At 63.9% G+C, this 115,343-nt stretch carries 70 protein-coding genes and 1 tRNA gene (2 of these 71 only partly in view); 43 read left to right on the forward strand and 28 right to left on the reverse strand.

What is annotated here, in order from left to right:
• On the reverse strand, window positions 1-212 hold the 5' end (the start) of the coding sequence (locus tag ACOYYX_RS26710) for a DUF1549 and DUF1553 domain-containing protein (protein ID WP_422925359.1). The gene continues 1,981 nt to the left of window position 1, outside the view; 212 of the gene's 2,193 nt are visible here — the first part of the coding sequence; the start codon lies at window positions 210-212; the stop codon falls past the left edge of the window.
• Between the two features lie 16 nt (window positions 213-228).
• Window positions 229-1,659, reverse strand: a complete 1,431-nt coding sequence (locus ACOYYX_RS26715; RefSeq protein WP_422925361.1) for a DUF1501 domain-containing protein — start codon at window positions 1,657-1,659, stop codon at window positions 229-231.
• 136 nt (window positions 1,660-1,795) lie between these two features.
• On the opposite strand from ACOYYX_RS26715, the gene ACOYYX_RS26720 reads away from it, so the two are divergent.
• Window positions 1,796-2,893: a hypothetical protein gene (locus ACOYYX_RS26720; protein WP_422925363.1), complete on the forward strand. Its 1,098-nt coding sequence runs from the start codon at window positions 1,796-1,798 to the stop codon at window positions 2,891-2,893.
• A gap of 120 nt (window positions 2,894-3,013) precedes the next feature.
• Here the strand turns inward: ACOYYX_RS26720 and ACOYYX_RS26725 are convergent, their stop codons facing one another.
• Window positions 3,014-3,256 (reverse strand): hypothetical protein, encoded by a 243-nt coding sequence (locus ACOYYX_RS26725; protein WP_422925364.1) that lies wholly within the window; start codon window positions 3,254-3,256, stop codon window positions 3,014-3,016.
• 732 nt (window positions 3,257-3,988) lie between these two features.
• Complete coding sequence (locus tag ACOYYX_RS26730) at window positions 3,989-4,996, reverse strand: ROK family protein (RefSeq protein WP_422925365.1); 1,008 nt, start codon at window positions 4,994-4,996, stop codon at window positions 3,989-3,991.
• Window positions 4,997-5,283: 287 nt separating this feature from the next.
• Here ACOYYX_RS26730 and ACOYYX_RS26735 point away from each other — a divergent pair, with 287 nt between their 5' ends.
• Together ACOYYX_RS26735 and ACOYYX_RS26740 are read left to right on the forward strand one after the other, a co-directional pair.
• Window positions 5,284-7,695, forward strand: a complete 2,412-nt coding sequence (locus tag ACOYYX_RS26735; RefSeq protein WP_422925367.1) for a glycosyltransferase family 39 protein — start codon at window positions 5,284-5,286, stop codon at window positions 7,693-7,695.
• A gap of 1 nt (window position 7,696) precedes the next feature.
• Complete coding sequence (locus tag ACOYYX_RS26740) at window positions 7,697-9,748, forward strand: HEAT repeat domain-containing protein (RefSeq protein WP_422925369.1); 2,052 nt, start codon at window positions 7,697-7,699, stop codon at window positions 9,746-9,748.
• Between the two features lie 99 nt (window positions 9,749-9,847).
• Here ACOYYX_RS26740 and ACOYYX_RS26745 read toward each other — a convergent pair whose 3' ends face one another.
• Complete coding sequence (locus tag ACOYYX_RS26745) at window positions 9,848-10,102, reverse strand: hypothetical protein (protein ID WP_422925371.1); 255 nt, start codon at window positions 10,100-10,102, stop codon at window positions 9,848-9,850.
• Window positions 10,103-10,263: 161 nt separating this feature from the next.
• Between ACOYYX_RS26745 and ACOYYX_RS26750 the strand changes: the two genes are divergently transcribed.
• The 4 genes from ACOYYX_RS26750 to ACOYYX_RS26765 all read left to right on the forward strand — a co-directional run bounded on the left by ACOYYX_RS26750 (window position 10,264) and on the right by ACOYYX_RS26765 (window position 23,882).
• On the forward strand, window positions 10,264-11,061 hold the full coding sequence (locus ACOYYX_RS26750; protein WP_422925373.1) for an inositol monophosphatase family protein: 798 nt from the start codon (window positions 10,264-10,266) through the stop codon (window positions 11,059-11,061).
• 356 nt (window positions 11,062-11,417) lie between these two features.
• Window positions 11,418-12,563, forward strand: a complete 1,146-nt coding sequence (locus ACOYYX_RS26755; protein WP_422925375.1) for a phosphatidylinositol-specific phospholipase C1-like protein — start codon at window positions 11,418-11,420, stop codon at window positions 12,561-12,563.
• Window positions 12,564-13,330: 767 nt separating this feature from the next.
• A complete protein-coding gene (locus tag ACOYYX_RS26760) occupies window positions 13,331-16,756 on the forward strand; it encodes a hypothetical protein (protein ID WP_422925377.1) in 3,426 nt (1,141 codons plus the stop codon).
• A 40-nt stretch (window positions 16,757-16,796) separates the two neighbouring features.
• Window positions 16,797-23,882: a hypothetical protein gene (locus tag ACOYYX_RS26765; RefSeq protein ID WP_422925379.1), complete on the forward strand. Its 7,086-nt coding sequence runs from the start codon at window positions 16,797-16,799 to the stop codon at window positions 23,880-23,882.
• A gap of 101 nt (window positions 23,883-23,983) precedes the next feature.
• Here ACOYYX_RS26765 and ACOYYX_RS26770 read toward each other — a convergent pair whose 3' ends face one another.
• The 3 genes from ACOYYX_RS26770 to ACOYYX_RS26780 form a co-directional block, all read right to left on the reverse strand.
• Window positions 23,984-25,273: a DUF1501 domain-containing protein gene (locus ACOYYX_RS26770; protein WP_422925381.1), complete on the reverse strand. Its 1,290-nt coding sequence runs from the start codon at window positions 25,271-25,273 to the stop codon at window positions 23,984-23,986.
• Window positions 25,274-25,362: 89 nt separating this feature from the next.
• Window positions 25,363-27,060 (reverse strand): DUF1553 domain-containing protein, encoded by a 1,698-nt coding sequence (locus ACOYYX_RS26775; protein WP_422925383.1) that lies wholly within the window; start codon window positions 27,058-27,060, stop codon window positions 25,363-25,365.
• 349 nt (window positions 27,061-27,409) lie between these two features.
• Window positions 27,410-29,647: an ABC transporter ATP-binding protein gene (locus ACOYYX_RS26780; protein ID WP_422925385.1), complete on the reverse strand. Its 2,238-nt coding sequence runs from the start codon at window positions 29,645-29,647 to the stop codon at window positions 27,410-27,412.
• 258 nt (window positions 29,648-29,905) lie between these two features.
• On the opposite strand from ACOYYX_RS26780, the gene ACOYYX_RS26785 reads away from it, so the two are divergent.
• The 3 genes from ACOYYX_RS26785 to ACOYYX_RS26795 all read left to right on the forward strand — a co-directional run bounded on the left by ACOYYX_RS26785 (window position 29,906) and on the right by ACOYYX_RS26795 (window position 33,912).
• Window positions 29,906-31,006 (forward strand): glycosyltransferase family 4 protein, encoded by a 1,101-nt coding sequence (locus ACOYYX_RS26785; RefSeq protein ID WP_422925387.1) that lies wholly within the window; start codon window positions 29,906-29,908, stop codon window positions 31,004-31,006.
• A 74-nt stretch (window positions 31,007-31,080) separates the two neighbouring features.
• Window positions 31,081-32,856 carry a lipopolysaccharide kinase InaA family protein gene (locus tag ACOYYX_RS26790; protein ID WP_422925389.1) on the forward strand — a complete coding sequence of 592 codons (1,776 nt, stop codon included), beginning with the start codon at window positions 31,081-31,083 and terminating at the stop codon, window positions 32,854-32,856.
• Between the two features lie 66 nt (window positions 32,857-32,922).
• Window positions 32,923-33,912, forward strand: a complete 990-nt coding sequence (locus ACOYYX_RS26795) for a DUF1570 domain-containing protein (protein WP_422925391.1) — start codon at window positions 32,923-32,925, stop codon at window positions 33,910-33,912.
• Window positions 33,913-33,928: 16 nt separating this feature from the next.
• Here the strand turns inward: ACOYYX_RS26795 and ACOYYX_RS26800 are convergent, their stop codons facing one another.
• From ACOYYX_RS26800 to ACOYYX_RS26810, 3 genes are read right to left on the reverse strand one after another with little or no spacing between them, the layout of a single operon-like run.
• Window positions 33,929-34,294, reverse strand: coding sequence for a 4a-hydroxytetrahydrobiopterin dehydratase (locus tag ACOYYX_RS26800; RefSeq protein WP_422925393.1), 366 nt, complete (start codon window positions 34,292-34,294; stop codon window positions 33,929-33,931).
• 38 nt (window positions 34,295-34,332) lie between these two features.
• Window positions 34,333-35,133 (reverse strand): 3-methyl-2-oxobutanoate hydroxymethyltransferase, encoded by an 801-nt coding sequence (gene panB / locus ACOYYX_RS26805; RefSeq protein ID WP_422925395.1) that lies wholly within the window; start codon window positions 35,131-35,133, stop codon window positions 34,333-34,335.
• Window positions 35,120-36,553, reverse strand: a complete 1,434-nt coding sequence (locus ACOYYX_RS26810) for an ArnT family glycosyltransferase (protein WP_422925397.1) — start codon at window positions 36,551-36,553, stop codon at window positions 35,120-35,122. The genes panB and ACOYYX_RS26810 overlap by 14 nt, the downstream gene beginning before the upstream one ends.
• A 352-nt stretch (window positions 36,554-36,905) precedes the next feature.
• Between ACOYYX_RS26810 and ACOYYX_RS26815 the strand changes: the two genes are divergently transcribed.
• On the forward strand, window positions 36,906-37,529 hold the full coding sequence (locus ACOYYX_RS26815) for a CBS domain-containing protein (RefSeq protein WP_422925399.1): 624 nt from the start codon (window positions 36,906-36,908) through the stop codon (window positions 37,527-37,529).
• A 126-nt stretch (window positions 37,530-37,655) separates the two neighbouring features.
• Here the strand turns inward: ACOYYX_RS26815 and ACOYYX_RS26820 are convergent, their stop codons facing one another.
• The 6 genes from ACOYYX_RS26820 to ACOYYX_RS26845 form a co-directional block, all read right to left on the reverse strand.
• Window positions 37,656-40,565: a PVC-type heme-binding CxxCH protein gene (locus ACOYYX_RS26820; RefSeq protein ID WP_422925401.1), complete on the reverse strand. Its 2,910-nt coding sequence runs from the start codon at window positions 40,563-40,565 to the stop codon at window positions 37,656-37,658.
• A gap of 220 nt (window positions 40,566-40,785) precedes the next feature.
• Window positions 40,786-42,141, reverse strand: a complete 1,356-nt coding sequence (locus tag ACOYYX_RS26825; protein WP_422925403.1) for a hypothetical protein — start codon at window positions 42,139-42,141, stop codon at window positions 40,786-40,788.
• Window positions 42,142-42,486: 345 nt separating this feature from the next.
• Window positions 42,487-43,332 carry a 3-keto-disaccharide hydrolase gene (locus ACOYYX_RS26830; protein WP_422925405.1) on the reverse strand — a complete coding sequence of 282 codons (846 nt, stop codon included), beginning with the start codon at window positions 43,330-43,332 and terminating at the stop codon, window positions 42,487-42,489.
• A 173-nt stretch (window positions 43,333-43,505) separates the two neighbouring features.
• The gene (locus tag ACOYYX_RS26835) at window positions 43,506-43,709 is read right to left on the reverse strand and encodes a hypothetical protein (protein ID WP_422925407.1); all 204 of its coding nucleotides are present in this window, start codon (window positions 43,707-43,709) and stop codon (window positions 43,506-43,508) included.
• A 283-nt stretch (window positions 43,710-43,992) separates the two neighbouring features.
• The gene (locus ACOYYX_RS26840) at window positions 43,993-45,057 is read right to left on the reverse strand and encodes a DUF1559 domain-containing protein (RefSeq protein WP_422925409.1); all 1,065 of its coding nucleotides are present in this window, start codon (window positions 45,055-45,057) and stop codon (window positions 43,993-43,995) included.
• 266 nt (window positions 45,058-45,323) lie between these two features.
• On the reverse strand, window positions 45,324-46,220 hold the full coding sequence (locus ACOYYX_RS26845; RefSeq protein WP_422925411.1) for a helix-turn-helix domain-containing protein: 897 nt from the start codon (window positions 46,218-46,220) through the stop codon (window positions 45,324-45,326).
• Between the two features lie 172 nt (window positions 46,221-46,392).
• On the opposite strand from ACOYYX_RS26845, the gene ACOYYX_RS26850 reads away from it, so the two are divergent.
• A complete protein-coding gene (locus ACOYYX_RS26850; protein ID WP_422925413.1) occupies window positions 46,393-47,436 on the forward strand; it encodes a TIM barrel protein in 1,044 nt (347 codons plus the stop codon).
• A gap of 550 nt (window positions 47,437-47,986) precedes the next feature.
• Here the strand turns inward: ACOYYX_RS26850 and ACOYYX_RS26855 are convergent.
• Window positions 47,987-49,174: a substrate-binding domain-containing protein gene (locus ACOYYX_RS26855; RefSeq protein ID WP_422925415.1), complete on the reverse strand. Its 1,188-nt coding sequence runs from the start codon at window positions 49,172-49,174 to the stop codon at window positions 47,987-47,989.
• A gap of 709 nt (window positions 49,175-49,883) precedes the next feature.
• Between ACOYYX_RS26855 and ACOYYX_RS26860 the strand changes: the two genes are divergently transcribed.
• Window positions 49,884-52,964 carry an FG-GAP-like repeat-containing protein gene (locus ACOYYX_RS26860; protein ID WP_422925417.1) on the forward strand — a complete coding sequence of 1,027 codons (3,081 nt, stop codon included), beginning with the start codon at window positions 49,884-49,886 and terminating at the stop codon, window positions 52,962-52,964.
• A gap of 41 nt (window positions 52,965-53,005) precedes the next feature.
• Complete coding sequence (locus tag ACOYYX_RS26865) at window positions 53,006-54,307, forward strand: XylR family transcriptional regulator (RefSeq protein WP_422925419.1); 1,302 nt, start codon at window positions 53,006-53,008, stop codon at window positions 54,305-54,307.
• Between the two features lie 71 nt (window positions 54,308-54,378).
• Here ACOYYX_RS26865 and ACOYYX_RS26870 read toward each other — a convergent pair whose 3' ends face one another.
• The 6 genes from ACOYYX_RS26870 to ACOYYX_RS26895 all read right to left on the reverse strand — a co-directional run bounded on the left by ACOYYX_RS26870 (window position 54,379) and on the right by ACOYYX_RS26895 (window position 60,321).
• Window positions 54,379-55,350: an aldo/keto reductase gene (locus ACOYYX_RS26870; RefSeq protein WP_422925421.1), complete on the reverse strand. Its 972-nt coding sequence runs from the start codon at window positions 55,348-55,350 to the stop codon at window positions 54,379-54,381.
• A gap of 215 nt (window positions 55,351-55,565) precedes the next feature.
• Window positions 55,566-56,150: a 3-keto-disaccharide hydrolase gene (locus tag ACOYYX_RS26875; protein WP_422925423.1), complete on the reverse strand. Its 585-nt coding sequence runs from the start codon at window positions 56,148-56,150 to the stop codon at window positions 55,566-55,568.
• Between the two features lie 113 nt (window positions 56,151-56,263).
• Entirely contained in the window at window positions 56,264-57,886 is a 1,623-nt protein-coding gene (malQ, locus tag ACOYYX_RS26880; protein WP_422925425.1) for a 4-alpha-glucanotransferase, read from the reverse strand.
• 29 nt (window positions 57,887-57,915) lie between these two features.
• On the reverse strand, window positions 57,916-59,196 hold the full coding sequence (locus ACOYYX_RS26885) for a hypothetical protein (protein WP_422925427.1): 1,281 nt from the start codon (window positions 59,194-59,196) through the stop codon (window positions 57,916-57,918).
• A gap of 22 nt (window positions 59,197-59,218) precedes the next feature.
• Window positions 59,219-59,446, reverse strand: coding sequence for a hypothetical protein (locus ACOYYX_RS26890; protein WP_422925429.1), 228 nt, complete (start codon window positions 59,444-59,446; stop codon window positions 59,219-59,221).
• Window positions 59,447-59,523: 77 nt separating this feature from the next.
• Window positions 59,524-60,321 carry an alpha/beta fold hydrolase gene (locus ACOYYX_RS26895; RefSeq protein ID WP_422925431.1) on the reverse strand — a complete coding sequence of 266 codons (798 nt, stop codon included), beginning with the start codon at window positions 60,319-60,321 and terminating at the stop codon, window positions 59,524-59,526.
• Between the two features lie 100 nt (window positions 60,322-60,421).
• On the opposite strand from ACOYYX_RS26895, the gene ACOYYX_RS26900 reads away from it, so the two are divergent.
• A tRNA-Glu gene (locus ACOYYX_RS26900) sits at window positions 60,422-60,494 on the forward strand.
• 86 nt (window positions 60,495-60,580) lie between these two features.
• On the forward strand, window positions 60,581-60,742 hold the full coding sequence (locus ACOYYX_RS26905; RefSeq protein ID WP_422925433.1) for a hypothetical protein: 162 nt from the start codon (window positions 60,581-60,583) through the stop codon (window positions 60,740-60,742).
• 527 nt (window positions 60,743-61,269) lie between these two features.
• On the opposite strand, the gene ACOYYX_RS26910 is transcribed toward ACOYYX_RS26905, so the two are convergent.
• Window positions 61,270-62,214, reverse strand: a complete 945-nt coding sequence (locus tag ACOYYX_RS26910; RefSeq protein WP_422925435.1) for an SDR family oxidoreductase — start codon at window positions 62,212-62,214, stop codon at window positions 61,270-61,272.
• Window positions 62,215-64,317: 2,103 nt separating this feature from the next.
• Between ACOYYX_RS26910 and ACOYYX_RS26915 the strand changes: the two genes are divergently transcribed.
• A complete protein-coding gene (locus tag ACOYYX_RS26915) occupies window positions 64,318-64,914 on the forward strand; it encodes a sigma-70 family RNA polymerase sigma factor (RefSeq protein WP_422925437.1) in 597 nt (198 codons plus the stop codon).
• Window positions 64,915-65,051: 137 nt separating this feature from the next.
• Here ACOYYX_RS26915 and ACOYYX_RS26920 read toward each other — a convergent pair whose 3' ends face one another.
• Together ACOYYX_RS26920 and ACOYYX_RS26925 are read right to left on the reverse strand one after the other, a co-directional pair.
• Window positions 65,052-65,687: a response regulator transcription factor gene (locus ACOYYX_RS26920; RefSeq protein ID WP_422925439.1), complete on the reverse strand. Its 636-nt coding sequence runs from the start codon at window positions 65,685-65,687 to the stop codon at window positions 65,052-65,054.
• A gap of 5,384 nt (window positions 65,688-71,071) precedes the next feature.
• Window positions 71,072-71,227, reverse strand: a complete 156-nt coding sequence (locus ACOYYX_RS26925; RefSeq protein ID WP_422925441.1) for a hypothetical protein — start codon at window positions 71,225-71,227, stop codon at window positions 71,072-71,074.
• A gap of 819 nt (window positions 71,228-72,046) precedes the next feature.
• Between ACOYYX_RS26925 and nusG the strand changes: the two genes are divergently transcribed.
• The 22 genes from nusG (at window position 72,047) to ACOYYX_RS27035 (ending at window position 95,560) form a co-directional block, all read left to right on the forward strand.
• A complete protein-coding gene (gene nusG, locus ACOYYX_RS26930; RefSeq protein ID WP_422925443.1) occupies window positions 72,047-72,718 on the forward strand; it encodes a transcription termination/antitermination protein NusG in 672 nt (223 codons plus the stop codon).
• A 50-nt stretch (window positions 72,719-72,768) separates the two neighbouring features.
• Window positions 72,769-75,039 carry a polysaccharide biosynthesis tyrosine autokinase gene (locus ACOYYX_RS26935; RefSeq protein WP_422925445.1) on the forward strand — a complete coding sequence of 757 codons (2,271 nt, stop codon included), beginning with the start codon at window positions 72,769-72,771 and terminating at the stop codon, window positions 75,037-75,039.
• A gap of 45 nt (window positions 75,040-75,084) precedes the next feature.
• Window positions 75,085-75,846, forward strand: a complete 762-nt coding sequence (locus tag ACOYYX_RS26940) for a sugar transferase (RefSeq protein WP_422925447.1) — start codon at window positions 75,085-75,087, stop codon at window positions 75,844-75,846.
• 24 nt (window positions 75,847-75,870) lie between these two features.
• Entirely contained in the window at window positions 75,871-77,175 is a 1,305-nt protein-coding gene (locus ACOYYX_RS26945) for an O-antigen ligase family protein (RefSeq protein ID WP_422925449.1), read from the forward strand.
• A 98-nt stretch (window positions 77,176-77,273) separates the two neighbouring features.
• On the forward strand, window positions 77,274-78,167 hold the full coding sequence (locus tag ACOYYX_RS26950; protein WP_422925451.1) for an ABC transporter permease: 894 nt from the start codon (window positions 77,274-77,276) through the stop codon (window positions 78,165-78,167).
• Between the two features lie 19 nt (window positions 78,168-78,186).
• Window positions 78,187-79,314 carry a Gfo/Idh/MocA family protein gene (locus tag ACOYYX_RS26955; protein WP_422925453.1) on the forward strand — a complete coding sequence of 376 codons (1,128 nt, stop codon included), beginning with the start codon at window positions 78,187-78,189 and terminating at the stop codon, window positions 79,312-79,314.
• Window positions 79,214-79,741 carry an acyltransferase gene (locus tag ACOYYX_RS26960; RefSeq protein WP_422925455.1) on the forward strand — a complete coding sequence of 176 codons (528 nt, stop codon included), beginning with the start codon at window positions 79,214-79,216 and terminating at the stop codon, window positions 79,739-79,741. The genes ACOYYX_RS26955 and ACOYYX_RS26960 overlap by 101 nt, the downstream gene beginning before the upstream one ends.
• Window positions 79,738-80,910: a DegT/DnrJ/EryC1/StrS family aminotransferase gene (locus tag ACOYYX_RS26965; RefSeq protein WP_422925457.1), complete on the forward strand. Its 1,173-nt coding sequence runs from the start codon at window positions 79,738-79,740 to the stop codon at window positions 80,908-80,910. Before ACOYYX_RS26960 ends, ACOYYX_RS26965 begins: the two co-directional genes overlap by 4 nt.
• Window positions 80,907-81,896, forward strand: coding sequence for an SDR family NAD(P)-dependent oxidoreductase (locus ACOYYX_RS26970; protein ID WP_422925459.1), 990 nt, complete (start codon window positions 80,907-80,909; stop codon window positions 81,894-81,896). Before ACOYYX_RS26965 ends, ACOYYX_RS26970 begins: the two co-directional genes overlap by 4 nt.
• Entirely contained in the window at window positions 81,893-83,065 is a 1,173-nt protein-coding gene (locus ACOYYX_RS26975) for a DegT/DnrJ/EryC1/StrS family aminotransferase (protein ID WP_422925461.1), read from the forward strand. The genes ACOYYX_RS26970 and ACOYYX_RS26975 overlap by 4 nt, the downstream gene beginning before the upstream one ends.
• A gap of 9 nt (window positions 83,066-83,074) precedes the next feature.
• Window positions 83,075-83,749 (forward strand): acetyltransferase, encoded by a 675-nt coding sequence (locus tag ACOYYX_RS26980; protein WP_422925463.1) that lies wholly within the window; start codon window positions 83,075-83,077, stop codon window positions 83,747-83,749.
• Window position 83,750: 1 nt separating this feature from the next.
• Complete coding sequence (locus ACOYYX_RS26985; protein WP_422925465.1) at window positions 83,751-84,788, forward strand: glycosyltransferase; 1,038 nt, start codon at window positions 83,751-83,753, stop codon at window positions 84,786-84,788.
• 41 nt (window positions 84,789-84,829) lie between these two features.
• Window positions 84,830-86,086 (forward strand): ABC transporter ATP-binding protein, encoded by a 1,257-nt coding sequence (locus ACOYYX_RS26990; protein WP_422925467.1) that lies wholly within the window; start codon window positions 84,830-84,832, stop codon window positions 86,084-86,086.
• An 83-nt stretch (window positions 86,087-86,169) separates the two neighbouring features.
• On the forward strand, window positions 86,170-87,210 hold the full coding sequence (locus ACOYYX_RS26995; protein WP_422925469.1) for a glycosyltransferase family 2 protein: 1,041 nt from the start codon (window positions 86,170-86,172) through the stop codon (window positions 87,208-87,210).
• A gap of 3 nt (window positions 87,211-87,213) precedes the next feature.
• Window positions 87,214-87,855 carry a serine O-acetyltransferase gene (locus ACOYYX_RS27000; protein WP_422925471.1) on the forward strand — a complete coding sequence of 214 codons (642 nt, stop codon included), beginning with the start codon at window positions 87,214-87,216 and terminating at the stop codon, window positions 87,853-87,855.
• 49 nt (window positions 87,856-87,904) lie between these two features.
• The gene (locus tag ACOYYX_RS27005; RefSeq protein WP_422925473.1) at window positions 87,905-88,822 is read left to right on the forward strand and encodes a glycosyltransferase family 2 protein; all 918 of its coding nucleotides are present in this window, start codon (window positions 87,905-87,907) and stop codon (window positions 88,820-88,822) included.
• A 36-nt stretch (window positions 88,823-88,858) separates the two neighbouring features.
• On the forward strand, window positions 88,859-90,001 hold the full coding sequence (locus tag ACOYYX_RS27010) for a glycosyltransferase (RefSeq protein ID WP_422925475.1): 1,143 nt from the start codon (window positions 88,859-88,861) through the stop codon (window positions 89,999-90,001).
• A 7-nt stretch (window positions 90,002-90,008) separates the two neighbouring features.
• Window positions 90,009-91,205 carry a glycosyltransferase family 4 protein gene (locus ACOYYX_RS27015; protein ID WP_422925477.1) on the forward strand — a complete coding sequence of 399 codons (1,197 nt, stop codon included), beginning with the start codon at window positions 90,009-90,011 and terminating at the stop codon, window positions 91,203-91,205.
• Window positions 91,206-91,275: 70 nt separating this feature from the next.
• Window positions 91,276-92,502 (forward strand): glycosyltransferase, encoded by a 1,227-nt coding sequence (locus tag ACOYYX_RS27020; protein WP_422925479.1) that lies wholly within the window; start codon window positions 91,276-91,278, stop codon window positions 92,500-92,502.
• The gene (locus ACOYYX_RS27025) at window positions 92,499-93,086 is read left to right on the forward strand and encodes a serine O-acetyltransferase (RefSeq protein WP_422925481.1); all 588 of its coding nucleotides are present in this window, start codon (window positions 92,499-92,501) and stop codon (window positions 93,084-93,086) included. The genes ACOYYX_RS27020 and ACOYYX_RS27025 overlap by 4 nt, the downstream gene beginning before the upstream one ends.
• A 45-nt stretch (window positions 93,087-93,131) precedes the next feature.
• A complete protein-coding gene (locus ACOYYX_RS27030; protein ID WP_422925483.1) occupies window positions 93,132-94,328 on the forward strand; it encodes a glycosyltransferase family 2 protein in 1,197 nt (398 codons plus the stop codon).
• Window positions 94,325-95,560, forward strand: coding sequence for a hypothetical protein (locus tag ACOYYX_RS27035; RefSeq protein ID WP_422925485.1), 1,236 nt, complete (start codon window positions 94,325-94,327; stop codon window positions 95,558-95,560). The genes ACOYYX_RS27030 and ACOYYX_RS27035 overlap by 4 nt, the downstream gene beginning before the upstream one ends.
• A gap of 167 nt (window positions 95,561-95,727) precedes the next feature.
• Here the strand turns inward: ACOYYX_RS27035 and ACOYYX_RS27040 are convergent, their stop codons facing one another.
• The gene (locus ACOYYX_RS27040) at window positions 95,728-98,928 is read right to left on the reverse strand and encodes a DUF4082 domain-containing protein (RefSeq protein WP_422925487.1); all 3,201 of its coding nucleotides are present in this window, start codon (window positions 98,926-98,928) and stop codon (window positions 95,728-95,730) included.
• 1,063 nt (window positions 98,929-99,991) lie between these two features.
• Here ACOYYX_RS27040 and ACOYYX_RS27045 point away from each other — a divergent pair.
• The 4 genes from ACOYYX_RS27045 to ACOYYX_RS27060 form a co-directional block, all read left to right on the forward strand.
• Complete coding sequence (locus ACOYYX_RS27045; RefSeq protein WP_422925489.1) at window positions 99,992-101,167, forward strand: IS701 family transposase; 1,176 nt, start codon at window positions 99,992-99,994, stop codon at window positions 101,165-101,167.
• A 1,970-nt stretch (window positions 101,168-103,137) separates the two neighbouring features.
• Window positions 103,138-105,942 carry a protein kinase domain-containing protein gene (locus ACOYYX_RS27050; RefSeq protein WP_422925491.1) on the forward strand — a complete coding sequence of 935 codons (2,805 nt, stop codon included), beginning with the start codon at window positions 103,138-103,140 and terminating at the stop codon, window positions 105,940-105,942.
• 215 nt (window positions 105,943-106,157) lie between these two features.
• Window positions 106,158-106,895 (forward strand): RNA polymerase sigma factor, encoded by a 738-nt coding sequence (locus ACOYYX_RS27055; protein ID WP_422925493.1) that lies wholly within the window; start codon window positions 106,158-106,160, stop codon window positions 106,893-106,895.
• Window positions 106,896-106,979: 84 nt separating this feature from the next.
• On the forward strand, window positions 106,980-115,343 hold the start of the coding sequence (locus ACOYYX_RS27060; protein WP_422925495.1) for a putative Ig domain-containing protein. The gene runs 8,649 nt beyond the window's last position; the window shows 8,364 of its 17,013 coding nt (coding positions 1-8,364); its start codon is at window positions 106,980-106,982; the stop codon falls past the right edge of the window.

A 115,343-nucleotide genomic window follows, 5' to 3' on the forward strand; every position in this document is an offset into this window, starting at 1 on the left:
ATAAAGGCGTCGATCGGGTTCCGAGCCCAGCCGCGATGCTCGACCTCCGGCAAGGGGGGGCGCTTCGGGGGCACAAAGGCCCAGTGCGTCTCATCTTTACCCGCCGAGGCCTTCTCTTCGGCGAATGAGAGAACACCGACGAGCGACGCACCCAGCAGGGCGAGACTTCGAAGGCTCCATCTCAAGGCAAAGGAGTCGTCCTGGCCAGTCATCGATGAGCCCCCGAGGTCAGGCGAGAATTCCCTGGACGACCTTGCCGGCCGTGTCGGTGAGGCGTTCTTCCCGGCCGTTGACCGGGTAGGTGAGCCGGGTGTGGTCGAGCCCCATCAGGTGCAGGATCGTGGCATGGAGGTCGTGGACGTGGACGCGGTCGACCTCGGCGCGGAGGCCTACGGCATCGGTCTCGCCGAAGACGGTCCCCCCCTTGATGCCCGCGCCCGCGAACCAGTACGCGAACCCGTGCGGGTTGTGGTCGCGGCCCTTCCCCTGCTCCGACATCGGCATCCGGCCGAACTCGCCGCCCCAGACGACGAGCGTGGAGTCGAGCAGCCCTCGGCTCTTGAGATCGGTCAGGAGCCCGGCGACAGGGCGATCGGTCCTCGCGGCCATTGCCAGATGATTGGCCTCGACGTCATAGTGGGCGTCCCAGCCGTTGACGTCTCCCGAGTAGAGCTGCACGAAGCGGACCCCGCGCTCGACGAGCCGCCGAGCCAGGAGGCAACGCGTGCCGAAGTCCTCGGTCGTGCGATCGTCGAGCCCGTAGAGTGAGCGAGTCGCGGCCGACTCCCGGCTCAGGTCCACGGCCTCGGGCGCCGCGCTCTGCATGCGGTAGGCGAGTTCGTACGACTCGATCCGGGCGGTCAGCTCGGCGTCGTCTCCGACGCGCTCGAGGTGATGAGTGTTGAGGCCCCTGGCCAGGTCGAGCATGCCCCGTTGTTCCTGCCTCGAGACGGTCTGATGCGGGCGGAGGTCGAGGATCGGACTCGCGCCGCCTCGCATGATGGTCCCCTGATGGCTCGCGGGCAGGAAGCCGGCGCCATATGCGGGAGGTCCTCCCTTGATGCCACCCCTCGGGTCGGGCAGGACCACGAAGGCGGGGAGGTCCTGGTTCTCGGTCCCGAGCCCGTAACTGACCCAACTGCCGAGGCTTGCCTTCCCCATCAGGGTCGAGCCGGTGTTGATCTGGTAGACGGCCTGCGGGTGGTTGACGCTGTCCGCCCAGCACGAGCGGACCACCGCGAGGTCGTCGGCGCAGTGGTGCAGGTGCGGGAAGAGGTCGGAGATCTCGAGCCCGCTCTCCCCGCAACGAGCAAAGGTCCGCCGAGTGGCGAGCAGCGGATTGGCCGCGACCTTCCGGCGTGTGGCCACCATCCCGAAACTAGCGGGTAGAGGCTGGCCGGCGAGTCGCTGCAATTCCGGCTTGGGATCGAAGGTCTCGAGGTGGCTGGGGCCGCCGTGCATGAACAGGAAGATGACCCGCTTCGCTTTGGGCGGGAAATGCGGCACCTGCGGTGTGCTCGGGGATTCAGCGGCGCGAGCCAGGTCGTTCTGCAGCAGCCACGACAGGGCGAGCGAGCCGAACCCCGCGCCGGCTTCTTTCAGGAAGGAACGTCGCGAGTTCGTGGAAGAATCCTCGTGATCGCTTAACTGTGGCCGCATGCGTGCCTCGCGTTGGTCACGATGGCTCCGGTCCAGACGGATCAACCTTCGTCCGATACACTACCACGAAGTCGGCAAGCTCGCACGAGTCATGCGATTCTTGCGGATCTGGTGTCGTGGCAGAAGGGTTCGAGCCGTGTCGCTTCGTGTTGTCGCCTGGACGGTGGGGGCTGGTCTGGGGGCCCTCGCCTGGACCGTGTTGGAAAAGACCCCCTGGGCGTCCCTCGGCGGTATGGTCGCGCTGGCTTGCCTCGTGATGTCGGGGATGGTCGGAGAACTTGCTTCCTCGATTCGATCGATGCGGCGAGACACTCGGGCCGCCGGATCCGAGGGGCGTCGTATGCCCGATGGCGTCGTGGACGTCGCCGAACTCAGCGGGCTGATCGGCAAGGTCAACGAGGTCGACCCGCGGTTCGAGGCGTTCGTGCGGGTCGACGCGACGCCGGAGGTAAGATCCGAGTATTATCATTCAAGTCGGCGTCGCGAACTGCCGAACCTGCTGGGTCGCGTGCTGATCACCTCGGTCTTCATCGGCCGAGACGGCCGGGCCTGGTCGGATGAGGAGACCGCCGAGTCGCACACCGCCCTGCTCCGAGCCGGGCGCTGGCTCGAGAACCAGGCGATACGCTACGACGTCCCCTTGAACGTGAGCCTGGCGAAGACTTACTTCGTCGCCGAACTGGAGGATGACGACGATGAGGAGGTCGAGGTGACGTTCATGCCCAGGGGGATCGGCGAGGGCCCCATCGAGGCCCATTCCGTCACCAAGGCCCTGGTCGACATGAGTCGCGCGGCGTCGCAACTCGGTTTCGAGAACGCACAAACATGGCTCGCCGGGATCAATCCCCGGGTCGAGGCTGATGCCTATGTCTGGATCCTCCATCCGCTCCGGATGGGACGATCGTTCGCGATCCCGGCCGACGTCAGCGAACTCGACGGGGTGAGCCTCGCCATCAGCTACGCCCGGGAAGCCAACTTTCCCGAGCCGTTGCTCGGACTCCCTCGCACCGACCCGGCCACGATCGTGCACGAGTTGATGCATCTCTTCGGCGCGATGGACAAGTACGGCGTCCCGCTCTCTTCATTCCCGAGACATCAGGTCACTTCGCAGGACGTGATGCGGCTGAGCCAGTCGCGGCTCTCGCAGTTGCGGGTCGATCCTCTCACAGCCTTCGAGGTCGGGTGGGGTTCGGGTCGAGGGGCGACGGTCATGCCCTTCGATCGGCGAGATTGAGGTGGAGGAGGAGATGCAGGGAATGAAAACAAGCCGGCCTCCGCGGATCGATGATCCGCGGAGGCCGGTTGGTTAATAGTTAGCCATAGGAAAGAGGTGACCCGACGGAATCACAAGACCTCAGTTGGCTTCAACCGAGGGGCGCGATTTCGCAAGTTGGTTGACGAGGTTCGCCGCGTCGGATGCACGACGTGCATCCGCGTACTTGGCCAATGGAGCCGAACACGTCTCGTCGCCGTAAACTCCGACGACGGTAAATAAACCGTGTAGCTCGCCTGTCTCGGCCCTCGAAAACAAGCCCGACCGGATCAGCGAAGCGAGGTTCTGCTGCCACAGTTGGGTATCGGCCAATTTCGTCAGCATGGCGAGCCCCTTGAGCTAATGAGTAGAGGACCTGGTCCTTGGCCATTCACGCGATCTGTCAACCGCTCCACTTCTATTCTAGACGCTCAAACTGCCGGAGTTGTTTTCGTCGCCTGGATTTTTTCGATCTTTTTTTACAGGGCCACTCTTCCCGGAGGATTTTCTTCCATGTCGCGATTATGCTCGTTTTGCCTCTAACCGTATAGAGAACCTGACTCACAATCAGGTTCGCATCGGGATCAAAACGCCTAAAGTTATCCCCGTGAAGACGTTGTGATAGACAGTTGCGGTTGCGATGGGAGATGTATTGCCGGCCTCTCGACCGTCTCCTCGACGCGAAACACTAACGTAAGCAAACCACGGGCCAGACTTCTACGAGAAGATTCGAAGTTGTGTCCATACGGGCCTTGACCCGAGAGTTATTTCGCGATCGGGGTGTCAAGTTTTCCGATTTTTCTCGGAAATAGGGACGAGTTGCCCCGCAACCGGAAAAATTCATGTCCAGGCAGGACAATTTTGTTGTCGGCGAGAATTTCCCAGATTGATCCTGGCCTCGATCGTCCTGAAACACTCTCTCATCCTGAGAACTGAGCGAGACTGCAATTAAGTTGAGCAATGACGGCGCGAAGGTTGAACATTTGAAGTCGGACACCTGATGCGATCTCCACGAAACCGATTGTGTTCGTGAAGTTGAAGCCATTCGTGAATGCTTTGGCTTATGTTTTGGTGGAATCACGCTGAAGAATTGCGCATAGTGTCGATTGCAAGGGCAAGGGCCCCGTGGACCACGACTTCTTCGCCGAGTTTGGCCGGCACAATGTCATAAGTCCCTCGGAATGGGGGGAAGACGTTGAGATCGAGCTGGCTCCGGATCGGCTCGAACCAGAGTTCTTCGCCCATTAGGGAGACGCCCCCGCCGAGGATGATCCGCCGCGGAGCGATGAGGGTGATGGCCTGGTTGAGCGCGTGGGCCATGGCGTGAACCGCCTTGCCGATGATGAATTTGGCCTCGGGGTCGCCGAGCCTGGCGGCCTCGGCGACGAGGGCGCCGGTGACTTTCTCGGGCTGCCCGCCGGCCATCCTGAGGATCATCCCGTGCTCGAGGTTCTTGGCGACCTGACGCTCGGCGTCGAGGCGGGCGGCCTGGCCGATGGCCCAGCCGGAGGCGACGTCCTCGAGCGTCTGGACCCCCATATCGCAGTTGTTGCGGTCGATGACCCAGAGGTGGCCGATCTCGAGGGCCCCCGCCCCGGCCCCCCGGAAGATCTTGCCGTCGAGGATCAGGCCCCCCCCGATCCCGCTCCCGATCGTCACGTAGAGCAAGGGGGAATGGTTCTCGCCGGCTCCGTAGCGGGCCTCGGCGAGCCCGGCGGTGTCCGCGTCGTTCTGCACCGTGACGAGCGGGATGCCGAGTCGCTCCCGGATCCAGGCGGCCAGCGGGAACCGGTCCCACCCTTCGATCTGGTGCGACTTGATGACGAGCCCCTTCTCGGCGTCGACCGGCCCTCCGAAGCCGATGCCGGCGGCGGCGACCGCTCCCGACTTCGTCGAGAGGCCCTGGGACTCGAGCAGGCGGGCGTAGGCCTCCTCGACCTGGGCGAGGATGCCCTGGGCACCTCGGGCCGGCTCGACCGTCCGGCGCTCGAGTGCGAGGATCTGGCCGTCGCCCCGGCCGAGGCCGAGCTGAAGCTTCGTGCCGCCGAACTCGATGCCCAACAAGAGAGGTTCAGTCGTCGCCATCGCCGACTCCTGGCGAAAGCGAGCCCGGTGCAGACGCGACGATCCTCGAAGGTGAGAGACTCACCCGTCGAGGATCTGGATGCCTCCCGGTGCTCGCTTCCCGGTGATTTCTCAAACGGGGAGAGGGAAAGCCATCAGCCGCCTTTCTATCACAACGGGCAGCCTGGCGAGAAGATCGCAGGCCCGTCGAACTTCGACCGCCCACAGGATCGGAGATCGGGCCGACGCAAGGTAGAATGCGAGGCTCTGACGACATTCGAAGCGACCCGGGATCTGGAGCCTTGGGAATGGGCCTGCTGGCAACGCTCTTGCTGAACTCCGCCCTGGGGCTGGCCGCCTACGGGGTGGCGAGGCACGGTTTCCGGCAGCCGCCGGGCCTGACTCGCACGCTCGCCGCCATCGTCCTGGCCTGGACCTGGGCGACGGTCGGCATGGAGCTGCTCGGTTCCCTCGGCTGGATGAGCCTGGGGACGCTGTTGCTCTGGGTGGGCCTCGGGCTGGTCATCGCGTTCGCGGTCCGCTCGGCCGATCGCCTGCGAGCCGAGGCGACGATCCCCGACGAGACGCGGGAACGCTGGGGCTGGTCGGGGACCCTCGCGATCGGCCTCGTGCTCTGGGTGACGATCCTGCTGGGGATCCCGGCCCTGTTCCTGCCGGTGAAGGTCGTGAGCGACGGCCCGATCTACCACCTCTACTTCGCCGCCCGCTGGTGGAAGGAAGGGCGACTCTCGCTGATCGCCGCCCCATTCGGGGAGAATGCCGCCTCCTATTTTCCGGCCGTGGGGGACCTCTGGTTCACCTGGCTGATGACCTCATGGGGGGGCGAGCGGCTCGCGAAGGTCGGGCAGATTCCGTTCTTGCTGACCTCGGCGCTGGCCTCGTTCGCGATCGCCCGCCGATTGGGGGCGTCATGCTCATCGGCCGTAGTGGCCGTCGCCTGGTTCGTCACGTCGAGCCCCCTGCTCCTCTTCTCGTTCGAGTCCAACGTCGACACCATCTTCACGGCCGGATACCTGCTGGCCGCGTTCTTCTTCCTGCGGTACGCACTGGACGATCCGAGCCGGTCGACCCTGGCGCTCGGCGGCCTGGCAGCGGGCGGTGCGCTCGGGTCGAAGGCGATCGGCGTGGTCTTCATCCCGATCCTGATCGCGCTGGCGTCGGCCTTGATTTTCATCAAGAATCGTCGAAGTCTGGTCCGGGTCCAACACCTGATCGTGCTCGGGATCACCCCGATGGTGATGGCGGGGTTCTGGTACGGCAGGAATCTCTGGCTGACCGGGAATCCGCTCTATCCGCTCCACGTAGCGCCGGGGGGGCACGTCCTGCTCTCGGGCTGGTACGACTCCTCGGTGATGAAATCGAGCCCCTATTACATCCCCCTGGGCGAGTGGCGGGCCATGCTCGACACCTTCCTGGCCGTGATGGATCCGAGGCTCGTCCCCTTCTGGGGCCTCGCCCTGCTCGGCGCCTGGTCGTGGGGCCGGTCGCGACGGGCGGATGCACGCCCCTCCTGGGTCTGGGCCTGCTCGGCGCTCGCCGTGCTCAATTTCGCACTCTACTGGGTGTTGATCCCATACCGGACGCAGCAGCGATTCATGCTCCACGCGATCGGCCTGGCGGCGGTGCCCCTGGCCCTGCTCCTGGATCGGAGCCGGATCCTGCGGGGGCTCGCGGTCGCCTTGCTGGCCATCCACCTGGGGACTTCGCAGGGGTGGCCCTTCTCCGGCCAGGCCCGGGAACCGCACTGGGACCTGAGCGCCTACATCCCGAACCGCATCCCCGGCCTAATCCCGCTTGAGTCGCTCCTGGAACCTTTCCTGTCGGGCGGCGACGTTGCGCGGCCGGTTCGCGGGGGCAATGTTGCCGCTCAGAAGACCGCCGCGATGCTCTCGGCCCTCGTGACTCTCTCGCTGGCGCTGGGGGCCCTGGTTGCCGCCTGGCTCTGGAGTCGGGTGCAGACGCTTCGACAATCGAGCCGCTTGCTCGTCGCGGTGGGTTTCACGTTTGGGTTGATCGCGGGGGCCTGGGCGTACCTCGTCCCGATGAGTGCCGATAGTCGGCTGCTCTTCTACCCACCATTTCGGGACTATTACCTCGGCTGGCTCGATCTCGAATCGCGTGCGGGGGCGTCGGGGACTCGCATCGCCTACTCGGGGACCGACCTCCCGTTCTACCTCCTCGGCGTCGGGCTCCGGAATGAGGTGCGCTACGTCAACGTCGACGCCCACCGCGGCTGGTTGCTGCACGACTACCATCGCGAGGCGGTCGCCCGCAAGGAGGGGACCTGGCCTAACTCGAGGCCGGGCTGGGATCGCATCCATCCCGACTACGACGCCTGGCTTGAGAACCTCAAGGCCGAGCAGATCCGGCTCCTTGTCGTCACCCAGGCCAACCCCGCGGAAGGTTCCCACAACATCGCCGATCAGGAGGGATTTCCGATCGAGCGGGTCTGGGCCGACGCGCACCCCGAGGTCTTCGAGCCCGTCTACGGCGTCGCCGAACGCGATCCCAAGATGCGGATCTATCGTCTCCGATCAGGCTTGCGTAACTCTTTATCCAAGAAGTCTTTCGGTCGAAATTGCTTGGTCTTAATCGCAACCCCGAGGAAATTCTCGGAGGAAAACCTACGGATCGTCGCGGGTTTCTCCACTAACAAGGTGTGGACGTGGGCCCGAAGTGAGTCGCCGCGGAGCCCGTGACGTGGGGTTCTCGGGCGGCTCGGGTTCCAGGTTCGACCTGGGGGATCAGGCGATGCGTCTGACGTTGCGTACGCTCCTGGCCTGGCTCGATGACACGCTGCCTCCTTCGGAGGTCCGCGAGATCGGCCGGCAAGTCGGTGAAAGTCCCTTCGCGAAGGATCTGGTCGAGCGTGTCCATCGCGTGACGCGCCAGCGTCGTCTGACGGTGCCGAGCCGGACTGGCCCCGATGCGACCGATCCCAACCTCGTCGCCAGCTACCTCGACAACGAACTTGCGGCCGAGAGGGTGGCCGAGTTCGAGAAGCAGTGCCTCACGTCCGACGTCCACCTGGCGGAAGTCGCGAGCGTCCACCAGATCCTCAGCCTGATCGGCCAGAAGGCCAAGGTGCCCAACGAGGCCAGGCACCGGATGTATCAGCTCGTGAAGGGGCGAGAGTCGGTCTCCCACAAGACCCCCCGGGCCTCGCAGCCCGAGGCCCCCGCGCCGATCTCCGAGCCGATCCAGCCGTGGGTCACGCCCGAGCCCCCGCGTCGTCCCTGGATCGAGCGCTTCGGGCCCGTCGCGGCGGTGCTCGCCCTGATTCTCGTCCTGTGCCTCTCGGCCTGGCAGAGTCTCTCGCCGCCGTCGCGGAGCAGCAACGCCCCGACTCCCGCCGAGACGGCCCTTGCCCCCGTGGATCAGGGGGCCGAGAAGAAAAAAGTCGCCGAGGCCGAGGCCGACAAGGTTGCCAAGAAGAAGGACGCCAAGACGCCCGACGCGGCCATCATCGCCAAGGCCGAGGCCGATGCGGCGACCCCCGAGGGGCCTCCCAAACCGGTCGGGGGCAACGAGGGGGAGGCCGAAGCCAAGGCCAAGGAAGACGCCGCCAGTAAGGCCGATATGGAGGCCATCGCGTCGGCCCTGCCGCCGGGGTTCGTAGGCCGGGCGGAGAAGCCCTCGGGCCTCCTACTACGCTACAACTCGGAGAAGCGTGATTGGGAACGGCTCGAGGCCGAGACCCCCTTGAAGCATCAGGATCGGCTCCTCAGCCTCAATCCGTATCGCTCCACCGTCGAACTCGGCTCGTCAAAGATCGAACTGGTGGGTGAGACCGAGGTCTGGGTCCTCTCCGCGACGCCGAATGAGGCCGGGCGACTGAGCGTGATCCAGGGGCGCGTCATCCTGCACGGGCCCGAGGCTCGAGCCCCCTTCAACATCCAGTTCGCCAAGAAGACGGTCCTGATCACCCCCCCCAGTCAAGGTATCGTCGGGATCGAGCGGATCAATCGTCGCGAGTCGGGCTCACCCGTCGCGAGCGACCCGTTCCTCAAGGTCTTCTCCCCGGCGGGAGAGGTCGCGCTCGAGGCGGGGGACGCGAAGGAGACCTTGTCGGGCCCCGGCACTCTCACCTACGAACCCCGGGGTGCCTGGACGAACCCGGACACCAAGGCGGCCCCGGCCTGGGTCGTCGACGCCAAGCCGACGCCTTATGACCAGGAACTCGGCGAGCAGTTCCTCGGCTTCTTCTCCGATCCCAAGCGTCCGATCCTGACCGTGCTGGTGTCGTCCCTGGACGACGATCGCAAGGACGTCCGCCGGCTGGCGATCTCCGCCCTCCGCGCCGTCGAGGGCATCACCTTCGTCGTCGCATTGTTGCGGAAGCCCGAGGATCCCGTCTCGCGCCGGGCCTCGATCGGCGTCCTTCGCTCGTTCCTGGGTCAGGGTGCAGACGCCTCGCGCGACCTGCAGTCGCAACTCCAGAATGACTTTGGTGAGGAACTGTCGGGGACCGTGGCGAAGCTCCTGATCGGCTACACCGCCAAGGAGGCTCGCGACCCCGCGACCTACTCCAGGCTCGTCGAATACCTCAGCTCGCCGGAGGTCGCCGTCCGCGAATTGGCGATCGACAATCTCCAGTCGCTCACCGGCCGCGACGAGCTTGGGTATGACCCCGACCAGCCGCAAGGCAAGGGCCTGCGTGCGTGGAAGGAGCTCGACCACAACCACGAATTGGTCCCCCGAAATGCGGCGAAACCGGCCGCCACCGAGGCCGAGCCCAAGGTCGAGCCTTGATGAGGTTCGCCCTCGTGGACGGAGTCCGAGCGACGCCCCCGTTGACCCGGTCAGCGGCGGGCGTCGCTCTTTTGATGGGGTGGTCTGCAGGGTGGGCCGTCAGACCTGTGCCAATGCCGCCGACCGCGAAAGGCGGGTCCCCGGGCTCTTCAGGAAGCCGCCGAGGATCTCCCGCGAACGCTTGGCCGCGGTGGCGTACGCTTCCGTCAGCGTCGGGCCGCTCACCTCGAGAGAATATCCGAGGCGTTGCATGTGGACGAAATAAGTCGGACCATAGTTGTCCGTCGTCGAGGTGTGCCAGAGGTCCCAGCCGTCCGTTCGAAGACGGGCGGACACCAACTCCCAAACGAACATGGTGTAATCTCCCGTTGCGAGTCACACAATAGGCCCGCATGCAGCCTTATTGCCTCAGGGTGGCCGGCGTCACTCCTGACAGGTGAACTATGGCTAACGCAGGAGACCTGGGCAAATTCTTTTGTGTATTTTCTCTGGATTAACAGGCAAGGAGTTGACGGTTGGACCAGGATTATCGTCCATTTCAGGTCGTGGCGGAGAAGCTGGCACTCGAGGCCGGTACTCTGTTGCGAGAGGCATATGGCCGGGTCTCTGCCCGAGAGAAGGCCCCCGGCGATCTGGTCACGGACGCCGATTTCGCCAGCCAAGCCCTCATCGCCGAAGGCGTCTCCCTCGCATTCCCCGAGCACACGTTCCTGGGGGAGGAGCAAGGGGCCGACTTCGACCCGACCCGCCCCTGGCGCTGGATCGTCGACCCCCTCGACGGCACGATCAACTTTGCCCACGGCTTCCCGTTCTGGGCGGTCTCAATCGCGCTCGAGCATGAGGGGAAGCTCGTCGTCGGGGTCGTGCATAATCCGCTCTCGTCCGAGACCTTCAGCGCCCGGCTCGGCGGGGGAGCGACCCGGAATGGCCAGCCGATTTCGGTGAGCCGCGCCGCGAACCTTCGCGACTGCCTGATCAGCACGGCCCTCCCGACGGATTTCCACCGCGATGCCGATCGCCTGATGGCGTACATGCGTCGCTTCTCGACCGGGACTCACTCCGTGCGCAGGACCGGTTCATCGGCCTTGAACCTGGCGCACATCGCCGTCGGCGGGTTCGACGTCTGCTACGCGACCTGGATGAACTCCTGGGATGCCGCGGCGGGGGTCTTGCTGGTCCAGGAGGCCGGCGGGCGCATCACCAAACTGGACGGCGGGCCCTACGACCTGTACGGCGGCGAAATCCTCGCGACGAACGGCCGCGTGCACGACGAGTCCCTCCGCGTACTCGCCGAGGCACCGGGGACCGCCTGAATCGGCAGGCAGGATTGTCCCGATGCTATGATCTTCCATCATGATTGGTTGTATCTTCATTATTTGAATGATTGTCGATGGGCCGTTGTGTTGGTGGACGCGGCGGGGATTCGGGGCGAGATGGTTTCTTCCTCGATCCTTCATCACGCGTTCTCGGGCGGCGGTTCCAATGGATCCGCAACCTGCGACACGACCACGGAGTCGGTAGACCGCCATGCGCGGTCCTGGGCGATCCTCGCCGGCGGCTCGGGCGGGTCGAGGGGCACGGCTCCCGTCGTGCGCTCGCAGGCGATGAGCTTCGGCCTCGGGATGTCCCGGGTACCGAGGCGCTCTACCCGGCAACTTGGAGGATCTCCATGCTCGTCCGACGGCTCTTGGCCCTGGTTCTCTCGGTCTCGGCGATGGGGGCGTGCGCGACTGCCGCGGACGCGGAGGCGCCTCGACTCAACCAGATCCAGGTGATCGGTTCGCACAACTCGTATCACATCGCCCCGCACCCCAGCGTCCTCGCGTTGATCGCGGCGGGCGGGAAGAATCACGCGACGGGCCTCGACTACTCGCATCGAAAGCTCGCCGAGCAGTTCTCGGAGCTCAAGATCCGCCAGATCGAGCTGGACGTTTTCTCCGATCCCCAGGGGGGACGCTACGCCAACCCGACGGCCCGCAAGGTCTTGAAGGGGCTGGGGAAAGACCCCGGTCCCGACCCCGACGAGGGGGGAGCCCTCCGCAAGCCCGGGTTCAAGGTCTTCCACGTCCAGGACATCGACTACCTGACGACGGCCACCACGCTTGTCGATGCGTTGAAGCAGGTGCGGGCCTGGTCCCAGGCGCACCCGCGTCATGTCCCGATCATGATCCTGCTCGAGCTCAAGGTCGAGAAGTTCACCGCCCTGCCCACGCATCCGGCGGCCTTCACGAAGACCGAGTTGGATGGGGTCGATGCCGAGGTCCTCTCCGTCTTCAAGCGGGACGAGATCCTGACCCCGGACGATGTCCGCGGGGAATACTCGACCCTGCCCGAGGCCATCCAGAAGCGAGGCTGGCCGAAGCTCTCCGACGTTCGCGGCAAGGTCATGTTCGCGCTCGACAACGAGGGCGAGGAGCGCACCCGATACCTGGAAGGCCACGAGGCCCTCAAGGGTCGCCTGATGTTCGTCAGCGTCCCCGCCAATCATCCGGCCGCGGCCTGGATGAAGATCAATGACGTGTTTGCCGACTACGACCGCATCGTCGAGGCCGTCCGCGCCGGGTTCATGGTGCGGACGCGCGCCGACGCCGATACCGCCGAGTCGCGCAAGAACGACACGACCCGCCGTGATAAGGCTCTTTCGAGCGGCGCTCAGTACATCAGCACCGATTACGCCGAGTCCCGGCCCGATTTCTCCCCCTATCACGTCCGCTTGCCCAAGGGCATCGCCGCCCGGACCAACCCCATCAGCGGCGATCCCGCCCAGGCCGACCTCGATCTGGAAGGCCCCGTCGAGGCCAACTCGGGTCGTTGATCCCTCCCTGGCAAGGACTTGTAATCAACTCACTCGCCTTTGGGTGAGCGGTAATCTTTGAAAAGGGCCCCCTCCGTCGAACAGAACGGAGAGGGGCCCGTATTGCTTTTGAGGCCTTTGGAACTCGGAGAGGCTTCTCCGGGACCGATCGGCCTCGAGTCGATGCGCGCTGCCTGGGGATTGATCGCCACGTCTTCCGCATCAGGTCAGTCTTTGCACGCGAGTCGTCAGCCCATCGGGCACCTGCGCCAATACGTCCGTCGAGTGAGGTTTTGGCGGATTTTGATGGATTGTCCGAAATCATCGGTTGTAGTTCGAGGAAGGGGTGGGGGCATTTTGTCGGGCGTCGGTCGAGCGTCCGAGGCCCGATTGGGTCCACATCTGCGAACCCTGAGAACGTCCCGAGGATCTTGTCCGCATTCGGGTTAGCGATCGGCTGGGCGACTTTGTGGCCTGGGTAATTGCGGTCGTGGCGGCAAGGCATTCCGGGTGTTATACTCGAGTAGAGATTGGCACGACGCAACGATTGGAAAACGGACGCCTTCTCAGAAGAGTTTTCGCGACGAGGGCGTCGCCGAAGGTCCGGGCCCCGGGTCATTTCTCAACGGGGATTGATCCTCGATTTTTCCTCCTGAAGGTCCACCGAATTGCAACGGCTCACGTGGCTGCTGTTGGGGAGTGCGCTCGCCTTGGGGGTTGTGTCGCCAGCACGAACCTGCAAGGCCGTCGAGCCTCCCGACTCGTCCGCGAAAACGGAAGCGAACCCGGTGGCCCCGACTCACGCCCCGGCCTCGGCTCCCGAATCGACTCCGGCTCCTGCCGCGGCCCCGGTCGCCGCACCGGCTCTCGCCAATCCGGCCGAGCAACCCCCCGTCAACATCCTGCTGAAGTCGCCGGCCGACTTCGGCGAGTTCTTGAAGTCGCTGCAACGCCCCGACTTCATCCTGATGTCGGGGGAGGAGCTCAAGAATCGCCTCGAGCGTGCCAGGGAGGGGGGCAAGCCCTCCGACCCCTGGGCGGTCGTGATTCGCTCGGTGGCCGTCCGCGGTGAAGTCGTTGCCGACCTGGCGAACCTCTCACTCGAGCTGAACGCCGTCCTCTCCTCTCCCGACGCGGCCTGGGTGCCGATCCGCCTCGACAATCTGACCGTGATCGAGGCCCGCGAAGGCTCTAAGGTGCTCCCGCTCAAGGTGGCCCAGGGGGGCGGCTGGCAGGTTGAGCTGAGGGGGGCAGGCGAGCACAAGTTGCAGGTCGACCTCAAGGTCCGGCTCCGCTCGAGCACCGAGGGGCAGCACCTCGACCTGGCGATCCCCGAGGCGGCGTCGACCGAGGTCCGCTTCGACGTGGATCAGGTCCTCAAAGATGCGACGGCCACGTCCAGCGAGTCGCTGGAGCTGACCCCCATCCGCGAAGGGAACGGCACGAGGGTCTCGGCGCACCTCTCACCCCGGTCTCGACTCGATGTTTCCTGGCGGGTCGAATCCGATCCCGCGGCGCAGCTACCCCCGCTCCTGACGATGCAGGGGGAGATCGCCATCGACCTCGATCCGGGTTCGTTCCGAACCCGATCCTCGTGGGTCGTGAGGTCGGTCCGAGGGGCCTCTCGGAGCCTCGAATTCCGGCTCGACCCCGACGACGAAGTCCTCGAACTTTCTCTGGATGGCCAGCCCGTGCCGGCGGGGCTCGAACGGGTCGAGAATGGCACGCGCCTGACGATCCAACTGACGGAGCCCTTGCGTCCTGGGCCGACGAAGCGGCTCGTCATGGCCACGCGACGGAACCTCTCGCTCCAGTCGGCGGAGCGGATCACGTTCGGCGGCTTCTCCCTGGCCAACGCGAAGGAGCAGAACGGCGCCATCGGGATCGCGCAGGGGGGGAACCTCTTCATCAGCGGCACAACGGGTCGCGGGCTCCGCCAGATCGACCCCAGGACTGGCCTCCCGGACGACCTCCGGACGAGGCCTTCCACCGTCCTGGCCTACCAGTTCGTCGACCAGCCGTTCGAGCTGACCTTGCGTGTCGACGCCTCGCCCCCGCTGGTGCGGACCGACGCCCGGACCAACGTGAAGCTCGACGCCGGCCAGGCCCGAGTCGACACCTGGCTGAAGTACGAAGCGGCCAACGGACGCCTTTTCGACCTCCACGTGCGTCTCCCTCGAGGGCTCGAGCTCGAGTCGGTCGGCCCCAAGGAGATGGTCGAGTCGTCGCAGCTCATCCCCGACGCCGAGGGGAGCCGGATGCTGACGATCCGCCTGGCCTCCCGGCCCCAGGAACGGAGCAGCATCGAGATCCACGTCACCGGGCATCAGGCGATCGACGCATCCAAACCCGTGGATATTGCGCTCTTCCAGCCGAGGGAGTCGGCCTCGGGGGGGGGCCGCGTGGCCGTGGTCGCCGAGCGAAACTTGACGGTGGATCTCGTCGACGACGAGGCATCGAACGTCCCCCTAGCCTCGTTCCGTCCCGCCCGCCAGGAGATCCCGATCGACTGGCCGTTGTCGCAAGGGGAGCCGTTGCGGGTCTCCCCCGCCCTCTGGCTCAACTACGACGGCAACCCGGCCGCTATGCCCCTGAAGATCGCGGTACATCCGAGGTCGGTCTCCGCCACCACGAACCTCTTCGTCGACGTCTCGCGACGGGGGATCGAGACGAGGCAGGAGACCGAGTGCTCCGTGCAGTTCGGCACGCTCGACCACCTCGACATCGAGATCCCGCACGCCCTCGTCCGGCGCTGGGAGCTCGAGAGCGACGACGTCGCCAGCCCCATCGACCTGGGGATGAACTCCTCGGGGGGGCGACTCGTCCGGCTCAAGTTCGCCGAGCCCGTGACGGACAAGGTCATGCTCGTCTTCCGGTTCAGGCTGCCCCGGAGCCTGCCCCTCTCGTCGGGCAAGCCGGTGGACTTGCTCCTCGACTGGCTGCGGATCCGATCGAGCAACACGAACGTCCGCATGACCGCCATGCCCGAGTCGGGGATCCGGCTCCAGTCCCGTTCCGTGGAGTGGAGCCCGGTCGAGGACGAGGACCCCGCGTTGGAGGACGGCCCGGCGCTGTCGGCTCGCCTCTCCCTGGCGACCACGGACGTCGACGGCACTCGCGATCCGATGGTGATGTCGGCCTCGGCACTGACCCTGACCACCCTGCCCAACGTCGTGGCCCATCACCTCTGGCTGAGGACCATCCGGGGCCTGGACCAGGAGCTGAGGACGACCGCCCGCTACCGGCTCGAGACTCAGTCTTCGAACGTCTCGATCGCCCTGCCGAACAAGTCGGTGCTGATCCAGGCCAGGGTCGGTGGCGAGACGATCTCCCAGATCGAGCAACTCCCGCAGGCGTCGAGCTACCGGTTCCAACTCCCCGAGCGTTTCCGCAATGGCCCGATCGCCTTCGAGGTCGAGTACGTCTCGCCGCGCCCGGAAGGGACGCAGGCGACCTGGCAGCCTCCGCAACTGCTGGATGGGGGGATCGTGCAGCAGACCTTCTGGGAGATCCGCCTGCCGTCGAGCCATGCGCTCGTGGGGGTGCCGGAAGGCTGGACCGACGAAAACCACTGGTACTGGGATCGCTACGTCTGGAAGCGGAAGCCCTGGGTCTCGGCCGCCACGCTGGCCTCCTGGATCGGCATCACGTCGCCGACTTCGAAGTCCACCGAGGATCTGGTCGAGGACGGTCGCGAAGGCTATCACAATTACATGTTCGGGCGCCCCGGCGCACCTTCGGAGTTCCGCCCGTTGATCTTCTCGAGGGCGGGGCTCGTCGGCCTCTGGTCCGGCTCCGCGCTCGCCATCGGGGTGATCGTCCTCTACCTGGGGTCCTGGCTGAGGATCGTGGTCCTCGCCATCCTGGCCCTGGGCCTGTCGATCTGCCTGGCACTGCTGCCGAGCGCGACGATCCTCGCCCTGCAATCGGCGGCCATCGGGTTTGTATTTACGCTGGTCGCGGCGGTGATGAAGCGTCAGATCGAGCGGCCGAGGCCGCTGGCGTCGACTCTCTTCGGCGAGCCGGCTCCGCCGTCTGCGACCTCCGCCCTGCCCGGCTCCTCGATTCGGTCGATGGGGGTTGTCGGCTCCGACGAGTCGACCGCGATCCGAGTGCGGCCGGCCTCAACGGTGGATCATCTCCCCAACGTCGCCTCGATAAGTTCCGAGGCGAGTTCGGGCTCGGGGCGCACCGGCGTCGGCGACGATGATTGACGCAGGCGCACGAAATCTCTCCCGTACCAAGGACCAGGTGATGGGATCCAAAGCGGGCGACCGGGTCTTGCCTGCCGGTCCGGCCAATGACCGTACTCGCGCGGATGGGGCGAAGCCGCGGCTCCTGGCGTTGCTGGCGTACGTCCTCGCGTCTACGCTCGCGGCGGCCCCGCCCGACGTGATTTCCGTCCAGGTGCCAGCGTCGAAGGTGGACACCGTCTTCCCGGTCGGGACGCAGTTGCGCGGGACCACGGCCGCAGAGCTGGATACCCTCGTCACCAAGGCTCGCGAGGGGAGCCGGCAGGAGTCGCGCGAGACGCCCCCGCGACTCCTGCGTGCGAAGCACACCGCCCGCTGGGATCAGGGGGCACTCATCGGCCGATCCGAGCTGATCGTCGCCAACGAGGCCGGCCGGCCGGCCGTGCTGACGCTCTCCCCCTGGTCGCCGGCGATCACCCGCTCGGACGAGAAGGCGAATCGGCTCCGGATGAGCGACGGCGGGCAGACGGCGGTCCTCGTCGACCCCACGGATTCGACGATCACCCTGGGCTGGCAACTGCAGGCCAGGCCCAACTCGTCGGGCAAGGGGTTCTCGCTCGGCCTGCCGGAGAGCGTGACGACCAGCCTCGAGCTCGAATTGCCCGCGGGCTGGGTGCCCGAAGGGGTCGAGGGGATCTGGCAAGGCCCTCGCGAGGCCGGCGATGCCTCGCGCAAGCTCTGGCAGTTCGACGGCAGGGGGGGGCAACTCAACCTGAGAATCTCGGACCGCAACGTCCGGGGGATCGCCCCGACCGACATGGGGGTCTGGGTCTCGGGGCCGACGAGGGTCGAGCTGGCGGAGGCCTCGGCGAACTGGACGACCGACTGGGAGGTGCAGCTCGCCCCTCGGGGGACGCGGCGGATCCAGGTCGAGCTGGACCCTGGCCTCGAGTTCCTCGACGCGACCGGGCCGGGAGTCGAGTCGTCGAGCGCCGAGATCGTGGAGAACCGCACGCGCGTCTCGGTCCAGTTCTCGGCCAAGCTCACGGGCTCGACCCACGTGAAGTTCCGGGCGTTCACGAGGGTCCCGAGCGAGGGCCCCTGGGCGATCCCGGCGATCCGCCCGATCGACGCCCTCTGGACGGGGGGCCGGACGAGCCTCAAGCTCGACGCGAGCCGGATCATCTCCGCTTGCCGTGAGCAGGCCGGGCGGCGGGTCGCCCCCGAGCCGAAGGAGGTCTCCGAAGGGAATCTCGTCGTTTTCGAGGCGAACGAGCCGAAGTCGGTCGCGGTCCTCGACTTCTCGCGCCCGAAGGTGGAGGCGTCGGTCGAGGTCCAGGGGCAGCTGCAACTCGGCAACTCGGCCCCGAGGCTCGAGGCCCGCTGCACCTGGCGTCTCCAGCGAGGGGTCTTGCTCGGCCTGGACGTCGACCTGCCCCCCGCCTGGGTCCCCGAGCTCGTCCAGTTCGAAGGCATCAGCGCCGCGCCCGCCTGGCACTCCGAGTCGAGGCCCGGCGGCGAGGTCCGCGTCCACGTCATGCCCCCGTCGGGGGACTTCAGCCGGAACGACCTCGTCCTCGTCGTGGCCGCGACCGCCACGTTCCCGGGGGGCCGGGGCCCGATGTCGCTGCCTCGCGTCAGGCCGGTCGGCGTGCGGGTCAGCGATGAGCGCTGGGTCGCGAAGACCGAGGCCGGGCTCTCATTGCAGCCGACGGCTGCCAAGGGGCTGGCCTGGATTGACCCCAAGCTCATCGCGAGCACGCCCGAGCGCGAGAAGTCGGGCTCGGCCTTCCGCGAGGCCCTCGCATGGCGCTGGCTCACCGACAGGGCCGAGGCCCGCGTGGAGCGCGAGCGGGTCGAGTCGGAGGCGACGGGGTCGGTCGTGCTCGTCGCCAACCTGACGCGGGATCGGCTCTCGCTCGACTGGACGATCCGCGTGCCTCGACCGCAAGGGGCGCAACGCACCTTGCTCCTGGCGGTGACCGACCCGGTCGCCCCCTTAAAGTCCTGGCGTTTCACCGAAGAAGGGAGCGGACTCGACGTCCCGTTCCAGTCCGTCAACCCGGCGAAGCATCCCTCGCTGATCTTGCCGGAGAACTCCGAGGCCTGGGAACTTCGCCTCCCGTCGCCGGCGAGGGGGCCGTTCACGATCCGAGGCCGCCTCGACCTGCCCTGGAAGGGTCGCGGGCAGGTCCCGCTCTTGACCCTGGCCGACCGCGTGCAGTGTCGCAATGTCGTCCTGGTCCAGGAATCGCGTGAGGTCCGCTCGAAGGTCGAGAGCGACGGGCTCGAGAGGCTCGACCCCTCGGTCACGGCCGAGGCACTCGAGCTAATCTCCGAGACCTCGGGGGACGCGGGCGATCTCATGGGGACTCGCCGACGCGCCGTGCATGCCTTCAGCTACCTTCGTCGAGGGGGCCGACTCGCCCTGACGACCGAGCGTCTGGATCCGGCCCAGAGCGAAGGGGTCATCGACCGCGCGGTGCTGACGACGTTCGTCGACCCGGCCGGGCCGTCGCGTCATTGCCTGGCCTTGCGGGTCGCCAGCAACGGCGCCCGCTCCCTGACGATCGGGCTCCCCGCGGGTGCCACCCTGCTCCGCGCCCGTCGCGATGGCCAGCCGCTGGTCCCGATCGAGACCGATGGCGGGTTCTCTCTCCCGCTGAATGGCCTGGTCTCGTCGCGAGGGATCAGCACGATTGCCCTCGATTACCTGACCCCCATGCGCGACGCGGGGGCCGACCGCGTCCTCAGGCCGGAGCGCCCGGCGTCGTCCATGCCGTTCCTCGCCTTCCGCTGGGAGATCGTCGCGCCCAAGGCCTGGCGCATCGACCAGGTCCGGGGGAGCCTCACCAAGGCCGACCCGGATCCCGCCGAGTCGTGGATCGGCGACGTCCTCGGGGGGCTTTCCTCGAGCTGGGATCCGCGACGGTCCCTGACGAATCTCACCCGCAAGGAGATCTTCGATTCGTTCGACCGGCGAGGGCTCGGGGCGAAGCACCAGGAGATCACCCTGGGCGAGCTGCTCACTCGGTTCGACGTGGGCCCCTGGCCGATCGTGGTCGATGCCATGGCGCTCGAGGCCGCGGGCCTGGGTCCGAAGTCCAAGACCACTTTGGCGGAGCCCGCCGCCAATACTGCGGGTGCCAGCTCCGCGAGGATGGTCCTCGGCTCGATGGGGGTGATGCTCGTCCCCATCGGCGACATGATCCTGGCGACGACGCGCGCCGAGTCTCCCGAGCGGGCAGGAGGCGCCTTCCAGGAGCCTGGCGGGCGTGACGGCTGGATCGTGCCGATGCGGGCGGCCACAGCCTGGGGCTCCGACGGCTCGGATCGGCTCCAGTCGGTGCCCCGTTGGCTGGGCGAGGTCACGCCAAGGTCTCGCGTCAGCGGGGAGCTCGTCGACTTCGAGACCCTCCGCGAAGGCTGGCGGATCTGGCGGTTCTCGGCTCTGGGCTGGCCCGAGCAGGGGATCAGCGTGCGGCTCGTGAATACGCGGGTCCACCAGGCCTGGCGCTGGGGCTGCATGGTCGCCATGATCCTGGCGGGGGTCGCCGCGCGTAACCTGCCCCGGCGGGTCCGGAGCCTCGGGTTGGCGACGCTCGTGGCCATCGGGATCTTGATCTCGAGCACCCCTTTGCAAGGGCGGTTCGAGTCGGTTGTGACGGGAATCCTCGTCGGGGCCTTGGCGGTCCTCTTCTACTGGCTCGGCAGGGCCTGGAAGCCCGGCGATCGTCCTCGAATGCGGACGGCACCCAACTCCTCGCTGGTCCGGGTTCCCGCAGGCGTGGCCTTGCTGCTGGCCGTCGCCCTCGGCAGCGGCCTGCTGACCATCTGGGATCGCCCCGCGCGGGCCCAGGCCGAGGCCGCCCGCACGATTCTCATCGCCTTCCCGTTCGAGGGCCAGGCCGACCCCGCTCGAAAACCCGATCGGGCGATCCTCCGACTGGACGACTACGAATACCTGAAATCGTTGGCCGAGCGGGCCGCCCCCGCGACGCTCCCCGGCGTCTCGGCGCTCGGCGTGACGCATCGGGTGACCTCCAAATCGGAACGGCAATGGGTCGTCGAGTCCGAGTATGAGCTCGTCGCCGACGGATCCTCTCCAGCGACCTGGAGCGTGCCCGTCGGCGCCGCACGCGACCTCGTGGCGACGCTCGACGGTGCCCTCGCGCCGTTGCAGATCAGCGACGCCGGGCGTGTGGCGATGATCGCGGTCTCTGGCCCGGGGACGCATCATCTCTCGATCAAGCGAACAATCGTCGCCCAGCAGTCCGAGGCAGGGGAAAACCTCCTCCTCCCGATCAACCCGCTCGCGGCGGCCCGCGTCGTCGTGCAGCAAGGGCCCGAGTCGGCAACCCTCGAAATCCCCGGCGCCCGCGGCAAGGTCGCGGCGCGAGGTTCGAACATCGAGGGGGACCTCGGGCCGATCGACCAGCTCGAATTGCGATGGCTGTCCAAGCGAAAGATTCCGCGCACGGTCCAGTCGGGGACCGTCGACGGCCTGATCCTCTGGGACGCCGAGCCGGCCGGGGACCGTGTCCGGGCGAGGCTCACCTACCGCAACCCAGGCGGTAGCTCGCGAATCAGGCTCCAGCTCCAGCCCGGCCTGATCATCCGGCCCGTGAGCCTCCCCGGGCTGCTCGACGCCACATGGCAAGGAACTCCCGAGAGGCCGGAATGGGTCGCGAGCGTCGAGCCCCCCCTGCCCGATGGCGCGGCCATCCTGCTCGAGTTCTGGAGGCCTCGCGACCCGTCGAATGCGGCCAATGCCGCCGCGCGACGGCTCCCGGTCGTCGAGCCGGTCGGGGTCGAGCGCTACTCCGGCGCGATAGGCTTCCGGAGGCCCGCCGACTGGACGGGGCGGCTCGCGACACTCAGCGGCCTCGATTCGATCACCGAGGAGGCCTTCGTCCGCGCCTGGGGCACCCTGCCCGCCGAGCCCCTGACGCTCTCCGGGGCCATGCGGTTCACGAGGGCGCCGGAGCTCAGCATCGCGACGGGCCCGCCCCGAGACCGACCGTCCGTGCAGCCTCGCGTCCGCCTCACGATCGGCCCCGGGCGGCTCGGGTTCGACATGAGGATCGACCTCCGCGACCCGTCGGGGACCACGAATCAGCTCGCCTTCGAGGTTTCCAGGGGTCTTCGGATCGTCCAGGTCGACGGGGACGGCCTCACGGATTGGGGACGCGACGGGGATACGCTCCGACTCCGCTTCGATGGGGCCTCGGCCAAGCGGCGGCAGATCCGGGTCCAGGGCTGGGAGGCCGTGATTTCGGATCCGCTCTCGACGATTGCCACGAGCCAGGACATGAGCGTACCCTGGCCGGATTGGGTCGAGGCGGAGGCCCGTCCGGGGATGCTTTCGATCGACAGCCCGACCCCGTTCCAGCTCGCCACCAACACGGGCGTCGCCCCGCTTGAGGCGGTCCAGGCGGAACCCGACGCCTCGGCGGCCTTGCCCCATCGGAGGTCGTTCCAGGTGACGACGGCGGAAGGCCTTGGCAAGCTGCGCTGGGAGGTCGAGCCGGCTCGGATCAACGTCGCGATACGGAGTCATGTCACGATCCATCCCGACTGGGCGGAGTGGGTTGCCGTGGTCCGCTACGAGGTCTCGGGAGGTGCCTGCGACGCGGTGCATCTCCGCCTGCCGAGCACCTGGGCCTCGACGGCCGAGGTCGCAATCGCCGGGGATACCCACCAACTGACGTCGGAGGCCCGCGACGCGACGACCTTCTGGGCGATCCGCCCCGAGCGGCCCTTCTGGGGCTCGCAGCAGTTGATCGTCCGCGCGACGAGGCCGATCAGCGCCGGAGAAACCCTGGCCTTCCCCGACCTTAACCCGCTCGGCAAAGGCTCGGTTGATACGTACCTGGCGATCACCAATGCGTCGGGCCGGGAGCTCGCCACCGAGGGCTCGCCGGGCGTCCAGCAGATCGACGACCGGAACCAATTTCTCGATGATGTATTCACCTTGTTACCAGGATTTCGTGAGAGCGTCTTCCACGTGAGGTCGACATCCTGGTCGCTGAAGGTGATCCCGTCCAGGGGGGCACGCCTGACCGGGGCCGACGCCAGGCCGGCGCGCGTCGCCCTCGCCGACCTCGGCTGCGAGGTGATGGGGGACGGCTCGGTGCTGGGGCTCGCCCGCTATGAGGTCGAGCCACACTCGGGGACTTTCCTTCCACTCGAGTTGCCGGCCGGGGCCGAGCTGCTCTGGACCTCGGTCAATAACCTCGCCGAGCGGGCCCTCAAGTCGGTCTCGGGGCAGTGGGTCATCCCGATCGACGACGAGGCGGTCAGCCACGTCTCCCTGATCTGGCGAGGGGGGCCGGTCGCGCCGGAGCCGCTGAAAGGGCAGCCGGTCTCTCTCCCGACCCTGACGCAAGCCAAGGTGACGACGCTCCTCACCGTGCGGGCTCCCGCCACGGTCAAGCTCGTGCCCACCGACCGCCGCCTCGTCGCCGTCCCGAGGGATCGGATCGAGACCGAGAAGGCGGAGTGGCTGAAACGCTCGATCCAGGACGAACTCGTCAAGATCGACCGCAGCTCCTTGCGCGATCGTTCCCGGCTCATGTCGGCATTACTCCGCTTCGAGCTCGTCCTGCGCTCGGCCGACCGCTCGGCGGCCTGGGATCCGTCGTCGTTGAACACGCAAGGGTCGTGGGTGGATAGCCTGCGGCATCGGCTCCGTGTGCTCCGCTCGTCGCTACTCGAGCCGATCGAGATGGCGGGGCTTGAGGAGCTGCCGCGCAGGGTCCAGGCCCACATGGGGCAGGTCCCTGAGAATGCGGAGGATGCCTCGATCGAGGTCCCGGAACCCCTCGCCCCCGTCCGACTCCAGCATTCTGGGCAGCCGCACCATTACCTCATCGAAGACACGACCATCGGCGAGTCGAAGCCGACCTCGCTCCTGAATGCGGAACTGGCCCCGAAATCCGCCCGTAACGCCGACGAGCAACCCGGCCTCGTGCTCACGGCCATGTTCGCTCCGGTCGTCGTCTGCGGCCTCCTGAGCGAGCGCGTGCGGACCAGGCGAGTCGGTGCCCTGGCATCGGTGGTGGCCTTGTTCGTCCTGGGCGTCATCGCCGGGCCGCTCGTCTTCGTGGCGGCGATCGCCTTGGTGCTGGTCGGGCGCTACGGTTGAGCGTTCGGAAACGATCCCGCGGGGCGCAAACGACGAACGCCGCCGTCGAGCCTCGACGGCGGCGTTCGGGAAGGCTCAACGGGTGATCCAGGCCTTGGAGGTCAGATCAACTCGGCGATCGGCTTGCCGGCGTCGACGAGCTTGATCGGACGGCCGCGGGGGGTGGTCCACTGGGTGGCGAGGTCGAGGCCCATCGCCTTGGTCATGGTGGCGATGACGTCCATCGGGCCGACGGGCTTGTCGACGATGTCGACGCCGTCCTTGTCGGTCGCGCCCACGGCCTGGCCGCCCTTGATGCCCCCGCCGCCGAGCACTACCGACCAGCTCCGCGGCCAGTGGTCGCGGCCGGCGTCCTGGTTGATCCTCGGGGTCCGACCGAAGTCGCCCATCCAGGCGATGACCGTGTCGTCGAGCAAGCCGCGCTGTTCGAGGTCGGCGACGAGGGCGCCCATCCCTTTGTCGAGCTCGGGGAGGAGCCGCTTGGACAGCGTGTCGAAGGCGTTGGCGTGGGTGTCCCAGCCGCCGAGGCTGACCTCGACGAAGGTGACGCCCATCTCGACGAGCTTGCGGGCCATGAGGCAGCCGGCGCCGAACGAGCCGCGGCCGTAGGCGTCGCGGACTTCGGCGGGCTCGCTGTCGAGGCTCAGGGCGGCCCGGGTCGAGCCGGATTGCATCATCTTCACGGTCTTGGCGTAGACGGCGTGGTGGTCGGTCGCCCCCTGCCCCCGGCGCTGGGAGATGAAGTTGCGCTCGACGAGGTTGAGCATCTGGAGCCGACGCTCCATGCGTTCGTCGCCGATGCCGTCCGGCGGGCTCAGGTTCGCGACCTTGCCGTTGGGGTTGTTGACGACGAACGGCGAGTGGGCCATGCCCAGGAAGCCCGCGCCGACGCCCGGCCCGTTGATCGAGATGGCGTGGGGCAAGGCGAGCTCATTGTTCCTCGAGCCGAGCTCATAGGCGAAGGCCGAGCCGAAGCTGGAATGCACCACGGTCGGGTTGGGGGCATACCCCGTGTGCATCATGTACGTGCCGCGGTCGTGGTTCCCCTCTTTCGAGTTGAGGGACCGGACGACGCTCAGGTGCTTCATCTGCTTGGCGACGTTCGGCAGGTGCTCCGAGATCATGACGCCGTTGGCCGAGGTCTCGATCGGCTTGAACGGGCCGCCGTTCTTCTCGCTCTCGGGCTTGAGATCCCACGTATCCATGTGGCTGGGACCGCCGCCCATCCACAGCAGGATGCAGCTCTTCGTCTTCTTGCCGCGGGTCTGCTGGGCGTTCGCCTCGAGCGACCCGAGGAATTGCACGGCCGGGACGGCCATGGCGCTCGCCGCCATGTGGCCGAAGAAGTGTCTGCGGGACATCCCGCTAGGAAGGATCAGGCGGTCTGACATCGGTCGAAAACCCCCTTGAGCCCCGGATTCCGAGGCGTTTTCGGGATGACGCGTTCCGGGCAGGCCCAACCTGCCCGGAGACACTCGGTTCAATGGTTCAGGACGAACTCGTTGGAATTGAGCAGGGACCAGAAGAGGTCCTCAAGGACGTAGACCGTGTCGGGGTTCGACCCCAGGTAGCTTCTGGCCATGTTCATCTCGCCGCGTGAGGGGGCACGGCTCAAGGCGGCCAGGAAGAGGTTATTGACCATGTACAGCTCGGGGGCGACCTTCCCTTGTCGGAGGGCCCTCGTCTTGAGGTCCTCGAGGAAGCTGCCCGACTTACCGCCGACGGCCTTCGCCATCAGCTCGCCGTTCATCATCATGAGGGCCTGGGGGATCGTGCCGTTGAAGGTGGTCGTCTCCCCTTCCTCGTCGTTGGCGAAGGCGAAGACGAACTGGCCCAGCCAGGCGTCACGCTGCTTGTCCATGTTGTTCGCCCCTCCGGCCTTGTGGGCGGCCGTTGCCGTGAGGAGCGAGTCGAAGAGTTGCTCGGGAGAAAAGGGCTTCAGCGCCATGTGGCTGAAGAGGGTCTCGTCCTTGTCGTTGGACTTCGTCATCGCGCTGGACAGGTTGTACGCCTGGCTGTTCATGATCCAGCGGATCAGGGACTTCACGTCGTAGTTGCTGGCCTGGAATTCCTTGGCCAGGGCATCGAGCAACTCGGGGTGGCTCGCGGGGTTGTGGGCCCCGAAGTCGTCGACCGGGTTCACGAAGCCCCTGCCGAAGAAGTAGCCCCACATCCGGTTCACGAAGGCCTTGGCGAAGTCGTCATTCTTGGGGTCGGTGATGAGCTTGCCGAGCTCGACACGGCGGTCGACGTCGGTCCCCTGGCTGATCTTGCGGCCATCGAGGAACCGGGGGAAGGCGATGCCCATCAGGCCGTTGCGCTTGTCGAAGCTGGCGTAGGCGTCGGTCGGCTCGTCGGTCATCTCGGTGTGGTCATACACCTCGGCGCCGGTGGCGTCTTCCTTGCGGACCTCCTCGGCCTTCACCCCCTTGTAGAAGGCGTTGATGCCCCAGAAGTCCGCCTGCTTCCAGTCGTTGGAGGGGTGGTCATGGCATTGGGTGCACTGGATCTGCTGGCCGAGGAAGACGCGAGTCGTCACCGAGGTCAGCGGCACGGCCCCCATGTCCAGGTGGGACAACGGGAAGTTCACCGCGCCGTTTTCTTTGTTCGAGCCCTTGGCAGTAATCAGATCGAAGGCGACTTCATTCCAGGGGCGGTCGGCGTTGAACTGCTTCCGGAGCCAGGCGGAGAGCGCGGCGCGGTCGACCATCCGATCCTGCTGCTTCCGACCGATCAGGACGACCGTGAAGACGTTGCCGAAGTTTTTGGCGAAATCCTCGTGCTTGAGCAGGTATTCGACCAGCTTCGCCCGCTTCCCCTTCTCTTTGGAGTGGAGGAACGCGGAAGCCTCTTCGATATTGGGGATCCGGCCGAGGACGTCGAGATAGGCCCGACGCAGATACTCCTCGTCGGTGCATTCCTTCGAGGGCTTGATTTTGGCCTCGTCCCACGACTCCTTGATCATCCTATCCAGGAAGTCGGGTTTGAGCTTCCCGGGCGTCGCATTCGACTCCGAGGCCCCCTTGGAATCGGTGGCGACAGTCGGCTTGGCGTCGGCGGCCTTTGGGCTGGGCTTGCTGGTGTCGCCCGCGTGCGAGAACTGCACCCCTGCCAGGATCATGGGGATCGCAACGACCGTCGTGCGCGAGAGCGCTCGCCAGATAGGACACGTTCTCATCGTCCCACTCCTGATAGAGGCCGAGGCCCTACAGATCGGAACCTGCGCGTGAGTTGATTCCCGAACTCTGATTTGACCGGTTGAGTCTCAGACTACGTCAAAGTATCAGGATTGGTCAAAGAGAATCTGCAGGGAAGCAAGGAATTCTGCGTGGTTGACCACATCGTCGAATGCATTGACCATTGCATGACACGTACGGAGCGTGACGGCGTGCGTGACACCGCTTTGTGACAAATTTTGGGAGCGACATTCTGGACGGTCGAAAAGAAACAAGGCCCTGCGCCGGGTGGAGTTCGGCGCGGGCCTTGATCTGTTAGATTTCGATCCCGAATGAGAGCGAGTCGAAGGCTCAGGCGCTCTCGCGGTGGAAGTGGATCTCGTGCAGTCGGCGGTAGAGAGGCGAGTTGCGGCGCAGCTCGCTGTCTGTGCCGACGGCCTCGATGCGGCCGGCGTTCATCAGGACGATCCGGTCGGCGAACTGGAGCGAGCCGAGGCTATGGGTGATGAGGAAGGTCGTCCGGTTCCGGGCGAATTCCTCGATCGCCTTGCGGATCAGGGCCTCGTCCTGGATGTCGACGGCGCTCGTGGCCTCGTCGAGGATCAGGATCGCCGGGTCGCGGAGCATGGCACGGGCCAGGGCGATCCTCTGCCGCTGACCGCCCGAGAGACCCAGGCCCCGCTCGCCGATGACCGTGTCGTAGCCGTTGGGCAGCGACATGATGAATTGGTGGGCGTACGACCGCTTGGCGACCGCTATGATCGCCTCGCGAGAGGCCCCGCGCTGGCCGTAAGCGATGTTGTTGGCGATCGTGTCCTCGAAGAGGACCGTCTCCTGGATCACGATGCCGATCTGCTCGCGAAGGCTGCGGAGCTGGATGTCGCGAAGGTCGTGGCCGTCGATCCGGATCGAGCCCGACTGCACCTCCCAGAACCGCGGGATGAGGTTCATCAGGGTCGACTTGCCGCAGCCGTTGGGTCCGACGAGCGCGATCATCTCGCCGTGGCGGACGGTGAGATTGATGCCGCGGAGGACGGGGTCGCGGCCGTTATAGCCGAAGACGACCTGGTCGAACTCGACGGTGTGGCTATGTCGCGGGAGTCGCTTGACGCCGGCGCGGTCGGCCACCTGCGGCTGGCGATCCATCAGGGCACAGATGCGGTCGGCGGCCGCCGCGGCTCGCTGGATTCGCGAGTGGACGTTCGCCAGCTTGCGGACGGGGTCGGAGATACCGGCGAGCACCGCGTAGAGGGCGAGAAGATCTTCGATGGCCATGCGCTGGGAGGCCAGCTGGAGCTTGAACCGGCCCAGTGACAGGAAGATGGTGTCATTGAGCACCAGGTACGACCCGGACAGCAAGGCGATGAAGACCGTCGTCAAGGCGAGGAACTCGAGGACCGGATCCGAGAGGGCGTCGATCGTGGCGACCTTGACGCTCTTCTTGTAGAGGCTCTTGGTCTCGAGGAAGAAGCGACGGCGTTCGCGACGCTCCATCGTGTAGGCCTTGACGACGACGATCCCCTGGAAGGATTCCTGGAGGATCTTGTAGATCGTCGACATGCTCTCGAGCGACCGGCGGACGGCACGCTTCATGATCTGGCCGGCCCGCTTGGCGGTCATGGCCGAGACCGGGACCAGCACCAATGCGAGGAAGGTGAGACGCCAGTTGAGATAAATGGCGATCGACAAACAGCTGATGATCCGGAGCGGCTCGCGGATCACCTTGCTGAAGAGTGTATTGAGCCCCTGGCCCACCGAGTCCATGTCGTTGGTGAACCGCGAGATCAACTCGGCCGACCCCTGCTCGCCGAAGCTCGAGAGGTCCAGGGCCATCGTCCTGCGATAGAAGTGATTTCGCAGGTCGAAGAGCGTGAGCTGCATCACGTCGGCGACGAGCACTTCCTGGAGGAAGAGGAAGATGCCCTTGAGCGTCACGCCGACCATGACCACGCCGAGCAGCAAGACCAGCGTCTGGAACCCATGATCCGGCAGGTACTTGTTGACCGTCGGCTGGATCCAGAGGTAGCGCTTGTGCCACCAGGTCGCCTTGCTCTTTTCCGCGGCCAGGGAGGCGCGTCGGGCCTCGATCGTGACCGGGAGCTGCTTGTGCTCGATGTCCTCGAAGAGGATCTTCAGCTCGTCGCAGCGGGCCTGGGCGATCGCCTCGTCTCGCCTCGCCAGGGGGAGGTCGAACTGGTCCTTCACCTTGGCCTTGTCGGCGCCGTTGAGGAGCGGAATATCCACCTTCTGGGCGATGCTCTCCGCGAACCTGTGCTTCTCCTCGGCCGCCTCGTGGACGTCGACGAATCGGCTCTTGAGCCGCTCATCGCGAGGGTTGCCCACCTTGTCGACGAAGTCGACCTCACCGAGGCGGGCGTCGCACTTGCGTATGATCAAGTCCTGGGATGCGATCTCGACCGCGACCCATTTCTTGCAGTTCTCGTTGTAGAAGAGGATCTTGAGGAGCGGCAGGACCGTGGCGATGTCGCCGGCGTAGAGCAGCGCGACCAGGAGGGCGCAGCAGAGAGAGAGCCCGAACCGAAGCCGATAAGGCCAGGCGAACCGCACGAGACGGGCAAAGTTCTTCATGGTTGGCGAGCGCCCAAGACGTGTTTACCCAAAAGCGTCCTTGCCATTCCCCAGGCGCCTCGACGACGCACCGAGAGATTGGGCTCGCGAGGATGTACCACGAGTCCAAAACCTTGGCAATGCGAGTCTGGGAACACGTCGAGCGTTGGTTCCTTCAAAATATTCGGGCTTGGAAAACCCGTGAATCGGGGCTAAGATCCCGTTCGCGATGGTCTCGGAATACTCCGGACGACCGATTCAACCGTCAGGGAGGACGGGATGAAGGTACTCGCGCTCGTCGATGCGCCCGACCACGTATGCTGTCGTTACCGAATCCGAGCGTTCGAGCCCGCCCTCGACCAAGCTGGATGCCAGTTGGCCCTGCGCGGCCTGGCACGCGGTGCCTGGGCCAGGTGGTCGCAGTTCCGCCAGGCCTCTGAATACGATGCGGTGATCCTTCAGCGTAAGCTGCTGCCGGGGTGGCAGCTCAGTGCGCTGCGGAAACGAGCCCGCCATCTAGTTTTCGACTTCGACGACGCCGTCCTTTACCGCGATTCTTATGACAGCCGGGGTCCGCACTTCCCCCGGAGGACTCGCCGGTTCGCCCAGACGGTCCAGATGGTCGACACGGTGATCGCCGGGAACGACTTCCTGGCGGACCGCGCCCTCCGCGCGGGGGCGAGGCTCGAGCAGGTCCGGGTCATTCCAACCTGTGTCGATGCCACGAGATATGTCTCGCGATCGGGCCCCGGCTCGAATCCAGGGGGCCTGGATCTGGTCTGGATCGGCTCGTCGAGCACGCTGCAAGGGCTCGAACAGCGCAGGACCCTCTGGGAACGGATTGGCCGGGAGCTTCCGGGCGTCCGACTTCGCCTCATCTGCGACCGATTCCCCGAATTCGGTTCGCTGCCCATCGTCCCCGTCCCCTGGGAAGAGCGGACGGAGGCGGAGGCCCTCGCCTCGGGGGATGTCGGGGTGAGTTGGATCCCCGACGACCTCTGGAGCCGGGGCAAGTGTGGGCTCAAGGTCGTGCAGTACCAGGCGGCGGGACTGCCGGTCCTCACCAACCCGGTCGGCGTCCACGTGCAGATGGTCGTACCCGGGAGGACGGGCTTCCTCGCCGAGACGGACGACGAGTGGGTGGCCGCGATCCGGTCGTTGCTCGAGGATCCGGGCGCTCGACAGCGGATGGGGATTGAGGCGAGGGCCTCGTTCGAGGCGAGTTATTCGGTCGATGCCTGGTCGGCACGGTTCGTAGAGACGGTCAAGGGTGATGGGCTCTGGTCCAGGGCCCGGAAAGACGTCGGGGCGGGGTCAGGCTCGGCGCATCCCCACGAGCGGGATCGTGGGAAGCGGCCATCCTCCCCTATCTCAGGTTGATCTTCGGATTCCGAGACGCGACGGACACCCTCGTCGGGCGGATCGGGAATCAGCGGCTTCGTCAAGGCGGACGAATGAGTTGGCTCTTTAAGAAGATTGCACAACCCGATACGTCTGAGCGACTCTTCGAGGCCCCGCACTGGACCTGGAGCCAGGCCGGTGACGTGGGCTGGTGGGTGCGCGCGGAGTGGGGGCAGACCCTCGTCGGGCCGAGGGGCCTGCGCCTCGACGAGTGGCGGCGGAATGGCCAGCTCACGGTCGTGAAGACGGGGCCGCACCGGATCGTCTATCGCGCCGAGCTCCCCGAAGGGGCGATCTTCGTCAAGCACTTCCTCGTCCCCGGCCTGCGGTCCAAGATCCGCCAGTGGTTCCGCCGCGGCAAAGGGCGCAACGAGGGCCGGCGGACTCGCTACCTCGACCAGATCGGCGTCCCCACGATCACGCCGATCGCCCTGGGAGAGCAGCGCAAGCGGTTCTTCCTGCTCGAGAACTACCTCGTCACGCATGCGATCCCCGAGACGATCCCCCTCGACGAGTTCGTCGAGCGCCGGCTCGCCGACTGGCCGCTCGAGCGGCAGGCCCGGATCCGCCAGTCACTGGCCGAGGCCCTCGGCGTGATGACGGCCCGGCTGCACAACGCGGGCTTCGTGCATCAGGACTTCCACCCCGGGAATATCCTGGTGCGGATGGCCGCCGGCGATCGCCCCGAGCTTGCGATGATCGACCTCGACGCCCTCCGCGTCTGCCGGCCGTTGAGCTGGTCCGAGGCGCAACTCAATCTCGCGCTCTTGAATCATTACTTCTGGTTGCGTTGCGGCCGGTCGGATCGCCACCGCTTCCTCAAGACGTACCTCGACGCGAGGGACGGCACGACCCCCGAACCGGGCAAGTTCGCCCGAGGCATCGAGTCGGCCACCCGTGCCTGGGCCGAGCGGCTCTGGAGGCGATGGGGGCGTCGCTGCCGAGGGAGCAACAAGTACTTCGAGCGCTATCGACGGGCCCGATCCTGGTCGGTCGCCTCGAGGGACCTCGACGCTTCGGTGATGGCCAGGCTCCTCGCCGATCCGGATGCCCCCTTCAACGACGAGGGGACGGTCATGCTTAAGCAGTCTCGGACGACGACGGTCGCCGAGACGACATTGATGGTCAAGGGTGTGCCGACGCGCGTGATCTACAAGCGGTTCAATCGCCGGGCCTGGATCGACCCGCTGCTGACCTGGTTCCGCCCCTCGCGAGCCTGGCAGTCGTGGCAGGCTGGTCAGCACCTGGCGAGCCGGGCGATCCCCACGCCCCGCAACCTGGCGTTCATCGCACGCTTGCGGCCGTTCCTGCGCGATCCGCTCTTCTGGTACCTGCCCCACGAGACGTACCTGATCACGGTCAAAGAAACGCAGGCGATGACGCTGAGCGACTACGTCCACGGGTATCTGACCGGGCTCGACCCCGAGACGCGCCGGGCCCGGATCCGCTACCTCACGCTGGCCCTGGCCCGGTTCCTGCGGGTGCTCCACGATCGCTCGCTCTCGGACCGCGACCTCAAGGCCTCGAACCTCCTGGTCCTGGGCGATCCCGACTCGGACGACTTGCAGTTGAGCGTGATCGACCTGGTCGGCGTCCGGCTCATCCACCCACTGCCGCAACATCGCCGGATCCAGAACCTCTCGCGCTTGAATTTGAGCCTGGCGGATGTCCCGGGGCGGACCCGGACTGACGCCCTCCAGTTCCTCCGTACGTATCTCACCTGGGGGCTGTCGCCCCGCAACGACTGGAAAGGGCTCTGGCGTAAGATCGCCGAGACGAGCCGGACCAAGCGCGAGAAGAATCAGCGCAGGGGACGTGCCTTGAGTTGACCCTGAGCCGTTATCGCGACGACACCCTTGGAATTCACCCGAACCGACCCAATCGCCGAGGCCCCGATGATGCAGGAGACACGACCAGACCGACTCCTCCGGATCGTCACCCTCTGCCTCGTGTTGCCCCTGGCGACCCTGGGGATCGGCGGGTGTGCGACCATCGGCGGCGAACAAGGGCAGGCCCTCGTCCCCACCAAGTACCGGACCCAGACGGGCCCCTACGCGGTCTACTCCAACTTCCCGATCCCCAGCGACGCCCCCGCGATCCGGAGCCTGCAATCGCTCGAGAGCGACATCGCCTCTCGCCTGGGGATTCATGTCGAGTCCGAGCAGCCGCCGGTCGAGGTCTACATCCTCAACGACCGCCAGAGTTTTGCTCATTTCCTCCAATTCTATTATCCCGACCTGCCTCCCCGTCGAGCCTTCTTCATCGCGCAGGGGACGCAACGGGTTGTGTTCACATTCATGGGCGAGCGACTCGAGGAAGACCTGCGTCACGAGGCGACCCACGCCCTCCTGAACGTCGTCTACGGCGACCTGCCGCTCTGGCTCGACGAAGGGCTGGCGGAATACTTCGAGGGGCCGACCGGACGCCAGGGGGTGAATGCCGAGCACCTGGCCAAGCTGCCGCATGACCTCGCCGCCGGCTGGAGCCCGAACCTCGCGAACCTCGAGTCGCTCAAGACCGTTCGCGAGATGACCCCCAGGGACTATCGCGAGTCCTGGGCCTGGGTCCACTACCTACTGAACGACTCGAAGCCCGGCAGCAAGGCGCTCTTCGCGTACCTCAACGACCTCTCCCGCGACCCGAACGCGGCCCCCCTGTCTTCCCGGCTCAAGGGCGTGGAGCCGACCTCGCCTCGGAGCCTGGTCGCGCACATCGATCAGGTCCGAGCCCAGCCGCTGGTCGCGACCCCCGCGACACCCAGGGCGAGGACGGTCAGCGCGGATTCGACCGTGCGGCTCCAGGATAACAACACCCTGGAGCCGTCGCGGACGGTGGCCCCTCGCCGAGGGCTTGTCGCCTGGTTCAAGGGGATCTTCGGCCAGTGAGAGCGGCCCCTCGCGATCAACCCTTGGTCTTGATGGGGAGTTGATTGATCTTGGATGCGAGGATGAAGTCGTTTTCCGAGAGCCCGCCGATGGCGTGCGTGCTGATCTCGACCGTGACTTTGCGGTAGCCTTCGAGGTGAAGGTCGGGGTGGTGCCCTTCCTTCTCGGCGAGCTCGGCGATCGCGTTAAAGAACTCGATCGCGGCGACGAAGTTCTTCGCCGTCCACTTGCGTCGGATGCTGCGGCCCTCGTCGGCGAGCTCCCAGCCCTCGACGCTCGCGAGCAAGGCGTTGGCCCGATCGCTCGAGAGCTGTTCGACCCCGCCCTCGCAGGGGACGCAGTGCTTCCGGACCAGTTCTTCGGCGGTCGGGGTGCTGCTCATGGTGTCCTCCTCCGGCCCGGCCTCGCGGGTCGGGTCGGCTAGTGGAAGCTCTCTTGTTCGTTCGGGAATGCGCCCGAGGCGACGTCGGAGACGTACTGCGAGGCGGCCTTCCGCACGGCGTCGCCGAGGTCGGCGTAGCGCCTGACGAACTTGGGCCGGAACCCCTGGAAGAGGCCGAGCAGGTCGGGCGTGACGAGGACCTGGCCGTCGCAGTGCGGCCCGGCCCCGATGCCGATCGTCACGATCGAGAGCTCCTTGGTGATCCGCTCGGCGACCTCCGTGGGGATGCACTCGAGCACGAGGGCGAAGGCCCCCGCGTCGGCCACGGCATGGGCGTCGGCGATGATCTCGTCGATGTCTCGCTGGACCTTGAAGCCGCCGAGACGCCTGACCGATTGGGGCGTGAGCCCGACGTGCCCCACGACCGGGACGTCGGCCTCGACGAGGGCGCGGATGGTCGCGGCCGAGCGCCTGCCCCCTTCGAGCTTGACCGCGCGGCACTCCGTCTCCTTGAGGAACCGGCCGGCCGAGAGGATCGCCTGCTCGGTCGATGCCTGGTAGCTCAGATAAGGCATGTCGGCGACGACCATGGCACGCTGGGCCGCCCTGGCGACCATCTCGACGTGATAGACCATCTGGTCCATCGTCACGCCCAGGGTCGTGCTGCGCCCCTGCACGACCATGCCGAGGGTGTCCCCCACCAGCAGGCAATCGACGCCGGACTCGTCCAGAAGGCGGGCGGTCGGGTAGTCGTAGGCGGTCAGCATGCTGACCTTGCGACCTTCGTGCTTCCAGCGGGCGAAGTCGGGGGGAGTGACGGGAGTCTCAACGCGTGCCATCCGGCGCTTCCTCGGTAACGGCCAGATCCGCCAGCAAAACGCCTGGTCGGTCTACTAGAACTTTGTATCGCCCCATGATCGCATCGTGCAACCCCCGACGGGCGGGGTCATCCGGCCTGACATCCCCGAAGTACCTGGCCCCCTTGCTCTTGTAGAACGCGACGAGCTCCAAGGGATCGCGCCGATCGAGCGTCCCGCCCCACTCGCCGGCCGCGCGCCAGGCTGCCTCTCCCGTGAGTTCGAGCCGGCATCCTCGGCGGTCGGCCTCGAAGAGAAGGGCTTCGGGGGCGACGACCAGCGCATCCTCGGGGACGTGTTCCTGGATAACCCGGGCGGCCTCGCGGATCGACGTCCACTCGGGGGGCGTCCGCCATGTCGAGCGTGCCTGGAAGATCGAGAAGAGGAGGAAGGTGAGCCCCGCCGCGATTCCCAGGCACCGTTGCCAACGGCCCAAGGCGACGATCGAACGGCCGATGACCACCGCCATGACGGGGGCGAGCATCATCCAGTAGTATTCGTGGTGGAGCTTCGCGGCCAGGATTCCCAGGGTGAGCAGAACCGCCGCCGTCCAGGCCCGCCAGAACGGGTCGAGCCCCCTGACAATCACGACCCCGGCCGCTCCCAGGAGGAACCCGACCGGCGTGAAGGCGCGGAGACATAAGAACCTGGCGATGAGGTTCCAGGTCGAGGCTTCGAAGAGGGCCGTCGGGATCAGCACGCGCATCCAGATGGCTCGATTATCGGCCGAGGCCCGCGAGCCTCCCCCCTGCCCGATCGCGAAGGCCACGTAGCCATACCAGAGCAAGGCGGGGATGAGCAGGAGGCCGAGTGCGGCCAGTTTGCCCAGTATGGGCCATGCGGTTCTTGCTTGAGTCTGCTCCCCAGCCTCGGGGGATGCTACCGTGTCATGTCCTCGCAGGAAAAGCAGAGGAATCAGCATCGCCGCCCAGACGACCTTGAGCGAGAGACCGAGCGCCAGCAGGATCGCCGCCGGGATGATCCAGGCCCGGCCTTCCCCGTGCTCTCGATGATCCCAGCAGCGGAAGCCGGCCAGGAAGCATCCGACCATGAGGGCGTCGGGCTGGAACGACCTCCCGTAGCGCAGGTTCAGCGGGAAGATCGCGAACGCCGCCAGGGCCACTAAGGCGACCAGGTCGCCGTCGCGTCGACGCGCGAGCCCGAAAAGTCCCCAGGCCCCCAGCGTCATGGCGAGGGCTGAGACGAGGCGCCCCGCGGGCTCGAGTGGCAATCCCATGAGTCGTCGAAAGGCGACGACGGCCTGCGCGTAGATGGGGGGCTCGACCCAGAAGTGATTCGGGAACGGAGCCGTGTCGAGCCGGGGGTTCAGGAATCCCGAGCCTCGATCCAGGTTCCTCGCCACCATCGCCGTGGGGATCTGCCGACCGACGTAGTTCTCCACGATCGGCTGCCCCCAGCCGAGGGCGCGTAGACCGAAGGTCGCCAGCAGCAGGAGTGAGAGCCAGAGCCAGGCCGGGAAAAATCTCAGAGGTTACCTCCTGACCCCTTCGCGAAGACGTCGCCCGGAATACCGTCCCTGAAACGGCGACGAGAGCCGCTGAATCGTAACGACCGGCTCCGACGGGGGTCAAGATCACGCTAGTGACGCGGATTGGGGGAAAGAATACTCCTCCGGGGGTGGCGTCGGATGCGGGATTCGGGGGGGCGGTTGAGTTCGCGGGCCCCTCATATCATCATCTGCTCCGCCCGATCCGGCAGGATTGCACTCATCATGAATTCCTAAAGATATCGAATTGGGTTTTTGGGAAAAGTATCCAAAAAACCTTTGCCTTGGATGCGGGGGGATGTCAGGATTCGTTGGTCCGTCATTTCTGCACGACGATTCCGTTCTTTCTTCTTTTCGGCCCCCGAGCATCGCGCCAACGCTGGGCCCGGCATCCGCCCCGGCCTGCGCGGTCAACGCGGGCGTGGGAGACATCAAGATGCACGTCAGAGATGTCCTCAGATCGAAATCCGGCGGAGTGATCGTCATCGAGGCCAATGCGCTTGTGAAGGAGGCCATGAAACGCCTCGTCCAGCACAACATCGGATCTTTACCCGTGATCGATGACTATGGCCGAATGGTCGGCATCCTGAGCGAACGCGACATTTTACGCGGCCTGCACACCTGCGGCGAAGAGTATCGGCAGATCCTCGTCAGTGAGGTGATGACCCCCGCGCCGGTCTGCTGCAACCTGGAAGACGACGTCGACGACGTGATGGGGCACATGAGCGAGAACCGGATCGCCAAGGTCCCCGTCCTCGACGGCACCGAACTCGTCGGAATCGTCTCCGTGGGCGATGTGATCAAATTGATGTACGAGCGAGTGAATCTGGAAAATCAGCACTTGATGACCTATATCCACGGCTCACTCTGAACGAGGGGCACGCCCGAGGTTCGAGGAATCTCCGTGAGCGTGCCTCGAACGGACGAACCCCGGCCAGCGACACCTCGCAGGCCGGGGTTCGATCAACGTCACTTCGACGAGTGCTAGAGAATTGCGTCAAGGCTGCCGGAGGAACTCCAGCAGGTCGGCGATCCCCTGCTGCCCCATGGTCTGCTCGAGCCCTTCGGGCATCAGTGAGCGGCCACTGGAGCGGAAGTCCTCGATCTCCGAGCGGAGCACGGTTTCATCCGTCCCCTCGGCGCGTCGGAGTTTGAGGCTCGAGGTCGTTTCTTCGGCCAGGAGTCCGGTGAGAACCTGGCCTTTCGTCGTCACGAGCAAGTACCCGACGTAGTCGGGGGCGACATCCTTGTTGGGGTCGAGGATGTCGTTAAGTAGGGCCGAAGGTGGGCGGCCGGCGATCCCCGAGAGGTCGGGGCCGACTCGGTTCCCCTTCCCTCGCCGCTGGTGGCAGGTCTGGCAGTTCTTGGCGAAGAGGTCCTCGCCCCGCTTGGCGTCCCCCTTCATCTCGAGCACCGGCAGGTAGCTCTGGACGACGGCTTTGCGGTCCGAGGCGATCGACTTCTCCAGCAGCACCTCGGCTCGCTTGCGAACGGAGGCATCCTTGATCCGGCGGAGCCCTTCGCGGCTCGATGCGTCGAGCTCAGTCAGGGCGATCGTGTCCTGCTCGATCGCATCGACGAGCTGGGCTGCGAGGGCCTCGGAACCGACCATTCCCGCGAGGATTTCGCGGCGGGTCCCCGTGCCCAGTTCCTTCCAACTTCCCAGAATCTGGGCGCCGAGCTCGGGGGTGCCGACCGATGCCAGCACTCGCGCGGCGGCGAGCTGGACGGGGGCCGGTTGATCCGACTGGAGCAAGGCCGGGATCAACGCGGCGGTCTCCTGCGGCCGGCAGCTGGCGAGGAGCTGCACGGCCTGCACGCGGCCGTCGGCGCGGGCGTCGCGGTCGCCGGCCAGCTTCTCGATCTGATGCAGCAGCGCGTTGACCGAGGCCGTCAGCGGCTGGAGGTCGGCAGAGGGGTTGAAGAGCAGGTCGTGGAGCGATGGGCCGGAGCGAGATAGCCCATCGGCCAGGCCGGCCAGGAGAGCGATCCGCCCCAGGACGGCATTGTCGTCGTGGCCTGGGGTCAGGAATGAGGCGAGGGCCTTGATCTCCTCGGGCTTGCGGCGGACGCCCAGGATCGAGGCGGTCTGCGAGAGCAACCGCCCTTGCTCGGGCGTCGGGGTGGCGAGCCAGTCGGGGTGCTGCGCGAGGAGGTCTTCGAGGAACCGGCCGGCGATGTCTCGGAGGCCGCTCAGGACGGCGATGCGGACCCAGTCATCCGAGGCGTCACGCGCCGCGATCTTTGCTAGTGCCTTTGCGGCCTGGTCTCCGCCGATGTCGCCGAGGACGATGGCGGCCTGGAAGCGGACTCGGACCTCGGGGTCGTCGGCCAGGGTGATGAGGTCATCGACGAGCTTGGGCCGGCCGGAGGCCAGACGCGCGGCGGCCTCGCGGATGCGGGGTTCGGCGTCGTGGAAAGCCGATCGGATCTGGGTGTCATTGAGGTCGCCGAGGCCATTGAGGGTCCAGATCGCGTGCAGCCGGGCCAGAGAATTCGCGGAAGTCTTGAGCGTCTCCGAGAGGGCGGGGACGGTGGCCAGGTCGTGTCGCTCGACGATCAGGCGCTGGGCGGTGTCGCGCCACCAGGCGTTCGGATGGGCGAGGTCGGCGACGAGCTCCTGGGAGGTCGCGCGGCCGAGGTGGGGATGATCGCCCGTCCTCGGCTTGTCCTTCGAGCTGATCCGCCAGATCCGGCCGCGGTCGTGCCAGCGACGGAAGTCGACCGCCTTGCGGAGGTCTTCGGGGACGAACTGGGGGTGCTCTACCATCTCGCGATAGAAGTCGACGAGGTAAAGGGCCCCGTCGGGTCCATTCGCCATGTTGACCGGGCGGAAGCAGAGGTCGGTCGAGGAGAGGAATTCCTTGCCCTGCTCGACCCGCCTGGCCAAGTACGTCGGCCCTTTGGCGACGATGTCGCGGCGATGGACGAGGTTCAACAGCGACTCGCAGACGAAGGCATCCCCCTGATAGTCCTTGCCCAGGGCCGTCCCGCGATAGATCGTCGACCCACAGCTCGCATTGAAGAAGGCGACCGACTCGCGATTGAAGCGGGCCTGGGTCGGGCTGACCGAGAAGACACGGTTCGGGTCGGCAGGGTCTAGGATCGACTCGACCGACGAGGATTCGGCGAGATAGGGGTTGCGGCCCAGAGTCTTCTCTTCGAGGACGACGTGGCGGAAGGGGATCGTGTTCCAGGAGGGGTAGCGATCGCCCCAATCGTCGCGAGGCAGGCCGAACTGGCTGAAGCCGGTGACGGCCTCGACCTCGCCCGTGTCGGGGCGGAAGCGGAAGTCATGGTGCCGGAGCGCCAGGGCCTTGGCCGGGGGATCCTCGGGGCGGCGGATGTCGCCGTCGCTGCGGCCGTTGGCTCCGTAGACCCAGTTGTCGAGCCCCCAGGTAAGGCCGTTGACGCGGAGCTGCGTGTTCCCCTCGCCGAAGCCGGTCAGGATGACCTTGCGTTCCTCGGCGCGTCCGTCCCCGTCATGGTCCTTGAAGAACCAGATGTTGGGTGCGGCTGTGACGAGGACCCCGCCCTTGTACGGGAGGACGCTCGTCGGATAGGGCAAGCCTTCGGCGAAGATCGAGATATGGTCGAACTTGCCGTCGTGGTCGCGGTCCTCGAGCTTGCGGATCCGGCCGCCGGTGGGGCCCGACGGGTAGTCGATCATCTCCGCCACGTACATGCGTCCGTCTTCATCCCAGGCCACGGCCACGGGGCTGATGACGTCGGGTTCGGACGCGACCAGTTCGATCGCGAGGTCCGGGTCGGCGAACTGGAACTTGGCTTTTTCTTCGGCCGGCGATAGGGGCGTCGGTCCCGACTCCTCGGCGAAGCCGGCTCGACCTCCCATGAGCGTGAGGCCGGCGAGCAAGAGTAATCGGAGGCGGGATAAGGATGATTTCATATGGACGTTCCCCTGGTCGGGCCGGAGAGAGCTGAGCGGGGCTGGCGAATCGTTGGAAGAGTGCGAGGGCTGGACGGGTCGCTCCAACGTCCTGGTCAGTCGTCTCTCGAGCGTGCGTGATCCTGGAAGGAGGCCTGGAATCGGTCTCGGGCCAGTGGTCGGGCCCAGGATGGGGACGGCCTGGCCGGTCCCCATCCGTTCGAGCCCTTGGCCCGAGGAATTACTTCGCGGTGTCCTCGGCGTGGAGCTGCTCGAGGAGCTTGACGGCCTCGTCGACGATCGCCTCGCCGGCGCCTCGCTCGAGGTGGCTATGCAGGCCGGTCCAGGTCTGGTAGCCGCCACGATCCATCCCGAGCTTGTCGGGGATGTAGCCGATGTAGTCGTTGGCCAGCTCGAAGACGTAGGTGTAACGGAACGGCGAACGGCGCTTGATGTCCTCGCCGAGGACCGTGAAGAACTCGCCCGGCACGCCCACGACGGCGGTGTCGCCGATCTGGATGGCCTGGATCCAGGTCTTGCGCTCCTGGCCCTGGACCGGGGCGAGCTGCTTGCGCATGTCGCGGAAGATATCGACCACGAACTGGGCGACCTTCGGGTCCTTGATCATCTTGGCCTCGTAGTCGACGACGGCCTTGTCATCCTTCGCCTCGTCGAACTTGCGGACCTTGTAGCTGAACTCGCTGCGGATTCCCTTCACCTTGTGGACATTGTGCGGTTTGGCGGCGCCGAGGGCGTCCTTGACGGCCTGGGTAATCCGCAAGGTGGCTTCCGCGTTGGTCAGGCCGAGGTTGTGGGTCGAGCCCGAGGCGCCTTCGAAGAAGATGAACGTGCCCCCCTTCTCCTTCTCGAGCCCCTGTGCGGTCAGGCCATAGAAGGACGGGGAGCGGACGTTGCCATTCGACGTGCCGATCGTGTGCGTCGAGTGGTTGAAGAGAACGGCCTCGTACGAGCCGTCGGCGCGCTGGAAGGCCCAGACGGGGAGCTCGGGGTCGAATGGGCCGGTGGGCCGGACCACATCATCCATCGAGCCCGTCCAGAAGATCATGCCGTTGGAGAGCAGGAGCCGGCTGTTCTTGCCGACCGACGACTCCTCGCCGAGGCGGAATGACATCGTCACCGGCACGAGCTTCTTGGAGGCGGCGATGGCGGCTTCGACGATTTTCTCCTCGAGCTGGAGCGTGAAGGCCTCTTCGCGCACGTACCCGTGGATCGAGCAGGTGGTCGGGGCGTGGTGGGTGTGCGTGGCGTTGATGAGGATATTGCTGAAGGGGATCCCGGTCTCCTTCTCGATCTTCTTCGCGGCGCGGTCGAGGATGTCGCGATTGACCATGAGGACGTCGCACGCGACCAGGCAGACCTTCTGCCCCTTCGGATCCTCGACGACGATGGCCGAGGCCCGCAGCTCTCCCTCCTGCCCCATGACTTTGTGGGGGCCGATGCCGCCGCCGATGACCAGCGAGTCGTCGGCGGTCAGGTTCTTCGCCGCGGCCCCGGCCTTCACCTCGGCCGCCTGGACTGCCGCGCCGATCGACGTCGCGACGACGAGGGAAGCGAGGCTCAACTTGAAGATGTTCATGAAATCAGGTCCTAGCTAAATCGTTGGAAGCGCCATGAAGCAAAGACTCTGCGCCCGGTCGGCGAGATGGTCCCTATGCCCTCGGTCCGTGCGAATCCTCAAGGGGGAAGGTCCAGGGGCGTGGGGACTCGGCCCCGCCCGCGTCGAGGGCGGGCAGGACTTCGATGACATCCGAATCCTTCCTTCTCCACGTCGCGTTCATCCCTCGAGTCGCACGCCCGAGGTTCGAGGAGGAGAGGCGAGTCTGGCAGGCCTGGCTGTCGCCCGCCGTCGGTTCTGGATCAAGGCACGACCGGACGCAAACGGGGGGATGAATCTGAGCTGAGCGATCTCAACCGGCTACAATCAAGGCTTGGCAGCGCCGCTCGGGATTTCGTCGAGGCTGCGGATCTCGACGTCCTTGAAGAAGATCTCGGCCGCCTCGATCTCGAGGGCGATGCGGCCCTTGAGGACCGGTTCGGGCTTGCCGGGCTTGGCCGGGTCGACCAGGCGGACGTTGAGGCCGCGGTTGACCACCTGTCCGTTCAGGATATGCGTGGTCGTGTCACCCTTGACGATGATCTCGGCCGTGTTCCAGCCGTCCTTCTCGAACTCGCCGGGGAGCCGACGGAGGTAGGCGATGCCCGCGCCACCGAGGACGAACGGCTCGCCCCCCTTGTCCGCCTCGCGATAGATGGGGCCGAGCTGCTCCCCCTTCGTCTTGGGGTCGATCCAGCTATCCGCCTGAAGGCCTAGCAGCGCGATCAGGTCGCCGACGTCGGTCTGCTGGACCTGGAACTGGAGGGCCCGGGGCCAGATGAGGTCTTCGCCGAGGATGTGGTAGTACAGCCCCGCGTCGCGCTTCAGGGCGTAGCGCGGCTGGAACTTCTTCTTGCCCCAGCGGTACTTCACGCGGAAGTGGTAGTTGCCGTACTCCTTCTCGGTGGAGATGTACCCCATCACCACGTTGCTGCCTTCTTCGGCGTCCTTGTACAGGTGGATCGCGCCATCCTCGATGGTGATCACGCGGTCTGGATCTTTATCCTTGCCGTGCTTCTGGAGGAAGGTGTACCACCCCTTCAGGTCCTTGCCGTTGAAGAGCTTTTCGAATGATCCGCCCGAGGGGGCCTTGGGCTCGTCGCCGAAAAGGGAGGGGGCGGCCACCACGACCGAAGTCATGATGAAGATCCACACGAGTGATCGGGGTGCCATGCAAACAGCTCCGGAGAGGGAAGGAATGGGTAGCTTCGCACGAGTTGACAGCTTGTGTCGTCGGCGGGCGTTCGGCAAGGGCCGAGCCCGGCCCCCCGTGCGATTTCAAAGGACGGCGTGGACGCGAATGAGTTGCATCCACGCCGCGGCCAAAGGGGCAATTCGGCCGGCGATCAGACGCCGGGCTTTGGCGGGAGCGAGTACGCCTTGCCGGAGCTCGGCCTGTGTCGATTCTTCGACTTCAAGACCGAGTTCATCTGATCCCGGTCGGCGGCGAGCTTGGGGGGCGTGGGGATCGGGATCGGCCCCGAGGCCGTCTCAGACAGGCGATTCTCGCCGCAACCGGCCAGGGCACTCACGCCGAGAAGCAGGACCACGGGAAGTCGGTTCCATCGCATCGAGGTTTCTCAGCCTTTCGCAAGAAGCCGGTCAGACCTTGCGGGTCCAGAATGCTGGTCAATGGCGGGTTGCCAATCGGTGATCCACGGGATCTCGGCCCTTCGGGCGGGTGCGTTGACATCGCCCGGAGGGCCTTCGCAAATTCCGGCGACGGGGGGCGATCCTCTCGGATTCGAGCCGTGGGGAGCCACTCGATGGAGGATCGCCGGGCCCCGTCACGCTGACCGACGACGAACCGGACGAGAGCGTATCATGCCGGGATCAATACGCGTCGGAGCTGATCACTTCGCCCAAGGCGCGGCTGCCGAGGGCCCACCAGGTCTGCAGGTTGACCGAATCCTTGATGAACTTGACCGAGCCGTCGGTGAAGGCCACGTTCACGCCGCCCGAATGGTTGCTGCTGGCCGCGGCCGCGCCGGCGGGGCCGACGAACTGGATATAGGAGATGTCGGCCGGGTTGCCGCAATGCACGCTGTTCGGGGCGGTCACGTGCATGTAGTTCATCAGGGCGACGTGCGTCGGGTAGCCGAGGAGCCAGGAGTACCCGATCCAGGTCGTGTCGCTCGACGGCGCCGTCGGCGGGATCGACTTGCAACCCTGGGCGAACGCGAGGGCGCCGGCCGCTCCCGTGTTGATGCCCGAGTTGTTCGTCCCCTGGAAGATGGCACGCTTGCCGTTGACCGAGCTCGCGGTGACCTGGATCTCGCCGGGGAGGCCGAGCAGGTGCTCGCTGAAGAGGGCGGTGTTCGAGGTGCCGTCGGTGACGCCCTGGATGCCGACCGAGCCGGACGTGCCGCCCCACCCCGCCGTGCCGATGCCGCCGTTCAGTGCCAGGTCCTGGAGCGGGACGATGGTGCCGCTATAGGCCTGGATCTGGCCGGGTCCGCCATAGTTGCCCACGTAGCTCGACGTCCCCCAGGGGAACCCGGGGCGCTGGCCGACGCTCTCCGACGGGCAGAGCAGCGAGGCGAGCTGGACGTAGCCCACCGTGCTCGCGTTGTTCGAGAGGTTGCCGAGGGAGAAGTTCACCGCGTTGTAGAGGGCCTGCTGCTCCATCTGCGCCAGGAGGGAGACGGTCCACGCCCACGAGAATCCCGAATCCTGAGTCGCCGAGGTCGGGTAGTTGCACTGCGGCGGGAGGACGTTGTAGGTGGAGATGTAGTTGTGAGTCGCCAGCCCGAGTTGCTTGAGGTTGTTGACGCACTGGGCGCGTCGGGCGGCCTCGCGGGCCGACTGGACGGCCGGGAGCAGCAGCGCGATCAAAACGGCGATGATCGCGATCACCACCAGGAGCTCGATCAGCGTGAAACCTTTGCGACGCCTCATGGAGACACTCTCCTTCGCAAGACCGAAAGCATGATTGAAAATGATAGGCGTTGCATAGCTTGATGCACCGCCACGCCGGCCAGGACAGGAGAGGAAGGCCGGATTCGACCAGGGTAGGTTCCGGTCGTGCAAACCGTCCATGAGATAATGGGGCTTTTTTCCTGAGATTTTGAGTCGCGCATCGATCCGACCCCATCAAGGCCCGCGGAAGGCGCAAGCCTTCTCATGCGGCGGGCCGCCGATGGGCGTCGCGGGAGCCCCAAGGTTCAAGATTGACGCATGCGATTACGATATTCGGTCGGCGTGCATTGGCGGATCCGGCGGAAGAGCCGGTTGAAGAACGAGAGCTGAGAGAAGCCGCAGGACTGGGCGATCTCCAGCACGGGACGGTCGGTCTCGGCAAGGTCCCGGCAGGCCGCCTCGAGCCTCACCTGCGAGACGAAGTCGCTGAACGTCTTGCCCGAGTGGCGTTTGAACTGCCGAGTGAAGGTCGGCTTGCTCATTTCCGTGAGGTCGAGCACCTCTTCCAGGCGGATCTCGTCGCGGAAGTTCGCGAGCAAGTAGCGCACAGCCTCGGCGATGGCCTGCTGGTGCTCGGACGTATTCGGCAGGGCGAACGAATGCTCCGAGAGCGTCGCGCATTCCGACTTCCCGGCCGCGGCGAGGCGGGCGAGGAGCCGCAGCAAGAGGCCGAGCTGATCGGCGCCGCTCGTGTGCAGGAGCTCGTGCAGGCCGCTGGAAACCGTCTGCGCGGCCCCGCCCGAAAATCTCAATCCCCTGGCGGAATTCTTGAAAAGGGATCCGAGGGAGCCGGTCTCGGGGAAGGCCCAGAACGGGTGGCCCGGGGAGAACTCCCACTGGACCGAGATCCCGGTGGAGGATCCGTGCGTGTGCCAGTGGTGGGGGAGCTTCTCGCCGAGCAGGACGAGGTCGCCCGACGAGAACCGGCCGATGTGGTCGCCGACGAACCGGGTTCCCTCCCCTGCGGTGAAGAGCGTGAGCTCCATCGCGACGTGATAGTGCCAGTGCTCCCCCTCGCCGTGGATGGGGACGCGCTGGCCGGGCCCGATGACCACATCGACCTCGCGCAGCGTCTTCCCCCACCGCAGGACCCGGAACGAATGCCCGCTGGGGGGATGGATCGGCTCGCGGTGACCTCTCATGTCGCGAAGGCTTCGCATGTCGAATTATTACGGTTTTGGTGATCCTGGAAAACACAAATTGAGACAATAGTCTCAGGAAAAGAGCCTTTAAGCGTAGAGAGATCGGCGACGACTTGCGAGAATCAGGCCCAACGTCGATCTCTATCGCGTTCTTCAATTAGGGTCGTGTGCCATGAGTGCTCCCGTCACATATCGTTTCTCGTTCGGTCCCTGGAACATCAGCGAAGGGGCTGACCCGTTCGGGCCGGATGCTCGCGCGGCCTTCCCGCACGAGAAGAAGTTCGCCCTCTATCGTGGCCTCGGCTTCGAAGGCGTGCAGTTCCACGACGATGACGTCGTCCCGGGGCTCGATGGTCTGAGCCCGGACCAGATCATGAAGAAGGCCGATGAAGTCGGCCGGATGCTCAAGGACCAGGGGCTCACCCCCGAGTTCGTCGCCCCCCGCCTCTGGTTCGCCGACCAGACCGTGGACGGCGGTTACACGGCCAATAGCGCCGAAGACCGCGCCTACGCCTGGGACCGGACCCGCAAGTGCATCGACATCGCCAACGCGATCGGCAGCAAGGCCATCGTGCTCTGGCTGGCCCGCGAAGGCTCGTACATCCGCGAAGCCAAGGACGCGAAGCTCGCCTACAACCGCATCCTCGACACCATCAACCAGATCCTCGACTACGACAAGCAAACCGAGGTCTGGATCGAGCCCAAGCCGAACGAGCCGACCGACCAGGCCTACGTCCCGACGATCGGCCACACGATCGCCCTCTCGTTCGCCTCGAAGGATCACAGCCGCGTCAAGGGCCTGATCGAGAGCGCCCACGCCCTGCTCGCCGGCCTCGACCCGAGCGATGAGATGGCCTTCGCCCTGGCCTTCGACAAGCTGGCCAGCGTCCACCTCAACGACCAGAACGGCCTGAAGTACGACCAGGACAAGAACTTCGGCGGGGCCAACATCCGCGTCGGGTTCAACCAGGTCCGCGTCCTCGAAGAGGCCGGCTACGGTAGCCGTGGCGAGTTCATCGGTCTCGACGTCAAGGCGATGCGAACCCAGCGCGGTTGCCCGGTCACCGAGCACCTGAAGAACAGCCGCACGATCTTCCTGCACCTCGTCGAGAAGGTCCGCACGCTCGACAACACGCTGGTCAAGCAGTACCGCGACGCACGGGATTATGAAGCCCTCGAGCTTTATATCCTGAACCATCTCATGGGCGTCAAATAATCGAGACGTTCCCCGGGCCGGTGCCCTCGACCGGCTCTTGCTCTCGCCTTTCGCCTCATTGAGGCCCGGTCTCGGATTCGATCAGGTCAGAGCCGGGCCAGTCTTGACTCCCCCTCGCTCGGTATGCGGTTCGCATAGATCCTAGTCGGATAAATATTCAGGCTCGAGGCCTTCGAGTCCGCGGCACATCTAAATTCGACGACTGATAATCGATCAATCCGTTGGAATCGTCCCCCGATGGGAGGGGGCTGAACGAGAGACCCAGGCCGTCGAGGCGCATCCGCGCCCATCCGGCCTTCCCGACCTAGATAGCTCCACCCAAGAGGGCGAGTGATCAACGAAAGTTGCGGGAAGAAATGGGGTTATCCATCGTTTCACTTTCCGCTTGGAGTGGAGCTATCTAGGTCGGGAAGGTCATTCCGACTGCCGAGCTAGCCCGTCCAGCATCCTCCTGCTCTGCGCACGACTCGGCCGACATCAATGGATTCGCCGGCCCTATCTAGGTATTTATCCGAGAACTCGCCTTCGGCAAGGACCAAGTTGGTCCACGCTACGATTTGTGTTTCTTGCGGTAAACACCCGGCGAGGTCCCGGTTGACTTCCGGAACCAGGTGCTGAGGTACTCGACCGACGAGAACCCCGTGCGTTCGGCGATGTCCGGAAGCGCAAGGTCCGTCTCGTTCAGCAGTTGCTTGGCCCGCTGCAGTCGGACTAACGTGATCGCGGAGTGGATCGAACGCCCCAGCCCCGCCCGGAACCGGCGCTGGAGCACGCTGCGCGAGGTGGAGACGTGTTCCAGTACGTCCTCGACCTGGATCCCGGCGCAGGCGCGTCGGCGGATGAAGTGCATCGCCTCGGCCAGTAGCGGGTCGGAGATTGCCGTGATGTCGGTCGACTGCCTCGTCACGATCCCGTAAGGGGGGACCTCGGGATGCTCAGCGTGGACGGGTTCCTTCCTCATGATGCGGTCGAGCATGGCCGCCGCCTCGTAGCCGATGCGTCGGCAGTCGGGCACCACGCTCGATAAGGGCGGGTAGGCGAGCTCACATGCCAGGATGTCGTTGTCGACTCCGATGACGGCCACCTCCTCCGGCACGGCGATCCCGGCATGTCGGCAGGCGCCCAGGAGCTGGATGCCCCGGTAATCGTTGCAGGCCATCAGGCCGAGCGGCTTGGGGAACCGCGCGATCCAGTGGGCGAGCGCATGAATCTCGGTCTCCCAGGCCGCTTGCTGGTGTCCCCAGGTCACCGGCTGGGTCTCGAGATACTCGTCGCAGGCGAAGCCGGCCGCCCTGACCTTCCCCTCGAATCCGAGCCATCGCCGGCGCGACCATTCGAACTCGGGATAGCCGAGGAATGCGAACCGGGTGAAGCCTCGCTCGAGCAGGTGCTCGGCGGCGAGGGCGCCGATCGCCTCCTGGTGGCTCTGCACGGTCGGGAGCCCGGATATCGGTCGCTGATCGTCGAGGTCGATCGTCGGGATCCCGGTCCCGGCGATCAGGTGGCCGAACTGGGGGAAGAGGGTCGTGATGATCCCATCTCCGTCCCAGTCGGCCAGCCAGGGTGGCGCCGGGTCCTGGAGCGACCGATGTTCGAAGAAGACGGTCCAGGGCCCGTTCTCGCGAAGGTACTGGGCGACGCCGTGGAGGATGTCGCGACCATAGGCCATCGAGGTCTCGATGAGTAGCGCGACCCGGGGCGAACTCGCGCGGTTCGGATCTGGATTCTTGCCGGACACGGCGCCCTCTGGGGCGGATCGGACGGAAGGATTCGCCTGTTGACCGAATATCCCAGGCGATGAGTTAATCCGGAGGGCATGAGCCCTCGTCGAAATGATGTTATTTCGTAGCAGATAAACAATCTAGCGGCGAATTCTGGGCCTGACCCAATATCGAAGAAAATCGCCCGATAATTACATTGTGAGCCGGTCTTCGTGTCCGTATCTTGAACCTGTTCGGTTTCGATCGTTGTTTCGGCAGTCAACCCAGACACTGGATTCTCGAAGAAACACCAACCTTTTGAAGTTCGCGTCGATCTCCAGCATTCGAGCGGACGCCTTCCTCTAACCGGCGTTGTAGATCGCTCGGACTGCCTCGAGATTGGCTCTCGGTATACCTCGTTTCTCGCCGCGACCTCGAACCTGAGTGGTGGATTGGAACGAGGCTCAGCACCTTCCTCCTTCCGGAGCCGTCGACGCCTCGCGACTCGGCTTCTGCCATCGGCATGACGGACAACTGGTCAATCTCCTCTCCATTGACCGCGTAACCGTCGACTGCGAAAGACGTTCGACCACCCGCTCGTGTGTTTCCCGCCTCGCCAACGGGCGAGTCCCCGCGTCAACGCTCCGTCCGCTTGCGCTCTTCTCTTCGAGCGGAGGCGTGGCCGGGTGTTCCTCGCGGATCGCCGGGTTCCCCACGACGCAGGCCCTCATGCGGATCTCGTCACCCATGCGCGACGTGTCTCAGGACAACCAGGCTGGCCCGACGCCGGGGCGCTCTCCCTTGCGGGCGGCTCGGTTCCGGACCGTGCTGGCCTGCGTTGGGCTGGCGGCTTGCCTCCTGGCGCTCGTCGGGGGAGCCTGGTGGTTGATCTCGGATCGCCGTTTCCGCGCGGGGCTCGAACGGGTCCAGGGCCAGGTCGGTGCGGGTCAATTCGAGCCGGCCAGGGTTTGGTTGACGGGCCTGTCGGCTCCCTGGTCGGGCGACCCGGAAACACTCTACTGGCTGGGTGTCTGCGAGCGGGCTCTTGGGAACCGCGATGCCGCACTGACGGCCTGGACGCGGGTTCCTCCGGAGAGCCGACATGGCGAGTGGGCCGAGATTGAGCGGGCTCGCCTCCTGATCGCCGAGTTCGGGCGTTATGCCGAGGCCGAGACGATCCTGGAAAAATCCATGGTCCGGCCGGGCAAGGCCGTCGCAAGGCGCGACGTACGCAAGTCCCTGGCCGAGCTCTACTTCTGGGAAGGGAGGCAGGACGCCCTCCGCCGCCTGATTCAGTCCGGCTGGGAGCAGTCGGAGGATCGCGTCGGAGAGTTGCGTAACCTCTGGATGAACGACAGCGCCCCGGCCCAGCGCGAGAGGATCCGCGAGATCCTCGCCAGGGCCTCCGAGCGAGCCGCCGATGACGACCGCGTCTGGCTGGCGAGGGCGAACCTCGCCCTCTCTGCAGGTTCGCTCGACGAGGTTCGTCGCCTTTCCGACGAGTGCCTGAAGCGTCGAGCCGACGACGAGGCCGTCTGGCGGCTCCGACTCGAGTGGGCCCTCTCCGCCGGACGACCCGACGAGGTGGAATGCTGCCTCTTCCACCTCAGCACGACTGCCTTCTCGCTGGGGGAGCTGCTGGCCCTCGAAGCTCGAGTCGCCGCGATGCGTCTCGACGGCCATGCCGAGCTTGCGGCCCTGGAGAAACTCCTCGAGGGTTCGCCCGGCGATACCTGGGCCCTGGAACGCCTGGCCGTCCTGGTGTGGAACCAGGGGTACAAGGAGAAGGCGCAGGAGCTTCGCGCCCGCAAGGCCGAGGCGGATCGCAATCGCGATCGCTATCGCAGTCTCCTGAAGGGTGAGGTTACGGCCGAGCATTACGTTGAACTCGGCAAGCTCGCCGAGGCCCTTGGCCGTCGTTTCGAGGCACAAGGCTGGTGGACGCTCGCTGCCAAGGCGGAACCCGACAACCAGGCGATCGCCTCCGAACGATCGCGACTCCATGAGGAATTCCGCGCGGTCAGGGCCGTGGCGAATCAGACCCTCGCGGAACGCTTTGGCAAAGGAACGGTGGTTGCGACATCCGAGACCCGCGCGTTTGATTCGCCCCGAGTACCCCGTTTCGTTGATGAGGCCGAGGTTGCGGGCCTGAGATTCCAGTTCGACAGCGGTACGTCCCCTCAGCGTCAGTTGCCCGAGACGATGAGCGGCGGCATAGCCCTGCTGGACTACGACGGTGACAGCCACCTCGACGTCTTCCTTGTCCAGGGCGGGCCCTTCCCTCCTGCCCCGGGTTCCTCAGCGGGGGGGCATGATCGGCTCTTCCGCAATCGCGGCAACGGGACCTTCGAGGACGCGACAGCCTCATCCGGCCTGGCGGCAACGGCGTGCGGTTACGGGCATGGCGCGACGGTCGCCGATTACGACAACGACGGAGACCCTGACCTCTTCGTCACGCGATGGCGGTCCTACTCGCTCTACCAGAACCAGGGCAACGGCCAGTTCATCGATGTCGGCGACAGAGTCGGTCTCGGGGGGGATCGCGACTGGCCGACTTCGGCCGCCTTCGCGGACTTCGACAACGACGGCGACCTCGACCTCTACGTTTGCCACTACCTCGCCTGGGATGAAAAGAATCCGAGGCTTTGCCCCAGGGCCTCCAAAGTCAATGCCACCGGCGATGAGTCGCCCAACGGCTACTGCATGCCCCACCTCTTCGAAGCAAAGAGTGATCATGTCTTCCGTAACGAAGGAGGACGCTTCGTCGACGTGACGGCCGAGGCCGGCATTGCCGATAAGGAGGGGCGTGGGCTCGGCGTCGTCGCCACGGATCTCGACGAGGACGGGAAAATCGACCTCGTCGTGGCCAACGATGCCACGGCCAACGCCTATTACCACAACGTCGGCCATGGAAAGTTCGAGGAGATCGCGGTCCAGACCGGCGTGGCCTGCAATGCCGAGGGGGCCTTCCAGGCGGGCATGGGGATCGTCGCGGCCGACCTCGACGGCGACACCCGCCCCGACCTGGCCGTCACCAACTTCTACGGCGAGTCGACCACCCTCTTCCGGAACCTCGGCCAGGGGGCCTTCGCCGACGAGTCGTCGATCTCCGGGGTCGCCGCGCCGAGCCGGTTCCTGCTCGGATTCGGCATCGCCGCGTTCGACGCCAACAATGACGGCCGGCTCGACCTCGCCACGGCCAATGGCCACGTCACCGACGACCGGCCCCAGTTCCCCTACGCCATGCCCGCACAGTTGTTGCTCGGCTCGCGACAAGGGAAGTTCGTCGAGGCCCGGTCGGAGGCCGGTGATTGCTGGAGCGTGCCTCGTATCGGGCGAGGCCTCGCCGCCGGAGACCTCGATAACGACGGACGCGTCGACCTCCTGATCGTCTCGCAGAACTCGCCTCTGGCGTACCTGCACAACAGGACCGAGGGAACCCACGCCGTCACCCTGCTCCTGGAGGGGGCCGGCTCCAACCGTGACGCCATCGGTGCTCGCGTCACGCTGCGGTCGGGCGACGTCGTTCAGGCCGCGCAACGCAATGGCGGCGGCAGCTATCTCTCCTCGGGCGACCCCCGCCTGCACTTCGGAGTACCCGGCGGCTCTCGCGTCGTCGCGGCCGAGGTTCGATGGCCGTCCGGACGCACTGACTCTTATCGGGAGATCCCGGTCGACGGCGGATATCGCCTCCGGGAGGGAGATCCCACGCCTCGAAGCTTGAACGAATATCGAATAAGTGATCTGAATAAGGCCAACTCGACCGGCGTGTCGGGGCCGACATTCGATGAAAGAGTAATGACGAAGGAAAGTAACGGAGGATATTGATGAAGATAGGTTGCGTCTAGAATCCGATAGGAGCGTTTGCGATGTCGGCAATTGCTCGCAACGAACACGCCTCGGAAGTCTCCTGGGTGCTCGACAAGGGGGCCTGGGGAGGACTCTCGCGAGGCAATGTGTTCTCTACGGCCACCCCGGGCCGTTCCAAGGTTCGTCTCAAGCGCGAGCGGCCGCCGCACGTGGCCTTCATCATGGAAACGTCCATGGCGCATGGGCGGGAGATCCTCCATGGCGTGGCCGAGTACGTGAGGGAGAACGGGCCCTGGACGGTTCACCTCGACCAGCGCTCGCTCGAAGATCCGCCGCCCCCCTGGATCAAGGACTGGCAAGGGGACGGGATCCTGGCCAGGCTCTCCCCGGCGCTCGCCGAGGCGGTGCTCAAGACGGGGATCCCGACGGTCGACCTCGACGACCAGGCCCCGAGCTCCGGCCTGCCGACCGTCCAGTGCGACCACGAGGCCATCGGCAGGCTCGCGGCCGAGCATCTGCTCGAGCGAGGGTTCTCGCGGTTCGCGTTCCTCGGCTATCCCCAGTTCGGCTGGTCGAAGCGCCGCTTCGAAGGCTTCACAGCACGGATCCGCGAGGCCGGCTTCGACTGCGAGGAATATCAGGAGGCGCAGCCGGTCACCTGGGGGCACCAGCTCGTCTCCTGGGAATCGGAGATCGACGCCGTCGCCCGCTGGATCGCCGCGCAGCCGAAGCCGCTCGGCCTGATGAGCTGCAACGATTTCCGGGGGATCCAGGCCCTCGACGCCTGCCGACGCGCCGGGGTCTCCGTCCCCGAAGAGGTCGCGGTCATCGGCGTGGACAATGAGACCCTGGCTTGCGAACTCGCCTATCCGGCCCTCTCCAGCGTGATACCCGATTGCCGACGCATCGGCTATCAGGCGGCCGAGATGCTGGACCGGATGATGCGAGGTGAGCGCCCCGCGGGCCCGAGGCACGACGTTGCGCCCATCGGGGTTGCGGTGCGGGCGTCGACCGATGTCATGGCGATCGCCGATCCGCTCGTCGCCGACGCGATGCGGTTCATCCGCGAAAGGGCCTGCGAGGGGATCAGGGTCGAGGATGTGCTGGATCAGGTCTCCGTCTCGCGGAGCGTCCTCCAGCGCCGGTTCCGCAAGGCCGTCGGCCAGACAGTCCACGACGCCATCGCCAGGGTCCGGCTCCGCCGGGTCAAGGAACTCCTGAGCGAGACGGATCTCTCCCTATCGGCCGTCGCCGATCGCGCCGGCTTCGCCCACGTCGAGTACCTGAGCGCGGCCTTCCGCAAGGCGACCGGCTCCACGCCGGGGACCTATCGCCGCGAACATCGCAGTTGCCGGGCCTGACCCCGCATGGCAAGACTCTGGGAAGCCTGCCTGATTCGCTCAGGCAGGCTTCTCTGAGTCATCATTTTACGTTACTGCGACCACTTCGTCGGCTTGCGATCCCAGCGATGGGCCTTGAGCTGTTCGAGCAGCGTCGGGTCGAGCAGCTTTCCATCGTTGCTGGCAACGTTGGCCTCGACGTTCTTGATCCGTCGCATGCCCGGGATGATCGTGGAGACCGTCGGGTCTGCCAGGATCCAGCGCAGGGCCAACTCGGGCATCGTCATCCCATCGGGCACGAGCGGGCGCAAGGCCTCGGCCCGGTCGACGCTCGCCGAGAGGTTCTCCGGGACGAAGTAGGTGTTCCGCCAGTCCCCTTCCGGCCAGGTCGAATCCTTGGTGAGGGTTCCTGTCAGCGTCCCCTCGTCGAACGGGACGCGGGCCAGGACGCCGATGTTCAATTCGCGGCAGAGCGGGAAGAGCTCGTCCTGGGGCGCCTGGTCGAAGATGTTGTAGATCACCTGGACGGCGTCGACCATGCCGGTCTTCAAGGTGTTGAGGACGTTGTTCGGCTCCCAGCGATTGACGCTCACGCCGACGGCCCGCACCAGGCCCTCGCGCTTGAGGTCGTCCATCGCCCGCTGCCAGCGCTCATCGGAGGCCCAGGCGTCCTCCCAGACGTGGAACTGGAGGAGGTCGATCTTCTCCAGGCCGAGGTTGGCGATGCTCTTCTCCGCGTACTCGCGGATGTGGTCGGGGGGGAAGCAGTCGTCGAGCGTGAACTCACGTCGCGAGGGCCAGATGAAGTTCTTGGGGGGGAGCTTGGTGGCGACGATCAGCCCCTTGTCCGGATTGGCTCGTACAAGCTGGCCGAGGAGCCCTTCCGAGTGCCCCGCCCCGTAGCCCCAGGCCGTGTCGAAGAAATTGCAACCGAGCGAGACCGAGCGATTCAAGGAGTGGAGGGATTCGGAATCATCCGAGCCCGTCCATCCCCCCATGCCCCACATCCCATATCCGATCTCGCTGACCGACCAGCCCGTTCTTCCCAGCTTGCGATACTGCATCGTCGTCTCTTTCCCCCTGGCCGATCAAAACGTGTGTGTCGTTCGATTCCTGCGAAAATCGGCACTTCGATGGGTTGCCCAGGCTCGGGCCATTGGCAAGTCGATGATGTTTGATCTTCAGTTATAGATGTAGGGGATTTTTAGGCCAAATTGCTTGGATCGAATGCGGGCAGGCCGACGGGAGGGCTCGGTCGCCCTCCCGTCGCCGGCGTGAATCAAAGTTCCTTGACGTAGACGTTGCGGAACTCGAGCGGGTTCCCGTGGTGCTGGAGCTCGATCGTGCCCATGGCGGGGATGGGCTTGCTGCGGTCGGTGTAGTTCTCCATCGTGACGTTGTCGGTCACGAGCTCGCCGTTGAGGTAAACGGTGACCTTCTCGCCCTTCATGATGATGTGGAAGGTGTTCCACTCACCGACGGGCTTGTCGGCGACCTTCGTCGGCTTGCTGGGGTTCTTCTGGTTGTTGTAGAGGCCGCCCGAGCCGACGGGGTCGTCCCAGATCTGGACCTGGGGGTTGCTGCGGAGGTAGATGCCCGAGTCCCCCTTGGTGCCGATCTTCCAGTCGACGTAGAGCTCGAAGTCGCCGTAGTCCTTGGCCGACCGGAGGCTATCCCCCTTGCCGTCGTAGTGCAGGATGCCGTCGATGACGCTCCAGTGCTTGGGGGCGTCGTGCTCGTCCGTCTTCCAGTTGGCCAGGTCCTTGCCATTGAAGAGGGCGACGAAACCCGGCGGGGGGGTGTTGAGGGGCTTGGCATCCACGCCGAGCGAGGCGACGACCAGAACGAACGCGAGCAGGGACATGGGGTGGACTCCGAGGGTATGCCTTGGTGGTGCTCAGGGGTGTGAGCGTGCGGCCGTTGCGGTCCGCTTTGCCAGTGCTGGCGCTACCAATAAACCCGAAGTGACGCGCGATGTCACCCCGCCAGTGTCGAATCGCCGTCGGAGTGCGGTGCTCGCGACCCCTCGCCGGGCTTCGGCTCGTCGAGGATGGCCCGAGGGATCGGCCGAACCGCGTTCGGCGGCTCACCATTCCACCGGCTGTAAATCGCCGTGACATCCGCGAGCCTGGCCAGGATCTTGGGGTCGAGCTGCTCGGACTGGAATCGCCAGCTCCAGTTTCCCACGGCCTGGCCGGGGACGTTCATCCTCGCCTCGCTGCCGAGCCCGAGCACGTCCTGGAGCGGGATCACGACGGTGTCGGCCACCGAGCCCATGACGACGCGGATCATGTCCCAGTTGACCTCGCGCGTCGACGTCCCCAGATAGCGCCTGACGTACTTGCGCTCGGCGAGGATTTGCTCGCGGCTCTGCGTGCTCTCGTCCTCAACCGGGTCGAACCATCCGACGCTGGTGTCATTATCGTGCGTGCCGGTGTAGGCGACACAGTGGTTGATGTAGCGATGCGGCAGATGGATCTCACTGCCGGCGTCGCCTCCGAAGCCGAACTGGATCACGCGCATGCCGGGCAGGACGAAACGATCCCGGAGGGCCTCGACCTCGGCCGTGATGTCGCCGAGGTCTTCCGCGATGATCGGCAGGCCGCCGAGCCCTTCGCGGAGAGCCTCGAGGAAGGCGGTTCCCGGCCCGAGCGCCCAGCGGCCCGTGGCGGCGGTCTCTGATCCCGCGGGGACTTCCCAGTAGGCCTCGAAGCCCCGGAAATGGTCGAGCCTGACGAGGTCGACGCGCTCGGTCAAAGCCCTCATGCGGCCGATCCACCAGGCGAAGTCCTCCGCCTGATGTGCCTCCCAGCGATAGAGCGGGTTCCCCCAGAGTTGCCCGGTCTCGCTGAAGTAGTCGGGGGGCACTCCGGCAACGACGGTCGGGTGGCCGAATTCATCGAGCTGGAAGAGTTCGGGCCGAGCCCAGACGTCGGCGCTGTCCTGCGCAACGAAGATCGGCACGTCGCCGATGAGCTGCAGGTCCAGCTTCGCGCAGGTGGCACGCAAGGCCTTCCACTGGCGATCGAAGGCGTATTGGATGAACTGGAAATACTCGATCTCATCGGCCAGGGCCTTGCGCTGGGCGGCGAGGGCCCTGGGGTCGCGACGGACGAGCTCGGGCTCCCACTCATACCAGGCGGCGCCGTCGTGCGAGCGCTTCAGCGCCATGAAGAGTGCGTAGTCGTCGAGCCAGTGGGCATTCTCGATCAGGAACGCCTCGAATCTGAGGTGACTGCGATCGAAGCGGCGGTACGCGAGGCGATGGAGCTTTTCCTTGGCGGCAATGACGGTGTCGAAGTCCACGCGCGTCTCGGGTAACGCGGGATAGTCGTCGCAATCGCGTGACCCGAGCCAGCCGTCCTCGACGAGGATTTCGGGACTGAGCAGCAGCGGGTTCCCGGCATAGGACGAATAGGACTGATACGGGGAGTTGCCGAACCCCGTCGGCCCGATCGGCAGGATCTGCCACCAGCGTTGGCCCGCCTCGGCCAGGGTCTTCGCGAAGGCGATCGCCTGCGGGCCGATGTCGCCGATCCCGAATCGCCCCGGGAGTGAGGTCGGGTGGAGCAGGATGCCGCTGGCGCGGGGAAGCCGCATGTCGACGCTCTCCTCGGGATTCTCTCGGCTCAGGGGACGTGCCCGGCCTCGTTGTCGCCTCCGCCATCGCGGAGGAACGACCCGGCGGGATGGGCGTTGAGGAGGTACCGATCCCCTTCGGAGCGGATGGCCGCGAGCCCGAACATTTCGGTCCGGCTGCGGGCCCCCGTCCAGCGATCGGCGGGTCCCCAACGGATGACCCGGATCAGGCGGCGACCACCATACCGCGCGGCGAGGGCCTCGGCCAAGCCGTTGCACGCCCTCCCCTGGGGATAGATCGGCACCCCTCGCAACTCGCGGCTCCAGCCCGTCAGGTCGAGCCTCCGCCACTCACCCAGAAGCGACGGCAGCACGTGGTCCCTGATGGACTTCGGCCAGAGCGCGACCTCCGACTCGTGGAGGTAGACCTCGGTCCGTTCCACATGGCTCGCATACAAAGCGTGTGCCGGCCAGGTGTCGACCCAGCCCCAACGCTCGCCAAAGGGGAGGGTCAGCACGATGATGAGCAACCCCGCGGCGAGTCGAGTTGGCACTTTCCGCGTGCTGGTTTCGAGCCCCAATCGACGCAGATCCGGCCGGAAGACGAGGTAGACCTCCGCCAGCATCGCCGTGTTCCAGACCAGGACGATCGTGCTGTGATTCAGCCCGAAGGGGCCCAGGATCCCGAGCAACGTGAGGTGCACGAGCATCGCCCCGCCCATCCCAACGAGCCGCGTCTTCGGTATGGCGAGAAGTATCGCGACGATGATCTCCGCCGCGGGCATCGCGAGGATCGCCGCGACGCGAGCCTGATTCGACCACGCCTGCGAGTCGAGCCTCAGAGGACGCATGGCCGTCTGCAGGAAGAGGGATCCCAGCTCATTCACGAATGAGATGTCGAGCTTCGAGAGCCCCGAATGCAGGTAGACGCCGATGAACCACCAGCGGACGAGCCTCAAGCCCGTCGCGCCTGGCGCGAGCACCAGCACGAGGCCAAGCACCCCGAACTGGTAGACCCAGGGCTGGAACCGCTCCTGATCCTGCAAGACGAGGAGCAGGAGCAGTCCAATGGCCATAGAGAGGGAGATGCGCCAGGCAATCCCCCCGGCCGTCGCGATCAAGGTAACGATCAGGCCGGCGAAGACCCCCCACGCAATCGAAGGAGGGAACCCCGGCAACGATGCGAGGAACGGGACGCGAGGAAACTCCGAGCGTTCCACCCAGAGTGGCCACGATAGGCCGACCATCGCAAGCGTTGCCAGCGCGAGGACAGAACGGAGCCGCGATCCGGCCCCAAAGGCCATTCGATCGTCGGCTCCGTCGATATTCATGCTAATCTCGGGCGAGGCCGGCTCAGAGCTCATTGGCCAGCGAGTAGGTCCCACTTGCCTCGCGCTTAAGCTTTCCCTGGGTCACGAGTTCTTCCCAGATCCCCGGGGGGTGTCCGTTGGGGGGAGTGATGCCCGAGATCCGCGACTTCTTGCTCCCCATGCTCAGCCCGGATTCATCGTCGAGTCTCGCGAGCTTGAGCCGTTTCTTGAACGCCTTGTACGCTCGTTTGAGCTCTTCTTCCGTGGCCATAGGATCTCCTACGCTCAGTCTCGGGGATTTATCGGCTCTGCGTCTGCAAAGGGTGGTGATCGCGAAGGATCGTCGGCTCACGCCAGGAAGTCGTGGATGACCTGGCGGAAAACCGTCCCATCTTCGATGTGGGGCAAGTGACCGACCCCTGGCAGGATAGTCATGCGGGCGCCCGGGATCAAGCCGACCAGTTCCTCGGCCACCCGCTTCGGATTGACCAGGTCGTGCTCCCCCGCGAGCACGAGCGTCGGTACCCGGATTTGCCCAAGCCTGGCCCTCGCCTCATGCAAGGCCGCCGCGCTCGCCTGGCGGGCGAAGGCCTCGGGCTCCTGGGGCCAGGCGTTCCGGTCCGCGAACCGGACCAGGCCCTCGACCTGCTGAGGGTTCGAGTAGAAAGGGGCCGCCACGAGATAAGGGAGAGTCGACCGCGTGAAGGTTGCCGGATCCGTGTTCCTCTTAAGCGTCACCCACGACTCGAGCACCGCCCGTCGCCAGGCGTCGGCCCCCGGGTGCGTCGAGGCCAGCACCAGGCTCCGAACCCGCTCAGGATGTCTCAACGCGAGCTCCTGCGCCACGAGCCCCCCCAGCGAGTGCCCCACGATATGAGCTGCCGACAGGTCGAGGGCCTCGAGCCACCCCGCCACGTCGTCGGCCATATCCGCGGTCGAGTACGGCTCCGTAGCCCGATCGCTCTGACCCACGTCCCGGTTATCCAGCGCGAACGCGTGAAACGTCTGACCGAAATGTCGCATCGGCACGCTGAAGGCCCGATGGTCCCCCCCCAGGCCGCTGAGCAAGACTAACGGATCCCCCTGCCCCTTCTGCCCCGCCTCGTCGTAAAAGAGCTGACGTCCATTGGCCAAAATCTTAGGCATTCGCGACTCTCACTCCCACAATCCCAACGAACTCGTGCCGATCTTCATCGTTCCGACTTGACACATCCGGCTTCGACAGGCATTATAGAACCATCTGAAGGCCCCCATCGTCTAGCGGCCTAGGATACTAGGTTCTCAGCCTAGGGACCGGGGTTCGAGTCCCCGTGGGGGTATTGCCAGGTAGCGAAAGGACTTACGTCATTTTTGGCGTAAGTCCTTTCGTCGTTTGTGGAGTTGGAAACCGACAAGGTGCTAACACATGGCATCAATCCACCAGCGGAAGCCGGGCTCAAACTACACGGTTAGCTTCTGGTATCAGGGCAAGCAGTTCACCCGGAAGACGGGAACCAAGCTCAAGCGTGATGCTGAGATCGTCTTGGCCCGAGTCGAGAAAGGCTCAAGACGGATTCCAGGGTGGTGAGGAATTCGTCGTTCCGATTCGCTAGGATCGGGGACCTTAGACGTTCTTAATCGCCCTCGCGATCGATGCCGCGAACCCCCCACTATGGTGAGTTTCCAAAGCCTCTTCGACGACGCCTAGTGTCCCAAGTCGTCCGCGACTTACGATGGCTTTGATGCCTGGCCTGCCCCTTTGCAATCTCGACGTGGAGCACCAGATTTATCCCGGTGCCGAGGATGGCATGCCAGGCAACTTCGCCTTGACGATGTGTCGCGATGGGCAGGCCTCTTGGGGAAATCGACCGGCTGCGTAAAGGGTCCAGAGATAATCACTTGCGGAGGTTGGGCGGCCTGTGAACGACCAGGCAATCTGGTTGATTCCGGGAAGCCCCTTCATTGCGACGATTCGAGATCCCTTTTCTGGGCCCCACGAATTCACGGCGACTGCCAGATTTCTGATTGGCGGGCCGAGCGAGTCCATTACCCGCTTGCTTATCCTCTTGATCCGGACGTTGCCTGGGCCAGACGAATACGATTCGCCGATCGCACTCATGCACCTCGGCTTGCCGCGAGGGTTCGACGCAATCCCTCGTGAAAATCGGTCGTGGGCTGATAGCCGAGAACCTGTCGAGACTTTTCGATGCTGGCTTGTGAGTGCGGGACATCCCCCTCACGGGCGGGCCGAAACTCTGGCTCGATCTGAGTTCCGAGCAGGTCGTTCATGGTGGCGACCAAATCGAGAAGGCTGGTCCGCATTCCTGTCCCGACGTTGAGCACCATCCCTTCGAGCGGGCGTTCGGAGCGGAGCGCCGCAAGGTTGGCCGCCACGACGTTGCTGACGTAGGTGTAGTCGCGAGTCTGAGTCCCATCCCCATAGATCGTCGGCCTGCGACCCTCGGACATGGCCTGCGAGAAGAGCGAGATCACCCCGCTGTACGGGCTCGACGGGTCCTGGCGAGGCCCAAAGATGTTGAAGTAACGGAGGCTGACTCCATCGAGCCCCATCGTCTTGGCGTAGACCGAGACGTAATGTTCGCCGGCGAGCTTCCCGGCCGCGTAAGGGCTCAAGGACCGAGGCAGCATTTCCTCGTGCTGCGGGAGTTCGGCCGACCCCCCGTAAGCGGCACTCGATGCGGCGAAGACCACTCGCTTCACGCCGGCCTGGCGGGCGGCTTCGAGCAAGTTGAGGGTCGCTGTCGGGCCGCTCGTATGCGAGAGTAGCGGCTCGCGGATCGATCTGGGAACGCTGGGGATCGCCGCGTGGTGCAGGATTCCATCGATCTGATGGACCGCCCGCTGGCAGATCTCGAAATCCGCCACATCCCCTTCGATCATCTCGAAGCGGCCTTCGTGCTGCGCCAGATTTGCCCTTCGCCCGGTCGCGAAATTGTCCACGACGCGTACCCGGACGCCATCCTTCAGGAGTGCCTCGACCAGATGTGATCCGATGAAACCGGCACCACCCGTCACCAGAATGTTTTGCAGATTGTTCATCGTCTCACTTCTTAAACGAATAATGTCGTGTAATTAAGCTTGTGTGAATTCATGAGGTTCGACCAACCTTACCCGTGCCGCGGAGAGCCACGTGGCCGATAAGCACCCGGAGAACAGGCGAATGAGCGTCGGCTCATCCTGGAAGATCGTTCCCCTCCCTCAGTTTCGAATGAATATTCTGAATTATGAGGGGATCGGGCGCAGGTTGCTGGCTCGCGTCGGGATTCGCACGGGCAAGGTATTCCCGGTTGAACCAAGCATCATTTCAAAGCTGGGCGAAGTCTGGACCACGACGTTTGCTCGACGTCACACGCCCTCTTCTGGGAGGATCCGCCATCCCGGTACCAAAGACCCAAAGCCAATACCGTGTTGCCGAGTCCCCTTGAAGGGAGATTACCAGGCCATCAATGTCTTACAAATCTATCGATTCCAGGCACGTATTTCCAGCACATGAGTTTTCAATATCCATCTGTACCGCCCGAGGATCTGAGACCTCATCACGAATCTCGATCGCCGGTTCGGCCGTGTAATCTGCCAAAGGACAGGCAGCCTCGCGACTTGAATCCCAGGACAGACCGCCCTGTGTCAGGTGAGGAATTTGGAACGATCCGGCAGCACCGCACTGCGAGCATCCTTGCAACGTAGGAGTCGCAGTAATCGATACGGGACGTTGTCTCGTCCTGTGAACTGGTTGCCAGACTTTTGGTCAGGATCTGGAGGAGGTTCGAGTCTCAGCGACCGAGGGACAGTTGGGCGCTATAGCTGCGAGACTGGCGTAATACTACTGTCTCCATCGCCAGAGCATGCTTCAGGAGCCGACAATGCGCTTATTTGATGAGGATTTACGACATTGGCGATTTGTATATGGTTCGGCGCATACGATTTGGTGACAAGGTCATCCCGTGGGTTAGATCGAGGGCGTTCAGCGGTGGCCATGCCCCGAAGTGGCCAAGCGTCGACCAGGGAATTTGCTGGATTGAGACAGTCGATATTATCAGCGGGTTCCACACGAATGCTAGCGGGCTGAAGACACGCATCAAGGGTTGAATTTTTTCAACATAAATTTGCAGTTCGCGAGTCTTTTTTCAAATTGATTTTAATGAATAGCATAAGACTGTATCCTCTCTCCTGGAGATTGAGTATAGTCCCAAGTTGGGGGACAACTCGCGTCGGCGACGAACCTCTGATCGGCAAGAATTTGCGTTTCGATCGAGGTCCCTTGTTCCTCGGGTTTCTGGCGAGTTTGCTAACATCACGCATTCCATAAAAGAGCGGTATGGAAACCCGCGATGCTTTAAATGCGTAGATTCGGTTCCTGTAACGCCTGGCATGGCGTAAAGAAGTGATGTTACCGCTCTCGTAGACCTTAAGAAAGGAGCGAAATAGATATTTAAGCCGCTTGCCCGCCTTCGAGAAATAGATTGGGGCCGTGCCCTTTTGGTAGATAGGCCGAGTCCAATGAGGTCCCCTATTCGATCGAGGTGAGATCGAATGGTTCGGCGCAGGCCGCCTCTGGATCAATGCATCGCGAAGGCAAGTAGACAGAGGAGAGCCTTCGCCAACGGGAGATAATTTTTACGACCTGCCTTCATGATCCGATACGCTCACGCGAGTGAGCAGGGCAAGTGAATTATCTCCCCCCAAGCCTCCACCGCCGTGCTAATGCACCGAGCGACGTGAATCCGAATCTCGCTGGCGATGTGGAGTCGAGAACAACCTTGAGTCGGTAGGCAGTTGTAAGGTTTTTCCTCTCGCGAACGTGGGGAAGAAATCTGACAAGCGGTGAGAATACGCGCACTCGCGAGGGATCAAGGAGGGCATCATTCATCCGGCGACGACGTGGATACCTAAGAGGCATGAGATCGAAGTGCGAATATTCCATGCGATATGAATGTTACTGATGACGCGCGACTCGGTCTGCCTTGATGAGAGAGGCTCGAGATCCTCGGCGGACGGATGTCCTTGGACCAACCTTCCACCCTTGATGGGGGCATTCGTCACGGATTCGATCGTCGAGAAGATCGGATTTCGTCCCGGGGCGGGCTCCAGGGATCGGAGTCAAGCTACCCAACAACTCATGACTGCCAATGTGAGGATTCCATCATGACATGCGAAGAGTTTAACGGGATCAACGATGGCGAAGGCGACCAGAACCGATCCTCATCCGCTGCCATGACGCGTACTCATGAATGGGGAATCCTGCTCAAGTACTCGATCCGGCGGGTCCACCGGTGGCAGGCCCCGCCGCGCTGGACCGACCGGGACTGGCATGACGAGATCCGGTCGGAGATCATGCTCGCCGCGGTCTTGGCCCAGGAGACGTTCAACGTGTCGCGAGGCGTGCCCTGGGAGGCCTACTTGCGGCAGAAGGTCGTCCACGCGGCCCTGGCGCGCTACCGCCGCGAGTGGTCGTACAGCTTGAGGATCTCGCAGGATTCCGAGGCCGAGATCCAGGTCGGGGCCGAGGAGCCGAATGCCTCGGATATCGCCAGGCAGCGGATCCTCAAGGCGGTTTCGCGGCTCCCCCGCGGCGACACGAGCCTGATCGACGGCCTCTACTGGAAGAGCAAGTCGGAGGCGGAACTGGCCAAGAAGCTCGGGATCAGCCAGCAGGCGGTCAACAAGCGGAAGCACGCGATCCTGCGCCAGCTCCAGCGAGACCTCAACGCCATGGACCTCGAGTCGGACGTGGAGAATTGACCGCGACCTCCGGCGCCGTGTCGATGGCTGTAGGAGAGCCGACGCGGCACCGATGGGACCCGTTCGGATCCGAGGAAACAGGCGCCTTGGCCGGACTGGAGAGAGTCCCATCGGTTGCAGATCAGAGGGGGCAAGCCTCAGCCATTTTCCAGGGTCCATTGGAAGGCTTGACGCGCCAATTCCGTGCCCGACGTGATATTCAGCTTCGACCGAACGCGATCGCGATAGGTCTCCACCGTTTTGTTGCTCAGGCTCATTCGGGTTGCGATTTCGCCGGTGCTTAGGCCGTGGCCGATCAGGCGAAAGACCTCTAGCTCGCGATTCGAGAGGGTCTCGATCGGAGACTTGTGAGGCTTCTCATTCGCATCGCCCACGAGGCGGTTGAGGATCTTCTCGCGGAGCCCGTCGCTCAGGTAGATCTTGCCCGCGATCAACTGGTGGATGGCCTCTATGATCGTGCTCGTCGCCTCGACCTTGTTGATATAGCCCTTCGCCCCGGCGCGCAACGCACGCTCGGCATAGAGCGACTCGTGATACATGGACCAGACCAGGAGGAGGACGGATTCGTCCCGCTCCTTGATCCTCTTGATCAGGTCGAGGCCGTCACCTGCCTTCAGCGAGATGTCGATGACGATGATGTCAGGGGTGTGCGCCTCGAAGAGTTCCAGCGCCTTGGCGACGTCATCCGCCTCGCCGCAGACCGCCATATCGGGTTGCGTCGAGATCCGGATGGCCAAACCTTCTCGCACGGCCGGGTGATCATCGACGATCAAGACTTTGATCGTTCGTCTCCCAGAATCCGAATCGACTTCAGTCATTCGGAGTGACCTTTGAAAAGGGTTCAGTTCGCGAAAATCCCCCGAGTTCCACGGGGCCGATCTTTCAGGTGGTGATGAGGAGTAGGTCCGGCAGAGCAGGAAGTGAAGGCCCAACCCCGAGGCGTCCGCCTTATTATCGCAAACACTAATCCCGTCATCCCCGGGCTCAAGGTGAGGCGTTTCCAGTCCCCTTCCAGGCCCATTCGAATTCGCCGGAACTGCCCATGCGCCAGGCTATGGGTTGCCGGTCTCCGTTGCGATACGACCCTGCTGAATGGCCGTGGTGACGTCATCGATGACCACGGATAAACGCAAGGAAATGATCGCTTGATCGTGGGCGGATAGGAAGTCGGGGCGCCAGCTTTTCGAACGAGGTCCCCAGCCTCGCGAGGCCGATTTGGCGAGCACGAACCCCTGGAAATCGCTCGCATTTTGAACCGTGCCAGCCTTGCGTGTCTGGCCAGCTTGGCCGCGGGTGCGGCTTCGACCGGCAAGCTTTTCCCCGACTTGCAGACCATGATCTCGGAGATGAGCCCCGGCGGTCAACTCCTACACCTGATGATCGTACAAATCTTGTCCGAAACTCCTGTGATCCTGATCGGTGATGCCGAGGATGTCTCGCTCCGGACTTTGAGATTGCCGATTTCCCCCACGAGGACCGCCAATTCGAACGCACCTCTCGAAATATCCTTAATCGGTGCCAATGTCAATGAGTCGTCAAATACAGTACGAGCTTTCCACACTCGGTTCTCCCGATAGGCGTCGCATTTTTGCAGCATTTGCTCGCGGTCAAGAGGTTCGAGAGTTGACTCGGTTGCTCGTGCGGGAAATGAGACGGGAACGGTTTCTCGATGGCGTTTTCGTTCGAATGGCCGACGGATCGTCCGTGGCTCGAGTTCTATTCAGTGAGGGCGTCCTCCCGAGGATCGCATTGTCGCAGGAGACCACGATGACCGCGAACCTACGCATGGTCTCGTGCCCGCCTCGAACGCCGCGTGCTTGCGAATGATCCTGGCGAAGAATCGACTGGACCCATCGCGGACCGCTCTGGCCTCGAGGTGGGAAAGGATCGAAGAGCCGTCTCCTCGCCTGCCCTCAACCTCTCGGCCGTTCTCGACGGGTTCCTGGAGAGACTCGGGTATCGTCCTCGGAAAGTGGAGACGAACCCTTAGAGTAGAACGATACCAAGCAAAGGGAGTGCTGGCCGATCGCCCCTGAGGCCTGAAATTGAAAGGCGGCTCATGTCGTTACTCTGTGAGTCTTCTTCGCCGAGACGCGTTTGAATGAATTCCTCGAACACCCGCTCGATCCTAGCATTGAATACAAAGTAATGTAAGTGTTTCTATGTATTTTGTTGTGTGTCGGGAGGGCCTTGAGAAGTTCCTCAGGACCTCTCTGATACCCTCCGGCGTGATTCGGTGCACCTTTTGGACCTCATCCCATCGGCCTCAAGCGTCTACACGTCGAATCATTGGCTGGACGACGAGCGAACGTCTCGATCGCCGGCCGATCGTAAACCCGCGTACCGTCCGTGTCGTACCTTGGGATCGGCCAACTCGCTCGAAAGGCCTCGCATCTCCGCGCCCCGCCATCAGAAAACCTGGCGATCGTCGGGCGGATCTCACCACTTTGGCACACCACGACCACGCAAATCGGCGACCGATCCATCTCCCTACTCCCATGGCTGGCCACTCGTTGCCGCGCCGTCGAGGAGGTGCTGCGGTGTTGCGCTGGCCACTACTTCTTTTTCCGGATTCTCGAAAGTCTCGTCGCCATCGAGGTCTGTGTCGTCTTGGGGATTGTAGGGACGCCACGCATGAGTCTAACCCTGGAGAGACGATGCCTCTCGGCTCGAGAGACTGCAAGCGATTGTAGCCTGCCTCGCGCGAGAGCCGGACGATCAAGGCGGTTCGTCGGACCTCCGGCAAACGCCGTAGGCACGGTACTTGTGCAGGCGTTGAAGACACTGAGCCGGTGGCCACAGTGATCGTCGCGGATCGGGGCGTGATCCAGTCTGCGGATCTGGGAGCCAACACCGACTCCTCGGCGCAGGCAGACGAGTCTATCCGGGATGAAGCCAGGCAAGGAATTCAGCGAAGCCGACGTCGTCCATCATCAGATCGAAGATGGGAAATCGATCGCAGACTCGTCATGGAATAGTTGGAGGCGCTCTCTGCTTCCATCACGAGGGAAAATGCCGCGATAGGCTCCATTGACCTGCATGAGATCAAGAGGAGTTGGCCCTAATCTGTTTCAATGGGTCGGAGCCTTCATCCAAGTTGATCGGCGACGGTAAAACAAAACATGAGATGAAGGTTAACCTCGATGCTCCTAAGTTAAGAAATTGGCACACACCCAAGGCGAGGCCTCCTCAGCCAAATTTGAGGTGTCCAATCAATTGGCTGAGATCCCAAACAACTGAACAGAGAGTCCTAACAGAGGGTCATTGGGGTTAATCTTCGAGATAATTCGCTTAAGACGCAATCGCTATTCCTTGGCATGAAACATGGATAGAAGTTTGGCATCGCATTTTCTTGACAGAAATCTCCCTACAAGCATTGTTAGCTTCTCCTGACTACCAGCATCATTTAGTTAAGATAATATTGGGCTTAGTGCGAAAGATTCCCCCCTCCGCATCCAGGTGACGAAGAAATCGACTAAGATTTCGACTTTATGTTGTTCAATCGGGCCCCTCGTTCGCCATTCTAGCGATCATCCCCATCCGATCAGAGGGATTGTTAGGAAAAATCGCCAGACGAGATCGAGTCCGTCCAGTCAGCTTAGGTTGGGTGATCCCATGGTAAGTTAGGCATTTGGTGCAAGTGTTAATTCGGATTTTGAGCGATCGAAATCACCATCGGGCCAAGTCAAACGTTCGAAACTAACGAAGCGAGGGTGAAGATCACCATTTCAAATCACAAGAATATGCAATGAATTGATTGAAAAATGGAGTGGTAATGGGTTCTCATGTTTTAGCGGAAGGCTAAAATATGCGTAGATTGTGTATTTTTAAGCGTAGCATAGTATGGTCCAGTTTGTTATAAGTTTCTGCAGGGTAATTATTAAGAGAAATGGGTGGTCGAAGCATTCTTCGGTTCGCCTCCTCGACAAGAACTATCGGAAAGCCGTGAATCATTCGAGGCCTGAGGTTTCTGAGTTCTTGGGTTGTGGAATCGGTCGTCGGTGCAATTTAGAAGACAACGCCCTGTACCAAAGGGGAACCTCAAAGCGACTTGATCCAATCCACTCGAGCGATTCGGGTCGAGACAATCTGTGAGGTTTAACAGTTGGTTCTGGTCCTTCCGACGAATGGGTGCTGACAACCCACCGGCCCGAAGTCTGTGATGTTGAGTCATAGAGGAAAAGTTTAGTAATAAAAAATTGCCAATATAAACACAATTATATTATTTAAGTAAGGAATGAACTGGCTCGTTCTTGGCAGATTCGGGATGAGAGGGAAAGTCCTACAAGAGCAAACGTGCGATGTTGGGACAGGGCCTCAAATTATGAAGTTGATACTCGCGAAGGTGGATCGGAGTCTGGCGGTTCGATTGCCTGGGTAAGATCTGTCGATAATGTGGTGTATGATTTAAGGTGTGTTGAAATTGCAATGTTTAAATTGCTGGATTGATTTGGCCCCGCGTGGTGAGATGGTCGAGCCCACGACGATTAAGTCTCCCGAAACGAAAATCGATCAAAGTTTCACATATTGATGGAATTAAGTTGCCGCTGATCACTTTTAAAGCACAGTTGCTCAATCCGGAACTTCCTCTCCCCTCCCTCCCCCCCGTCGAGAGTGGCTTGGCCGGATGTGCGAGGACAAGACCGAGCCTTAGTTGATCGATCTCGGAGTGACGATCTGCTTGGATAACAGTCCGATTCCTTCTCATGATGTTCTTGAGGCTCATGGAAGGTTGGGAATCGATTTGCTGGAGCGGACTGCGAAGATGCAGGCCGCCACCTAAACGATGTCGTTATTACGGAGCCATGACCCTCGCAAAGCCGATCAAGATGTGGCTCTCAGAGTCCAGTAGGACTTGTCGTGAGGCCAGTACGTTCGTTTAATTGAAGTATTATGGTATATAAGTGATTGAACTAGTTAAAAAGTGTGCATATAATATTAAAATATGATTTCGCATGTTATGTTGGGCGGCCGCAATAGCCATCGATGCTCGATGGAATGAACCGCGATGTGTGTGGACTCGGGAGAGGCTTCTGAAACTTCCGAAAATATCCCTCGAGCCACTAGTCATAGAGCGGGATCTCAGTCAGGTTAACATGGGTGGCTCGGAATCGAGGATAGTCGCGTTTGACCTCGTCCGACGAAGGACATCGGACGCGATGACTTGGGTCGCAGTGCTGCGTTCTATTCCCGCTGAAGTGAAATTCTATGATTGCCCAGCGTGGTAAGAGGATGCACGTGACTTTTCATGTTAGCGATGCTTGCGTAAGTTTGGCGAGATTGAAAATCAACTAAATAATGTTAAGTTGATTTATTGTGTGTAAAGTGGTGTGATACGGAAGATTCGGAGCTGTCAGTCCCAGGCAAGTTTATCTCGCAGTCGATTTCTGAGGCTTTAGTAATCGCCGAAACAAATGATCGCTATTTTGTAGAGTAGAATTGAATTAATGAGAGAACGAGTTTGTTTGACACTTTTGATCCGCCAGTGTTTCCGTTGATGGTTGTGAGTGATCTGCTTCTTGGCGAAACGGGTGATGGGATGCGATTTCTCCGTGATTGATCTGAGCCTGGCCTTGGATCTTCGAAGGAAGCCAGGTTTTGGTGGGGTTGCTTGATGCCGGGAAAGTCGTACTGACTCCTTCGGAATGATCTCACGATATGTAAAGTCAGTTGCCGCGAGAAATAAGTAAGTAGTGAGAATCAATCAGTATAGCAGGTTGATGAGATTATGCGGTGGTTCGTTAATATTAGGATTCTAATTATGCAATGCCGCGAGTCGGATTCGCTTGGCCGAACTGAGTTTGAACTTGGACTGACATGGTCCCCCGACCAGCAATCAGCCGTGGGCTGGGGAGCCTTTCTCAGAGCCGCTCTGAAGAGGATCATGGCCTGGCGAGTGCCTCCCCGCTGGACGACCAGGGATTGGCACGAAGAAATTCACGCAGAGATTGTCCTGGCTGCGCTTCAGGCTCACAGCAACTTCGACGCTTCACGGGGCATTCCCTGGGAGTTCTATCTACGAAAGCGAGTTCTACAGGCAGCCCTTGCACGTTATCGACGTGAGTGGACGTATAGTGTTCGCTTCGCAGCTGGTCCCGGAGAGCCCGTCCACCTAAGAGATCGAGGCGGATCCTCGGAAGCGGCTTGGAAGTCGCTCCTACTCGCCCTTCGTCTCCTTCCGAAACACGATCACGTCCTGATCGAAAGCCTTTTCTGGGGAAGCAGCACCGAGTCGCAGGTGGCCCGCCGGCTCGGCATAACCCAGCAGGCTGTAAACAAGCGGAAACGATTGATCCTGCGAAAGCTTCAACAAGCCCTCGACTCCATGGAATTGGACGCCGAAGTCAACTTATAGTCGCCAGCACTCCTGTGTCACCCTGGACTTTCACCGCTCAACCTCCGAATGTCCGGGCCCAGGGAGTCCGTAGGCATTCCGACGCCCTTGAAATTGAGGTCCCATATCGTCGGGGAGCGAGGAGAGCATCCTAGGTCACACCTCTCACGTGTGACTACAGATGTCGGTGGTGTCTTGCGCAATAATAACATATGAAGACATGAATTGTAAACCGATAATTGTTTAGAGTTCAGGTTTTCCGAAGAAAGTTGGTTCCTCTCGAGCTTTTTGCGGTTGTATATCAGCAAATCAGTGCAATGTATAAAATGATCTTCAGCGATCGATGGTGATATCGCTGAGGCATCTCTAGGATGCCAGGTCCAAAGAGACCGCGACGACAATGATCCGGCCCCCCCTCCCCTGCTTGGGGCTACGAAGTGATATTGTCCGGGTTTCTTGGAGTTATGTGAGTGATTGATGGTCGTCTTCAGCCTTAGGGTACATGGCCACCCACCGGCCCAAAGTTCGCGCTGGGCACACTTTTTATCGTGCTCCCTGAGATTCGTGAAGCGTTGATTGTGCCCGGCAATGGAAATCGAAATGCTTTGGATGACGCAATACATCAAAACGAAAAAGATTAAAGAAGAAGGATATGTATTAAAAGAGAATTGAAAAAATAGACGAGATTTTGCATTTCATGAATTCGGGACGCGGGCTCGATGAGCTCGTCGTTCGCCACGACAACGTGACGTGCTCCAACTGATTCCTGGTCGGAAGTAGGAAGTAGCGAGGTTGGTTATGCCCATTCTACGAGCTGAGCCTGACGTTTATCCACCGAACCTTTGGGATCATGATGGTCCCAAAATCGACGGCGAGCGGCGTTGGTGGTGCTTGCACACCAAGCCCCGGCAGGAGAAGGCGATCGCTCGGCATTTGCTCAGCAAAGGTGTCTTCCATTACCTGCCCCAAGTCCGCCACGAAAGCCGCACTCCCGGGGGCCGAAAGATCCAGTCCCTGCTCCCCCTGTTCCGGGGATACATGTTCCTATTAGGCGATGACGGCGAGAAACTTGAGGCACTTCAAGGCAATCGCGTTGCCAAGATCCTGACCGTGCCCGACCAGCATGATCTCCACGAAGAGCTCCGCCAGGTTTACACTTTGCTCTCCTCGGGACTTCCGATCTCGCAGGAACCCGAACTTGTCATCGGGACTCGAGTGCAGATCATCGTCGGCCCATTGAAGGGGGTTATCGGGACGATCGTCCGTCGAGGTGATCGCGACCGATTCGTGGCCCAGGTCCGCTTCCTCGGGCGAGGGGCCATGGTCGACCTGCTCAACTGGCAGGTCGAGCCGCTTGGAGACTCGCCGTTGTCGTCCCTCTATCCGGAAGACTTCCAAGTGAGCGCGGATAGGACCCCCGTGTTTGAGTTCCCGGGAGCTCGAACCATGGGCCAAGGCCGGATGCCGTAAGTTCGAGTCTCTCGCGAGGTCGAAGGACACTCCCAAAGCGTGACTCAATCATGATCGATCCTAATCCCAACTACGCGGTGACGTCTCGCCTTCAGATCGAAGCGGCTGGACTTCCCGCGACCTTGACTTCTTCTCGGCCGCCGGCTCTCTCGGCCGCGCCCGACGTGACCGGACTTGCGATGGCCTTCCGTCGCTGCTGGAAGCTGGCGATCGTGGCGGGAATTATCCTGGCTGCTCTCGTGGGGGCTTCCGCCTGGTTCATCGTCCCGAAGTCGAAGTATACGGCACGCGCGACGCTCCACGTCTCCAGCAACCCGAAGTACATCATCTTCGACCCCAAGGAGCGACTGACCGACTATCGGACCTATCAGCGAACGCAAGTGGCTTTGGCCAAGAGCCATTATGTCCTCGCGGACGCCCTCAAGGGTCACGAAGTCGAGTCGCTCCCGACGGTCCGAGAGCACGTCGATCCATGCGACTGGCTGTCGCAGCATATCAGCATCGACTTTCCCGATGCTTCCGAAGTCCTTGAGATCTCGCTGAGCGGCGATCGGCCCGATGACCTGGCAAAGCTCGTGAACGCCACCGTCGATTCCTACATGTTGAGGGTTGTCGAGGAGGAGGAGAAGGAGCGTCACGCCCGCCTGGGGAAGCTCAAGTCGCTCTGGAATCGGTATCAGCTCAGCCTCCAATCGAAGCGTGAGCAGTTCCGGAAGCTCACCGATTCCATCGGCGCGAACGATCAGAGGACGCTCTCGGTCACCCATCAGGCCAAGATCCAGCATCGCGACCTCGCCGAGAGCGAGCTGATGCGGATGAAGTTCGAACTCAGGAAGGCGGAGTCTGAACTCGCGGTGGTCGAGGCCCGAGTCGAGGATACGATCGCCCAGGAATCCTCCCAGGAGGCGATTGACGAGAAGCTCGAGTCTCATCCTCACATCCTGGAGTTGCATCGCCAGTATCGCAAGCTCCAGGATCGATACAATCAGGTCACTCGCGTGGCGAGCCGAAAAGACGACCTTTCCGTGGTCGCCGTGCGCAAGCAGATGGAGGCCGTGAGGAGCGACCTCGGCACCACGCGGGCCAAGCTTCGTCCGGTGATCGCCGGCCAGGTCCACTCTCAGGTCGCCCAGGATGACCGCGAGGCCCTGGCCAAGCTGCGTGGCAGGGTCGGTTCGACTCGGATGTACATGGAAGCCATTTCCAAGGATATCGAGCGTGTCCAGGAAGAGTCGAAGGTCATCAATCGAAGCAGCATCGACCTCACGCAGCAGCAGGACGAGATACTGATCGTCAGCGAGACGGCCCGGAAGATCGGGGCCGAAGTCGAGGCGATGGAGGTCGAGTTGGGGGCCCCGCCCCGCATTCGTGTGGTCGACCGGGCCACCATCCCCACCATCAAGGATAAGTTCCGGAAGGTGAAGGCGAGCGGGGCCGCGGCGACCGGGGCGTTGATGCTGGTCATTGTGGGGTTCTCCGTCCGTGAATTCCGAGCCCGTCGCATCAACACGATCGACGAGGTAGCTCAGGGCCTGGGCTTGAGGATCGTCGGGTCACTCCCCCCGCTCTCGGTCCGGTCGCGCGGTTCTAACGAGTTGCTCAGGCAGAGCCTGCTCCTCGAGTCGATCGCCGCCACTCGGACGATGCTCCTCCACGCGTCTCGGACGGGTGGGATCCGTATGGTGATGATCACGAGTGCGATGAAGGGCGAGGGGAAGACGACCCTGTCTTATCACCTGGCCAACAGCCTCGCTCGCATCGGCCGACGGACATTGCTGATCGATGGCGATATCCGCAGCCCCAGGGTGGACCAATTGTTCGGGATTCCTTTGAATCCGGGCCTTTGCGAGGTGCTGCGAGGCGAAGCGACCGCGAGCGACGCCATCTGGACTCCCCGGGAGGGGGGGCCGGACGTCCTCCCGGCCGGGAAAGGCGATCCGCGGGCGATCCGCGCCCTGGCACAGGACGTCATCCGGAATCTCTTCCAGGATCTGAAGGCGCAGTACGACTTCATCATCATCGACTCGTCACCTGTGCTCGCCGTCGCGGATCCACTGCTGATCGCCCAGGTCGTCGACGCCGTCCTTTACTCCGTCCTCCGCGATGTCAGCCGAGTTCCCATGGTCTATGCGGCATACGAGCGGCTCACGGCCCTTGGCATTCAGACCCTTGGGGCCGTCGTCAGCGGCGTCACCGGGGAAACCCAATGCACCGCTTATCCCTATGGTTCGGAGGAGACGACGGACCGAACGGGAGTTGCTTTGGCTCATTGCGAGGACCGGAGCCGGCAGCCGGGACCCTTGCCGATCGGTCGCGAATGATATGACTCGTTACTTTACCCACTGTCTTTTCAAGGATGTCTCGGAATGCTCACTCACCCCGGAACCGACACCGCCATAGGCGTGGATTATGACATCGAAGGGTCTGGTGAAATCAAGCCCTGGGAGACTCCCTCCAGGTATCTCTCGCTCAAGGCCGTCCTCGACGTCGCGGCGGCCTCGGTACTGGCCGTGGTGCTCCTGCCGGTCATCTTAATCTCGATGATCGTCGTCAAGCTAACCTCGCCAGGTCCGTCCATCTATTCGCAGATTCGCCTCGGACGGGACGGCCGCCCGTTCAGGATCTATAAGATCCGTACGATGCGTTGCGACAGCGAGGTCAACACGGGACCTCGCTGGTCGTCAAAGTCCGACCCCTACGTCACGCCCGTGGGGCGATTCCTGCGAAAGAGCCATCTCGACGAGTTGCCCCAACTCTGGAACATCCTCAAGGGGGAGATGAGCCTCGTCGGCCCCAGGCCGGAACGCCCCGAGTTCGTCTCGAATCTGGAGAAGGATGTCCCCCGCTACTGCGAGCGACTCCTCGTTCGCCCAGGAGTCACCGGACTGGCGCAGATCCAACTGCCGCCGGATGTCGACTTGAACAGCGTGCGACGCAAGCTCGTCTGCGACCTCGCCTACATCGAGAGGCTCGGCTTCAGCCTCGATCTCCGGATCCTCCTCTGCACGGCCATGGGCATGATCGGCATCCCTTACGCACGGACTCGCGGAGCCCTGGGAATACCGACCCTCGTGCAGTTCGACGAGGTCGTCTCGCCAGATCCGACTGTCTTGAGTGTGGGCGCCTGAATGGGTCTGGAGTAGGTCAGCTCAATGGGCTTCACGCTCTTCATCCTGGTCAACGCCATCCTCTTCATCAGGCCAGCGGAGCTCGTGCCGGCGATGGCGGGGTTGCCGATCTACAACATCCTGATCTCGGCGAGCCTGGCCGTCTCGTTCTCCAAGGTGACGGGGCAGTTGTCGAGCAACTCGTTGAGGGATAACCCCATCAACGCCTGCGTTCTGGGATTGCTCATCTCGATCATCCTTTCGCATCTGACGCATTTTAGCTTTTCGGCGGCCAAGGAAGGGGGCGTGGAGTTTGCCAAGGTGCTCCTCTACTACCTCCTGCTGGTTTCCGTGGTCGATACGCCGACTCGATTCCTCCGGTTCCTGCGACTCCTCGCGGGTTTCACGGTGGTCCTGACGGTCCTGGCGCTGCTGCAGTACCATGGGGTGATCAACATCCCGTCGCTCCAGTCGATCGCCGACCTGGAAGTTGATGCCTCGGGCAACAATTTCTCCGTCCTCAGACTTTGCAGCACGGGCATCTATAACGATCCCAATGACCTTTGCATGATCCTCCTCGTCGGCATGGCGATCTGCCTCTTCGGGATGGGCGACAAGAAGATCGGGCCGCTCCGATTCTTCTGGGTTTTGCCCCTGATGATGTTCGGATATGCGTTGACCAAGACCCACTCTCGCGGCGGGTTCCTTGCGATGCTCGCCGCCATGATGGTGCTATTCCTCGCACGATTCGGGACTCGCAAGGCGGTTCCCCTGCTCGTGATCGCCCTCCCCGCGGTGTTCGTTGTATTCGCGGGGCGACAGACGAATATCTCGACCGAAGGGGATACGGGGCAGGACCGGATTCAGCTCTGGTCCTCGGGCCTCCTGCTCTTCCGCCAGTCGCCCCTCTTCGGGATCGGGCAGAACCGCTACGCGGACGAAGTGGGATTGGTTGCACATAACTCGTTCGTCCATGCGTTCACCGAACTGGGAATCCTGGGCGGTACGCTATTCACCGGGTTGTTCTATTACTCCCTCGGGACCCTCCACCGCCTCGGCAGTTATCGGAACTGGATTCGGGATCCCGAGATCAGGCGGTTCCGCCCGTACCTCATGGCGATCGTCGCGGCTTATGGCACCGGCCTGCTGACGATCTCGCGCAATTACATCGTGCCGACCTACATGATCTTCGGAATCGTGACCGTCTACCTGCGGCTGGCCACCGACGGTTCGCCCGTTGTGCCTCGCCGATTCGGATCGAATCTCGTGGGTCACTTTGCAATGATCAGCATTGCATTCGTTGTGTCAGCTTATTTGTTTATTCGCATGTTCGCCCGATACGGCTCCTGACTGGCAAGGCACAACACTCGGGTGCATTCGACGGCCGAGGCATCGCAGGACGAATCGCCCTGGCCGGTTCCCATAACTTGAGAGGTTTCCATCCAGAGATGACCCAGACGCAAGCAATCTCCATCCCCGTGTCGGTCGTCGCGGCGCTCGAGGCTGCGGAGCCACTCCCGCGTCTGGTCACGACCATCCGCCCGCGATCGCGCTGGGAGGCGCTCGACCTCGGCGAGTACTGGCGGGCGAGGGAACTCCTCTTCTTCCTCATCTGGCGCGACGTGAAGGTCCGCTACAAGCAGACGGCCCTCGGCGCGGCCTGGGCGATCCTGCAGCCGCTGATGACGATGATCGCGTTCAGCCTCTTCTTCGGCCGGCTTGCGAGAGTGTCGTCCGGCACGCTCCCCTACCCCCTCTTCGCGTTCACGGGCCTGTTGCCCTGGACCTTCTTCGCCAACGCCGTGAGCCAGTCGGGACTGAGCGTCGTGGGGAGCGAGCGGCTGATCACGAAGGTGTATTTCCCGAGGCTCATCATCCCGCTCGCCGCGGTCGGCGCGGGCATCATCGACTTCCTGATCGCCTGCGGGATGCTCGGTGTGCTGATGCTCTATTACGGGGTAATTCCCGGCCTGACCTTCTTGCTGGCTCCCCTGCCCATCCTGGGCCTGGTCCTGGCGGCCTCCGGCATCGGGTCGCTCCTGGCCGCCTTGAATGTCTCCTTTCGCGACTTCCGCTATGTGATCCCGTTCCTCGTCCAGCTCTGGATGTTCGCGACCCCCACGGTCTACATGCAGACCGAGGGGACCATCCCGGTGGTCTGGCGAGCCCTCCTCCCGTTGAATCCGGCCTGCGGCCTGATCTCCAACTTCAGGGCGGCGGTGACCGGCGGTGCGCTTGATCTGTATTCCCTGTCTGTCTCGATGTCGGTCGCGGTGGTCCTGTTCTTTGCAGGCGTCCTCTATTTCCGCCGCGTCGAGCGCGGCTTCGCGGATGTTATTTAACCCTCCGAGGTCGAGATCCATGAGCCAGCTCAAAGTCGGGATCATCGGTGCGGGCTACTGGGGCCCGAACTTGATCCGCAATTTCTCGAATTGCCCCCTCACGGAAGTTGCAGCCGTCCTTGATACGAACCCCGCCCGACTCGAGAAGATCGGGCGGGCGTACAACCACGTCCGCCTGGTCGACAACATCGACCATCTGCTGGACCTGAAGCTCGACGCCGTCGCCATCGCGACCCCCGTGTCGACGCATCACGCCCTGGCCGAGCGCTGCCTTCAGGCGGGGCTGCACGTCCTCGTCGAGAAGCCCCTGGCGGCCAACGTCCAGGAGGCCGAGGCCCTCGTCGAACTCGCGACGCGCCTCGGTCGGATCCTGATGGTCGACCATACTTATCTGTTCAATAGCTCGGTCCGCAAGATCAAGGAGCTGATCGAGTACGGCGAGCTGGGCGACCTGTACTACATCGATAGCGTTCGCATCAACCTGGGGCTCCTCCAGCACGACGTCAACGTGATCTGGGACCTCGCTCCCCACGACCTCTCGATCGCCGACCACGTCGTCGGCTTGCCGGCGCGGAGCATCTCGGCCTGGGGCGCCGCCCACGCCCGCCGAGGCATCGAAGACCTCGCCTACGTCAACGTCGACTACGGCGACCGTATGCTGGCGAACTTCCACGTCAACTGGCTCTCCCCCGTGAAGATCCGGCAGATGATCTTCGCCGGGTCGCGCAAGAGCTTGATCTTCAACGAACTGAACACGACCGAGCCCATCAAGGTCTTCGACCGGGGAATCGAGCTCGGACAGAGCGTTGAAGACCGCACGAAGCTGCTCGTCGATTATCGGGCCGGTGACGTCTGGAGCCCCCACGTCGAGCCGACCGAGGCGCTCCAGGGGACCGTGACGCAGTTCGCGGAGTCGATCAGGGATGGCAAGCCGCCGCTCAGCGATGGCCACCTGGGTTTGCGGATCGTGCAGATGCTGGAAGCGGCGACGCGGAGCATTCGAGCCCAGGGCGGGCGCGTCGTTCTCACTCAAGGGACGTACACCAATGGCCAGACCAAACCATCCCCGAGCGGACTCGACGAACGGAATACGAATCGCGCCGGAGGTGCAACTGGGGCGAGACGTAAGCCTGCATTGCTTCGTTAACCTCTACGGATGCAGCATCGGCGATGAGTCGCGCGTCGGTAGCTTCGTCGAGATCCAGAAGGGCGTGGAGATCGGCGCCCGGTGCAAGATCTCGAGCCACACCTTCATCTGCGAAGGGGTGACGATCGAGGACGAAGTGTTCGTTGGGCACGGGGTCGTCTTCATCAATGACCGTGACCCCCAGGCCACGACCGATGGCCGCCCCTCGACCGAGGCCGATTGGGTGCTGGAACGGACCCATGTCTGCCGACGAGCTTCGATAGGGAGCGGTGCGGTCATCATGTCGGGAGTGACCATCGGCGAAGGTGCCCTGGTCGGTGCAGGAGCCGTGGTGACGAAGAATGTCCCCCCGAAGGCCGTGGTGGCCGGCGTACCGGCCAGGCTGATCCGAAGTCGCGTACATGAGCATGAGGGAGTTGCAGGATGACTTTGATCGCGAGCAAGACCGAGACGCTCGAGACACCGCCCCTCCTCGATGAGCCCCCCGTTCCGTTCCTCGACCTCAAGGCCCAGTACTCGGGCATCCGCGAGGAGATCTTGAGGTCGCTCCAGGAGGTCGCCGACAGCGGGACCTACATCCTGGGCCCGAGGGTCGCGGCATTCGAGGAAGCCTTTGCCGAGAACCTCGGGGCCAAGCATTGCGTCGGGGTCAACAGCGGGACGTCCGCCCTGCACCTCGCCCTCATCACCGCGGGAGTCGAGGCTGGAGACGAGGTCATCACCGTCCCGATGACGTTCGTCGCGACCTCCTGGGCGATCAGCTACGTCGGTGCCAGGCCTGTCTTCGTGGACGTCGACCCCGTCACCTACACGATGGACGCGAGCCAGGTCGAGGCGAAGATCACTCCGAAGACGAAGGCGATCCTCCCCGTCCACCTCTATGGCCAGCCGGCGGACCTCAGGCCGCTGCTCGAGATCGGCTGTAAGCACGGCATCCCCGTCATCGAGGACGCCGCCCAGGCCCACAACGCCACCTACGGAGACCACGGAGCGGGGAGCCTGGGCCATTGCGGTTGCTTCAGCTTCTACCCCGGCAAGAACCTCGGAGCCTACGGCGAGGCCGGTGCCATCGTCACGAATGACGAGAAGGTGGCCGACCGCCTGCGTGCCCTGAGGGACCATGCCCAGGGGCGGCGATATTACCACAATGAGGTCGGCTTCAATTACCGGATGGATGCGTTCCAGGGGGCGATTCTCGGGGTCAAGCTGAAGTCCCTCAAGGCCTGGACGGAAGCCCGGCGCCGGCTCGCCGCCCGCTACATCGAGCATCTCGGAGGGCTGCCGCTCGGCCTGCCCGGCGAGGCCGTGGGGCGTCGATCGGCGTGGCACCTGTTCGTGGTCCTGCATCCCCGGCGCGACGCCCTACGTCGGGAACTCGAGACGAGGGGGATCCAGACCGGCCTGCACTATCCCGTCCCGGTCCACCTCCAGGATGCTTACCGATCGCTCGGACACCGGATCGGGGATTTCCCCGTGTCCGAGCGAGTCGCCAGGGAATGCCTCTCGTTGCCGCTCTTCCCGGAGATGACGGAGCGCCAGCAAGAACGCGTCATCGAGGCCGTTCACGATGCTATGCGCAACTTGGAGGTTGCATGAAAAACTCTCTCGCGGGATCAACCGTCCTCGTCACTGGCGGCATGGGCCTCATCGGTTCCCACATCGTCGATCGGCTGATCGAAGAGGATGTCAAGGAAATCCGCGTCCTTGACAACCTCGTCCGGGGTTGCCAGGAGAACCTGGCCGAGGCGCGGGCCATCTTCCCGGTCGAGGTTCACCACGGTGACATCCGCGACCGCGAGACGGTCAAGGCGGCTATGAACGGATGCGATTACGTCTTCCACCAGGCCGCCATCCGGATCACGCTCTGCGCCGTGCGGCCTCGTGAGTGCATCGAAGTCCTGGTCAACGGCACCTTCAACGTCTTCGAGGCCGCCGTCGAGTGCGGGGTCAAGAAGGTCGTCTACGCCTCCTCCGCGTCGGTCTACGGCGCCGCGGAAGACTTCCCGACTGATGAGCGTCATCACCCCTACAATAACCAGACCATCTACGGTGCCGCGAAGCTGATGAACGAAGGCATCGCTCGCAGCTTCCACCAGATGCAGGGGTTGAACAGCGTCGGCCTCCGCTACTTCAACGTCTACGGCCCCCGGATGGACGTCACAGGCGCCTACACCGAGGTCTTCGCCCGCTGGCTCGATCGCATGGATCAGGGGCAGCCGCCGATGATCCACGGCGATGGATCGGCCTCGATGGATTTCATCTTCGTCGAGGACATCGCCCGGGCCAACATCCTCGCGATGCAGTCGGATCGCGTCTGCGACGTCTATAACGTCGCGAGCGGCGTCGAGACGTCGCTCCTGGGCCTCTGGGAAGCCATGCGAGACGTCACGGGCGCCCACCACCTCAAGCCGGAATTCCATCCCCCGCGGGCCGTCAACCCCGTCCCGCGAAGGCTGGCGGATACCTCGCTCGCCCGGAAAGAACTGGGATTCGAAGCCCAGGTTGACCTCGAGGAAGGCCTGCGACGGCTCTGCGCCTGGCGTCGAGGCCTGGCACTCACTCAGGAGGTATTAAGAATATGAATGCAATGATACGAAAAATCCCGATCATGAAGCCCTCATTGGGAGAGGAAGAGGCCGTCGCGGCGCGCCGGGCCATCCTCTCCGGGTGGGTGACCCAGGGCCCCGAGGTCGCGGCCTTCGAGAAGGAGTTCGCCGAGTACGTCGGAGCACCGCACGCATGTGCGGTCTCCAACTGCACGACGGCATTGCATCTCGCCCTGCACGCCCTCGGTGTCGGGGCCGGCGACGAGGTCGTCACGGTGAGCCATTCGTACATCGCCACGGCGAACGCCGTGCGCTATTGCGGGGCCACGCCGGTCTTCGTCGACATCGACCCTCGGAACTACAACATCGACCCCTCGTTGATCGAGGGGGCTATCACCCCGAGGACGAAGGCGATCATGCCCGTCCACCAGATCGGCCAACCCTGCGACATGAAGTCGATCATGGCCATCGCCCGACGTCGCAACCTGCCCGTCGTCGAAGACGCCGCCTGTGCGATCGGCTGCGAGGTCCTCGTCGACGACCAATGGAAGCGGATCGGCTGGCCGCACGGTACGGTCGCCTGCTTCTCCTTCCATCCTCGCAAGTTGCTCACCACCGGCGACGGGGGGATGCTAACCACGAAGGATCCGGAACTCGACCGCAAGTTCCGACTCCTCCGCCAGCACGGCATGAGCATCCCGGACACGACCCGGCATCATGCCAAGACCGTCGTCTTCGAGGAATACCCGGTCGTCGGCTTCAACTACCGGATGACCGACATCCAGGCCGCCGTGGGGAGGGTCCAACTGGGCCGGATCCCCGACATGCTCGTCCGCAGGTTCGCCCTGGCGGCTCGCTACTCTCACGCCCTGATGGAAATCCCCGGCTTGGAATGCCCGTGCATCGACGAGGACGCACTGCCCAATTTCCAGTCGTATGCCGTGAGGGTCACGTCCGATTTCGGGATGAGCCGCGACGAACTCATGCAGGCACTCCTTGATCGAGGTATAAGCTCGCGCCGGGGGATCATGAACGCCCACCAGGAGCCGGCTTATGCCAACGAGTCGCACGCCCCGCTGCCCCAATCCGAGGCGGCCAGGGACGAAGTCATCCTCTTGCCGCTCTATGACTCCATGTCCGAGGACGATCAGGCTTACGTCATCGAGGCGCTCCATGAAATGAGCTGCCTTACCGAAGCCCGATGAGGGATCTCCATGACCCGAGCTCTTGTGATCCTGGGAACCGGTGGAAGAGCTTATGAAATCCTCGACATCATCGAGGCGATCAATGCCAGGGAACCGAGCTGGAAGGTGCTCGGGTTTTTGGACGATGCCAAGGCCCGCGGCAGCCGCCACCTCGGTTTCGAGGTTCTCGGCAGCCTGGGCGATGCCACGCGGCTCGATCCGTTCATGTGCGTGAATTCGATCGGCAGCGAGAAGAATTACATAGACCTCCCCGAGATCCTGGCCGCGACCAGGCTATTGCCGACCCGGTTCGCCACGCTCGTCCATCCGCTTGCCGCGGTCTCGAGCCGGGCAAGGCTGGGGCATGGTGTCGTGGTCAATCATGGCGTCTCCGTCAGCGGCGGGGTGCGGATCGGGCATCACGTGACGTTGAGCGCGGGCTGCGTGATCGGGCATGACTGCACGATCGAGGACTATTCGATCATGGCGCCTGGCTCGACCATCAGCGGGTTCGTGAATCTTGGGCGAGCGTGCTATCTCGGTGCTGGCTCCGTGGTACGTCAGCGTGTCAACGTCGGCGAGTTCGCTCTCGTCGGCATGGGGTCCGTGGTCCTGAAGTCAGTGAACTCCGGCGAAGTCGTCGTCGGCAATCCCGCACGTTTGTTGAGAAACATCAAGAACATCCGCCTGGCGAGGGAAGCCTAAGATGAGCCGGATCGACGTGATCATACCCTGTTATCAATATGGCCGATTCCTACGCCAATGCGTGGAAAGCGTCCTGTCGCAGTCGCACGAGGACCTGCGTGTCCTGATCATCGACGACGCCTCTAAAGACAAGACGGCCGAGGTTGCGGAAGCGCTAGTCGCCGAGGACCATCGCGTCACCTTCCGGCGGCATACGACCAACATCCGCCACATCGCCACATTCAATGAAGGGCTTGCCTGGGCCACCGGAGAATACACCGTCCTGATCTCGGCCGACGACATGCTGGCCCCCGGCTCGCTTGCCCGATCGGTTCGTTTGCTGGACGCCCACCCCGAGGTGGGTTTCGCCTACGGGCCTGCGATCGTCATCCAGACCGACGAGGATCTGCCGGAGGCGCGATCCTCTTCGAAGGAAGATCCCTGGAACATCCTCTCCGGCCCGGCCTTCATTGAATTGTGCTGCGATGCCGGCTCGAATCTCGTGTCCACCCCGACGGTGATGGTGCGGACGAGCCTCCAGCATCAACTCGGCGGCTACAGGCCGGATCTCCCCCACTCGGCCGACATGGAGATGTGGATGAGGTTCGGGGCGCATGCCGCCGTCGGCCTCATCGACGCCGATCAAGCCTACTACCGGCTTCATGATAAAAACATGAGTCGTGGATATTTTAATGGAATGGATAACGCCCGCTTCGAGCCCGCCATCGCCGACCTGCGACAGCGGAAGGCCGCGTTCGACGTCTTCTTCGAGACCCAGGCCGCGTTCATCGCCGATGTCGAGAGGCTCCGCAAGGATGCGGATCGGGGTTTGGCCTGGGAAGCATTCTGGGGGGCGAGTGCCGTCTTCGAGCAGGGCGGGATCTCCGGCTGCGATGCGATGCTCGAGTTCGCCCTCGAAATCGCCCCCGAGCTCGTGGCTGAGCCCGAGTGGTCCCGGATGCGATTCAAACGACGACTGGGCCCTCGACTCTGGTCGACCCTCCGGCCCGTTGTCGGCTTCCTGCGGCCTCGCTCGAGCACGATGACCCAGTTGACGTAATCGCCCTTTCCCGTCGAATCACCCATTCCACGAAGGTCACCATGGACGCAGCAATTTCCGTCGAAGGAGTGTCCAAGCGATACCGCCTTGGTGCTCGTCGCGATGCCGCTTACGGCACTTTGCGAGAGACGATCGCCAACGCCGTCGCCGGGCCGATCAATAACCTGCGCCGTTCGGCGTCACGCACTCGGACACCGAGCTCCGATACGGCGCAGGAGATCCTCTGGGCACTCAAGGACGTCTCGTTCCAGATCAATCCGGGAGAAGCGGTCGGGATCGTGGGCCGCAACGGCGCGGGCAAGTCGACCTTGCTGAAGATCCTCAGCCGGATCACGGCGCCGACGGAAGGCTGCGTCAAGATACGCGGACGCGTGGGGAGCCTCCTCGAGGTCGGCACCGGGTTCCACCCCGAATTGACCGGCCGCGAAAACGTCTTCCTGAACGGTGCAATCATCGGCATGAGCCGTTATGAGATCCTCCGCAAATTCGAGGAGATCGTCGAGTTTGCCGAGATCGGGCGATTCATCGATACGCCGGTCAAGCGTTATTCGAGCGGCATGTACATTCGCCTTGCGTTCGCGGTCGCGGCCCACATGAAGCCGGATATCCTGCTCGTCGACGAGGTCCTCTCGGTGGGCGACCTCGCCTTCCAGCGCAAGTGCATGGACCACGCCAAACGCCTGCTCGAGGAGAAGGCCACGCTCCTGTTCGTCTCGCACAACATGTTCGCCATCAAGGCCATGTGCGACCGTTCCATCTACCTCTCCAGCGGGGCCGTCGCCCTCGACGGGACCACCGAAGAGGTCACCCGGCTCTACGACCAGGAAGGCCGGCTCGACATGGTCTCCTGGGCGACGGGCATGGTCGGATCGGATCCCACCAAGTGCCCTATCTATATCAAGGAGTTCGAACTTCTGGATGAATCTGGCGGGTCTCGGACCCTCTTCGAGCACGGGGAACGCATGCGGATCCGCTTGCACTACGATGCCCGCGTGCCGCTGACGAACCCCAATTTCAGCCTCGGGATCGTGCGATCCGACAACGTCTCCTGTTGCAACTTCAACACCTCCATGGATGGCTTCTCCACGTCGAAGATCTCCGGCGAAGGGGTCATCGAAGTCCTCCTGCCCCCGATCAGCCTGGTGGCAGATCTCTATTCCATCCAGGTGCTGGTCTGGGACGCCACCTTCCAAAGGCTGCATTGCGCGCAGATGGGTAAGAACTTTCATGTGAGCCATCCGCTCCTGAACACGGAGTTCGGGGTCTTTCACGAGCCGGCGGAGTGGTGTTGGGGCTGAGGGTTCGTGGGGGTGACCCTGCTGCGGACGGGTTGCCGGAATCGAGCGGACTTCCAAATCACCCACTCTGATCGAGGAGTTGCATGATGACCCCCATCTCGATCGCCATCGCCACTTACAATCGGGCCGACGATCTCGCCCGTACGCTCGGCGGGATCGAGGCGCTCGAGTTCGACGACCTCGACGACGTTGAAATCCTGGTCATCGACAACAATTCTTCGGACGCGACGCGGGACGTCTCGGAGCTTTTCGAGCGGCGGTTCCAGGGCCATTTCCGCTACGTCCTCGAATCTCGCCAGGGCCTGAGTCAGGCCCGGAATCGGGCCGTGGCCGAGGCTCGGTTCGGGGTCATCGCCTTCCTCGATGATGACGTCGACCTCGATCCAGGCTGGCTGCGTAACCTCGCCTCGGCCTATGAGAGTGGCGATTACGCGGCCGTGGGGGGCCGGGCCTACCTGAGTTATCCCAGGTCGAGGCCACACTGGCTGGGCGAACGCGACGAGGGTTACCTGACGAAGATTGAGCTGGGCCCTGATAGGCTCCACGCCAACCCCGACGAATTGTTCGGCGTGAACCTGAGCCTCAGGAAGGAATGGATCGAACGAGTCGGAGGGTTCCGGGTCGACCTGGGCCGCATCGGGTCCTGCCTCATCGGCAGCGAAGAGACCGACTTGCTCGAGCGCATCGCCCGGGCGGGCGGAGACCTGCTTTACGAGCCATCGGCTGTCGTCGCGCACCGCGTTCCGCAGAATCGCCTGCGTCGCCGCTGGTTCTGGTCGCGCAGCTATTGGGGACATCGCGGCGAGGCACGCCGATCGCCGTCGCGCGAAGTCTCGCTCTACGAAATGGCGAGGAAGAGCTGGCACGTCACGCTGGCGGCCTGGGGCCTGACTCGGACCCTGGTCCGTCGCAGCCCCTGGGGCGAGGAAGTTTTCCACGAGATCGTCGTACTCTCGGCTCGTATTGGGACATGGGTCGGCCTCGTGATGCGACTGATGTCGCGGCGAGACCAGACGCGAATCATCCTCGACGATGAGGCCGAGGATGATTCATCCGCCGATGCAGGACAGGTGCCCTGCTGCGTCGAATGCTCGGGATCTCAACGATCAATATGTAAGGGTTGAGCGATGTTCAATTGCCTCCGTCAGGACATCTGGCGCTGCGGGGACACGGCGTATGTCCGGGCCCGGGAGATCGCTCTCACCCCCGCGATGTGGGCGGTGATCGGCTATCGATTCCGTCGGTGGCTGTACACGGCCTCGATGCCGAGGCCGATCCGCGTCATTCTCAACGTCCTGGCTGTGCTCGTGCAGACCTCAACCCAGATCGCAACGAACATCGAGTTGCCCAGCTCAACCGAGATCGGGCCCGGTTTGTACCTGCCCCATACGGGTTACATCGTGGTCTCGTCCCGAGCGATCATCGGGAGCAACTGCACGCTGACGCAGGGGGTCACGATCGGCCATGGCGGTGGAGGCCGAGGTTCGCGGCATGGCGTCCCGACGCTAGGTGATCGCGTCTACGTCGGCCCCGGCGCGGCCATCATCGGTCCGGTCACCATAGGCTCCGATGCGCTCATCGGGGCCGGGGCCATCGTCACTCGCTCCATCCCCCCACGTGGCGTGGCGGTGGGGAATCCGGCGAGGGTCATCTCCGATCGCGGGTCATTCGACCTGATCGAATATCCGGGGATGGAGACCGATCCCGATCGCCTCGTCGCCCTCTCGTGTACCCGGTCGGAACCGTCGGGTTGTGCGGCGATCGTGTGAATGGCCAAAAATGTGATCCGTCTTTAAATCAACAAGCAGGAGGGACCACGTGACCAAGCCCCTCGTCAGTGTGATCATCCCGGCGTATCGGGCCGCGGGGACGATTGGCCGGGCCATCGAGAGCCTGCTCGCCCAGACACGACAGCCGGACGAGATCGTCGTTGTCGACGACGGCAGCCCCGACGACATCGCCTTGGCATTAGAGCCCTTTGCCGAGAACGTGCGTCTCATCTGCACGATGAACCAGGGGGCGGCGATGGCCAGGAACGTGGGCATCGAGGCCTCGCGCGGCGATCTCCTGGCCTTCCTCGACGCTGACGATTACTGGGAGCCGCGCAAACTTGAGAGGCAACTGCAGGTGATGAGCGACCACCCCGAGGTCGGGCTCGTCGCGAGTCGTTTCTACTCCCAGCCTCCCGGCGGGGACCGCGTCCTGCGACCCGCAGGCCATGAGCAACTCTATGGGCGTGTGTTGAGTGCCAGGGGATGTGCGGTGTTTGACGTCATGGCGGAGATCTGGACCACCACGGTCCTCGTCCGTCGCGACGTCCTGGGCACGAATCGGTTCCTCGCCGGGTTTGAGCCGGCCGAAGACCGCGACCTCTGGATCCGCCTCGTCGACGAGTCCCCAGTTTATCTCGACCCGGAGCCTGCGGCGACCTGGGTGCTCGAGCCCGACTCACTCTCTCGAGGCAACATCGATCGCGACTGCGGCAACATGCTTCGCGTCGTCCGACGCCATCGTGCCTTGCTCGACCGCGCGGGACTTCGAAGTTGGGAGTCGTACGTTTTCCGTCGATGGGCGGCCGGTCACCTTGGCCAGGGGCATCCCAGGGAAGCCATCCTGCCGGCCTGGGAGCGGCTCCGTCGCCAGCCATCCTCGCTGGAGGCGTGGTGGATCGCCGCGAAGTCTCTCGCCACGTCGATGCGGCCCGCCCAAATCATCGGGCTTGCGGCCGAAGGCTGAGCCCCTTCCAACACCGCTCATAGATTGGGAATCGGCATGACGAAGAACCTGAAAGTCACCCATGTCGTCCTCTCCCTCGAGTGCGGGGGATTGGAGCGAATCGTACTCGACCTGGCACGAACCGGGCCGAAGCTCGGGCAGGAAGTCTCGGTGATTTGCATGGAGCGCCGAGGCAAGCTGGCCGATCAGGTCGAGGAGGCCGGAGCCACCGTCCTCTGCCTGGACAAGCCCCCGGGCCGCGATCCGGAGATGGTCGGGAAGGTCCGCGAGGCGCTCCGACAGCTCAAGCCCAACGTGGTCCACACCCACCAGATCGGCCCCCTGCTCTACGCCGGCCCCGCTGCGCAGGCCGAGAATGTGCCGTTGGTCGTGCATACCGAACATATTAACCAGCTTGCCAAGCATCGGTCGCTCAGTCGGCGATTGCGGTTGCGAATCCTCTGGTGGCTCGCCGGCAGGCGATCCGCCCGATTTTTCTGCGTCTCGGACGACATCGCCGCCGCGGTCCACACTCACGGATTCCTGCCGAAGCGCAAGATCCACGTCGTCCTCAACGGCATCGACACCGCGCAGTTTCGCCGGAAGTCGAGGGAGGCCAATCCGGTGCGGTCCGAGCTTGGGATTCCCCCGGGCGCTCCCCTCCTCGGCACCGTGGGCCGACTCAATGAAGTGAAATGCCAGGACCTGCTCGTTCGTTCATTCCAGCGAATATTGAAGGATGTCCCCGAGGCCCACTTGCTCCTCGTGGGCGATGGACCCATGTGGGCGGAGCTTCATGAGCTGGCCGATCGCCTGGAGATTAGCGACCGTGTGCATTTCGCGGGCTATCAGGCCGAACCTGAGAGATTCCTGAAGGCCATGGACGTCTTCGTCCTCCCAAGCCGTGCCGAGGGCCTCCCCCTCGCGATCCTCGAAGCCTGGGCTGTCGGCCTGCCTGTCATCGCCACGCGTGTCGGGGGCATCCCTCGGCTCCTCGATGAAGGTCGAGACGGGATCCTGATCGATCCAAACGACGAGCAGGCATTGACGTCATCGCTGCTCGCGGTCCTCTCCGACCCTGAGCACGCACGGAAGCTCGGCGAAGCGGGACGACGACGGGCCGAGGCCGACTTCGACACGTGCAGGATGGCGACGGATTACCAGACGCATTACCTCCAACTCCTCACCCCCGGGAACTAGAGCCGCGATGCGAATCCTAGCTCTCACGAACCTGTATCCGAATCCCTATCAGCCGCATCGCGCCTCTTTCAATCGCCAGCACCTGCGACTGCTGGCGGAACGTCATGCGGTCCGGGTCATCGCCCCGATCTCCTGGACGGACGAGTTCGTCGAACGCCGGCGCGTGGGTGACCGCCTCGGCGGGGTTAGGAGCGTGCAGGCCGACGGCATGACCATAGACCATCCCCGATATGTGTTCACGCCCAAGGTGCTGCGAGGCCACTACGGTAAGTTCTACCTCCGATCGGTGCGCCGGGCCTTCGAGCATGCCGTCGACAAATTCAGTCCCGACATCGTCTATACCCCGTGGGCGTACCCCGACGGCTGGGCTGCGGTCGAACTCGGCAGTCGCTTCGGCATCCCGGTCGTCATCAAGGTCCACGGCTCGGACGTGCTACTCCTCGAGCAGAACCCGAGCCGTCGCGAGCCGACCGCCGAGGCCTTACGAGGTGCCAACGCCATCGTGGCTGTGAGCCAGGACCTCGCGAAGAAAGTCGTCGCCCTGAGCCGTTCGCCCGAACGCGTTCACGTCGTCTACGACGGCGCCGATACGCGACTCTTCCAGCCCGGCTCGGCCGAAGACGCCCGGACCCGGCTTGGCCTCGATCCCAAGATGCCGGTCATCCTCTCGGTCGGCAATCTCGTGCCGGTCAAGGGTCAAGACGTGTTGATTGATGCGTGCTCACGCCTGGCCAGGAACGGCGCACGCTTCCACGCGTACCTGATCGGCCAGGGACCCTTGAGGGCCAAGCTGGAGAAGCAGGTGGCCCGACTCGGGATCGGTCACTGCTTCAAGCTGCTGGGAGCCCTGCCCCACGCCCAGTTGCCCGACTGGTTCCGCGCCGCGAGCGTCTTCTGCCTGCCCAGCCACTCCGAAGGGGTCCCGAACGTCCTCCTGGAATCGGCCGCCTGCAAGACCCCATTCGTCGCGAGCCGGGTGGGTGGGATCCCCGAGATCACCGACTTCGACTCGTGCCGTCTGGTCCCGCCGTCGGACTCCGACGCGTTGGCGAAGTCCCTCCGGCCATACCTCACGATCCCCGAGAATCGCAGTCGGTTCGACTCCCTGACCGTTAAAGACATTGCGGATACGGCCTTGGATCTCGAGCAACTCTTCATGCAGACGATCCGGGACCATGAGCGTTTCCTGGTCGGCTCGAACTGAAACGAACCGAACCCGGGGTCGTGGCCATCATCCGACATCATCCGTCGTCTCAGCTACCAAGAGTACCGACATGAAACTTGATTCCGTCCTGGAACCCCCGGACCTCTCGTCGGACTGCCTGCGAGGACGAGACATCATTTGCTTCAGCCACGACTGGACCGGGGACCCCCTGTCGAAGACGCATTTCATGCGCCTGCTCGCGCAGGACAATCGCATCCTGTGGGTGAACTCGATCGGCTACCGGGCGCCGACGGCCTCCAAGGCCGACCTCTCGCGGGCCTTCAAGAAGGTCGCGGCGGCGATGGCGCCGATCAAGGAGGTCGAGCCCAACCTCTTCGTCTTCAACCCGCTAGCCATCCCCGCGTACGGCCGCCCGGCCCTCCGCGATCTGAGCCGTCGACTCTTGCGGGCCCAGATCCTGCGAGCCATGCGGAGACTCGGGTTCAAGAAACCGATCAACTGGGTCTTCAACCCGGCGGCCGGGATCATCGCCGGGACCTTGGATGAAGAATTCCTGATTTACCATTGCGTCGACGAGTACACCGCCTTCACGGGGGTCGCGGCCCAATCCCTGGCCGAGATCGAGAGCCAACTGCTCCGGAAGGCCGACGCCGTCTTCGTCTCCGCGGAGCGGCTCTACCAATCGAAGGCCGCCGTCAACCCCCGGACGTTCCTCGTGCGGCATGGCGTCGACTACGAGCATTTCCGCCAGTCCCTCAACCCCTCGCTCCCGATTCCCGACGAGATCGCACACCTCAAGAAGCCGATCATCGGTTACTTCGGTCTGATCGCCGAAGACTGGGTGGATCTTAGGCTGCTGAAACACATCGCCGACTGCTTCCCCGAGTGTTCGCTCGTGATGCTGGGCAAGACGACGATGGACGTCTCGAGCCTCGCCGCGCGACCGAACGTCCACCTGTTGGGGCGTCGCCACTACGAGGACCTCCCCGCCTACAGCAAGGCCTTCGACGTGGCCCTGATCCCCTTCCCAATCAGCGAGGTCACTCTGAACGCGAACCCGTTGAAGGCGCGTGAATACCTGGCGTCCGGTCTCCCCGTGATCTCCACCGCGATCCCCGAGGTCGAGGTCCTGGGGCAATGCCGGATTGGTCGCGACCATGATGAGGTCGTCCGAGAAATCAGGGCTGCCCTAGCCGAGCCCGGCCCCTGCCCCGCCCGGAGCGAGACGATGCGGAAGGAGAGCTGGACGGCCCGGCTCGAGGAAGTTCGCATGCACCTCGCGGGACTCCCCGAGTTCGAGAAAGTCCGAGCTCCTCGAGTAGGAGCCCGAGGATGATCCGCAAAGATGATCCTCCGTCGCTCTTTCGACTCATCCGCTCCGACCTTCGAGGCAAGGCCCTCTGGTGCTATGAGGGGGAGAGGCCGGTCGACCTGACCAAAGTGCTCCTGACCGACGGGACGATGGCGATGATCTACTATCGCTTGATGCAGTGGTCCAGGCGTCGAAGGCTGGTCCTCCTGGAGATGCTCTTCAACAAGCTGAACACCGTCTTCTGCAACTGCATCATCGGCCGAGGCGCGGAGTTCGGCCCCGGATTCGTCCTGATCCACGCGACGGGTGTCGTCATCAACGGGCAGGTTCGCGGAGGTTCCGGAGTCCTGATCGAGCATCAGGTGACCATCGGAGCCGAACGTCGGCAGAACCCCTTGATCGGCGACGACGTCTTCCTGGGAGCCGGATCGAAGGTCATCGGCTCGGTCACGATCGGGGACGGGGCCAGAATCGGGGCGAACGCCGTGGTCGTCGACGACATCCCGGGCCATTCCACCGCCATCGGGATCCCGGCCCGGGTCGTGCGGAGACGCTCCCCCGCGACAGAGGCGCTCGCACCGGTTGCCGAGCGCGCGTTAATCGAATGAACGTGTGATTCTCTCCGCGTCGTTGTACCTCGAAAGCCAACATCGATGATAACCCTCACGACTCTCGCGGCGATCTGCCTCTGGGGATGCCTGGGGCTGGTGGTTTACGCGTATGCCGGCTATCCGCTGCTCCTCCGGGGCCTCTCCTACGTTTTCGGCCGATCCTCCAAATCTCGGGCCCTCGATGATGCCGAACTCCCCTCGGTCTCGCTCCTGATCGCGGCCCACAACGAAGAGGCCGAGATCGAGCACAGGCTCATGAATGCCCTGGCGATGGACTATCCTCGCGGGAAGCTCCAGATCGTCGTCGGTTCGGACGGCAGCGTCGATGAGACGGCGAGGATCGTGGAGGGTTTCGCGGATCGCGGGGTCGAGCTTTTCGACTATGAGCAGAACCGCGGTAAGGCGACCGTCCTCAACGAGTCGGTGCCGCACCTCAAGGGCGAAATCATCTTATTCTCCGATGCGAATACCTATAACGACCCCATGTCGGCCCGCAATCTCGTGCGATGGTTCCGCGACCCGGCGATCGGCGTCGTCTGCGGCCGTCTCGTCCTGACCGATCCGGTCTCGGGGCGAAACGCCGATGGCCTCTACTGGAAGTATGAGAACTTCCTGAAATACTACGAGAACCGCCTCGGGGCCCTGCTCGGGTCGAATGGCGCGATCTACGCGATGCGGAAGGATCTGTATACGCCGATCGACGGGGCGACCATCGTCGACGACTTCGTGATCCCGCTGCTGGCGAAGGTCAAGTTCGGCTGCTCGATCGTTTACGATTGCGAGGCGATCGCGACCGAGGAGACGCCCGCCAGCGTCGGCGCGGAGTTCCATCGCCGTAGCCGGATCGGCGCGGGGGGATTCCAGAGCATCGGGTTCCTCTGGAAGATCCTCGACCCTCGGCGCGGCTGGGTCGCCTTCAGTTTCCTGTCGCACAAGATCCTGCGCTGGTTCTGTCCCTTCTTCCTAATCGGGGCGCTCGCCAGCAACGCGGTCCTGCTCTCGGGCGGCGAGACCTGCTACCGCTATCTCCTGCTCGCGCAGGTGGCCTTCTATCTCGTCTCGCTCTTGCTGGCGTTCGCCCCGGCGAGTCGTTGGCTGAGGCCCTTCCGCTTGGCGAGCCTGTTCTCGGGCATGAACCTGGCACTGTTCGTGGGTTTCTGCCGCTGGCTCGGGGGCAATCAATGCGGGACATGGAGGCGGACCACTCGCCTCGCTGAGGAGAGGGGGATCGTCCGATGATTGCGTTTGCCCTCGGGCTGGGTCTGATCGGAATTGCGGGAGTCGCCGTGGTCGCTCGCAAGTTGATGCGACGGGGGATTCATTGCTGGATCGTACCTTGCATCCTGCGGTCATTCGGTCGTCGTCGCAACCAACCTGTGCATATGCTCCTCTGCATCGCCGACCACTACGAGCCCGGCCTGAATGACGCCTCGCGGGAACTCGCCGATGCGCGCGTGGCGCTCTGGGTCGAGCAGTATCCCCAGCGCCTGGGCGCCTTCCGCGATAGCGATGGTCGCGTGCCCCAGCATTCCTTCTTCTATCCGATCGACCAGTACGAACCGGCCCATGTCGACGCCATCGCCGGCCTCTGCCGCGCGGGGTTCGGCGAGATTGAGGTCCACCTCCACCACTCCGGCGACAACTCCACGAACCTGAGGTCCACCCTGCTCGCGCACCGGGAGGCCATGTATCAACGGCACGGCGTGGGCGCACGGCATCGCGAGACCGGAGAACTCGTCTATGGCTTCATCCATGGGGACTGGGCCCTCGACAACTCACTGCCGAACGGCCGTTGCTGCGGCGTCAACGACGAGTTGAACATCCTCCGGGAGACGGGATGTTACTGCGACTTCACGCTCCCGTCGTATCCGAGCGCGGCGCAGACTCGAAAGATCAACAGCATCTACTATGCGACCGACGATCCCCGTGAGCCCAAGTCTCACGACACGGGCGTCGATGTGGGGACCGGCGAGGTCCCGCCGAACTCCCTGATGCTGATCCAGGGGCCGCTCGTCCTCAACTGGACGCGCCGCAAATGGGGCCTGCTACCTCGCTTTGAGAATGGCTGCATCCAGGGAAATCAGGCCCCCTCGATTCAACGCCTGGACGCCTGGCTGAACGCTCGCGTGCAGGTTCCAGGCCGACCCGACTGGTACTTCGTTAAGCTCCACACCCACGGCGCCAACGAGGCGAATCACTCCGCCTTGCTGGGAACCGCCGGGATCGAATTCCACCGCGCACTCGCCCAACGAGCCAAAAACGACCCCAACTTCCGCTACCACTACGTCACGGCTCGTGAGATGTACAACCTCGCCAAGGCTGCCGAGGCCGGTTGGAAAGGGTCGGTCGCGGAGGCTCGTGATTACGAGATCCTCTGGGACGGTGTCGCCCCGAAGTTCGCTTCGGATGACATGGCCGTGTCCAATCTGTCCGGCGCGACTCGATCCGGGCCACTTGTTGAGACGGCTTGAGATCCCGTATTCAAGGTCAATCCCTATATCTTGATTGAATGTAACATGAGTTTAAAGGAGAGCCCTCGACGCAAGATCAACTCGCGGCGAGGGCCTTCCGGGCGAAAGGATCAACGGAGGCTGCGAGCTTCGAGTCCGTTCTCGCTCACCGTGCGAACTCCCTGGGATCAATCGTTGGCGAAGATGGAACTTCCCAACGGCTTCGAGTTCGACGTCAGAACGCCCCTCGAGATGCGATTCCAACCGGACGCGGACGACCCGGTCGGATGCTGCGGGTTACCGTAGACCCAGGGCTGCTTCGTTGACCCACTGCTTGTGGCGGAGCCGTTCGAGACGGTCGATCCGCTGACCTGGGTTGGTTGAACCGTGGCGGTGACTGCTGCGGAAGTCGCGGTCGAGGCGCCTGAGCCGGTACCGGACGACGATGTTGTGCTGGCCGCCTTCGTCGCCGCAGAAGAATTCGTCGTGCTGAAGACGACGTCGACCCAGTAGTTCGACGCGTTGTAAGTGCTCGTCGGGAATCCTCCCGAACTCCCGTACTTGTACACTCCCGCATTCGCGGGTGCGTGAAGCGTGGAGTTGTTGAAAGTTGAGGTGAAGTACGAAGAACTCGCCGAGTACCGACCTCGCGGGGCGAAGTAGGAAGCCACATAAGTCGTATTGGCCGAGATCGCGACCGGGGTAGAGAACGTCACCTGCTGCCAGCCCGAGGCCGTCTCGGACGTGAACGTCGCGGTGGCCAGCAGGGTTCCCGTGCTAGTCCAGAGGTGTCCCACATGGGTCCCTGTGTTCAGGGGGCCCTTGTAGAAACGCAAACCGGTGATGTAACCGGCGACGTCGCTCGTGAACTTAACTCCCAACTCGACCGCGTTAGGGTCGCTGTCGGTGATGGTTGACGGGACCGCCGTATTCGGCCAGAGCGAAGACGCCACCGTCACCGGCGCCGCGGTGGTGAAGGTCCAGGTCGCGGGAGCCGCCATGACCTGACCCGCGGCGTCCTTCACCCCCGAGATCGTAACCTTGAAAGTGGTGGAGTTGGCGAGAGCAGCGTTGGGGACCAGTGTGAAGGTGCGGTTGGCGCTGTTGTAGCTCACCGTGGCCGGGACGGCGACACCCGTGGCTACGTTGGTGAGGGTGAAGGTGACGGGGGAAGCAAGGACCGATTCATTGAAGACCGCCGTGACGCTCGAGGTCGTCGAGACCCCGGTGGCGCCTGAGGCCGGGGTCTGACCTGTGACGGTCGGGACGATCGCGGTCGCGGTGGTGAAGGTCCAGGTCGCGGGAACAGCCATGACCTGGCCCGCCGCATCCTTCACACCCGAGATCGACGCCCTGTAGGTCGTTGAACCGGCGAGGGGTGCGGACGGTACCAGCGTGAAGGTTTTGCTGGTGCTGTTGTAGGAGACGGTGGCAGCGACGGCGGCGCCGGTTGCTAGATTGGTGAGGGTGAAGGTGACGGGGGAAGCGAGGACCGATTCGTTGAAGACCGCCGTGACGCTCGAGGTCGTCGAGACCCCGGTGGCGCCTGAGGCCGGCGTCTGACCTGTGACGGTCGGTATGACTGCGGCCGCCGTGGTGAACGTCCAGGTGAAAGGAGCCGCCATGACCTGGCCCGCGGCGTCTTTCACGCCGGAGATCGAGGCCAGGTAAGTCGCCGAGCTGGCGAGGGGTGCGGACGGTACCAGCGTGAAGGTTTTGCTGGTGCTGTTGTAGGAGACGGTGGCAGCGACGGCGCCGCCTGTTGCCTGGTTGGTGAGGGTGAATGTGACGGGGGAGGCGAGCACGGATTCGTTGAAGACGGCGGTCACGCTCGTCGAGATCGCGACGTTGGTGGCGGACGCCGCGGGGGTCTGGCTCGTCACCGTCGGGATGATGGTCATCGCCGTGCCAAACTGATAAGCCCCCAGATCGGAGATGGAACTGCGGGCCTGACTCGATGCCGTGGAGACGTATTGACGATCTACTGGAGCCCACCCGGAGTTCAGTGCGACCCCGCGGCCGATCGCCGATGATCCGGCCGCGAGGTGATAGTCGCCACCGGTCAGGCTGACGAAACCCGGGTCATTCGAGGAGGGGGAGTAGAAGTTCGACGTGCCCGAGATCGTGCCGCTGAAGGTCCCGTTGTCGAGGGACGGCAGCCAGCCCGGGCTCATCCAGTTCACGCCGAAGTTCGCGACGCCGACGGTGTTCATCAACTCGAAGTAGCTCGCCGCCGACCCCGTTGTGGCCGAACCGCTGTAGAAGATGTTGTTGGACGCGTTCACGGTCTGAGAATTGGTGTCCAGCTGGAAGAGGATTGTCCTCCATTGACTGGACTGATTACTCCTGGTGACCACCGTGTTGTCGTAGAAATTGAGGGTTTTTCGATAGATCGACGTGTTCCCGCTGTCGCCGCCAAAGTGGACGAGATATGTCGCGGCATTGGGGCCCGTGTTGTCGAGGATGTTCCCGTAAACCGAGGTCGTCGCATAGCTCGGGTCCGAGGCCACGATCCCGGAATCCTCGGCGTCGACGAGGTCGAGGAGATGGCCGCCGGGGGCGAAGTAATTGTAGCGAATCACCGCGCCGGCCGAGCGATCCTTCAGATTGTTGCCCGCGGAGCCGGAACGCAGGGGACCGAAGTAGTTGTACTGATAGGTGATCCCGACGGCCTCGGAATAAACGTTGTGCTCCAGCCATGAGTTGGGCACGCCATTCCCGTAGATGCTATTCCCCTGCACCAGGATGTTGCGCGACGTGTGGGCCTCATCGCCGTTGGACAGGACGAACAGGCCGATCCCCGAGCTGTCCAGCGTGCTGTTCTGGATCGTGATGTTGTTGGCGCCTTCGATGTAGATGGCGGCCGAGAATTCGGCGTAGTTCTGCGTTGCGCCCGTCGAATCCTGGAAAGTGTAGCTCTCGTAGGCGTTCCGGAATTCGAGGCCGGAGATGTTGATATAATTTGGCTTATAGTCGTAAGCCTGATCCGCCGAACGCTGAATCAGGACGAGCGCATTCGCCTGGAGCGGCGAGTAGTAGTAATGGAACTGGCTGCTGGTCGTTGCGTTCTGGCCGTCGATGATCGGCTCTTGTCCGTTGGGGCCGGGGACCCCGACGATGTTGATGGGCTGGGTCGCCGTCCCACTCTGGGAGATGAGGATCTTCTCGTGATACGGGTTCGGTTGCCAGTTGATGGCGACCGTGTCGCCGGGAGCGAGCTTTGTCCAGGGCACGGAACCGATGGTCGTGTACGCCTGGCCCGGGCCGACGCTGTAGGTCGTGAGCAAGGCGCGTCGCTCAAGCCCCTCCAGGCCAGGCCTGACGGATGAGGGACGGGCCTTGGACCTGCGTCGTGGCTTCGAGGTGGGGTCAATCGGACGGATGAACATCGTGAAGCTCCTTGGCATCGATCCTTGTGGTGGTTTTCGGCTCACAAGGAAGTTTTGTCTGATGGGTGTTTGTCGCCATTGCGGGTAGGACGTCGGACGGGAGGCGCCCACCGATCGGGCGGCGCGCACTCGCCACGCGAGCCCGCACTTTCGAGGCGCGGGACTATAGTCAATAAGGCAATAGGGTTATTAATTTAGAATCGGCGAATAGTTTAGTTAACTATACAGCATCATGGCGTAGTCGCATTGGAATGCGGCTACGTGCACCATCGCCCTGGTTCGTTCGCGAGCATCTCGGGCGGAAAAATGGTCGGTCGACAACCGTCGGGGAGCCGGACAAGAGGCGCCCCGGCGTATGCCCGCCGATCGGGCGACGCGCGGCGCGCACTCGCCACGCGAGCCCGCACTTTCGAGGCGCGGGGCCATCGTCTCGGGAACGAGAGTAATAATATTACTTGAGTTTACTTGGATAGTTGCGTGTAAGTGCTTTTGCTCGGAGCACTATCGTATTGTAATGCGGCTATGGGCACGATCGCCCTGGATCGTTCGCGCGTCTCTCGGGCCGAAATATTAGTGACCGCAGATTCGGGAATATTCTGGACTGTTCGGATGAGGATCAGAGGGCCATTCGCCCGTCTCGAGCAGGATTCAAGAGCCTTCGGCTTCGCGGGAACGGACCGTCGCACCGAGCGGCGGGAACGCCATGCCCGGGAGATGATCGACCTGACTCATTAGTCCAGGAACGGGCCGTCGCCCCGCAAATCCAAAATATATAACAATGAATAATATAAATTAAATTTGTGGTTTTGGTTTGTTTGTTAGCGGTGTGAGTTGGCGATCGATAAAAATTCCAAGCGGTGAATTCAAGTGCCTAGGACCTCCAGAAGCGTGGTAGGCACATTCCTCCCCGGACTGAGCCGCCCTGACGACGTCGTCGTTCTCATACATCGAAGATACCTTTACGGAGAGGATGCTCGTGGAGCGGAGATATCAAGCCAGAGTGAAGCAGGTGCCCGACCAATCCGGCGACGGGGCCGATCTCGCCCAGGACCTCGAGGCACACGTGCGGGAGTTCGTCGCGCCCTACCTGAGTTCGTTGGCCGAGCCCGAGCAGCGACGCCATGTCGTCGAATACATGATAGGCCTGCTATCGAAGCTCGAGCACAAGACCGCCGAGGCCATCGCGTATCTGCTCGACCACACGCGACAGGGGATCCAGAAGTTCATCGGTCGCGCGGTCTGGGACCATGCGCCCATGCTCGAGCGACTCGCCCATCATGTGGCCGGTGAGGTGGGCGACCCTGACGCCGTGATCGTCTTCGCATCTGCGTCTTTCCCCAAGAAGGGCCTGAAATCGGTTGGGGTCGCCAAGCAACTGTCGGGACCCGGGAAGAAAATCGAGAACTGCCAGGTGGCACTCTACATGGCCTACGTCTCCCCGGCGGCCGAGTGCCTCGTCAACACTCGCCTCTACCTGCCGAAAGAATGGACACGGAACCCCGTTCGCAGGGCCGAGGCCAGAATCCCCAAGGCAGTCAGGTACCGCGCTCATCATGAACTCGCGAAGGAAATGCTCCAGGAGCAAGGGATATTCTTGCCTCACTCTTGGGTCGCAATCAGGGACGAAGAGTCCTATCCGGACAGCTTCTGCCAGATGATGAGAGACCGAGGCCAGAGATATCTCGCCCCCGTCTCGCCGGGCACATGGATTCGCAATAATGAAAGCAATGGACGTAAGCATGAGATAACGGAATCACTGTCGAATTCGTTCGTGCGATTGGATCGTCTCGCCGATAGCCTGCCCCAATCGGCATGGAGCATCGTCTCGCCTTCCGGCTGCCATGGGTCATCAGCGTCGATCGAGATCGCTAGCCGTCGTGCGGAGCGCCGCGTCCGAGAAGGCCACCATCCGGTGGAGTTGTTCTTGATCGTGAGGCGACATAATGCGGAGGATCGAGATAAATGCAATTACTTTGCGACCAATGCCGAGGATGCGGTCCCGTTGCAAACCCTGGCTTCTGTCATTCATGCCATGGATCGAGCCGATTCATGCATCCAAAGGGCCAGGGAAGAAGCCGGCCTGGCCGATTACCAGGTGAGAAACTGGCTGGCATGGCATCATCACCAAGTGCTCTCCCTCCTGGCCGCATGGTTCCTCACGCTGGCAAGGCCTAAAGGGCCCAGCGGGACTATCTGTGGCAGGGCCTCGCTCTCCCGCGGTGCGCTCGAAGGTGAATAGCCCGGCAATGGATGGCATCATCGGGGTACACCTTCAATTGCAATCAGGCTCGACTTCGAGCGCGGTAAGGAGGGGCGATGGCCTCGATGGAGTTCGCTAGGTACGCAGGATTCAATCCGTCGGACCAGTATGTTGAATTGGGAGAATGCTTATACTATTTGGAAAAAAGATGAATTCGCAATATAAAACTATTATGAATGCAAGAAGGAGTTGTGGTTGGCAACCGCGGCTACTGCCTCTTCAGTAATCTAACAATAGGTCATAAAATCGGAATAGGCGAGCATTATTTGTCATTTTCTATGTTGGGTGGATTTTCGAGGAGTTTAGCAGCAAATGGCCGTGTTTGCAAAGAGCTACTCTTAGCTTTGATCTCAATAAGAGTCGGGCGATCTTCGGCTCGTCAATGGCCGAAAAGCTTCGATTTTCAGTCAATTGCGATGGAGTTGTAATCGGAGTCGATCGTTAGCATTTCATTCGGGACGTGGCGGTGTTCCGAATCATTGATGCTGGCCAAGAGGTTGCATCATTCGTCGTCTGGATACAGTAGTTCGCGGGACCGATTCCCTTCGATACTGTGTCCAAACCAGGCTCTTTCTCGGCACTGAAGACAGTCGTCGATCCTTTTTCGTGGATCGCCGGTATTACGTATTTCGTGGTTGTTTGTGACGGGCTTCGCAGAAGTTTCTTTTCATGCTCCTCCAAGGTGTGCCGGCGCTGCTGGATCGTTGTTGCTTTGAGTGACATGACGCATCGATGTGTTGATGGTCATGCCTGCAACATGGGCCAGCCCCGTTCTCCTTCTCTACTTATCAATCATGCTCAAGATGAAGTTCGATGGTTCCGGGTTTCGTCGCGGAAGCGATGTCGGGATGCCGAGTGGGCCTGGCACGCTCGCCATGGTGCATTTGTCGGTTCTTTCCGCGAGGCGGGTGCATCCTCTCGCTGGATGATGGCGGGGAACTGCCGATTGGCTTGATGAGCCTGGTTTCACCCGAGATTGGCTCCCGGTTCTTGCCAATGCTCCCTGGTTCCGAGGTGATTCCCGCGGTTTTCGCATGGATGATTTCGAGAGTGTGATGGCGTTGATGTGTTGCATTTCGGGTGCCGGAGGCTATCGGCTGATTATGATTTCCTACTGTATCCGTGGTGCTAGCCTACTGTATCCATCGGCCTTAGTCGGCCGTTCCGTTGGTGGTGGTGTATGGCCTTGGGGAATGGGACCGGGCGCCTTGTTGAGGCGTCACTAATATTATCCACGATCAGGGCGTTTTGAACGAATGCCTGGAGCATCACGTGCAAAGGTAACTCTATTCATCCTGTGAGATCGAAGAGTTGCGTACCGTTGGTATGTGGGGGGCGGACTCGTGGTTGATTTCGTCTTTTCCTTCCCGCACAACTTTGGGGGGCCCTTCCGTCTCTGTCGTCCTTGTCATATCAACGTTGTGCGCCGAGGATCAGAAACTTACTTCCTGGCTGGTCAATTTTTGATTCACGCATTGATGCTGGTTGCCCGCCTTGCCTGACCCGACCTCATCTTGCCTGGGCTGACACGAGTCACATTTCCCCAAGAATCTGCGACTTTCCATGAGATCGATGCACGGTTGCGTACGGCAAGCGGGGTTGGCCGGTAGACGATCGGGGGCCGGCCGCTGGGAATTGTGAACCGAATCGTCAGAGAGGAGTAAAGTAGCGGCATGTCGCGGCGGACCCTGGAAGGCGAAAATCGAAACCGAGGATGACAATCAGGGCGGAGCCGCGAGCTTCTGCCGAGCCGGGCCCGGGTCGTGTAACATTGTGCCATACCAGGGGTCATCAATAGTTGAGCGGGACTGAGCCGGGTGACCGTTGAGGGCTGAGCGACGATGCTGGAGACCCGATCGTGCCGCCGTTGCGGCCTGGAATCGTCGGTGGATGTAGGCGGCGTGGGCCTCTGCCCCTGTTGCCTCCTGCGCCTTGTGGTCGATCGGGAGATGGATTCTCCAGGCGACGATGCACCGGGCCCGAGCTTGCTCGATGATGAGGAAGGGTCGAGTTTCGAGGAGCGGGTCTACCTCGAGTTCGGCCTCGACGTGCTCCGCAAGCTGGGTCAGGGAGGCATGGGCGTCGTCTTCGAGGCCGAGGAGCCGAGGTTGGACCGTCGGGTCGCGCTCAAGGTCCTGAAGGACGAGCACCGCGACTCCCCGGCGATGCGTCGGCGGTTCCTCGACGAGGCCAGGGTCGGCGGGCGTTTGCAGCACCCGGGACTGGTACCGGTCTACAATATAGGCGAGATCGACGGCCTCCCCTTCTTCACGATGAGGCTGATCGGGGGGCAGACCCTCGCCGGCCTGCTCCGGGATCGGCCCGAGCTGACATGGTCTGTCGGCGTCTTCCTTCAGGTGAGCCAGACCCTGGCGTATGCGCACGACCGGGGGGTCGTCCATCGCGACGTGAAGCCGGCCAACATCATGGTGGGGGATTTCGGCGAGGTTCACCTCGTCGACTGGGGGTTGGCTCAACTCATCGGCGGGCATGAGTCGTGGCCGGTCGGTGGGGCCGGGGTCGCGGGTACCCCCGCCTATATGAGCCCCGAGCAGGCCTCGGGGTCTCCGACCGCCCGGGATCAACGCGCCGACGTCTTCGGTCTGGGGGCCACGCTCTGCGAGATCCTCACCGGGCTGCCACCCTACCGGGGGGGCTCGCGTGAAGAGGTGATGAGCAAGGCCAGGGAGTGCAACCTCGCCGGCGCCCTGAAACGGCTCAAGTCCTGCGAGGCCGCCCCCGAGTTGAAAGCCCTCGCCCGGGCCTGCCTCTCGGCAGATCCTGCAGATCGCCCCGCCCATGCCGGGGAGGTCGCCGCGCGGCTCCTCGACTACCAGGCGGGGGTGCAGAAGCGGCTCAAGGAGGCGGAAGAGGCTCGAGTACGAACCGCCATCCGAGCCGTCGAGGAGCGTCGTCGATGGGCGTTGAGCCTCGTGCTCCTGCTCGTCTGCTCGTTCGCCGGTGCGGTTCTCTACTCCGAGCATGAGCGAGCGGCGCGGGCCTCGGCCGAGACGGCTCGATCCGTCGCCGACGCGATCGAAGAGTCCTCGAGGCTCAGGCAGCGGGGTCGGAGCCTCGACGCTCGCTCGGCACACCGCAAGGCCGAGGGCCTGCTCGCCCGGAGCGACCCGGCCGTGAAGGCCCGCTTCTCCCCCGCCCTCGCCGACCTGGCGATGCTCGCCCGGCTCGACGACATCCGTTATTTCCCGTCACAGCTCGGACCTGGCCGCCTGCTCCCGGCCGAGGCCTCGGCTGCCTACGACGCCGCGTTCCAGGCTTACGGCATCAATGTCCCGGCCGGTCCCGACGAACGGACCGCCGGACTCGTCCGATCCAGCCCATTGCGAGTGGAACTGGTCTCGGCGCTCGACGACTGGGGGCGGATCAGCCCCGACCCCGCCGCCAGGAAACGACTGCGGGCCATTTCCGAGGCCGCCGACCCCGACCCCGCCGGTCCCGCCGGCCAACTCCGTCGCGCCCTGGCGAAGCCCGACCGCGAGGCCCTGGGATCGCTGGCCCGCTCGCTCCCGGCCTCGGGACCCCCGGCTCCGGTCCTCGCCTCGCTCGGGGCCGCGCTCCGAGAACATCGTGCGGTGAAGGAATCGGCCGAGGTCCTTCGGGCCGCCCGGCGTTCGCATCCCGACGATTTCTGGATCAACCTCGAACTGGCCGCGACCCTCACCGCGCTCAAACCCGAAGGCTCCGACGAGGGGCGAGCTTACCTGACCGCCGCCCTGTCGATGAGTCGCGACAACCCGGCCGTTCCCTTCTACCTGGCCTCGGCCCTGCAGAATGCCGGACGGCTCGATGCGGCGGTCTCGGCCTACCACGAGGCCATCTCGCTCCGGCCGGACTACCCCGAGGCCTACTGCAACCTCGGCAACACCCTGACCCAGCAGAAGAAGTTGGATGAGGCCGTCGCCTCGTTCCGCAAGGCGATCGAGCTGCGGCCGGGGTACGCGCTCGCTTACTTCAACCTCGGCTTCGCCCTCGATGAACAGGGGAAGTTCGCCGAGGCGTTCGACGCCTACGGCGAGGCGGTGAAGCATCGGGAAGGCTATGTCGAGGCCCACTCCAACCGAGGGCTCGCCGCGTATCGGCTGGGTCGGTTCTCCGACGCGATCCCCGCCTTTGAGGCGGGCCTGGCGAAGATGCCCAACGACCACCCCTTGTGGGCGACCTTCGAGCCGATGTTGAAGATGGCGCGATCTCTCGCGCCGCTGGAGCCCAAGCTTGAAGGTGTGTTGAAGCTCGAGGAGACTTCGAAGGTCCCCGTGGACGACCTGCTCGGCATGGCCAGGCTCTGCGGTTGGCCGGGCCGGAGTCGGCACGCCGAGGCTGCTCGCTTATATGCGGAGGTCTTTGCCCGCAAGCCGGAACTGGCCGAGGACCTTGTGACCGGGGACCGTTACGCCGCGTCGGGGGCGGCGGCGATGGCGGGTGCCGGTGAACCGGCGCGGGCGGCGGATCCGAGCCTCGCCCGATGGAGGAACCTCGCGCTCGGCTGGCTCCGGGCCGACCTGGAGAAGCGCCGGATTCAGCTTGATGAGGCCGGGTCGAACCAGGAGGCACGTCATTACGTGCTGTTGAGGCTGGGCTACTGGAGCCGCGACCCGAGCTTCGCCGGTGTGCGAGGACAAGACGCGATCGCACGCCTCCCGGAAGCGGAAAGGCCAGGCTGGCAAAAGCTTTGGGACGACCTCAAGGGCCTCATTCAGGCCAAGCCCGCTTCGTCCCCGGCGCCGACGCGTTGAAAGAAGGCGACGAGTCCGGAGAGTAGGCGCGGAGCTGGGCGACCTCCGATACAATACGGTCGGAGTGTCACTGGTCGGGCTTGCTCACGTATCGAACTCCGGACGCAACCGAAATCGAATCGGGCGCGTCTTGTTCGAAAGGTGGTGAGGGACCCGAGTGGCGTGGCTGCCCCCGGGCGCCGACGCCGAACCGCACGCCCCCCGGCGCCGGACTTATGCTCGACACGACCGAACACAGCCCCTGGCCCGAGTCGTCGCACTGGAGCGTGATCGCGGCGGCGGGTCGCCCTGACACCGAGGCTGGCCGCCTCGCGCTGGCCGCATTTTGTGACACGTTCCGGGGCCCGGTCTACTCCTACCTCCGTCGCGACGGTTGCAACCAGGACGAGGCGCAGGATCTAACCCAGGAGTTCTTCCTCTATCTTGTGGGAGATTCCCGCCCGCTGGCCGAGTATGATAAGACACGCGGCCGGTTCCGCCCCTACTTCCTCGCCGCCCTGAGGCATTTTCGGGCCAATCGCCGACGATACGACTCCGCCGCACGACGGGGAGGCGGCCGCCATTTGCTCTCCATCGACCACCCTTCGCATGATGCGGGTCAGGTGGCCGATCCCGGCCCCCTGCCGGAGGTCGCGTTCACCCGGGCCTGGGCGGAGGCCCTGCTCGACCGGGTCGTCTCCCGGATCCGCGAGGAGTCGGCCCGATCCGCCCGGATGATACCGCTCGAGTCGCTCCTGGGCCGGCTGATCGACGGCCGCTCCGGCTCTTATCGCGACCTCGCCGACGAGTTGGGCCTCACCCCCGGATCCCTCCGCGTGGCCGCCCACAGGCTTCGCGAGCGGTTCGAAACGCTCTTGCGCGAGGAGATCGCGCGGACCGTCTCGACCTCCGAGGAGGTCGATGAAGAGATTAATGCCATGTTCGAGGCCTTTTCTCTGACCTCACGCCGGTAACATTCTGACGCGTTTCGTTCATTCAGAGGTTAAGGAACTCTCTCTCCTTACCCTCTGGGTCCTGAACGCGAACGCGAGGCAGCGATGAACCGTGGCACCGGTCCGTCTCGGTCGAGGTCTCCCCAGCCATTCAACGCCCGCCCGAAACGGCGTATCGTCCCCCCGGCGACCGAGGCCCTGGAAGCGCGGACGCTGCTCTCGAGGCTGAGCGCCGCCGTGACCGAGCAGGCCGTCCGGCCCTCCGCCCTCGCGGGGAGCTCGGTCGTCCTGCTCACCGTGCCGGGTCAAGCCGGGCAGATGGTGACCGTCACCTTCCACCTGGACGACCGCCAGGCCTCATACCGCAATGAGATGGGAATCTTCCCCGTCCTCAACGCGAACGGCCGCGTCGGCCAGTTCCGCCCCGGTGCCCCCGGCTATCTGAGGGCCGCGTTGACGAGGCCGGGTGCCCGGGTGATCTTCGGTCAGGATGCGCCGAAGGGCTCGTCGGTGACGGTCATGCTGCCCGGAGGTACGTCTTACGGGCTCTACCTCGTCGCCAATGGTTCCACCCAGGAAGCCTTCCACGCCAGGCCCCGCCTCCGCCCCAGGGTTTACGTCTCGATGTCGAGGGGCAATATCGATAGGTTCGCCCACATCCGCGCCGAGGCCGGTGCGACTTTCGCCTGGGAAGACCTCCCGCGCGGGGGGGACCGGGACTTCAATGACATGATCGCGCGCGTCACCTTCGGTAATAACAATAGCGGGGGTAATGGCGGCGGAAACGATGGTGGTAATGGCGGAAACAACGGCGGTGGGAACGGAGGAGGAAGTGGTGGCAACGGAGGGGGCGGCGGAAACGGCGGTTCGAGCGGTCGGGCCCCGGTGGTTACGCTCTCAAGCCAGTCGGGGCGGCTGAGCCGGACGAACATCCTGTTCGCGGGGAATGCCTCCGATGCCGACGGCGATCTCGCCCTTCTTCAATACAAGGTGGACGGCGGGGGGCTGAACAACCTCGCGTTCAATGCGACGACGGGGGCTTTCACTTACCCCACGACGTTCGCCCTCGACGGCACAGCCGACGGCACGCACGAGCTTCAGTTTGTCGCGACCGACCGCGCGGGGCACACCTCGAACGTGGCGACGACGAACTTCATCCTGGACACGAAGGCCCCGGCCGTCGCGTTCGACCTGGCGCCGGAGTCGGATACCGACACGGTTGGCGATCACATGACCGACCTCTCATCGGTCAACCTGCTGGGCAGGACGGAGGCCGGACTCTCGCTCACGCTGGTCGAGACCGGCGCGGTGGCCACGGCCGACGCCTCGGGGAATTTCCGGTTCGACGGGGTCTCGCTCCCCCTGGGTGTGAAGACGTTCCACGTCCGGGCGACCGACGCGGCCGGCAACGTCGGGACGGCCACGCAGTCCTTGATCCATTGCGGCTTCGCCGGCGACCTCTCTGGCTGGAATGTCAGCCAGGACGGGGGCAGCGACCCGGGCAAGGGGACGGTCACCCCCACCGACGGGCATGCCCTGCTCCGCGAAGGCGACTCGTTCCTCGTCAACATTGCCACCGGGTTCACCATCCCCGCCGGCGCCACGAAGTTGCAGTTCGACCTCGATTCGCTCGACTTCGACACCGCGTCCACCGGGTCGGTCCGCGACGCCTTCGAGGTCGCGCTCGTGGATAGCCAGGGGCGGCCGATCGTCCCGACCATCGGCAATGGCCGAGACGCCTTCTACAACCGGACCGAGGGGCTCGACGCGGCGCTCGGCAGCGGGACGACCGTCTCGGGCTCGATCGTCTCGGTCGACCTCTCGGGAGTCGCCGTCGGCACGGCCGCCCGCCTGGTCTTTCGCCTCGTGAACAATGACGAGGACACCGAGACTCACGCCGAGATCGGCTGCGTCGTGGTCGTCGCGGGCGAGGCCTCATTCGTGCCGGGTGCGCCGGGAACCCCCGGCCAGACGACGACGTTCGCGTCCAATGGCTCGGGTGGGGCCTCGAACCTCACAGCACTGCTAGCCGGGGTTTCCTCGTCGACCACCATTCTGCAAAGTGGGTCCAACGGATCCACGACGACTCCGACGACTTCGTTCACATCCAGCAGTTCGAGCAACTCGACCCAGAGCCTGGGGACGTCCAACGCAAACGCATTCACATCCAACGGCAGCCCGACCGCGAATGCCACCACGCTCGTCGGCCCCGCGGTCGACACGAGCAACGTCCCGACCTCGGCCGGGCGCGAGTTCTGGATCGCCTTCTCGGACAACCTCGTCGAGGGGGGGCGCATCCCGGTCAAGACGCTGTTCATCACCGGCGACGTGGCCACGCATGGGACGGTCTCGATCCCGGGCCTGAGCTTTACGCAGGACTTCTCGGTGACGCCGGGGCAGATCACGAGCGTCCCCCTACCGGCCGACGTGCAGGTCACGAGCCTTGCCGAGATCGAGAACAAGGGGGTCCACATCGTCGCGGATGACCCGGTGACGGTCTACGGGCTCAACACGGCCCAGGCCACCACCGACGCCTTCCTCGCGCTCCCGGTCGACTCGCTCGGCACGCGTTATGTGAACATGGCGTACGGGACGACCTCGTATTTGCTCGCGTACCTGCCGAGTTCGCAGATCACGATCGTCGGCGCCCACGACGGCACGAACGTGACGATCACCCCCGGGCCGGGCGTGACGCCGATCAACAACTCCAACGTCGCGATCATCGGGCCGGATGGCCGGGTCGTGGGGTCGGACGGGAATGGCAACGATATCGGGCCGATCTCCCTGGGCCAGTCCGGGGACTTCACGCTCAAGGTCGACTCCCCCTACCCGACCCACGCGGGGACATACTCTTATCGGATCTTGAACCTCGACGCCGACTCCGCCGCGCTGACCCTCAACCAGGATACGAGGCTCTCGCTCCCCACCGGGCAGGAAACCAAGGTCTACAAGTTCCAGGGGACGATCGGTCACCAGATCGTGCTGAACGGCCTCGACCGGAACGGCCAGAACGTCTCGGTCCGCCTGGTCACTCCGAGCCTCCGCGTGGATCTTCAGCAAGGGTCCGAACAGTCGTCCGGCCTCTACACCCTGCCGGAGACGGGCACCTATTACGTGATCGTGTCGGGCCAGAGCAACACGCCCGTCGACACGGGCTTCAAGGTGGTCGACGCGAGCGTGGCCCCCACCCTGATCATTGGCACGCCCGTGACCGGGAGCCTTCCCACCGGCCGCGAGACGGTGGCCTATCGGTTCCAGGGCAATGCGGGCAGGCCCCTGGCGTTCGACGGCCTCTCAGGCCAGGACGGGAACGTCGGCTATCAGATCACCGGCCCGGGTGGGGTGGTCGTCGCGAACTCCTCATTCGGCGCGGATTCCGACCCGTTCACGCTGCCTCTGGACGGCGAGTACAAGGTGATCATCACGGGCAGGACCTCGGCCGCCTATTCGTATGCCTTCCGGTTGATGGATCTCTCCGCCTCGCCGAACCTGGCGATAGGGACGACCGCGACGGCCTTATTCCCGCAGGGTCGGGAGTCGCGCTGGTACAACGTCAACCTGACCGCCGGGCAGATGATCACGTATGACACGCTCGGCGGCGACCAGCCCGGTTCGCAGGCGAGGCTCGTCGACCCGGCCGGCAACGCTCTATTCACGCTGGGCGCGGATCGGAATACGGATCCGGTCCTCATCACCCGTTCGGGCACCTATCGACTCCAGATCCAGGCGACGCAGGGCAACCCGCTCACGATCCCGTTCCGACTGCTCGACGCCAACGCGGGCACCTCTGTGACCGTCGGCTCGACCGTGACGGCCACGCTGCCGACCGGCCGCGAGACGTTGCTCTACCGGTTCAACGCCGATGCCGGCGATGCGTTCATCTATGACGGCCTGGCCGGGACGTTCCAGTCGGTCACAGTTTCGATCTACGACCCGGCCGGCAATCGCCTGACCGACGTGAGCGCCGACGGCGATCGCGGCCCGATGGTCGCGTCGGTCAGCGGCACCTACACCCTGGCCTTCTACGGCGGCTCCGACACCCCCGGCGAGGTCCACTTCCGCGTCCTCAAGATGTCGACGTCACCGACTCTCACGCTCGGGGCGACCGCGACCGCGACGTTGCCGACCGGCGGCGAGACGCTCGCGTACCGGTTCCATGGGACCGCCGGCCAGACCCTCTTCTATGACCCCGAGGACGCATCGACGAATGCCGGCGGTTTCGAACTGTATGGTCCCGGGATGCAGCCCGTCTCGTCGGGCAATGCCCTGGGCGACCGCGGCCCGATCGTGCTCGACGAGGACGGGACGTACACGCTCATCATCCGAGGCGGGTCGGCGACGGCCACCTCGTTCGACTTCCGGCTCCTCGACGCCGCGACGGTCCCGGCCCTTTCGACGAGCACCGCCAACGCCGGCACGCTCGACCCGGCCTCGCGTATGGCCGTCTATCGGTTCAACAGCCCCGGGAACCAGACCCTGGCCGTCGACATGATGGCGCTCTCGAACACGAACGGCGGCTCCTGGTACCTCTTCGGGCCTGATGGACGTGCGGTGATCGGCCGCAACCTCGACCAGAACTGGTCGGCCCCCCTGGCCCGCGCCGGGGCCTATCAACTCGTGCTTTTCGGGAGCGGAGGGGCCTCGCCGCTCACGTACTCCTTCAACGCGTCGCTCGCGACCCAGGCCGCGGTCGCTCCGACGGGCTTCGGCACGAAGAACACCCTCAACATCACCGCGGGTAACACGGCGACTTATACGTTCAATGCCCCGGGCGGGCGCCTGATCTATCTCGACAGCCTGGACGGACAGGGGGAGAACCTCGTCGTCTCGGTGAAGGATCCGAACGGGGCCCTCATCCTGAACACGAACGATACGAGCGACAGCGGTCCCTGGCTCCTGCCGACCTCGGGGACGTATACGTTGGCCCTCGCTGGCAACACCCCGGAGGCCGCGGGCTCGTATGCGTTCCGCATCCTCGACCTCTCGGCGGCCACCGCGATCGACCCGGGCGATGACGTCTCCGGAACCATCGACGACGCGCTCGGTTCCAGGGCCTATCGCATCAATTCGGTCGTCGGCCTGCGCCTGCTCTACGACAGCCCGGAGACCGACTTTGCCAACGTCGCCCTGTCGCTCCTCGACCCGAGCGGCAACTTCATCAGCACCTCGAACGCCGACAATCAGAATCAGTTCGGCCCGCTCACTCAGGGCGGCTCGTACATCCTCCTGATCCAGAACAACACCGCCGCCTCGGCGACGTACCACTTCCGCCTGACCGACCCGGACGCGGCACCTACGCTCGCCCTCAATACCGACGTCAGCGGGACGTTCCCGGATGGCCGGTCGAGCGTCGTCTACCAGTTCGTCGGCACGGCCGGCCAGACGCTCTATTACGACTCGCTGCTCGGCGACTTCCCGAACGCGTCGGTGACGCTGGTCGGCCCGGGTGACGTGAACATCTTCGCGTCGAACCGCGACAACAATAACGGGCCGGTCGTGCTGCCCGAGGACGGGACGTACCGGCTCGTCTTCCGATCCAACACATCGGCGGCGCTTCCTTACGCGTTCAACCTCCGGGATCTCTCCTCCGCCGGCACGCTCGCCGTCGGCAGCACGGCCGCCGCCGACCTCGGCGCCACCGGCAAGGGGTCGGTCGCCTACAAAATCTCGGTCAACGCCGGCCAGACCCTCCTGTTCGACGGCCTCGACGCCGCCACGAACATCGCGGGCTTCCGCCTGATCGACCCCTTCGGTCGGACCGTCGCGGCGCGGAACAATAATGACGATTTCTACCCGATCAACGGGGGCGTGACCGGCGTCTACACGCTCCTGATCGAGGGCTACGCGACGGGCGCGACGACCGTCCATTTCCGCATGCTCGACGCCGCGGCTGGGACGGCGATCACGGCCGGCTCGACCGTCAACGCCACCTTGCCGACCGGGCGAGAGACGGTCGTGTACCGGTTCTCGGCGACGGCCGGGCATAATTACTATTACAACGGGCTTAACGCCGGAGGCGCCCAGGGCACTGTCGAGATCTACGACCGGAACTTCAACTTCATCACGGTGCGCAACCTCGAGGACGACGTCCCATTCACGGCGGCTTTCACGGGCTCGTACTACGTGGTGATCCGTGGCCGGAGCGACACTGCAATCGACCACTCCTTCAAGTTCCTCGACCTCGCGGACGCCACGCCGCTCGCGATCGGGTCGACGGCCTCCGGCACCTTGCCCACCGGCCGCGAGTATGTGGCTTATGCGTTCGACGGGACCGCCGGCCAGACCCTCTTCTACGACGGCCTCGGCTCGACGCCCACGAACAAGGAGGTCCGCATCATCGGCCCCGCTGGCGACCTGATCCGCACGGGGCAGGCGGACGGCAACCTCGGGCCGATCACCCTGACCGCGACCGGGACGTACACCATCCTGATCGCCGGGGCGGATGCGTCGGCCAGCACCTACAAGTTCCGCGTGCTCGACGTGGCCTCGGCCCCTGCCCTGGCCTCGGGGACCCCCGTCAGCGGGACGCTCTCCGACGGCAACGTCGCGGTTTACCGGATCAACGCCGCCGCCGCCGAGGCCCTCCTGCTCCACGCGAGCACCCTCCCCGCCAACACCGACTGGTTCCTCTACGACCCGTCAAACGGCCAGGTCATCGCCAACGGGATCAATGCGGACCTTGCGGTGACCACGCAGAGGACGGGGACTTATATCCTCGTCCTCAACTATCACGGGATCGACCCCGTGAATTACACGATCGTGTCGACCCTGACCCCCGACGCCCCGGTGACGACCTCCGGCTTCGGCGCGGGTACGTTGGAGGTCCCGATCGGCGGCAGCCAGTCGGTCAACTTCTCCGCCCCTGCGGGGGCCCGGCTCTATCTCGACCGCATCGTGAGCCAGTTCACGATCCCGGTGCAGACGATCCACCTCGACGCCGGCCAGACCTATCAGCTCCGGCAGGTGGCCGGCGGCGACATGACCGGGACGCTCGTCACCTCCGACAAGCCGGTGGCCGTCTTCGGCGGCAACCTCGCGGCGTTCGTGCCGGATGGCTATGCCGCCGCCAACCACCTCGTCGAGCAGCTCCCCTCCACCGATAGCTGGGGCCGCGAGTTCCTCACGTATCCGCTGGCCACCCGCCTTCACGGCGACGTCTTCCGGATCGTCGCCCAGGCGGACGACACCGAGATCACGATCAACGGCACCCTCGTCGCCACCATCGACGCCGGCCACTGGTATGAGACGAACCTTGAAGATCCCTCACGCATTCAGACGAACCACGCGGTCCTCGTCGCTCAGTTCTCGCACAGCCTCTCTTTCGACAACGTCTCGGCCGACCCGTTCATGATCATCGTCCCCCCCTTCGAGCAGTTCCTCGACCACTACACGATCACGACTCCTGCAACTGGGTTCCCGACGAACTTCGTGAACGTGGTCGCCCCGGCCTCGGCGGTCGGCTCGATCGAACTGGACGGCGTGCCCCTCGCGGCCGACCTCTTCCACGCGATTGGGGACAGCGGCTATGTCGGGGCCCAGGTCCCGATCGACGTGGGGGCCCATGACTTCGCCGGGGCTGAGCCGTTCGGCGTCTTCGTCTACGGCTATGCCGTGTACGATGGCTACGGCTACCTCGGCGGCCAGTCGCTTGCCCCGGTGGCCCTGGTGGATAGCATCGCCCTGACCCCCGCCAGCGTCGACCGCCAGGTGGGGACCTCGCAGACGTTCACCGCGAGGGTGCTCGACGTCAACGGCAATCCCCTGGTCGGGGTCCGCGTCGACTTCAACTCGGCCGGCTCCAACGTGGCGTCTGGATTCGCGTTCTCCGATGAGAATGGCAACGCCGTGTTCACGCTCGCCGGGGCGAATGCCGGCTCCGACGTGATTGTCGCCTCGGTGGGCGACGTCTCGAAGACGGCCACGATTCGCTGGCGAGGAGCCGTCGAGCCGCCGACGGTCGTGGTCGACACCCCCTCCGACGGCTCCTCCGCGCAGGCCGACACCGACCTGACCCTGACCGGCCTCGCCTCGGCCTCGGTGACGGGCGTCGCGATCGTCGCGGTCACGGTGAATGGCGTGATGGTGGACGTCCTCGACGCGGCCGGGCGGTTCTTCGCCAAGGTCCACGTCCGCTCCGGCTCGAACAGCTATCAGGTCGTCGCCACCGACTCCAACGGCCAGACGGCGCAGGTCAGCCTGACCGTCCAGGGGGTCCAGTCCGCCCCCGGTTCGGTGGACTTCTCGCAGTTCGCCGACGTGACGGGGAGCTTCACCCCGAGCTACGCGAGGACCTCGTACAACGAGGCCGAGGGGATCCTCTACGCCGACTTTGCCGTCAAGAACTCCGGCCAGTACGACGCCAATGCCCCCCTGCTCGTCGGCATCGCCAACATCAGCGACCCGTCGGTCCAGGTCCTGGGCGCGTCGGGCAAGACACCCGATGGCGTCCCCTACTACGACTTCACCGGC

Origin of the sequence: Singulisphaera chitinilytica, assembly GCF_049331405.1 — a bacterium.
In the GTDB taxonomy this organism is placed as follows: Bacteria; Planctomycetota; Planctomycetia; order Isosphaerales; family Isosphaeraceae; genus PoT.

What these genes read in the sequence shown, in the direction of transcription:
- ACOYYX_RS26715 (WP_422925361.1), bottom strand. Translation starts at nt 1,659, where the DNA reads ATGCGGCCACAGTTAAGCGATCACGAGGATTCTTCCACGAACTCGCGA.
- ACOYYX_RS26725 (WP_422925364.1), bottom strand. Translation starts at nt 3,256, where the DNA reads ATGCTGACGAAATTGGCCGATACCCAACTGTGGCAGCAGAACCTCGCT.
- ACOYYX_RS26730 (WP_422925365.1), bottom strand. Translation starts at nt 4,996, where the DNA reads ATGGCGACGACTGAACCTCTCTTGTTGGGCATCGAGTTCGGCGGCACG.
- ACOYYX_RS26735 (WP_422925367.1), top strand. Translation starts at nt 5,284, where the DNA reads ATGGGCCTGCTGGCAACGCTCTTGCTGAACTCCGCCCTGGGGCTGGCC.
- ACOYYX_RS26745 (WP_422925371.1), bottom strand. Translation starts at nt 10,102, where the DNA reads ATGTTCGTTTGGGAGTTGGTGTCCGCCCGTCTTCGAACGGACGGCTGG.
- ACOYYX_RS26755 (WP_422925375.1), top strand. Translation starts at nt 11,418, where the DNA reads ATGCTCGTCCGACGGCTCTTGGCCCTGGTTCTCTCGGTCTCGGCGATG.
- ACOYYX_RS26765 (WP_422925379.1), top strand. Translation starts at nt 16,797, where the DNA reads ATGGGATCCAAAGCGGGCGACCGGGTCTTGCCTGCCGGTCCGGCCAAT.
- ACOYYX_RS26770 (WP_422925381.1), bottom strand. Translation starts at nt 25,273, where the DNA reads ATGTCAGACCGCCTGATCCTTCCTAGCGGGATGTCCCGCAGACACTTC.
- ACOYYX_RS26775 (WP_422925383.1), bottom strand. Translation starts at nt 27,060, where the DNA reads ATGAGAACGTGTCCTATCTGGCGAGCGCTCTCGCGCACGACGGTCGTT.
- ACOYYX_RS26780 (WP_422925385.1), bottom strand. Translation starts at nt 29,647, where the DNA reads ATGAAGAACTTTGCCCGTCTCGTGCGGTTCGCCTGGCCTTATCGGCTT.
- ACOYYX_RS26785 (WP_422925387.1), top strand. Translation starts at nt 29,906, where the DNA reads ATGAAGGTACTCGCGCTCGTCGATGCGCCCGACCACGTATGCTGTCGT.
- ACOYYX_RS26790 (WP_422925389.1), top strand. Translation starts at nt 31,081, where the DNA reads ATGAGTTGGCTCTTTAAGAAGATTGCACAACCCGATACGTCTGAGCGA.
- ACOYYX_RS26795 (WP_422925391.1), top strand. Translation starts at nt 32,923, where the DNA reads ATGATGCAGGAGACACGACCAGACCGACTCCTCCGGATCGTCACCCTC.
- ACOYYX_RS26800 (WP_422925393.1), bottom strand. Translation starts at nt 34,294, where the DNA reads ATGAGCAGCACCCCGACCGCCGAAGAACTGGTCCGGAAGCACTGCGTC.
- panB (WP_422925395.1), bottom strand. Translation starts at nt 35,133, where the DNA reads ATGGCACGCGTTGAGACTCCCGTCACTCCCCCCGACTTCGCCCGCTGG.
- ACOYYX_RS26820 (WP_422925401.1), bottom strand. Translation starts at nt 40,565, where the DNA reads ATGAAATCATCCTTATCCCGCCTCCGATTACTCTTGCTCGCCGGCCTC.
- ACOYYX_RS26825 (WP_422925403.1), bottom strand. Translation starts at nt 42,141, where the DNA reads ATGAACATCTTCAAGTTGAGCCTCGCTTCCCTCGTCGTCGCGACGTCG.
- ACOYYX_RS26830 (WP_422925405.1), bottom strand. Translation starts at nt 43,332, where the DNA reads ATGGCACCCCGATCACTCGTGTGGATCTTCATCATGACTTCGGTCGTG.
- ACOYYX_RS26840 (WP_422925409.1), bottom strand. Translation starts at nt 45,057, where the DNA reads ATGAGGCGTCGCAAAGGTTTCACGCTGATCGAGCTCCTGGTGGTGATC.
- ACOYYX_RS26845 (WP_422925411.1), bottom strand. Translation starts at nt 46,220, where the DNA reads ATGAGAGGTCACCGCGAGCCGATCCATCCCCCCAGCGGGCATTCGTTC.
- ACOYYX_RS26850 (WP_422925413.1), top strand. Translation starts at nt 46,393, where the DNA reads ATGAGTGCTCCCGTCACATATCGTTTCTCGTTCGGTCCCTGGAACATC.
- ACOYYX_RS26860 (WP_422925417.1), top strand. Translation starts at nt 49,884, where the DNA reads ATGCGCGACGTGTCTCAGGACAACCAGGCTGGCCCGACGCCGGGGCGC.
- ACOYYX_RS26865 (WP_422925419.1), top strand. Translation starts at nt 53,006, where the DNA reads ATGTCGGCAATTGCTCGCAACGAACACGCCTCGGAAGTCTCCTGGGTG.
- ACOYYX_RS26870 (WP_422925421.1), bottom strand. Translation starts at nt 55,350, where the DNA reads ATGCAGTATCGCAAGCTGGGAAGAACGGGCTGGTCGGTCAGCGAGATC.
- ACOYYX_RS26875 (WP_422925423.1), bottom strand. Translation starts at nt 56,150, where the DNA reads ATGTCCCTGCTCGCGTTCGTTCTGGTCGTCGCCTCGCTCGGCGTGGAT.
- malQ (WP_422925425.1), bottom strand. Translation starts at nt 57,886, where the DNA reads ATGCGGCTTCCCCGCGCCAGCGGCATCCTGCTCCACCCGACCTCACTC.
- ACOYYX_RS26885 (WP_422925427.1), bottom strand. Translation starts at nt 59,196, where the DNA reads ATGAATATCGACGGAGCCGACGATCGAATGGCCTTTGGGGCCGGATCG.
- ACOYYX_RS26890 (WP_422925429.1), bottom strand. Translation starts at nt 59,446, where the DNA reads ATGGCCACGGAAGAAGAGCTCAAACGAGCGTACAAGGCGTTCAAGAAA.
- ACOYYX_RS26895 (WP_422925431.1), bottom strand. Translation starts at nt 60,321, where the DNA reads ATGCCTAAGATTTTGGCCAATGGACGTCAGCTCTTTTACGACGAGGCG.
- ACOYYX_RS26905 (WP_422925433.1), top strand. Translation starts at nt 60,581, where the DNA reads ATGGCATCAATCCACCAGCGGAAGCCGGGCTCAAACTACACGGTTAGC.
- ACOYYX_RS26910 (WP_422925435.1), bottom strand. Translation starts at nt 62,214, where the DNA reads ATGAACAATCTGCAAAACATTCTGGTGACGGGTGGTGCCGGTTTCATC.
- ACOYYX_RS26915 (WP_422925437.1), top strand. Translation starts at nt 64,318, where the DNA reads ATGACATGCGAAGAGTTTAACGGGATCAACGATGGCGAAGGCGACCAG.
- nusG (WP_422925443.1), top strand. Translation starts at nt 72,047, where the DNA reads ATGCCCATTCTACGAGCTGAGCCTGACGTTTATCCACCGAACCTTTGG.
- ACOYYX_RS26935 (WP_422925445.1), top strand. Translation starts at nt 72,769, where the DNA reads ATGATCGATCCTAATCCCAACTACGCGGTGACGTCTCGCCTTCAGATC.
- ACOYYX_RS26940 (WP_422925447.1), top strand. Translation starts at nt 75,085, where the DNA reads ATGCTCACTCACCCCGGAACCGACACCGCCATAGGCGTGGATTATGAC.
- ACOYYX_RS26945 (WP_422925449.1), top strand. Translation starts at nt 75,871, where the DNA reads ATGGGCTTCACGCTCTTCATCCTGGTCAACGCCATCCTCTTCATCAGG.
- ACOYYX_RS26950 (WP_422925451.1), top strand. Translation starts at nt 77,274, where the DNA reads ATGACCCAGACGCAAGCAATCTCCATCCCCGTGTCGGTCGTCGCGGCG.
- ACOYYX_RS26955 (WP_422925453.1), top strand. Translation starts at nt 78,187, where the DNA reads ATGAGCCAGCTCAAAGTCGGGATCATCGGTGCGGGCTACTGGGGCCCG.
- ACOYYX_RS26960 (WP_422925455.1), top strand. Translation starts at nt 79,214, where the DNA reads ATGGCCAGACCAAACCATCCCCGAGCGGACTCGACGAACGGAATACGA.
- ACOYYX_RS26965 (WP_422925457.1), top strand. Translation starts at nt 79,738, where the DNA reads ATGACTTTGATCGCGAGCAAGACCGAGACGCTCGAGACACCGCCCCTC.
- ACOYYX_RS26970 (WP_422925459.1), top strand. Translation starts at nt 80,907, where the DNA reads ATGAAAAACTCTCTCGCGGGATCAACCGTCCTCGTCACTGGCGGCATG.
- ACOYYX_RS26975 (WP_422925461.1), top strand. Translation starts at nt 81,893, where the DNA reads ATGAATGCAATGATACGAAAAATCCCGATCATGAAGCCCTCATTGGGA.
- ACOYYX_RS26980 (WP_422925463.1), top strand. Translation starts at nt 83,075, where the DNA reads ATGACCCGAGCTCTTGTGATCCTGGGAACCGGTGGAAGAGCTTATGAA.
- ACOYYX_RS26985 (WP_422925465.1), top strand. Translation starts at nt 83,751, where the DNA reads ATGAGCCGGATCGACGTGATCATACCCTGTTATCAATATGGCCGATTC.
- ACOYYX_RS26990 (WP_422925467.1), top strand. Translation starts at nt 84,830, where the DNA reads ATGGACGCAGCAATTTCCGTCGAAGGAGTGTCCAAGCGATACCGCCTT.
- ACOYYX_RS26995 (WP_422925469.1), top strand. Translation starts at nt 86,170, where the DNA reads ATGATGACCCCCATCTCGATCGCCATCGCCACTTACAATCGGGCCGAC.
- ACOYYX_RS27000 (WP_422925471.1), top strand. Translation starts at nt 87,214, where the DNA reads ATGTTCAATTGCCTCCGTCAGGACATCTGGCGCTGCGGGGACACGGCG.
- ACOYYX_RS27010 (WP_422925475.1), top strand. Translation starts at nt 88,859, where the DNA reads ATGACGAAGAACCTGAAAGTCACCCATGTCGTCCTCTCCCTCGAGTGC.
- ACOYYX_RS27015 (WP_422925477.1), top strand. Translation starts at nt 90,009, where the DNA reads ATGCGAATCCTAGCTCTCACGAACCTGTATCCGAATCCCTATCAGCCG.
- ACOYYX_RS27020 (WP_422925479.1), top strand. Translation starts at nt 91,276, where the DNA reads ATGAAACTTGATTCCGTCCTGGAACCCCCGGACCTCTCGTCGGACTGC.
- ACOYYX_RS27025 (WP_422925481.1), top strand. Translation starts at nt 92,499, where the DNA reads ATGATCCGCAAAGATGATCCTCCGTCGCTCTTTCGACTCATCCGCTCC.
- ACOYYX_RS27030 (WP_422925483.1), top strand. Translation starts at nt 93,132, where the DNA reads ATGATAACCCTCACGACTCTCGCGGCGATCTGCCTCTGGGGATGCCTG.
- ACOYYX_RS27035 (WP_422925485.1), top strand. Translation starts at nt 94,325, where the DNA reads ATGATTGCGTTTGCCCTCGGGCTGGGTCTGATCGGAATTGCGGGAGTC.
- ACOYYX_RS27040 (WP_422925487.1), bottom strand. Translation starts at nt 98,928, where the DNA reads ATGTTCATCCGTCCGATTGACCCCACCTCGAAGCCACGACGCAGGTCC.
- ACOYYX_RS27050 (WP_422925491.1), top strand. Translation starts at nt 103,138, where the DNA reads ATGGATTCTCCAGGCGACGATGCACCGGGCCCGAGCTTGCTCGATGAT.
- ACOYYX_RS27055 (WP_422925493.1), top strand. Translation starts at nt 106,158, where the DNA reads ATGCTCGACACGACCGAACACAGCCCCTGGCCCGAGTCGTCGCACTGG.